The following is a 113459-nucleotide window of genomic DNA, read 5'->3' as shown; positions in this document are numbered from 1 at the left end:
CCTGGTACCATTCCTTGCCATCCTTGTCGACCCCGAGGATGCCGATGTGCCCGCTATGATGATGGCCGCACGAATTGATGCAGCCGCTGATATGCAGATCGATATCGCCGATGTCATTGAGTTCGTCCAGATCCTGATAGCGCTCGGTAATCGCCTCGGCAACCGGAATGGAACGGGCATTGGCGAGCGCACAGAAATCGCCACCCGGGCAGGCGATCATGTCGGTCAGCAGATTCACGTTGGCGCTCGCGAGTCCCGCCTCGCGCGCGGCTTGCCAGAGCGGCAGGAGGTCGTTGACATGCACCCACGGCAACACGACATTCTGCGTGTGGGTGACGCGCGCTTCGCCCGCCGAGAACCGCTCGGCCAGGTCGGCCACGCGATCGAGCTGTTCCGCCGATGCATCGCCGGGCGCTTGCAGAAGACGTTTGAACGAGAGCGTGACGATCCGCAAGCGCTGGTTCCTGTGCGGCGAGACATTGCGCTGGAGCCAGCGTTCGAATTGCGGCGTCTCGATCGCTACGGCGTTCGACGTTGCGATCGCTTCGATGTCGATCGGCGCATCCACGGAAGGCTTGGAGGGTAGAGCGAAGCATGCGCTGACGCGTTCGAGTTCCGCCAGCGGAATCGTGTGCGGACCGCCGTCGTGCTCGACGATCTGGCGGAACTCTTCTTCGACGCCGTCGATGTAACGTTGACCTTCCGCCTTCACCAGAATCTTGATCCGAGCCTTGTACTTATTGTCACGGCGTCCGTACTGGTTGTAGACGCGCACCACCGCTTCGATGTAATTCATGATGTGCTGCCATGGCAAAAACTCGCGCAACACAGTGCCGATCACGGGAGTGCGGCCCATGCCGCCGCCCACCGTGACGCGAAATCCCAGTTCGCCCGCTTCGTTACGCAGCAGACGAAGGCCGACGTCATGCCAGTCCGTCGCGGCGCGGTCTTCGCTCGCGCCGGTGATCGCGATCTTGAACTTGCGCGGCAGGAACGCGAACTCGGGATGGAGGGTCGTCCATTGCCGCATGATTTCAGCGAACGGACGCGGGTCGGCGATTTCGTCAGGCGCAACGCCCGCGCGTTCGTCGCAGGAAATGTTGCGGATGCAGTTACCGCTTGTCTGAATGCCGTGCATGTTCACGCTGGCGAGCAAGTCCATCACGTCCGCGGCTTTCGAGAGCGGAATCCAGTTGAACTGCACGTTGGTGCGCGTCGTGAAATGCGCATAGTTCGTGGGCAGGCGGACGGTGCCGAGCTTGCGCTGCGCCTCGCTGGCAAGACGGTAGACCTCGGCCTCCGGCTCGTCGTATTCGCGCGCAATCCTGGCGAGCATGCGCAACTGCCTGCTCGACAACTCGCCGTAGGGGATCGCCACGCGCAGCATCGGCGCATGCCGTTGCACGTACCATCCGTTCTGAAGACGCAACGGACGAAAGTCGTCCTCGCTCAGCTTGCCGGACTGCCAGCGTTCGAGCTGGTCGCGAAACTGCGCAGCGCGGCTGCGCACGAATGATTGGTCAAACTCGGTGTATTGGTACATGGTCCGGTGCGACGACCGCCCTACATGGCGCAGTCTGGCTGAGCGTCGGTTTCGTTGGAAGGAGCCGCGGTTGCGTCGGCATCGACACATGACGTGCCGCGCCGGTTCGAGGGCTTCTGGCGAACGATAGAGGCAATGGCGGCCGCTGAAAAGCAGCAGATGCCGCTGAAAACACGCTAGCAGATGGTGAGCGAACCGGCGGCCCGCGGGCCGGACAGAAGCGCAAGACTGCTGGGCTGGAATTGATCGCAACTGCTACTGTTTTGGGTGAGCAGACGGGTTCAGACTATCGCGTGAGATACAACAAACCTGCCTTGAAGGTGACGCGATGGACCTCTTGAAGATGACGCGAATCGTACTGTGGAGTTTTTTCGGCATTCGCCGCGGCGCCTCGCATCAAGCCGACATGGCGGGCGTCAAGCTGCCCCTGCTGCCGCTAGTCGCGGTAGTTCTCGCCGCCGGATTCGGCGCGACGCTGTTCGCACTCGCGCGGCTTGCGGTCAACGTAGCGCATTGACGCTTGCGGTGTGCTCACAGGGAGCGCGTGGTTCATCGGCTCGCCTGCTCGAGCAGCGAGCCCAGTGTTTGGACAGCGCTCTCCGTGCTGTCGCTCCACGGATGACCGAAGTTCAAGCGGATATGATTCCGGAATTCGTGTCGCGCGGAGAAGATCGGACCCGGCGCGATGCTGATGCCGTTCTCTAGCGCAAGGCGGTGCAATTGCATCGCGTCGACATGCGACGGCAGCCGCAGCCACAGAAAATAGCCGCCGGACGGCAGCGTCCAATGCGAATCCTTCGGCATGTAGCGGCGAAGCGCGGTGTCCATCGAGGCGAGCTGATTGCGGAACGCACCGCGCAGCTTCCGCAGATGCTTGTCGTACCCGCCGTGCTGCAAATAGTCCGCTATCGCTGCCTGCGCGGGAATGCTGGCCGACAACGTGGTCATCAGCTTCAGGCGCTGCACCTTCTCGGCGAAGCGTCCCGCGGCGACCCATCCAATGCGGTATCCCGGTGCGAGCGTCTTCGAAAATGAACTGCAGTGCATCACGAGCCCCTTCGTGTCGAAGGCGATGGCGGGCAGCGGGTAGGTCGCCGCATGATGCAGTTCGCCGTACACGTCATCCTCGATAAGCGGCACGTCACGCTGGGCCAGAAGTTCGACCAGCGCTTTCTTCTTCTCCTGCGACATCGCCGCGCCGGTCGGATTCTGATAGTTGGTCATGAACCAGCATGCGCGGATAGGATGCTTATCAAGGGCATCCGAGAGCGCTTGCAAATCGATGCCCGAAACAGGATCGACCGGAATCTCGACCGCCCGCAGATCGAGGCGCTCGATGGCCTGCAGGGCCGCATAGAATCCGGGCGACTCGATCGCGACCACGTCGCCCGGGCGCGTGACGGCCATCAAACACAGGTTCAATGCTTCCAGCGCGCCGTTGGTGACGACAAGCTGCTCCATCGGCTGAGCAATGCCCATCCCCATGTAACGCAACGATATCTGGCGGCGCAACGGCTCATTGCCCGGCGGAAGATCGACGACGGTGCTCCACGGACTGATCAAACGGCTCGAATGCCCGAGCGATCTGGCCAGACGCTGAAGCGGAAAAAGTTGCGGAGACGGAAAGGCCGAACCAAACGGCACCACATTGGGATGCTTCGCGGCTTCGAGCACCGAGAAGACGAGATCGCTGATCTCGACCCTGGCGGACTCCAGAGCGGCTTGCGGTCGGGGCGCCGGTTTGTGTTCGAGCGCGGCGCCCGGCGCGACGTAGTAGCCCGAGCGTTCACGTGCTCGAATCAAGCCCCACTCTTCGAGCAGGTAATAGGCGCGAAACACGGTGGACTGGCTCACGCCGTGCTGTGTGGTGAGATGCCGCAGCGACGGCATACGCGAGCCGACTGGCCGGCTGCCCGAGCGAATTTCATCGGCCATGGTGTTGGCCAGCATTTCGAAGCGTTTCATTTAACGGTCGTTATTCGGCTGCGTACACCGCGGTCAAGTGCCGCAATTGTGCCAGCAGTTTAACGACAGGCTTGGCGGAATGGGGATCCGTTTGTGTTCCCGGCGTCACAGCGGACGTTGCCACGACACAGCGGGTCAGTCGCCGTAGAGCCGACAAAAAAACGGCCACGCCGGATATGCCGACGTGGCCGCTTCGCACTTTCTCATTTAAAGCTGTGCGTTCAGATCCCGCCGACGCACATGTACTTGATCACCACATAATCGTCGATGCCGTAATGCGAACCTTCGCGACCCAGGCCCGATTGCTTGACGCCGCCGAACGGCGCGACTTCGTTCGAGATGAGGCCCGTGTTGATGCCGACCATGCCGTATTCGAGCGCTTCCGCGACACGCCAGACGCGGCCGATATCGCGGCTATAGAAGTACGACGCCAGGCCGAACTCGGTGTCGTTCGCGAGGCCGATCACTTCTTCGTCCGACGAGAAGCGGAACAGCGGCGCGAGCGGTCCGAAGGTTTCATCGCGTGCGACCTTCATGGCGGGCGTGACATCGGCGAGCACGGTCGGCTCGAAGAAGCCATGACCGAGCGCATGACGCTTGCCGCCGGTGACGATGCGCGCGCCTTTGGCAAGCGCGTCTTCGATATGCGACTCCACCTTGAGCACGGCCGCTTCGTTGATCAGCGGACCTTGCGTGACGCCTTCTTCGGTGCCCTGGCCAACCTTGAGCTGTTCGACGGCGACGCGCAGTTTCTCGGCGAACGCATCGTAGACCTTGTCATGCACGTAGAAACGGTTCGTGCATACGCAAGTCTGGCCGCTGTTGCGATACTTCGATGCAATCGCGCCGGCCACCGCGGCGTCCAGATCCGCGTCGTCGAATACGATGAAAGGCGCATTGCCGCCGAGTTCGAGCGACACCTTCTTGACCGTCGGCGCGCACTGCGCCATGAGCAAACGGCCGACCGGCGTCGAGCCGGTGAACGACAGCTTGCGCACGATCGGATTGCCGGTCATTTCCGCGCCGATCGCTTTCGGCTCGCCGGTCACGACGTTGAACACGCCGCGCGGCACGCCGGCGCGTTCGGCGAGCACCGCGAGGGCGAGCGCGGAGAGCGGCGTGGCCTCAGCCGGTTTGACGATGATCGGGCAGCCAGCCGCGAGCGCCGGACCGACCTTGCGGGTGATCATCGCAGCCGGGAAATTCCACGGCGTGATGGCCGCGCAAACGCCGATCGGCTCTTTCGTCACGACGATGCGTTTGTCGTTGGCCGGCGTCGGGATCGTGTCGCCGTTCACGCGCTTGCCTTCTTCGGCGAACCATTCGAGGAACGACGCCGCGTACTGGATTTCGCCCCTGGCTTCGGCGAGCGGCTTGCCCTGTTCCGTGGTGAGGATCTTCGCCAGGTCGTCGGCGTTCTCCATCATCAGGTCGTGCCATTTGCGCAGGATCACCGCGCGTTGCTTGGCGGTCGTGGCGCGCCATGCGGGCCACGCGGCGTTCGCCGTGTCGATGGCGCGGCGTGTCTCCGCCGTGCCCATGCGCGGCACTGTCGCGATCGTTTCGCCCGTGGCGGGATTTTTCACTTCGAAGGTCGTGCCGTCGTCCGCGCCTTGCCATTCGCCCGCGATATACGCGTGGCTTTTCAGCAGCGACGGGTCCTTCAAACTCAACGTGATCATGTGGGTTTCCTTAAGCCGCGACGGTGACGCTGTCCTTGATCACGTCTTCGAGAATCGCCATGGCTTCGTCGAAGACCGCGTCTTGAATCGTCAGCGGGAACAGGAAGCGCACCACGTTCGAATAGACGCCGCACACCAGCAGCAGCAAGCCGCGTTCGAGCGCGCGCGTCTGCACGCGTTTGGTGAACTCCGCATCCGGCTCCGTGCCGCCCGCCTTGCAGAACTCGACGGCGACCATGCCGCCGGGGCCGCGCACATCGGCGATTTGCGGCACGTCGCTTTGCAGCGCGATCAGCTTGGCTTTGACGCGATCACCTAGCGCCGTGGCGCGCTCGCAGAGTTTCTCTTCGTCGATGATATCGAGCACCGCATGCGCGGCGGCCACCGCCAGAGGATTGCCCGCATACGTGCCGCCGAGGCCGCCAGGCGCCGCGGCGTCCATCACGTCCGCGCGGCCGATCACGCCCGACAGCGGCATGCCGCCGGCGAGACTCTTGGCGACCGTCATCAGATCGGGCACTACGTCGTAATGGTGCATGGCAAACAGCTTGCCGGTTCGCGCGAAGCCCGTTTGCACTTCGTCGGCGATCAGCAGGATGCCGTGTTCGTTGCACAGCTTGCGCAAGGCGCGCACGAATTCGGCGGGCGCCGGATAGAAGCCGCCTTCGCCCTGAACCGGTTCGAAGATGATCGCGGCGACGCGCTTCGGATCGATGTCGGCCTTGAAGAGGAATTCGATGGCCTTCAGCGAGTCGGCCGTGGTCACGCCGTGCAGCGGATTCGGGAACGGCGCATGGAACACGTCCGACGGGAACGGGCCAAAGCCGATCTTGTACGGCGCGACCTTGCCGGTCAGCGCCATGCCCATCAGCGTGCGGCCATGGAACCCGCCGGTGAAGGCGATCACGCCCGGACGGCCGGTTGCGGCGCGGGCGATCTTGATGGCGTTTTCGACGGCTTCGGCGCCGGTCGTGAAGAACGCGGTTTTCTTCGGATGGTCGCCCGGTGCGCGCTCGTTGAGCTTCTCGGCCAGTTCGACATACGACGCGTACGGCACGATCTGATACGCCGTGTGGGTGAAGTGATCGAGCTGGTCGCGAATCGCGGCGAGGATCTTCGGATGACGATGGCCGGTGTTGCACACGGCGATGCCGGCGGCGAAGTCGATGAAACGGCGGCCCTCGACGTCCCACAGTTCCGCGTTTTCAGCGCGCTCGGCGTAGAAATCGCACATCACCCCGACGCCGCGCGGCGTGGCGGCGTCTTTACGGCTTTTCAGTTCTGCGTTCTTCATGGTCATCTCCTTCGCTCCTCGGTTTTTGCGGACGCCGCGCGCTCAGCGCAGCACATGCAGCGACTATAATGAGATTTGGCTCTTAACTTCAGAGCCATTTCAATAAAAATGTAGGAGCCAATCATGCGCGCGAGCGTTTTGTCCGACTGGCTGGCGCAGCGCCTCGACCGCGGCAACGGTCAGCCGATCTATCGCCAGTTGCACCGGCTGTTGCAGCAGGCGATCCTGTCGCGCGAATTGCCGCCGGGCAGCAAGGTGCCATCGTCGCGGTTGCTGGCGCAGGAGTTGGGCATTGGGCGCAACACCGTCACGCAGGTGTATGAGCAGCTCGTACTCGAAGGTTATGTCAGTTCAGCGACCGGACGCGGCACGTTTGTCGCCGACAGTGCGCCGGACGAGATCGTCGGCGTGCCCGATGCCGAGCCGCCCGCCACGCGTTCCGAGCCGGCGCCGCAGCAGGCGCGGCGCGCGCTTTCCACGCGCGGCGCGCGGTTGATCGCCGGAGCGGGCGTGTCCAAGCGGCAGTGGGGCGCCTTCATGCCTGGCGTGCCCGACGTCACGAAGTTTCCGGCGCGCGTCTGGAGCCGCCTGCACAATAAATATTGGCGGCGGCTGCGCCCGGACCTGCTGACGTATGCGCCGGGCGGCGGCCTGGCTTCGCTGCGGCACGCGCTGGCCGATTATCTGCGCACCTCGCGCTCGGTGCGCTGCACGCCGGAGCAGATCATCATCACGACCGGAATTCACCAGTCAGTCGATCTGGCTGTGCGCCTGCTGTCCGATCCGAGCGACGTGATCTGGACCGAAGACCCCTGTTATTGGGGCGTGCGCAGCGTGCTGCACGTGTCCGGCCTGGAATCGCGGCCGATCGCCGTCGACGAGGAAGGCATCAATCCTTCCGCCGACGACCTCGCGCAGCCGCCGAAGCTGATGCTCGTCACGCCGTCGCATCAATACCCGCTCGGCATGGTGATGAGTCTCGCGCGGCGCCGCATGCTGCTCGAATACGCGCGGCAGAACCAGTGCTGGATCATCGAGGACGACTACGACAGCGAATACCGCTATGGCAGCCGGCCGTTGGCTTCGTTGCAGGGTCTGGATACGTCGGGGCAGGTGATTTACGTGGGCAGCTTCGGCAAGACGCTGTTTCCTGGCTTGCGCATCGGCTACCTCGTGGTGCCGGAAGCGCTGGCGGAGAGCTTTGCCACGGCGAGCGCCGAGTTGTATCGCGAGGGGCAGTTGCTGCAGCAGGCGATGCTCGCGGAGTTCATCGCCGAAGGGCATTTCACGTCGCATATCCGCAAGATGCGCACGTTGTACGGGCAGCGCCGGCAGACGCTGCTGGACGCCGCCGCGCAGCGTTACGGCGACGCGTTGCCGGCGGTGGGCGGCGACGCCGGTCTGCATCTCGTGATGCAGTTGCCCGATGGCAGCGATGACCGGCGGGTCGCAGCCGCCGCGCTGGAGCGCAATATCGTCGTGCGGCCGTTGTCGGGGTATTACGCGCAGCCGTTGCTGGCGCCGTCGGGTTTGCTGATCGGTTACGCGTGCGTGCCGGATGAGGAGATCGCGCCGGCGTTCAACACGCTGGCCGATGCGATCGATGCGACGCTGCCGGAGTTTGTGTGAGGGGGAGCGCGTTTTGTTCAGATAGCGATGCTATAGGGCCGAACAGCCGAGACAGTTTGCGTGAGACCGAGGCTGGCCAAAGTGTCGAGATACTCGTCGACGGATTTTGGTGGGTTTTTTAACGATTTTCTGTGCTCGGCCATTGCTTCGAGCACCTTCGCCTGGTTGAGGTCGAACAGATCGGCGATGAAGTCGTCCGGATGTTGCGCGGTTACGTTGAACGTACTCAAGGCGGCAGCAGGAAAGTCTCTCAGATTGAACGTGACAATAAGCTCGGCCCCGCAATGGACCGCAGCGGCGACGACGTGTGCATCAGCGGGGTCCGGCAACTCGATAGCCGCTATCAAATGCTCGAAGTTTTCGACCAATGCGTCGCGAACATGGGCGTCCATGAGTTCGCGAACGCGATAGATTTTGGCGCGATCCAGGTCCGGACGGTTTGCGATCAGGTTGCGTACCCATTCGTCATGGATAGCGCGAGTCCAACGCGCGCGGAAGAGATCAGTCAGCGCCAGACGCATCAACAGGTCACGCAATGGTTGGGAGTACAGAACGCAAGCGTCGTAGACAGCGGTGAAATGTGACGACATCGGCTATTCCAGACCCATGTCCTGTGACAATGCCGCCATTTCGTCCAGCGCGTTGCGCCGTTGTGTATCAATGCGATTCCTGTAGGCCATCACGTCTTCGTACCGTACGCGCCGGTGAGTGTTCACCTTGCGGAACGGAATCTCTTTCTTCTCCAGCAACTGCACGAAGTAGGGTCGAGACACGTTCAGGAGATCGGCAGCTTCCTGCGTGGTCAGTTCGGCGTGAATCGGAATGATAGAGACGGCGTTCCCCTGGCCGATCTCAGTCAGAACATCGACCATCAGCCGCACGACCGACGTAGGCAACTCGACGGTGCGCGTTTGGCCCCTGTCGTCCTTGAAGTCGAACTGCTGTGTCTCGGCGCGGCTGGACAGCACCACAGACAGATTCCGGCTGGAGGTGCGGGCAAGCTCGGCCTCCTGTTGGGACGGAAGCGGGGTGGGATGGATGGTGGTGTTCATGGCGCGACTCGGCTCCTTCGATTTCGTCATTCTAAATCGAAATATTCGAAATCGCAATAAACGAAACGGAGCGAAGGGGCGGGAAAGCGGCCGTCGGCCGTCAGGCCGCCAACTTTCAGGTCACGCGCTCGCGCAGCCACGCCGAAACGAGGTCGATCACTGTCACCACCACGATCACCATGATCATCACCGCGGCCGTTTGCGCATAGTTGAACGAGCGGATCGCTTCGTACAACACCACGCCGATGCCGCCCGCGCCGACCATGCCCACCACCATCGCCGAGCGCACGTTCGATTCGAAGCGATACAACGCGTACGAGATCCACAACGGCAGCACTTGCGGCAGCACGCCGTAAATGATCTCGTCGAGACTGGTCGCGCCGGTGGCGCGCACGCCTTCGGCAGGGCGCGGATCGATGGCCTCGACCGCTTCGGCGAACAGCTTGGCGAGCACGCCAGTGGTGTGCACCCACAGCGCCAGCACACCCGCAAAAGGACCGAGCCCGACCGCGACGATAAACAGCATCGCGAAGACCATCTCATTGATCGCGCGGCACGCGTCCATGATGCGGCGCATGGGCTGCACGATCCACATCGGCGCCATGTTGTGGGCGGACATCAGTCCGCACGGCACCGCGCATACGAGCGAAAGCGCGGTGCCCCACACCGCCACCGAGAGCGTCACGTACATCTCGTGCAGATAGCTGCGCCATTCGGTGAAGTCGGGCGGAAAGAAATCCTTGGCGAACTGGCCCATGTTGCCGGAGTCGCTGAGCAGATCCAGCGGACGCATGTCGGCCCCGTGCCATGCGCCGCCCAACACCGCAAGCACCGCGATCCAGCCGACGAGCGAGAGCCAGCTACGCTTGCCGGCCGCCGGCGCGGGATGACGCGCCGCCTGGGCGTCGAGCGCTTCGCTCGCGCGCCCCGGCGACGTGATCAGATCGACCGTGTTCATTGCTTCGATTGCGCGATATTCAGCGCGCTCAGCTTCGCGTCGAGTGCGGCCAACTGGGTCTTGCGATCGTCATCGGAGAGATGCGTGTCGCTCGCGATCTTCTGCTTCTGCTGGAACAACGCGACCTGGCGGATCGGCAGCAACTGCGCATCCGACGATGCCGCGAAACCGCCGTAGCCGAAAATGCCGGCCATTACCGCCTTTTCGTGTGCATCGGTCTTCGCATAGTTGACGAAGAAGTTGCGCAGCTTGTCCTTGGTGGCTTGCGGCAGATCCTTGCGCCACACGATCGGGTCCGACGGAATCAACGGCGAGGTCCACAGCACGCGCACTTGCGCGAACTTGTCCGGATGCTGCTTCTTCAAGGAATCGAGCATTTCCGTATTGTTGGTCGCGATATCGATCTTGTTGTTCACGACGGCAAGCAGATTCGCCTCATGGCTGGAAGGCAGTACGGTCTTGAACGACGTATTGACCGGCGTGTTGTGCTGGGCGAACAGGTAGTAGCCGGGAATCAGCGTGCCGGACGTCGAGTTGGGATCGCCGAAGCCGAGCGTGACATCCTTCGTATTCTTGAATACATCGTCGAGCGTTTTGAAGCGGCTGTTCACGTTGGTGATCAACACGGATTTATATCCGGCGTCGCCATTCGCGTACACGGTCTTGGCAAACACCTCGCCTTGCGAACGATCCACCGCTTCGATCGCCGACGCATTGCCGAGATACGCAACCTGGACCTTGTTGAAACGCATGCCTTCGATAATGCCGGCGTAGTCCGTCGCGAAGAACGCCTTGACGTTCAGCCCGGTTTGCCTGTTCATGTCCTGAATCAGCGGTTCCCAGCGCTGTTTCAGCACGGACGACGAATCGGTCGAAATGATGCCGAGATTCAGGTCTTCCGCTTGCGCGGTGGCGACAGCGGCAAGGGTCGCCGCGCCGACGGCCAGTGTGATCAATGAACGCAGGAATTTCATTGTTTGAGATCCGGTTGAGTTGACAGAACGAATGGGCGCGCTCAGTTCGAGTGCGCCGGATTGAGTGCGAACGCGTAGCGCATGGAGGCGGGCGCGGTGTCCTGAAGTGGTGTGCCGCCGTTAGCGGTTTTCGTGTCGAGATCGTCCGCGCTTATAGCGGCTTCGTCGAGCAACTCGCGGGCGTCGTCGCCGTAGAGTTTCTTGAGCAACGCAGGCGTGAGCGCGGCGGAAGGTCCGTCGTAGACCACCTTGCCGCGGCGCAGCGCAATCGTGCGCGGGCAGTACTGCATCGCGATGTCGACCTGATGCAGCGAAACCAGCACCGTGAGTTGATGCTCGACGTTCAGCGTGCGCAGCATCTCCATCACGCGGCGTGCCGACTCGGGGTCGAGCGAGGCGATCGGTTCATCGGCGAGCACGATACGCGCGCGTTGCACCAGCGCACGGGCAAGCGCGGCGCGCTGCTGCTGGCCGCCGGAGAGATTGGCGGCGCGTTCGCGCGCATGTTCGCCGATGCCGACTTCGTTCAACGCAGCCATCGACAACGCCCGCTCGGCGCGCGGAAAACGGCCGCAGAGTCGACGCCACAACGGCAAGCGCGCGAGCGCGCCGATCAACACGTTGCTCTCGACGGAGAGACGGTTCACCAGATTGAATTGCTGAAACACGAAGCCGATATCGCGGCGAATGCTGCGCACCTCCCGCACAATGCGGCCGTTCTGCTGAATGGGCCGACCCAGAATCGAGATCTGCGACGGCTGCGCATCCGAAGCGGTGAAGCCCGCGATATGACGCAGCAACGTCGACTTGCCGGACCCCGAGGCGCCGATCAACGCAACCATTTCGCCCGGTTCGACGCGCAGATCGATTTCGTCCAGCGCCTTGCGGCCATTGCTGAACGTCTTGCTCAACCGTTCGATGCGTATTGCTTCCCGAATTGCTTCCATGACTACCCCTTGATGCATCCCGCCGCTGCCGGCATGTGTGGGGCTCATTCTAGGAAGCGTCTGTGACGGTTGAGTGAAGGCATCGCAACGTCTAGACGACTATATCTATCCGTGTCTTTTTTGCGTCGCCGGCAAGGCAGATTGGAGTCAATCGTTCGAATGGAAAATGACATGCATGTGACAGGATTTGCGTGGACCGGCGCCGCTTCAGCATGAGCGTCGCCGGCCAGGCTATATTGCGTCAATCGGTGTGCCGTCCCCATTAACCTTGCAATTGCTTGCGACATCGTCATGCAGCCTCTGAGCTTCCTTCCCGACAGTTTTGCGGAGTACGAAGATCTCAGGACGATCCTCGAGCAGGGCAGTGCGAGCTTCGCAATCCGCACCGTCTGCGAGACGACGGTGCGCGGCCGGCACTTCGCCGTGCAGACCGCGAGCATCGGCTCCACCGACCCGCAAGCGCCGGCAATCGGCTTTTTCGGCGGCATTCACGGGCTTGAGCGGATCGGCTCGCAACTCGTGCTCGACTACATGCGCGCGCTGCTTGCGCGGCTCGAATGGGACGAACTGCTGGTGCGCCAATTGCAGTCGATTCGTCTGATCTTTATGCCGATCGTCAATCCGGGCGGCATGTGGGCGGCCACGCGCGCCAACCCGAACGGCGTCGACCTGATGCGCAACGCGCCGCAGAACGCCGACGAACGCGTGCCGCTGCTGGCGGGCGGCCAGCGCGTGGGCGCCTGGCTGCCGTGGTATCGCGGCCGTGAGGGCGAGCCAATGGAGCCTGAGGCCTCGGCGTTGCTGCGGGTGGTCGAAACCGAGCTGGCCACGCGGCCGTTGAGCATCGCGCTCGATTGCCACTCCGGCTACGGCTGGAGCGACAGCATCTGGTTTCCGTACGCACGCACCCGCAAAGTGATGCCGCATCTGCCGGAAATGTACGTGCTGAAAACCATGTTCGAACGCGCGCATCCCCATCATGGCTACGCGTTCGAGCCGCAGAGCCATCAATATCTGTTGCACGGCGATCTGTGGGACTTCGCTTACGACCGCGCGCCCGCGCCCAACGTCTTTCTGCCCATGACCCTCGAACTCGGCTCCTGGCTGTGGATCAAGAAAAATCCGCGCCAGTTGTTTTCGCGTCAGGGCATGTTCAATCCGGTGAAGGCGCATCGCACGGCGCGCGTGCTGCGGCGTCACGCGAACCTGCTCGACTTTCTGGCGCGCGCGGCCTTTTCGTCGCAACGCTGGCTGCCGCAAGGCAATCGTCGCGAGCAATTGCTGCAAAGCGCGATCGACCATTGGTATAACCCGGAAAGCGTATGAGCACGTGGATCCTGCTGCGCGGCCTCACGCGTGAAATCCGCCACTGGGGTCGCTTGCCCGGCTTGCTGCATGGCGCGCTCAATGAAGCGGCCCCTCAGGCGGGCGCGCCTCGCCGTCTGCTGCTGCTCGATCTGCCGGGCAACGGCGAATTCACGCATTTGCGCGCACCGTCGACGGTCGCCGACATGGTCGGCTTCGTGCGCAATGCTGCTCTGCAAAGCGGCATGCCGGGTCCCTATTGCGTGCTGGCCATGTCGCTCGGCGGCATGGTGGCGACAGACTGGGCGCAACGGCATCCCTACGAGATCGAACGGCTGGTGCTGATCAATACGAGCATGCGGCCGTTCAGCCAGATGCAGGAGCGCTTGCGTCCTTCCGCATGGTCTGGCCTGCTGGGCGTGGCCGCGCACTGGCGCGACGCGCCGCGTGCGGAACACGGCATTCATCGGCTGACGTGCAATAACGTGCAGACGCTGGGTGACGATCTCGACACCTGGAGCCGCATTCGCCGCAGCGCGCCCGTGAGCCGTGGCAATGCGTTACGGCAACTTTGGGCCGCGGCGCGTTTTACCGCAGGCACGGCGCGGCCGGAATGCCCGTTGCTGATCCTCTCTTCGCGGGTCGACAAGCTGGTCGACCCTGTCTGCTCGGCAAAGCTGGCGGCGGCGTGGGGGGCCCTGCATTGCGAGCATCCGTGGGCCGGCCACGACCTGCCGCACGACGATCCGGCGTGGACTAGCGAACAGGTTCGCGCATGGCTCGCGCAGGAGCACGCGGTTCCCCGGGCCGTGCTTTAAATAGCCGGGCATGCCGTAACGATGCATTCACCGGCAGCGGGTATAACCTAAGTGCCGTCGTCCGTCGCATGCCGGTCGTCAGGTGCATAATTCCCCTTCAGACGATGCATGCGAATCAAGCGAGTATCAGGCCATACCCGCCAATGCCGCCCAGCCGGGGGAGTTGATCATGCAAGCAAAGAACGAAGAAGCCGTTACGCACTTGCTGAACGATGTCGTCGAATTTGCACGAGGGCGATTGCCCGAGCCAACCTTCAAGGTCGTCGAGACCTTTCTGCGGCACTACTACGATTTCGTCGATGCGGACGACCTGCAAAGCCGCTCGATTGCCGATCTCTACGGCGCGGCACTCGCGCACTGGCAAACGGCGCAACGCTTTGTGCCGGGCGCCGAACGGCTGCGCGTCTATAACCCGATTCTCGAACAGCACGGCTGGCACTCCGATCACACGGTGATTGAGATCGTCAATGACGACATGCCGTTTCTGGTCGATTCCGTCTCGATGGCGGTCAACCGCCAGGGCCTTGCGCTGCATTCCGTTGTGCATCCGGTGTTTCGCATCTGGCGCGCGCCCGACGGCAGTATCGCGCGCTTGATCCAGGGCGCCGAAGAAGCGACCGATACGCGTTCGCAGTTGACGTCGTTCATCCACTTCGAAGTGGACCGTTGCGGCGACGCCGCAAAACTCGACGCGCTGCGTGACGAAATCGCCAAGGTATTGCGCGACGTGCGGGCGGCCGTCGAAGACTGGCCGAAGATCGTCGAACTCGCGCGCGTCACGATCAAAGGCATGAAAGCCGGCGAGGGCGGACCGGAAGGTCTGGAAGCCCGCGCGTTTCTCGAATGGATGGTGGCCGATCATTTCACCTTTCTCGGCCAGCGCGATTACGAACTGGTGCAGCACGACATCGGCTACGGTCTGCGCGCGGTGCCGGGTTCGGGTCTGGGCATTCTGCGCGATGCATTGCGGCCCGCCGGCGCCGCCGAGATCACGCCCTTGCCGCCGGCCGCCGCTGAGATCATTTCAGGTTCGTCGCCGATCTTTCTGACCAAGGCCAATTCACGGGCCACCGTGCACCGGCCGGGCTATCTCGACTATGTCGGCATCAAGCTGACCGGCGCGGACGGCAAGGTGACCGGTGAGCGGCGCTTCATCGGCCTATATACGTCGACGGCATATTTCGTGTCGGCCGCGGAGATTCCGATCGTGCGGCGCAAATGCGCGAATATCGTGAGACGAGCCGGTTTCCTGCCGAAAGGTCATCTGGCGAAATCGCTGGTCACGGTGCTCGAAACCTATCCACGCGACGAACTCTTTCAGGCCGAAGAGAATCAGCTCTACGATATCGCGCTAGGCGTGCTGCGTTTGCAGGAGCATCAGCGCACCCGGCTGTTCATACGGCGCGACCGTTTCGACCGGTTCGTGTCGTGCCTTGTGTTCGTGCCGCGCGACAAGTACAACACCGATCTGCGTCAACGCATTGCCAATCTGCTGGTCGACGCATTCAACGGCGAGAGTGTCGAGTTCACGCCGTTATTGTCGGAATCGACGCTGGCGCGCATTCACTTCGTGGTGCACGCGAAGCCGGGCGGCATGCCCAACGTCGATACGCGCGAACTGGAAGCGCGGCTCGTGCAGGTGGCACGCCGCTGGCAGGACGATCTCGCCGACGCATTGCTCGACGCCTTCGGGGAAGAGCAGGGCAACCGTCTGCTGCAACACTACAGCGATTCGTTTCCCGCCGGCTATCGCGACGACTATCCTGCCCGCACGGCGGTGCGCGATATCGAACTGATCGAACGCGTGCAAGGCAGCGAACGGCTCGCGATGAACCTGTATCGCCCGATCGAATCGGGCCCGCGCGCGTTTCGCTTCAAGGTGTATCGCGCGGGTTTGCCGATCGCCTTGTCGCGCAGTTTGCCGATGCTCGAACATCTCGGCGTGCGTGTCGATGAAGAGCGGCCCTATCTGATCGAGGCGATTGGCGCGACGCCCGCGTGGATTCACGACTTCGGGCTCGAACTCGCTGACGACGCCGAGTTCGACATTGAACGCGTCAAAGATCTCTTCGAAGAGGCCTTCGAAAAGGTCTGGACCGGCGCGATCGAAAGCGATGACTTCAATCGCCTCGTGTTGCGCGCGCAATTGAATGCGCGTGAGGTGACGATCCTGCGCGCGTACGCCAAGTATCTGCGGCAGGTCGGCTCGACCTTCAGCGACGCGTATATCGAGCGCGCGGTGACCGGCAATCCGGCGATCGCGCGCATGCTGGTCGAACTGTTCGTGGCCCGCTTCAACCCGGTATTGGGTGAGACGCGCGAGGCGCGCGTCGACGGCTGGCTCCATACGATCGACAGCGCGCTCGACCAGGTGCCGAATCTCGACGAAGACCGCATACTGCGGCAATTTCTCGGCGTCATCAAAGCGACCAAGCGGACCAACTACTATCGCTTCGACGCCGACGGCAAACCGAAGCCGTATCTCTCCTTCAAGTTCGACCCCGCACAAGTGCCCGGCTTGCCCGAACCGAAACCGATGTTCGAAATCTGGGTGTACTCGCCGCGCGTGGAAGGCGTGCATTTGCGTGGCGGCCGCGTGGCGCGCGGCGGTTTGCGCTGGTCGGACCGGCGTGAGGACTTCCGCACGGAAGTGTTGGGCCTGATGAAGGCGCAGATGGTGAAGAACGTGGTGATCGTGCCGGTCGGTTCGAAAGGCGGCTTCGTCGTGAAGAATCCGCCGCCGCAAACCGAACGCGACGCGTGGATGCGCGAAGGCATTGCGTGTTATCAGACCTTCCTGCGCGGCCTGCTCGACGTGACCGACAATCTCGCCGGCACGACTATCGTGCCGCCGCCCGACGTGGTGCGCCACGATCCCGACGATCCCTATCTGGTGGTCGCGGCCGACAAAGGCACGGCCACGTTTTCCGACTACGCGAACGCGATCTCACAGGAATACGGCTTCTGGCTCGACGATGCGTTTGCCTCGGGCGGCTCGGTCGGTTACGACCACAAGAAAATGGCCATCACCGCGCGCGGCGCGTGGGAGTCGGTGAAGCGGCACTTCCGCGAAATGGGCGTGGATACGCAGACCATGGACTTCACGGTGGTCGGCGTGGGCGATATGTCGGGCGATGTGTTCGGCAACGGCATGCTGCTGTCACCGCATATCAAGCTCGTGGCCGCGTTCGATCATCGGCATATTTTTCTCGACCCGAATCCCGATCCGGCGGTCAGTCTTGCCGAGCGCGGGCGTCTATTCGTTCTCGACCGTTCGAGTTGGGCCGACTACGATCCTTCGCTGATCTCGGCCGGCGGCGGCGTGTTTCCACGCAGCGCCAAGACCATTCCGCTCTCGCCGGCGGTGCAGTCGGTGCTCGGCATCAGCGCGGCGGCGCTCGCGCCCGCTGAACTGATGCGCGCGATCCTGCAGGCGCCGGTCGATCTGCTGTACAACGGCGGCATCGGCACGTACGTGAAGGCGAGCCGCGAAACGCATCTGCAAGTCGGCGACCGTGCCAACGACGCGATCCGTGTCAACGGTTCCGACCTGAGATGCAAGGTCGTGGCCGAAGGCGGCAATCTCGGGCTCACGCAACTCGGGCGCATCGAGTTCGCACAGCGCGGCGGCCGCATCAATACCGATGCGATCGACAACTCCGCTGGGGTGGACTGCTCGGACCACGAGGTCAACATCAAGATTCTGCTGGGCCTGGTCGTCTCCGACGGCGAGATGACGGAGAAGCAACGCAACGCGCTGCTCGCCGACATGACCGACGAAGTCGGTTTGCTCGTGCTGCAGGACAATTACTACCAGACGCAGGCGCTGTCGATTGCGGGCCGCTACGGCGTCGAATTGCTCGATGCGGAAGCGCGCCTGATGCGCTATCTCGAACGCGCGGGGCGGCTCAATCGCGTGATCGAGTTTCTGCCGACCGACGAAGAAGTCGCCGAACGACAGGCCGCCAAACAAGGACTCACCACGCCGGAGCGCGCGGTGCTGCTCGCCTACAGCAAGATGTGGCTCTACGACGCGCTGCTCGAATCGCCAATGCCGGAAGACCCGCTCGTCAGCGACATGCTGGTGGAGTATTTTCCGAAACCGTTGCGGCAGCGTTTCAGCGAGCCGATGCAACGCCACCCGCTGCGCCGCGAGATTCTTGCGACGCATCTGACTAACGCGTTAGTGAATCGCGTGGGTTGCGAGTTCGTGCATCGGCTGATGGAAGAAACCGATGCGCAACCTGGTGAGATCGTGCGGGCCATCATCATGGCGCGCGACGTGTTCAATCTCGACGATGTGTGGCGCAGTATCGACGCGCTCGACAACCGCGTCGCCGACGACATCCAGGCGCGCATGTTCGTCGAAGTCGCGCGGCTGGTCGAGCGCTCGGCGCTGTGGTTCCTGCGGCAATTGCAATCGGGCGCGGTCAGCGACCGCGACGTGGCCGGCCTGCTCGCGCGTTGCCGCGACGCGGCGCAACGCCTCGCGCCGCAATGGCCCGCGCTGTTGCCGAACGCCGATCTCGAAGCGCTCTCCGAGCGGCAGCGCGTATTCGCGGACGCCGGCGTGGATAGCGAGCTGGCGGTGCGAATCGCGAGCGGCGAGATCTCGGCTGCGTTGCTCGATATCGCCGAAGTGTCGTCCACCTGCGGACGCAGTCTCGAACTGGTGGCCGGCGTCTATTTCGCGCTCGGCACGCTGCTCAGTTCCAGCTGGATCAGCGAGCGCGCGGCCGCGTTGCCGGCGCCCACGCATTGGGACATGCTGGCGCGCGCCACGGCGGTGGCCGACATCGCGCGTCTCAAACGCGCGTTGACGACGAGCGCATTGGCCGGCGCCGATGAAACCTCCACGCCCGAGGCGCTGGTCGAGGCATGGCGTGAGAAGCGCACCGCGCAACTGGAGCGCTACGAGCGCCTGCTGGCTGACCTTCGGGCCACCGGCGGTGCGAGCCTGTCGATGCTGCTGGTGATCGTGCGTGAAATGGCGGCGCTCGAAAGAGCGTAACGAGGCTTGAGGCGAAGGAAGGCGAACGAGGTAGAGCGCAAGCGGAGCACGTTGCAAACAACACCCGGGTTGGACGCATGCCGCCCGGCATGCCCATAATACGGGCTGTTGCCCATCGAAAGCTCTTTGCAAACTCACGGACGCCTTCCACGACGATGAAAGAAGAATCGCCGAAAGCCATTTTCTACGCGCTCGCCGCCAACCTCGGCATTGCCATCTGCAAGTTCGCCGCCGCCGCGTTCACCGGTTCTGGTTCGATGTTCGCCGAGGCCATTCACTCCACCGCTGATTGCGGCAATCAATTGCTGCTGCTGTTCGGTCTGCGCGAAGCGCGCAAGCCGGCGAGCCCGCTGCATCCCATGGGCAGCGGGCGCGAGATCAACTTCTACTCGCTGCTGGTCGCGCTTCTGCTGTTCTTTGTCGGCGGCGCGTTCTCGGTGTATGAGGGCGTGCATCGTCTGTTCGTGCGCGAGCCGTTGCAGTATGCGTATGTGGCGCTGGCGGTGCTCGGCGTGTCCGTGGTGTTGGAGGCGCTGTCCCTGTGGGGCGCCGTCAAGGAAATCCGCAAGACGCATCCCGACAAAAGCATGTGGCGCTGGTTTCGGGAGACCCGCGAGTCCGAGCTGCTGGTGGTAGCGGGCGAGGATATCGCCGCGCTGGCGGGCCTGGCGATAGCCTTCGCGGCCGTGCTGCTCACCATGATGACCGGCAATCCTGTCTACGACGCGCTGGGGTCCATCGGCGTCGGCGTATTGCTCATGGTGATCGCGTGGCTGGTGGCGCGTGAAGTGAAGTCGATGATCGTCGGCGAATCGGCAAGCCCTGAAGTACGGCGCGCGATCGAGGCGCATCTGCGCGGGCGCACTGAGATTCGCAGCATCGTCAATATGATTACGCTGCAATGGGGGCGTCATGTGGTGGTGGCCGTGCAGGCGGAAATGATCGACTACGCGAGCGGCCGCGCCATGGTCGATGCGATCAACGTGATCGAAGCGGACTTGCAGGCCACGTTCCCGCAAGTCCGCTGGGTGTTCTTCGAACCGGAAGTGCCGCGCGTTTGAGCGGCACGTCCAAGGCTTAGTCGAAGCCCGTCACCGCATGCGGCACATACAACTCTTCGAGCCGGCGGATTTCCTCCACGCTCAAGTTGAGCGAAAGCGCGGCCACCGCATCGTCGAGATGATGCAGCTTGGTCGCGCCGACGATCGGCGCGGTGATAGGCTTCTTCTGCAACACCCACGCGAGCGCGACTTGCGCACGCGGCACGCCGCGCTCGCTGGCGATCTGGCTGACCCGTTCGACAATCCGACGATCGGCGTCTTCCGTCTGCGCGTAAAGCGTGCGGCCGAATTCGTCGGTCTCGGAGCGCGCGCTTTCGGTGCTCCAGTCGCGCGTCAGGCGGCCGCGCGCGAGCGGGCTCCACGGAATCACGCCGATACCTTCGCTTTCGCACAGCGGCAGCATTTCGCGCTCTTCCTCGCGGTACAGAAGATTGACGTAGTTCTGCATTGTCACGAAGCGCGTCCAGCCGTTCTTCTCAGCCACATGCAACGCCTTGGCGAACTGCCACGCATACATGGACGATGCGCCGATGTAGCGCGCCTTGCCGGCCTTCACGACGTCGTGCAACGCTTCCATGGTTTCTTCGATCGGCGTGCGATAGTCCCAGCGGTGGATCTGATACAGGTCCACGTAGTCCGTGCCGAGGCGCCGCAGGCTGTGGTCGATCTCCGACATGATCGCCTTGCGCGACAGGCCGGCGCCGTTCGGGCCCGGATGCATGCGGCTATTCACCTTGGTGGCCAGCACGATCTCGTCGCGCTTCGCAAAGTCCTTGAGCGCGCGGCCGACGATTTCCTCGCTCGTGCCGTCGGAATACACGTTTGCGGTGTCGAAAAAATTGATGCCGTAGTCGAGCGCCTGCTTGATGAAGGGACGCGCGGCTTCGTCGTCCAGCGACCACGGATGGGTGCCGCGAGACGGCACGCCGTAGCTCATGCAGCCGAGACAAAGACGCGATACATCGAGGCCAGTGCGGCCCAGTTTCACATAGTCCATCGAGGTGCTCCTGTTATGAAGTGCACAAAGCCGGTGCGCTGCGGACTATCGATTATAAGAAAACGCCGAAGAACGCGTACTGCACCGGCTCGTACGCCTCTCCGTACAGTGCGCTGGAAGCGCGGACCGATGGTGCATCGCGTAGTGGAAAATAATTTCTTCGCATCTATACTTCTTTCGGCCTGAAAGCAGCACTCTTTCCCAACCTGCATCACAAGCAAAAGGAAGATCACGATGCTGACTCGCTCACTCGGCGCCGTCTGCGCCATTACCCTCGCGGCATGCGCGGCCCTATCGTCCGGGCCGGCCAGCGCGGACGACAACGACGGCTTCTCGCGCGGCGACGGCGGCTCGCACGGACAGCCCGTCAAGGTGATGATCATTTCGATGTTCGGGCCGGAGGGGCAGGTGTGGCTCGACAACCTCGGCCCGTGGCGCGAGATTACGGTGGACGGCTTGTCGCCCGATTACCCGACCGTCCATTGCAACCGGCAGGACGTGTGCGTGATGACCACCGGCATGGGACACACCAACGCCGCTGCGTCGATCATGGCGCTGACGTTCTCGCCGCGTTTCGATTTGCGGCGTACGTACTTCATGGTGGCCGGCATTGCCGGGATCGATCCGCAGCAGGGCACGGTGGGTTCCGCCGCATGGGCGAAATATCTGGTCGACTTCGGGATTCAATGGGAGATCGACGGGCGCGAGATTCCGCCCAACTGGAATACCGGCTACCTCGGCATCAACACGAAGAGTCCGTCGGATAAGCCGCCGCTCGACTACCGCACTGAAGTGTTCCAGTTGAACACGCGGCTCGCGAATACGGCGTTCGCATTGTCTCGCCACGTGACGCTGTCCGATAACGCGCAGGCTCAGGCCGCGCGGGCCAAGTATTCGTATGCGCCGGCGAATCTTCCGCCGACTGTTATTCAATGCGATACGCTCGCGGGCGATACGTGGTGGTCAGGCACACTGCTTGGGCAGCGAGCCCGCGACTGGACCAAAATCCTGACCGATGAAAAAGGCGTCTACTGCACGACGCAGCAAGAGGACAACGCTACCTACGAAGCGCTTAAGCGCGCGGCTTCGGTACACAAGGTGGATTTGAATCGTGTTGCGGTGCTGCGCGCGGGCTCCGATTTCGACCGGCCCTACGACGGGCAGACGAGTGCGGACAACCTGCTGAACTATGCCGCGCAAGGCGGCTTTACGATCGCTATCCAGAACCTGTTTCTCTCGGGCAATCCGCTCGTGCAGGATATCTCCACGCATTGGGGCGAGTGGCGTGACGGCGTGCCGAGGCGCTAGGTCTCTGCAAATGTGACTGTGCCCGCGGACCAGGTCCGCGGGCACTCGCTGCTACTTTCGGCATTTAGTGTTGCGGCGCGCGATACGGCGTCCACACAGGGGTGTCGGTGTCCCAATTGTCGAGTTCCGAGGGTGTCATGATGAGCTCCTTTTTGAAGAGTGCATAAATGGCGTCGCAATGACTATTTCTTTTGGAAACCGAATCATTGCGGCAAGCTGGTTTTACTGTCCGTTAGCCACACGCGTAACGTCGCCGCCCGTGCCTTCCTGCAGCGCGATACGGGCCGCCTGGGTTTGACCGATCAGGCCTTTATTCGGGTACGTTGTGCGATTGAGCGAGGGCAGCGAGCCGTCGCGATAGGCCGCGACGAGTTCGGCCTTTACTTCTTCGCGCGATTTCGCAGTAGTGCTCGGCGTGGGTTGCGTTTCGTATGTACCTGCACGGCCAATTCCGCCACCGCCTTGTGCAAACGCCGGAGCGCTCACGATCAGCGAAAGAGCCAGACCTGCTAAGAGATTGCGTTTCATGATTCACTCCTGTCGATTCGTTTGCAGCACGAGCGGCGCTGCGACAGGGTGAAATGTAGACTTCGAGGCAGTGCGGATAAACCGCACTTTCGCGAAATGAATTGTCGCGATTCCAGAACAATCGTTTCAATGCTGAGTGAAACGCCTTGCCGGCGTTGCCGCAAAAGAAAACCGCGGCATTAGAGCCGCGGTTGGAATTCACTGTTCCAGATTCTGTACTTCAATTCACACGTCTTATGCGACCCATTCAGTTATCACGGGCGTATCGAGCATTGGAGCAGACTCGCGTTCTTCAAAAGTGCGCTTAGTGCACGTTGCGTCCAGACTGCCACGCCCGCTCAATAACGGACAACGGTCGAACAGCTCCGCAATCCAGTCTACGAAAACGCGGACTTTAGGCGACAGATGCCGGCTGTGCGGATAGACTGCCGAAATTGGCATCGGCAAGGGCTTCAGTTCCGGCAGCACTTCGACCAGTTGACCCGACCGCAGATGCGGCAGCACCATGAAGAGCGCAGGCTGAATCAGGCCGAAGCCTTCCAACCCGCAGGTCACGTAGGCGTCCGCGTCGTTCACCGAGACGATGCTCTTCATTTTCACTTCAACTTCTTTGCCATCAACCATGAAGGCCCAATCGAGCGTGCGACCCGTGCGGCTCGAAAAGTAATTGACTGCTTTGTGATTCTCCAGGTCTTCGAGCGATTTCGGCATGCCCGCGCGCTCGATGTAGTCGGGGGCCGCGCAGGTCACGCCCTCAAACAGACCGATTCGACGCGCCACCAGCGAGGAATCCTGTAGCGCGCCGACCCGCACCACGCAATCCACGCCTTCCTGCAACAGGTCAACCGGCCGGTCCGTCAGGCCGAGTTGCAGATCGATGTCCGGATAGCGCGTGTGGAATTCACACAGCGAAGGAATCACCAGCAAGCGGCCAATCGACCCCGGCATATCGATGCGCAGCTTGCCGTGCGGCTTTTTATTGCCGCTTTGAAAACTGGCCTCGGTCTCTTCGACGTCCGCGAGGATGCGCACGCAGCGTTCGTAGTACGCCGCGCCGTCCGGCGTGAGCGACAAACGGCGCGTGGTCCGATGCATCAGACGCGTGCCGAGGAACGCTTCGAGGTTCTGAATAATCGTGGTAACCGATGCGCGCGGCAAGTCGAGCGTTTCCGCTGCACGGGTAAAGCTGTTGGTGTCGACAACACGAGTGAACACTTGCATGGCCTGAAGCCGGTCCATTGCAGACCTCCAATAGGGGCTGGCGCGCTGAGCAGGAAAGGACTCCACCACGAATCCGCGGACAATCGCTTTCGATTGTTCAGGGGCGCCGAATTGTGTTGCCGGATTATAGGCATTTATTTACGAGTCTGCCGAACCCACAATTCGCACCATTGAAGTTCTATGCGCATTGCGCGGCTCGACATGGAAGCATTTAAACCGCCGTACTCCTTTGTGCCCGCCGGCAGCAGCCCGGCAGAGGCCGACAGCACGGCACTCGAAGTCACTGACGTGCAGATCGAAGGGCACGCGCAGGACATTACGTTGCGTCTGTATAGACAGGAAAAGAAAACCGCACTGCCGGTACTGCTTTATTTCCACGGTGGTGGATTTACGAAGGGCTCGATCGATCAGGCCGACTACGCCTCGCGTTATTTCGCAGAACACTTACCGGCTCTTGTCGTATCGGTCGGGTACTCGCTTGCGCCGCAGTTTCCGTTTCCGGCTGCGCCTGAAGACGCGCATCGCGCGGCGCTGTGGGTGCAGACCCGGGCGCGCGCGTTTGGCGGGAATAGCAAGAAGGTTGGCGTGGCCGGCCACGACGCTGGCGGCCAGTTGGCCAATTGCCTCGCTTTCATCGCACGGGATCGCGGTGACGTGCGCATTTCCGCCCAGGCGCTGTTCGGGCCGATGCTCGATCCGAGCCTCACGCGCCTGGGCGACGAAAAGCGCCTCGGCTCGGACATCACGGCAAAAGAGTGCGCGGCGTGTTATCGCGCGTATCTGCCGCAAGCGTCGCAGCGTATGCATCCGTACGCCGCGCCGCTCGAATCGTCGCGTCTCGCGGGCCTGCCGGCCACGCTGATCGCGACGGCGCAAAACGACGTGCTGCATGTCGAGGCGGAGAAATACGCCAGCAGTCTGATCGACGCCGGTGTGCTGACCCAGGTGGTCCGCTATCCGAGCGTGTCGCATGCCGCGCTGGCCGATCATCCGCCCGCCTTGCAGGAGGCGGTGCGATTTTTTCAGTGGCGCTTCGATGCGCGCGCCCATCGCTGAAACAGAAATAAGCAGAACTTTAATCAACGATCTCGGGAGCTTCACATGACTATCCTTCCTCTTTCCCGTCGCCGCGTGGCGATTGCCGCACTTGCTGTCATCGTCGTGGCCGGGCTGGGCACGTTCGGCGCGATCCGCGTGGACGCGAGCTCGCCCGCCGCGCCGACCATCGTGCCGGAAGTCGATGTGGCCACGGTGGTGCAAAAAACGATCACCGATTGGCAGAGCTACTCGGGCCGCCTCGAAGCCGTCGAGAAAGTGGACGTGCGTTCGCAAGTGCCGGGCACCATCGTGTCCGTCAACTTCAAGGACGGCGCGCTCGTGAAGAAGGGCGACACGCTGTTCGTGATCGACCCGCGTCCGTATGCGGCCGAACTGGATCGCGCGGAAGCGCAACTGGCCGCGGCGCAGGCGCGCACCGGCTACACGCAAAGCGATTGGGAGCGCGCGCAACGTCTGATCACCGACAACGCGATCGCCAAGCGTGACTACGACGAGAAGCAGAACGCCGCGCGTGAGGCGAGCGCCAACCTGAAGGCCGCGCAAGCCGCCGTCGAAACCGCTCGCATCAATCTCGGCTACACCAGGATTGTCGCGCCGGTGTCGGGCCGTGTGTCGCGTGCGGAAATCACCGTGGGCAACGTGATCTCGGCCGGCGCGAGTGCTGCGCCGCTGACCACGCTGGTGTCGGTGTCGCCGATCTACGCATCGTTCGACGCGGACGAACAAACCTATCTGCAATACCTGAGCCGGGCGAAAGACGGCAGCAAGGTGCCGGTGGAACTCGGTCTCGCGGACGAAAGCGGTTACTCGCGCAGCGGCGTGATCGAATCGGTGGACAACCGCCTCGACACGTCGTCGGGCACGATTCGCGTGCGCGCGCGTTTCGATAACCAGGATGGTGCGTTGATTCCCGGTTTGTATGCGCGAGTGAAGGTCGGCGGCAGCGAGCCGCATCCGGCGCTGTTGATCGACGACGCCGCGGTCGGCACCGACCAGGACAAGAAATTCGTGCTGGTGGTCGATCAAGGCAATCACGTCGTGTATCGCACGATCGACGTGGGCGGCATGCAGGGCAATCTGCGCGTGGTGAAGGGCGGTCTGAAGCCGACTGACCGCATTGTCGTGAACGGCATCCAGCGTGTGCGTCCCGGTGATGCAGTGCGCGCGCACATGGTGCCGATGACAACGGATGGCGATCCGAACAGCGCACCGCTTGCGGAAAAGCAGACGCCCGCACAAGCGCAATCGCAGTCGCAGGCCCAAACGCAAACGCGCACCAAAGCGGACAAGAATTCGTGAGCCTCGCGCGCCGTGGCCTGACTGCGCGGCGCACGCTCCAACGTTAAGAGCTTCCCATGAACATATCCAAATTCTTCATCGATCGGCCGATCTTTGCTGGCGTGTTGTCGGTATTGATCCTGCTGGGCGGCATCATTGCGCTCTTCAAGCTGCCGATTTCGGAGTACCCGGAAGTGGTGCCACCGTCGGTGGTGGTCCACGCGCAATATCCGGGCGCGAACCCGAAGGTGATCGCCGAAGCGGTCGCGGCGCCGCTCGAAGAGCAGATCAACGGCGTCGAGAACATGCTGTACATGCAGTCGCAAGCAAATAGCGACGGCAATCTCACGCTTACGGTGACCTTCAAGCTCGGCACCAATCCTGACCTCGCGACGCAACTCGTGCAGAACCGCGTGAATCAGGCGCTGCCGCGCTTGCCGGAAGATGTGCAGCGCCTCGGCATCACGACGATCAAAAGCTCGCCCACGCTGACCATGGTGGTGCATTTGATCTCGCCGAACAATCGCTACGACATGACGTATCTGCGCAACTACGCGCTGTTGAACGTCAAGGACCGGCTCGCGCGGATCCAGGGCGTCGGCGAAGTGCAGTTGTGGGGTTCGGGCGACTACGCGATGCGCGTCTGGCTCGATCCGCAGAAAGTGTCGCAACGCGGCTTGACGGCGACCGAGGTGGTCAATGCGATCCGTGAGCAGAACATTCAGGTGGCGGCCGGTGTGATCGGCGCATCGCCTTCGGTGCCGGGCACGCAATTGCAGTTGTCGGTGAACGCGCGTGGCCGTCTCAAGACTGAGGGCGAATTCGGCGACATCATCGTCAAGACCACGCCGGACGGTGGCGTGACCTACCTGAAAGATATTGCGCGGATCGAACTCGCGGCTTCGGAATACGGCCTTCGTTCGCTGCTCGATAACAAGCCGGCGGTGGCGCTCGCCATCAACCAGGCACCGGGCGCGAACTCGCTCGCGATTTCCGATCAGGTGCGTACCGCGATGAAGGAACTCGCGGAAGACATGCCCGCGGGCGTCGAATACAAGATCGTCTACGACCCGACGCAGTTCGTGCGCTCGAGTATCGAAGCGGTCGTGCATACGCTGCTCGAAGCGATCGCGCTGGTGGTGATCGTGGTGATCGTGTTCCTGCAGACGTGGCGCGCTTCGATCATTCCGTTGATCGCGGTGCCGGTGTCGATTGTCGGGACGTTCTCGTTGCTGCTCGCGTTCGGCTTCTCGATCAACGCGTTGTCATTGTTCGGCATGGTGCTGGCCATCGGGATCGTGGTGGACGATGCGATCGTGGTGGTGGAGAACGTCGAGCGGAACATCGAAAACGGGCTCAGTGCGCGCGACGCGACATATAAAGCCATGCAGGAAGTGAGCGGGCCGATTATCGCGATTGCGCTGACGCTCGTCGCCGTGTTCGTGCCGCTCGCGTTCATGACCGGTTTGACGGGTCAGTTCTACAAGCAGTTTGCAATGACCATCGCGATTTCGACGGTGATCTCGGCGTTCAACTCGCTGACCTTGTCGCCGGCGCTGTCCGCGATGCTGTTGCGCAGCCACGGCGCGAAGGAAGACTTCCTGACGCGCGTGATGAATCGCCTGCTGGGCGGTTTCTTCAAGCGTTTCAACAAGGTCTTTCATCGCGGTTCGACGGCGTATGGCCGCGGCGTGACCGGCGTGCTGCGTCGTAAGGGCGCGATGCTGGCGGTCTACGCGATCCTGCTGGGCGCGACCGTGCTGATCTCGCGCGTGGTGCCGGGCGGCTTCGTGCCCGCGCAGGACAAGGAGTACCTGATTGCTTTCGCGCAATTGCCGAACGGCGCGTCGCTGGATCGCACGGAGAAAGTGATTCGCGACATGAGCTCGATCGCGCTGAAGCAGCCGGGCGTGGAGAGCGCGGTGGCGTTCCCGGGTCTGTCGGTGAATGGCTTCACGAATAGCTCCAGCGCGGGCATCGTGTTCGTCACGCTCAAGCCTTTCAAGGATCGTGGCAGCAAGAAGCTCTCGGCCGGTGCGATTGCCGGTGCGCTGAATCAGCAATACGGTGCGATCAAGGATTCGTTCGTCGCGGTGTTCCCGCCGCCACCCGTGCTCGGTCTCGGCACGCTCGGCGGCTTCAAGATGCAGCTGGAGGATCACGGCGCGCTCGGTTACGCGGAGTTGAACAAGGCCGCGGAGGCATTCGTGAAGAAGGCCGCGCAAACGCCTGAACTCGGCCCGACCTTCTCGAGTTATCAGATCAACGTGCCGCAACTGAATGTGGACCTGGATCGTGTGAAGGCCAAGCAGCTCGGCGTGCCGGTTACGGACGTGTTCAACACGATGCAGATCTATCTCGGGTCGCTGTATGTGAACGACTTCAACCGCTTTGGCCGCGTGTATCAGGTGCGGGTGCAGGCGGACGCACCGTTCCGTCAGCGTGCCGACGACATCCTGCAACTGAAGACGCGCAATGCCGCTGGCGACATGGTGCCGTTGTCGTCGCTGGTGACGGTGACGCCGACCTTCGGTCCGGAAATGGTGGTGCGTTACAACGGCTATACGGCTGCCGACATCAACGGTGGACCGGCGCCGGGCTTCTCGTCGGGCCAGGCACAAGCCGCGGCCGAGCGCGTGGCGGCGGAAGTCTTGCCGCATGGCGTGAAGCTCGAGTGGACCGACCTGACGTATCAGCAGATTCTGGCCGGCAATGCGGGCTTGTGGGTGTTCCCGATCAGCGTGCTGCTCGTGTTCCTCGTGCTCGCCGCACTGTATGAAAGCCTGACGCTGCCGCTCGCGGTGATCCTGATCGTGCCGATGAGCGTGCTGTCCGCGCTGACCGGCGTGTGGCTCACGGGCGGCGACAACAACATCTTCACGCAGATCGGTTTGATGGTGCTGGTGGGCTTGTCCGCGAAGAACGCGATTCTGATCGTCGAGTTCGCTCGCGAACTGGAGCATGACGGGCATACGCCGCTGTCGGCGGCAATCGAGGCGAGCCGCCTGCGTCTGCGGCCGATTCTGATGACGTCGATCGCATTCATCATGGGCGTGGTGCCGCTGGTGCTGTCGAGCGGAGCCGGTTCGGAGATGCGTCATGCGATGGGTATCGCGGTGTTCTTCGGCATGCTTGGTGTCACGCTGTTCGGTCTGATGCTGACCCCTGTGTTTTATGTGGTGCTGCGTACGCTGGCGGGCGGAACGATTCACGTCGCGCAGAAAGATTCGCCGCACTATGGCGCGCCGGTGACGGACGCTTGAGGAGAAAACAATAATGAAACGCTATGAATCTTTGAGCGGGTGGGGCCGGGCGGCTGCCAGCGGTTTGCTGGTCGCGTTGCTCGCCGCCTGCTCCCTGGAGCCGACTTATAAGCGACCTGAAGTGGATGCGCCGGCTGCGTTCAAGGAAGCGCCCGCGGCGTCGGCTGCTGCGGCACCCTCGGGGGCGTCGGGTGTGTCGGCGCAGGACAACGGTACCTGGAAACAGGCCCAGCCCGCCGACGACGCGCATCGCGGCGAATGGTGGACGATTTTCGGCGACCCGCAACTCAATGCACTCGAAGAGCAGGCTTCCGCCGCGAATCAGGACCTGAAGGCGGCCGCGGCGCGCGTGCAGCAGGCGCGTGCGGTCACGCAGGCAGCGAAGTCGGACTGGTTCCCGAAGCTCGATGCGGGCTTCGGCCCGACGCGCCAGCGTGCGTCGGCGGCGTCGCAATTTCAGCCGGATAGCGCGGGCGGCACCAACGCCACGATCTGGCGCGCGCAAACCACCGCATCGTACGAAGCGGATCTGTTCGGGCGGGTCGGCTCGAACGTGAACGCGTCGCGTTCGGACGAGCAGCAAAGCGAAGCGCTGTTCCGTTCGGTGCAATTGTCCTTGCAGGCAGACGTCGCGCAGAACTACTTCCAGTTGCGCGAGCTCGATACGGATCAGGACCTGTACCGTCGCACCGTGGCGTTGCGTGAGGACACGCTGAAGCTGGTCGAACGGCGCTTCAAGGAAGGCGATATCGGCGAGCTGGATGTATCGCGGGCCCGCAACGAACTGGCGAGCGCGCGTGCGGATGCCGTGGGCGTGGCGCGTCAGCGCGCGGCATCGGAACATAGCCTCGCGATTCTGCTCGGCAAGCCGCCGGCGGATTTCTCGTTCGCGGAAGCGCCGCTGGCTCCGGTGACGGTGCGTGTGCCGCCGGGCTTGCCTTCGGATTTGCTGGAACGCCGGCCGGATATTTCGGCGGCGGAGCGCGCGATGCAGGCGGCGAATGCGCGCGTCGGCCTCGCGAAGTCGGCGTTCTTCCCGAAACTCGACATCACGGGCGCAGCCGGTTTCGAATCGGCGACGCTCGGCGACCTGTTCAAGTGGTCGAGCCGCGCGTTCATTCTCGGACCGATTGCCGGCACGGCGTTGACCCTGCCTCTGTTCGACGGCGGCCGCCGCAAGGCGAACCTCGCGCAAGCCCGTTCGAAGTATGACGAGGACGTGGCGCAGTATCGTCAGCAGGTGCTGGTGGCGTTCCGTGAAGTGGAGGACAACCTGTCCGACTTGCGTTTGCTCGACGATCAGATGCGCGAGCAGAACGATGCGGTTCAGGCCTCGCAACGGGCGGCGCATCTGTCGCGCACGCAGTACACGGAGGGTGCGGTCAGCTACTTGGACGTGATCGACGGCGAGCGGCAGGTGCTGACTTCGCAGCTGCAGGCGAGCCATCTGTCGGGCACGCAGGCGGTGGCGACCGTCAATCTGATTCGCGCGTTGGGCGGTGGCTGGGGTGATGTGAAGGCGGCGGACATGGCGGTGGGTGCGGTGGCGCTGGCATCCGCTCCAGTGGCGGCCGCCGCTGCCGTGCAACAGGTGGCGAAGCAATAAATCGTCGAATTACGGACGAGCGGTAGACGCCGGGTCGCGCGAAAGCGCGGCCCGGCGTTTTTCGTTAACCGAATCCACATAGAAAACGGTGCGATGTGACCGCGTTGCAAATATTTCACATGTTGCGTTTATTGCGTTTGTGGCGAGGATTGACTTATACTCGAAGGTAATTGGAGTCGAACATGACAACCGCCACACCCGATCGCATCATCCTGTCGGACGACGACGCAACCGTGCTGTCCGCCGCAAGCCGCCTCATGGGCGCGGCGCTCGATCATTCGCGCGCGCACAGCGTCGCATTGGTGGAGGAGGGCGCCGACGGAGATATCGCCCGTATCGAGGTTCCGCCCGCCACGCTGCGGGTGCTTTCGCGTGTGCTGGCCATGATGGCCAGTGAGCAGGTGTTCGTTCTCTATCCCGCCGACACCGAATTGACCACCAAGCAAGCGGCGGATTTGCTCGGGGTGTCGCGGCCGTTTCTGATCGCTCGCCTTGAAGCCGGCGAACTGCCTTTCCGCAAGGTCGGGCGGCATCGCCGCATGCTGATGGACGACGTGATGCGCTACAAGGAAACCATGCGTGCAACACGCAAGAGCGGCTTGGACGAGATCGTGGCCGACAGCGAATCGATAGGCGGATACGATCTGTAATGCTGTCGGTCGATCGCTTTACCGTCGTGCTGGATGCGTGTTCGCTGTTTCCGATGGTGGTGCGCGACGTATTGCTGACTTTCGCCGATCACGAGTTCTATGCGCCGAAGTGGTCGGCGCGCATTCACGAAGAATGGACCCGCAATCTCGCCGCCCGTTTCGCGGACAAAAGCGCGGCTAACGACGCCGCGCCAAAGATCGCTGCGATTCGCAATGCGATGGACCGCACGTTTCCCGACGCGCTGGTCACGCAGGTACTTCCGGATTCCGTTGAAATCTTCGACGTCGACGAGAAAGACCGGCATGTCGTCATGACGGCGGTGGCGGCTCGCGCGGATGCGATCGTCACCTTCAACCTGAAGGATTTTGCAGCAGAACAACTGGAGTCCAGCCTGCGTATCGAGGTAAAGCATCCTGATGTCTTTATCCTCGATCTGATCGATCTGAATGAGAAGCGCGCATTGGCTGCGTTCAGGGACTTGCGAGCACGTAAGCGCCGACCACCGGGGACCGTGGACGAATTGCTGGACCGGCTCATACGCGCGGGTCTGGTTCAAACCAGCGCGTGGTTGTCGAACGCGGACGTGCTGCCGCTGCTGTAACTTCGGATCTGGCCACAACGCGTGGTTGTGCCCAAATCATTTTTACCGCTTTCCATACAAAAATCCCTTCGTAGACCGCCGCTTTACCGCCCACTATGATGAGTCGCACCTCATCTGGAGAGAGGCGATGACCTGTCCGACCTTCCGCTGTCCGCGCTAACCCGTTTGCCCGTCTTGTCGCTGCCACGCGCGGTTTAAGCCGCACGCAGTGGACTTTCCGTTGCCCGACCTATCCGGCAAGCCTGGATGGCGTCTCGAAGTTCATCCTTTGTAGACGCCTCACAGCATGCCGCTGAATCGGTTCGCCTCGAATCAAACCACGCCCGAAATCACGAGTTCACCATGCGCATTTTTCTGTCAAACGTGCAGCGCTTTTTTCACACGCCCGCCGTCTCGCTCATCAGCGCGTTCGGTCTCGCACTCGCTTTGCAGGCGACGCCCGCTTCAGCGGCCGATTCGCCCACGCTGAAAATCGGCACCGCAACCAGTCCACAAATCGAAGCGCTCAAAATCGCCGCGCGCGAAGCGAAAGAGCAGGGCCTCGACGTGAAGATCATCGAGTTCACGGACTGGAACACGCCGAACGCGGCGCTCGCCAACAAGGACATCGACGTCAACTATTTCCAGCACATTCCGTTTCTCGAGAATGCGAAGAAGCAGGGCGGCTATGACTTCGTCGCGATCGCGCCGGGCACGATCATGAAGATCGGCCTGTACTCGAAGAAGATCAAGCGCTTCGACGAATTGAAAGACGGCGCCACGGTCGCGATCGCCAACGACCCGGTCAACGGCGGACGCGGCCTGCTGTTGCTGCAGCGTGCCGGTCTCATCAAGCTGAAGCCGGGCATCGACTATCGCGCGACGACGCTCGACATTACCGACAACCCGAAGCATCTGAAGATCGTGCAGCTGGAAGCATCGCAACTGGCGCGTTCGCTCGACGACGTCGATCTCGCACAGGGTTACCCGAGTTTCATCAAGCTGGCCGGCACGACCGATCCGAATAGCGCGCTGCTGTTCGACGGCCTGGAAAACAAGAACTACGCGATTCAATGGGTGGTGCGTCCGGAAAGCGCCAACGATCCGCGTATCCGCAAGTTCATCTCGATCTATCAGCATTCGCCGGCCGTGCGCGCCGCGCTCGACAAAGCCTTCGGCAATCTCTACGCCGTCGCGTGGTAAGCCGCGCGGTCAGCCGAAACTGGAAAGCCAAAGGAGTCGCACGATGGCGAAGAAAAAGATCCTGCTGAACGCGTTCAACATGAATGCGGTCGGCCACATCAATCACGGGTTGTGGACGCATCCGCGCGACCGCTCGGCGCATTACACCGACCTCGACTATTGGACGAGCCTTGCGCAAACGCTGGAGCGCGGCAAATTCGACGGGATTTTTCTCGCGGATATCGTCGGCGTGTACGACGTGTATCAGGGCGGTCCGGAAACGCCGTTGCGCGAATCGGTGCAGATTCCGATCAACGATCCGTCGCTGATCGTTCCCGCGATGGCGCACGTGACCCGACACATCGGCTTTGGCGTCACGTCAAATCTGACTTATGAGCCGCCGTATCTGTTCGCGCGCCGTATGTCGACGCTCGACCATCTGACGAAGGGCCGGGTGGGCTGGAACATCGTGACGGGCTATCTGGACAGCGCGGCGCGCGGCATGGGACTCGCGCAGCAGATCAGCCACGACGACCGCTACGACCGCGCCGACGATTACATGGACGTGGTCTACAAGCTGTGGGAACAGAGTTGGGAAGACGACGCCGTGGTGCGCGACCGCACGGCGCGCATCTTCTCGCATCCGGACAAGGTGCACCGCGTGAAGCACGACGGTCCGTACTATTCAATTGATGCGATTCATCTCAGCGAGCCGTCGCCGCAACGCACGCCGGTGTTGTATCAGGCGGGATCGTCGAGCCGTGGCGTCGATTTCGCGGCACGTCACGCTGAATGCGTGTTCGTCGGCGGCCAGAACAAGCAATTGACGCGCTCGATTGTCGACGACATCCGTGCGCGTGCGGTGAGCTTCGGCCGCGCGCCGGACGACATCAAGATCTTCGCGGGCATCACCGTTGTAGTCGGCGAAACCGAACGGGCCGCGCAGGAGAAATTCGACGAATACCGCCGTTATGCGAGCGCCGAAGGCGGCATCGCGCATTTCTCCAGTTCGACCGGCATCGACTTCTCGCAATACGAGCTGGACGAACCGATCTCTTACGTGAAGACCGAGTCGATGCAATCGGCCGTCGAGGCGATTTCGAAGAAGAGCGTGGGCGGTGTCTGGACCAAACGCAAAGTGCTCGAACAGATGACGCTCGGCGGCCGCGCGAAGCCGGTGGTCGGCTCGCCGCAGCAGATCGCGGACGAACTGGTGTCGTGGATCGAGGAAGCAGGCATCGATGGCTTCAATCTGACACGCACGGTGATGCCGGAATCGTTCGAAGACTTTGTGAATCTGGTGGTGCCGGAATTGCAGAATCGCGGTGTCTACAAGGAAGATTACGATCCCGCGCCGACGCTGCGCGAGAAACTGTTCGGCGCAGGGCGTGCCCGGCTGCCGGACGTACATGCGGGCGCGCAGCGTCGGCGGCGCGTGCAAGCCACCGCGCAAGCGTAGGAGAGGAGCGAAACCATGGCCAATCTTTTCGACGTGCCGCAATTCATCGAAGACGCGCCGTCTCTCACCGTCAATCCTGATTCGCATGCAACAGCGACGCAACCCGCCGTGATTTTCGACAACGTCGGTAAAGTATTCGCCAACGCTCGCGGCGTGTCCACCGCGGCGCTCGCCAGCGTCACGTTGAATGTGGCGCGGGGCGAAGTGTTCGGCATTATCGGCCGCAGCGGAGCCGGCAAGTCGACGCTGTTGCGGCTCGTCAACGGCCTGGAAAAACCGAGTTCAGGCGCGGTGCGCGTGAATGGCGTGAGCGTCGGCGAACTCGACGAGCGCGGACTCGTGGCGTTGCGCCGGCGCATCGGCATGGTGTTTCAGCACTTCAATCTGCTTTCGGCAAAGACGGTGCGCGAGAACATTGCATTGCCACTGAAAATCGCCGGCGTGCCGAAAGCGGCGATCGACAAAAAAGTCGATGCGCTGCTGGAATTGGTGGGTCTGTCCGCCAAACGCGACGTGTATCCCGCGAGCTTGTCCGGCGGCCAGAAACAGCGCGTCGGCATTGCGCGCGCGTTGGGCACCGACCCGGACATTCTGCTCTGCGACGAGGCCACCTCCGCACTGGATCCCGAAACGACGCAAGCCATCCTCGCGCTGCTGCGCGATATCAATCAGCGCCTGAATCTGACCATCGTATTGATCACGCACGAAATGCAGGTAATTCGCGAGGTCTGCGATACGGTTGCGGTGATCGAGCGCGGCGAGGTGGTGGAGACTGGGCCGGTGTGGCGCGTGTTCGGCGATCCGCAACACGATGCGACGCGCGCGTTGTTACGCACGCTGGTGCATGACTTGCCGATCGACCTTGCGCAACGGATCAAGCCGCTGCGCGACATCGGGCAAGCGGACGCGCAGATTCTGCTGGACGTGCGTTTCACCGGCGTCGATGCGCGGGAGCCCGATCTTGGTGGCCTTGCGTCGGCGTTGAGCGTCGATGGCGGGCGCGTGAGTTTCGTGCATGGCGGCATCGACAGGATTCAGGGGCATGCGCAAGGGCGCCTCGTGGTGTCGGCGCAAGTGCGCGCGGACGAACGCACCACGGTGCAGAAGCAGATCGCGGCGCTGCTCGACAGCGCACGCCGCTACGCCACTCATGTCGAGGTATTGGGCTATGTCTGAGTTGTGGCTTTCCGAACTCGCCGATGCGATTCGCGACACCATCGTCATGGTCGGCGTGTCCGCATTCGTCGCGGCGCTAGTCGGCATTCCGCTGGCGCTGCTGCTGGTCACGACGACACGCGGCGGCATCTTCGAGAAACGCGGGGTGAACAGCACGCTCGGCGCGCTCGTCAACGCGTTTCGCTCCACGCCTTTCATCATTCTGCTGGTTGCGTTGCTGCCGCTCACGCGTTTGCTGATCGGCACGACGATCGGCGTATGGGCCGCAATCGTGCCGCTCAGTATCGCGGCGATTCCATTTTTTGCGCGCGTGGCCGAAGTGAGCCTGCGTGAAGTGGACCGCGGTTTGATCGAAGCCGCGCAGGCCATGGGCGCGCAACGCCGCCACATCATCTGGCATGTGCTTCTGCCCGAGGCGCTGCCGGGCATTCTCGGCGGCTTCACGATTACCGTGGTGGCGATGATCGGTTCATCGGCGATGGCGGGCGCGGTCGGCGCCGGCGGCCTCGGCGATCTGGCGATCCGCTACGGCTATCAGCGTTTCGATACGACTGTGATGGTGACGGTGATCGTGCTGCTGATTGCGATCGTCACGGCGGTGCAGTTCGTCGGCGACCGGTTCGTGCGGCGGCTGGCGCAGCGGGTGTAATCGTTTTTTACCACGCGCGGCGGCTATTTGCATGAAGAATAGGCGCTCACATTTGCGTCGCTCGCGTCGCGGCCTATCATACTGGCTACGGCTTCGAACTCAGTCATAGACGCTCCGTCCACCGCTGCTCGCCGAACAGATCTTCAAACGGAAATTGCATGAACGATCCTCGTCATGCCGATGCGTTGCAAACGCCTCAGGCATTCGCTGCGCCCGAGGTGCACGATTTCACGGGTTTGCTCGACGCTTTGCGTGCGACGGCCGCCCAGCGCGATATCGACGGCGGCCACGCCGCGCAGGAAAAACAATGGATCGCGGACGCGGGGCTGCTCACGCTCGCGGTGCCGCGCGAATTCGGCGGCCTCGGCGCGCGCTGGCCCGACATCTACGAGACGATCCGCAAGATCGCGCAAGTGGACAGCGCGCTCGGGCATTTGCTGGGCTTCACCTGCCTGCAGGTGGTCAGCGTCAATGTATGGGGCAATCCGGAACAACGCGCCCGCTATCTGAGCGGCACGGTGGAAGGGCGATGGTGGTGGGGCAACGCCGTCAATCCGCTTGATACGCGACTCGTTGCAAGCGCAACCGATGACGGCGGCTACCTGCTCGACGGCCAGAAGGGCTTTTGCTCCGGCACCCGCGGCTCGCAGATGATGACGGTCTCCGCGCACGATCCGCTCACCGGCAAACCGGTGTTCGGCGTAGTGCCGACGACGCGCGAAGGCATCACCGTTCATGAGGACTGGAACCCTATCGGTCAACGTCAGACCGACAGCGGCAGCGTGTCCTTCACGCGGGTCAAGGTCGAACCCGATGAAGTGATGGTGCGGCCCGACACGCCGCATGCGAGTTTGCGCACGCTGATTTCGCAGCAGGTGCTGACCAATCTGTTCGTCGGCATTGCCCAAGGCGCGCTCGATGAAGCGCGCGCTTACGTGACGCAGAACGGCAAGCCTTGGATCTATTCCGGCGTCGACAAGGCCATCGATGATCCCTACCTGATCCAGCGCTTCGGCGAAATGCGCCTGCAGGCGGTAAGCGCCGAAGCGCTGGCGACGCGTGCGGCCTGGTTGCTGGAAGATGCGTGGCAACAAGGTCCGGCGCTTTCCGGGGAAACACGCGCGCTGGTTGCGCTCGCCACGTCGGAGGCGAAGATTGTCGCGCACCGCGCCGCGCTCGACGTCAGCGAAAAACTGTTCGACGCGTGTGGCGCCCGCGCGACGCACGCACCGCTCGCGCTCGACCGTTTCTGGCGTAACGCCCGCGTGCATACGCTGCATGATCCGCTCGACTATCGCGTACGCGACGTCGGCCGATACGCACTCACCGGCGCGTTGCCGGAAGTTTCTTTGTACACTTGAGGCGGTTCGCGGCGGCCGGCACGAGGCGCCGCGTTTTATCCCCTTCAAGAGACTCCCGGATTGCAGTTCAAACTACCGACCACCGCAACGGCGCCGTTTTGCCCATCCGAAGTGCAAGGCTCCGTGGCCGTCTCGCCGGGCGCGCCGTTCTGGAAGAAGATCCTGCAATTCGCAGGCCCTGGCCTGCTGATCTCGATCGGCTATATGGACCCAGGCAACTGGGCCACCGACATCGAAGCCGGATCGCGCTATGGCTACAGCCTGCTGTTCGTCGTCATGCTGTCGAGTCTCGCGGCGATGGCGCTGCAATGCCTGAGCATGCGCCTGGGCATCGCGACCGGGCGCGATCTCGCGGCGTTGTCGAGAGATCGTTATTCGCCGGCTGTGGCGCGCTTTCAGTGGCTGCTCGCGGAATTGTCGATCGTGGCGTGCGACCTGGCCGAAGTGCTGGGCGGCGCGCTCGCCTTCCATCTGCTATTCAAATGCTCGCTGACCACCGGCGTCCTGCTCACCGCGTTCGATACGTTGATCGTGCTCGGCCTGAAGGGCAAGAACTTCCGCGATCTTGAAGCGATCATGCTCGGCCTGATCGCGACCATTGGCGTGGGATACATCATCGAGCTCGCGCTGGTGCGGCCGCATTGGCCGTCGGTCGCGCAGGGGCTGATTCCGTCGTGGCAGGCTTTGAGTTCGCGCGAGCCCATGTATCTGGCGATCGGCATTCTCGGCGCGACGGTCATGCCGCATAACCTCTATCTGCATTCGTCGATCGTGCAGACGCGCGCGGTGAAGCGTGATCCCGCCAGCATCCGCTCGGCGATCGGCATGTCGCGCATCGACACGATCGTCTCGCTGGTGTTGGCGCTGCTGATCAATATGGCGATCCTGATTCTTGCCGCCGCGGCGTTCCATGCCACCGGCCACAACCAGGTCACCGAAATCGAAGACGCGTACAAATTGCTCGCGCCGATCGTCGGCACCGGTTTCGCGGCAGTGTTGTTCGCCGTGACCCTGCTCGCCTCGGGACAAAGCTCGACCTTCACTGGCACCGTGGCGGGGCAGGTCATCATGGAAGGCTTCCTGAAGCTGAAGATTCCGTGCTGGCAGCGGCGCTTCATTACGCGAGCACTCGCACTGATCCCCGCGCTGATCGGCGTGCAGATGATGGGCAACGGTGCGGTCGGCAAGCTGCTGGTCGCAAGCCAGGTGGTGCTGAGCCTGCAATTGCCGTTCGCGCTTTATCCGCTGATCCGCATGACCAGCGACCGTTCGTTGATGGGTGAGTTCGCTAACACGCTACTGACTCGGTTCGTTGCGTGGAAGCTGTTCGTGGTGATCAGCGCGGCGAACCTGTGGCTGGTGGTGCAGACGGTGGGATTGGCCGGCTGATCGGTTTTTCGCCGTGCGCGTTGTGCAGGCGACGGCGCGCATGGGACGAAAAAAAAGTCCGCTCACAGGCGGACTTTCTAATCAAGGCTTCGGTTCGAATCGGGCTGGACCTGCCCTCATCGAGTCAGCGGCGCTCCGCTTTCGCTCAGGCTGCTTGCGCGATCTGTGCTGCTTCGAGCGCTTCCTGGCGGGCAGCGGCGGCTTTCTTCGTTTTGCCGGCACGCGACGGCGGCTGGCACGCGCCACACACCACGTTGTGCTGCAGATCGTGTTTGTGCGCTACAAACTTGCCGGTGCAACGGCAGCATTTGGTCAATTGCAGGATTTCGGCGTCGAAGAAACGCACCAGCGTCCATGCACGCGTCAAGTCCAGCACGGGTTCGGTTTCGCTGTGCTGGCAATGTTCCAGATACAGCCGATACCCTTTGGTCAGCGCGTCCAGATGCGAGCAGCGCGCTTCGTTCTTCAGAAACAGGTAGGTGTTGTAGAACAGCGACGCGTGGATGTTCGCGAGCCACGTCATATACCAGTCCGCCGAAAACGGCAGCATGCCCTTGGGTGGCGACACGCCCTTGACTTCGCGATACAAGCGGATCATGCGGTCGCGTGAGAGCGTCAATTCACTCTCGAGCACTTGCATGCGTGCGCCCAGTTCGATCAGGGCAATGGCGCGGAATACTTCCTGTGCGTCTTCCGTCAGGCTACGCTTGAGCATCGCAGTCACCTCGATTAAGCGAACTGTTCAGCCGGCTGGCCTGCAAGCAGGATCGCCGCGTGAGTCGGTGCCACTGCGGTGTGCTTCGTGGTTTGCGTCAACGCCGACAACATCGAGTGGTCGTTGAAGCGGAAGAAGCACAAAAGCTGATCGGAAGCGGCCAGCTTGACGATCTGCGCGAGCGACAGCCCGGCAAGCAAATCAGCCAGTTCCGACGACAGTCCCAGCCGGAACATGCCGACCGGTTTGTCCTCACGCAACATACGTTGCGCAAGCATGATGTAAGACAAGTTAATCTCGCGGATAGAATCCAGCGTCTCGCTGCTACGGTCCATTTCTGTTTTTCCGAAGCCCCGAATTACTATGTCGGCTTTTTTTGCCGTTATGTCTTTTGTGCCTCGCCGGAAACGTTGTCCTCCGGCTACGGGTCACTACCTGATACAGACAGCGACCTTTTGATACATCGCGTTACATTTCGTAACAGCTTGGGACGAATTGTATGAAGGGTAAAACAAGAAATCAATCCCTTCTCAAAAAAATATCTCAAAAAGATACATCAAATTTCGGTAACTCTTTCACGGTCCTGTAATAGACGATGCCCCGTGGATTTTCGGCTACGAAAGAGCTTTGTCTGATCCATGGAAACCCTTGTATCGCGGGCGTTTGGCGTGTTCGTCTGAGGAAAAGGAACGCATTGGCAGTGAATCGGTAATTCCCGCTCGACGCGGAAAGGAAATAGAAAGCGAGCGCAATGGAAAGTAATAAATACCTGTACTGAGCGCTGCAGTGGGGACGCAACAGAGATGTAACAGGTTGGTGCCGCCCCGGTTACAAACGAGGCAACATTTGTAACGTCCTACGTAACATCTAGCAGCCGGTGCATCGAACGCGTTCGACTTCGAGGTCGAAGGCCGGCCGCAGACGCGTGCCCAGTACGTTCCCGGCGAAAGCGGCTACCTGCCACAGCCAGTCGTGCAAGCTGCCTGACACGATATCGATGCCGCATATGAAGGCGCCGACCAGTACCGACGTGCCCGCCGGCGCGACGAGTCCGACGACCGGATGGCCGAACAGCGTGCCGGCTTGCAGCGCAGGGAAGAACAGCAACACGCCGACCGCAAGCATCAGCATCTGGGCGCGCAGGCCGGCGCCGCAGCCGTCGGCGATAAAAACCCGCCACGCCGACGTGAAGCCAAACGCCGCGTGATACAGCGACATGCCGAGCAGCGCGCCGACAAGATAGAGCGCCGCCTGGCGGCCGCTGACGGTCTGTGCCAGATACGCGGCGCCGATCGCGATCAGAACGAGCGCGGTGCCGAGCGGTTTCGGATTGGTGTCGAAACGGCGCGGTACTCGCGGAAGCGAAGTGGAGAGGTCGGACATGTGCGAGTCGACTGACAAGCATTGGGGCGAGGGTAGCCGCGGGACGTTGGAGCACCGTTTTCGGTGCGGGTGCGGCGACGAGGCAGCAAAAAAAGTAGCGCGGATCGCGCGTTGAGGCAGGGCGGTTGAATGAGGGTAACGGGTAACGGGGTGCGACGTCTGACGCGGCGGTATCTATTAGATAAATAGCGCCGTTAGATCCGCGTCATGAAGCACGCCGCCGACATTCAGCGCGCCCACCTCGCAGCCAAATTTGCGAAAGCCGAGCGACTCATACAGTTTTCGTGCTGCATCGTTACGGCTGCCGACGTGCAACTGAACTTGCCGCAAACCCTCCACGCGCGAGGCTCGCGTCAGCAATTCGTTGAGCAGCGCGCGCGCAACGCCGCGGCCCGCCGCTTCCGGCGCGACATACATGCCGATCAGGGCGGCTTTGTGCCGCTGCTTGTCGCCTGGATGGCGGATCAGGCCGACCACGCCGATCAACGGCGTTCCGGTCGATGCGTAAGCGCCGAGCAAAAAATTACCTTCGGCCGCATGCGAGCCCTTTAGCATCGCGTCGTGTTGTGACGGACCTTTGGCGAGCGCTTCCTCGTAACTCTGGCCGAACGAATCCGGATGCGCCCTCAGTCCACGCAGGCGAAGCTGGAAATAGTCGTCGCGGTCGTCGGAACCGAGTTGGCGTACGAGTACGGCGTTGTCGTTCAAGTGCATCTCTCCGCGTCGATCTCGCAAGTGAATGGATAGGGCTTAACGCTGCAGTGTGCCTCGGCTTCTACTATCAGGCTATGGTTGATGGGTCGCCTCGGCACGCTGGCTCTCGCCGAATTCGCGCAGCGCGGCCGCAGTTTCCTGATCGGCTGGAAAGAACGCTTCGATGGCGAGTTCCGAGAGCGTGACGTCGACCGGTGTGCCGAACACCGTGGTCGTGCTGAAAAACGACAGCACGCCGATCGGCGTGCGCAGCCGCAGCGGGACCGCAATCTGGTTGACGGCGGCGTTGTCGTGCCCGGGCGCTTGCGCGTCCGGCGGCGCCGGATAGGCGGCCAGTTCGTCGCGCAGCGCGCTCAGCGTTCTGTCGCCGCTCACCTCGATTTGCCGCTGCAGTCGCGCCAGAATGTGCTCGCGCCAGGCGTGCCAATTGACGATCGACGCCGCGATGCCCTCCGGATGCAAGCTCAGGCGCAGCGCATTGACCGGCGGCTTTAGCAGTTCCGGGCTGGCGCCGGTCAGTAGAGGCGCGAGCGCGTTGTTCGCGGCAATGATGGTCCAGTGCCGGTCGATGGCGAGCGCCGGGTAGGGCTCGTGTCCCTTCAGCACCAACTCGACGGCCTCGCGCGCGGCGGCCAACTGCGGATCCGATAGCGGACGCTCGCGAAACAGCGGCGCATAACCGGCAGCGACCAGCAGTGCATTGCGCGCGCGCAGCGGTACGTCGAGCCGTTCGGCAAGATGCATGACCATTTCCCGGCTCGGCACCGCGCGACCCGATTCGACGAAGCTCAAGTGCCGGGTCGAAATATCGGCTTCAGCTGCGAGCAGCAACTGGCTCATTCTTCGCCGCTGGCGCCATTCACGCAGCAGATCGCCGACCGTGCGGCTGGCCGCCGATGCATGCGACGGGGCGGTTTGCGCAAGAGAGAGTGTGTTCATGCCACCGATGATAGCCAAACCGCGCTCGCCATCCATTACCTGAGAGGTAATGGAATACCCCGGAAACCACCCGCCGAGGCCCTACGAACCTCCGGAAACGCGCCTGCCAGCGCAGCCAGTCCAACGCACTGACCGACCCAGCGAAAACGGTTGAAGGCTAACTAAGTGCGACTCAGGCCGCCGCCACGCCTTCCGGCACCACGTTGAGTTTGACGCCGAGCGCGCGCAGCAGTTTGAGCACCGTGTCGATACGCGGTTTGGATCCGGGCGCGAGTGTTTTGTAGAGGCTTTCGCGCCCGAGTCCGGCGTCTGCCGCAACCTTGGCGATGCCACGCGCTTTGGCGATGTCGGCGATGGCGGCGAGCAGTACGTCGGCGTCGCCGTCTTCAAGCGCCGCGTTGAGATACTCGGCAATCGCTTCTTCGCTATCGAGGTAGTCCGACGCGTCGAACCGCGCGGTTTTGATTTTGCTCATGACAGTTCCTTTCTGATTGCTGCCCACATTGTTTTGGCATGCTTGATATCTGCCGGCTGGGTGGACTTGGCGCCGCCACAGAGAAGCAGATACACCATGCGCCCTTCACGCGCGAAATAGACCCGATAGCCCGGCCCGCAGTCGATGCGCATCTCGGAAACACCGTCTTCGAGCAATTTCACGTCGCCGAAATGCCCGCGTTCCGCACGCCGGATCCGCACGAGTATCTTTGCCCTCGCACGTAAATCCGCGAGCTGTGCAAGCCATGCGTCGAATTCCTCGGTGCGGTTAACCTCGTACACAGGTGGTGAACCGATCTGCTGAGCATTGTATCCTTGTGGATACGGTCTTGCAAGTGTGAAAACCATATTGAAAAAGGCCCCCGTGTTCGTGTTCGTCGAATACATCACATGCCGCGCGTCTGTTCCGCGCGGCCCCATTCGCTACACGAGGTTAGCGGCTGCCGCCCGGGCTGACGACTCGGCCGGATGGCCAATCCGATGGACGACGAAGCGCGCGCAAATGCTTACCTCCCACGTAATCGACGCAGCGCGCCCGAGCCGTCAATCTTCACTCCGAGCCCGCCGCCTACAACGTGTCTGCCGAGCGTAGTGCTCAGTCCTGCCAATCAAGGAGTCCGGAGATGAACGCGCATACCGATCTGATCGACCGTTATTTCGACGCATGGAACGAAACCGATGGCACGCGCCGTCGCGAGTTGATCGCCGCGACATGGAGCACCGATGCCGACTATCGCGACCCGCTGCTGTCGGGCACCGGCCACGACGGCATCGACGCGATGATCCGCGCGGTGCAGGAGCGCTTTCCGCATCACACGTTTCGCCGCACGGGCCAGATCGACGGCTTTGCCGACCGGCTGCGTTTCTCATGGGAACTGGCCGCGCCCGCGGGCGACGCGATCGCGAAGGGATCCGACTTCGGCGTGATCGATCCGCACGGACGCTTGCAGGCCATCACCGGCTTTCTCGACCAGGTGCCCGACGGCGTCTGACCGCCGCTTTTTTACGGAGACCATCATGCACGAGCCCGCTGCCGCCACGGCTCCCCAATCGGCCATCACGTTAGCGCGCCTGTCGGGCGCCCTCGACTCGCTGTCCGGCGCGGTCGCCGGTTTCGCGCTGCTCGCCGGCGCGCGCGTGTTCATGTTCATCGCGCTGCTGAGCTGGCGCGAGCCGGTGTTGGGCGGCGCGGGTCTTGTGCTGCTGGCGGTGGTCGGCTGGCTGCGCTGGCAGTGCGGTGGCGCCGCGACTCTGCCGGCCACACAGCGCGTTAGGCCTACCGTCCGCTCCGGCAAGGCGAGGTGCCGCCGCCACGCGCCACCTTCGAACAATGCCCGCGACGTTGCTTGCTACAATCGTCCGCTGGAATGCGATGCGTCGCGCGGACACGCTTTCGCCGAGCCGGGCGCCGGCTGCTTCGGCCCGGCTCGAACGCGGCTGTGAACCGCCCGTTTCGCGCGACCGGCTCGCTCCGCGCGACCCGATAACCCACGTCCAAACCTCGGCGGTCAGTCGCCGACCGGACTACAAGGAGACACCGTGCTGAAGAATCTGGACCCGCTGCTGAACGCCGACATCCTGCATGCGCTGCGCGCGATGGGCCATGGCGACGAACTCGTCATCTGCGACGCCAATTTCCCCGGCGACTCGGTGGCGCGCGAAAGCGTGCTGGGCAAGGTGCTGCGCCTCGACGGCGTGAGCGCGCCGCGCGCGATTCGCGCGGTGCTGTCGGTGATGCCGCTGGACACGTTCATCGAGCATCCCGCGTCGCGCATGGAAGTGGTGGGCGAGCCGCACACGATTCCGGCCGTGCAGCGCGAGGCACAGGCCGAGATCAACGCCGCGGAAGGGCGCGACGTGCCCTTCGCGTCGATCGAACGGTTTGCGTTTTATGAACGCGCGCGTAAAGCGTACTGCGTGATCGCGACCGGTGAAGAGCGCGGCTATGGTTGCTTCGTCTTCACGAAGGGCGTTCTGCTCGCGCCCGACGCACCTCAGTCGTAACCTTCGCCAACGCCATTGCGGCGCAAAGCCATGAGCGCAACGCCTCGGCCGCCGCACGCGAACCTCGCGCACGTGCTAATTTTTCATCTGGCCGCTGGCGGCGGGTCGAACTGATCCGTCACGGCGCATCGCCCTACATCACGGTGACGGAAACCATGAGCTTCTCGATAGACACTCTCGATCATCTCGTTCTGAACGTCGCCGATGTGGAAGTCAGCGCGGCGTGGTACGCACGTATGCTCGGCATGCGGCGCACCGAGTTCGCGTCGCGCACCGGCACGCGGGTGGCAATGTTCTACGGCAATCAGAAGATCAATCTGCGTCCCGTGACCGCCGACACCGTCGCGTGGTTCACTAGCCGCGAGCCGGTGCCCGGCAGCGCGGACCTTTGCTTCATCACGACCACGAGCCCGGCCGAGGTCAAGGCGCATTGGCTTGCGCAAGGCGTCGAAATCGAAGCCGGTCCGGTGGAGCGCGACGGCGCGCGCGGCAAGATGACCTCGGTGTATTGCCGCGATCCGGACGGCAATCTGATCGAAGTCGCAACCTATCCTCAAGCATAAATACGGCGGTGATTCCGCCGTCGGCACTTGCCGTGGCCGCTACCGGGCGGCCCGCACGGACGCTTTTTCCATTCGCGGCATGCCGCGGGCTGCGTGCTGCTCGTCCTTGTCCGTGCTAGGAAAAGGCGGGCAAACTCCCTATTGTCCGGTGCAAAGTGGGGAACTGCGGGCTGCTGGCCGGGTCTGCTGCTTATTCATTACTGGAGTCCCTCATGTCGCGTCCCGTCGATTCCGGCGTTATCCTCATCGCTCGTATTGCGCTTGCTGTGTTGTTCCTGTGGGGCGGTGTGATGAAACTGCTGGGCTATGCGGGCTTTGTCGGCTACCTGCATTCGAAGGGCGTGCCGTTCGTGCAGATCGCAGCGCCGATCGCAACGGCGGTCGAGGCGCTCGGCGGTCTGTTGCTGATCCTCGGCTTCAAGGTGCGTCCGCTCGCGCTGATCATGGCGGTGTACACCGTGGCGACGGCGGTACTGGGCCACGATTTCTGGAACGTCACCGACGCCGCCTTGCAACGCGACATGGTCATTCATTTCTGGAAGAACATCGGCATTGCCGGCGGCTTCCTGCTGCTGTTCGTGACGGGCGCGGGACGTCTTAGCATCGACGGTGCGCGAGCGCCGCGCGGCGGACTCGGCCTTTGACGCGGCAGTTGAGGTAGCCTGTGCTGACCGCTTTCGATTTCGGCTGTAACCAAGGGAGCAAATAATGATTCAGAGTTTTGAGCAAACCATCGGCGGCAAGGTCACGCAATTGTGCGCGAGTCTTGGTGAAGGGCCTACGCCGCATCGGGTGATAATCAGCCTGGCTGATTCGGCGAAGACGCTGGTGGTTCTGGACGCGTCCGGGTTCATCAGCACGATCAAGGCCGAGATCGAGGAGCCGGAGAAACTGATCGCCGACGCTATCGCCAAAGCGCAGAACGAAGGGCTGATCGAGCGCGCCATCGACACCGGCACGATTCAGGAAGCGTCGCTGTAGGCCGGAACGCGGCGTCGCGAACTAGCCGGCAGGCGTCGAACCGCCGGTAACGACCCCCGCCATGCGCGAGCATCGCGGGGGTCGTTTTTTTGCAGACGATCCTGACGCGCGACACCCTCAGCGCGAGTCGCCGACCCGTTCGCGTCCTGCATGGCGATGCGCGGCGTCCGACGAGTGCGGTTGCGGGTGCACGAAACAACTCAGCACGCCGCCAATCACCAGCAAGCCGACCGACACGGCGGTCGCCGCCCGCATGCCCGAGACGATCTGCGAGGCGGCCGCGCCGCTCGCCAACGCCCCGAAAGCCGCCACGCCGACCGCGCCCCCTGCCTGCCGTGCCGTATTCAATATGGCGGACGCCGTGCCGGCGCGTGGCGCGTCGGTGGAGGCGAGCACGGCGGTGGTCATCGCGGGAACCGCCAGGCCCATGCCCGACGGAATCAGCAGGAACGGCAGCAGCAGGCCGATGAGCGGCGTGCCGGCATCGACGAAATGCAGCAGGCCATAGCCGAGGCCGGCGGTGATCGCGCCCGCGATCATCGGCATCCGCACGCCGAAGCGGCCGACCACCCAGCCGCTCGCCACATTCGACAGCAAAAAACCGCCCGTCAACGGCAGGAACGCGAGCCCCGCCTGCAACGGCGTATAGCCGCGCACGCGCTGCAAATACAGGCTCAGCACGAACACCATGCCGTAGTAAGTGAGATTCACGCAGATGCCGAACAGCACCGCCACACTGAAGGAGCGCTTGCTGAACAGCGAGAGCGGCAGCATCGGCGCCGCGACGCGCGATTCCACCACGACAAAGGCGCTCGCTGCGAGCAGCGCGAGCGCGAAGCCGCCGGCCACGAGCGGGTGGCCGAAACCTAGCGGCCGCCATTCGATCACGGCGGCGACGAACGCGGTCAGCGCGACGATGGCAAGACACTGGCCGCCCAGGTCGATGCCGCGCGGCTTCGTGTCGGAGGCGGGCGCCGCCGTCAATTGCTGCTGGGTGCGACGCGTCGCGACTTCGGGCCGTGGCACCCACAGCAAGGTCGCCAGGAAGCCGGCGGCGCAAATCGGCAGATTGACAAGAAAGATGCTGCGCCAGCCGAACGCCGCGATCAGCAGGCCGCCGGCCACCGGCCCCGCCGCGATCGCAATCGCGCCCGCCGCCGTCCACAGACCGACCGCGCGAGCCCGCAGTTTGGGATCGTGTCCATACGCTCGATTGAGCAGCGCCAGCGAGTTCGGCAGCATGGCGGCGGCGCCGACGCCTTGCACCGCCCGCGCCGCAATCAGCATGGTCGCGCCGAGCGCAAAGCCGCAGGCGAGCGACGCGAGCGCGAACAGCACGATGCCGGCCGCGTATAGGCGCCGCGCCCCGAAATGGTCGCCGAGCGCGCCGGCGGACAGCATCAGCACGGCGAACGCGAGCGTGTAGGCGTCGACGACCCATTGCAGGTCCGCGACATTCGCATGCAGATCCGCGCCGATTCGCGGCAGCGCGATGTTGACGATGGTCACGTCGAGTTGCGTGACGACGAAGCCGACGCTGACCGTCGCGAGGACGCGGCCGAGTGCGGACCGGTGGGGGGAGTTCGGTGAGTTCATGCGACACATCGTAGGTCCGATGCAGCGCACCATGTTTCGGCGCGGCGTGAAGTGTGGATGTCACCCGCCAGCGCAGGGCGTCGAACCCCATGATGCAAACAAAAACGGCGCACCGTTGCGGCACGCCGTCGCTGCAAAGCACAAGCAGCTGATCAGTGTTTCTGCGGCGCGTCCTTGATGAACAGCGTGGTCAGTGCCCCGAGAATGCAGATCGCGCCGACGTACATCGGAGCGGCCATCGGGTTCGACTTCATCATCAGCGACACGGCGACCGGCGTGAGCCCGCCGAATATGGCGTACGCCACGTTGTACGAGAACGAAATGCCGGAGAAACGCACCACCGGCGGAAACGCCTTGACCATCACGAAAGGAATCGCGCCGATCACGCCGACGAACAGGCCCGCGACCGCGTACAGCGGCACCAGCGTGGAGGTGTCGACGGCGAGTTGCTGGAACATCACGTAGTACGTCACCGCCAGCGCCAGGCCGCCGATGAAAATCGTGCGCCCCGCGCCGATGCGGCCGGCAATCGAGCCCGCCATGACGCAACCGATCGTCAGGCACAGCGTGGCTACGCAGTTCGCCATCAACGCCGTGGCCGGCGCGATGTGGAACTGCTTTTGCAGGAGCGTCGGCGTCATCAGGATCACGACGACGATGGCGGCCGAAAGCATCCACGTAAGCAGCATTGAGACGATCACGGCGCGGCCGTGGTCGCGCAGCACGGCCTTGAGCGGCACTTCGGCCGCAATCGCCTTGCGCTGCTTGAGTTCGGCGAACACCGGCGTTTCATGCAGCCAGCGGCGCAGATACACCGAAAACATGCCGAACACGCCACCGACCAGGAACGGGATGCGCCACGCGTACGCGGAGATTTCAGCCGGCGCAAAGTTGCGGTTCACTGCCGAGGCGATCAGCGAGCCCAGCAGAATGCCCGCGGTCAGGCCGGCCGTGAGCGTGCCGCATGCGTAGCCGATGTGCCGCTGGGGCACATGCTCCGAGACGAACACCCAGGCGCCCGGTACTTCGCCGCCGACCGCCGCGCCTTGCATCACGCGGAACAGGAGCAGCAGGACCGGCGCCAGCACGCCGATGCTGGTGTAGGTGGGCAGCAGGCCCATCATCAGCGTGGGCACCGACATGAGCAGCACGCTCAGCGTGAACATGCGCTTGCGGCCGAGCAGGTCGCCGAAATGCGCCATGATGATGCCGCCCAGCGGCCGCGCCAGATAGCCCGCGGCGAAGATGCCGAAGGTTTGCACCTGCCGCAGCCAGTCCGGCATTGCCGCCGGGAAGAATAGCTGGCCGATCGCCGGCGCAAAAAACACGAAGATGATGAAGTCGTAGAACTCCAGCGCCCCGCCGAGGGCGGCGAGGCCGAGCGTCTTGTAATCGCTGCGCCCAAGAGGGCGTGGGGTGACAGCCTGCGCTCCACCCAGATTTGTCGCTTGCATTGCTTGTGTCATGTTTTGAATTGGAAGCCACACGTAGCGCGTGGAAATACGGCGGTCGTCGGGCGAGAAGTGTGGCAAGCGCTGGGTAGAGCACGGAACACCGGCGCGCCGGCCCGGGTAGGGCAAGCGCGTTGACGACTGGGGCCAGGCGGGATTTTACAGGATGAAAGCCGATCGCTTCGGGAAGTGCTTAATTAGATTGGGAAAAGTTCCCTGGAACGTGCCTTCTGGTCGCAATTGCGACGGCGCTGCGCTGAGGACTTGTCACTAGAGAATGTAGGAATACGGGGCGCGCGCTGTCCGGCCGGATTGATTCATATGTAAATTAGGATTGCTCCTATGGGATGGAATGGGCCCGCCTCTGAGAATCGCGTCCGAGCCATCTTACGAGTCATCCCATGCGTATTGCCATTCCCCAGCGCGACCTGGTCATGCGTCAGTCGATCGAAAAGGTCCTGACGAGCACCGGTCATTCCTGCACGACCTTTGACGACGGCCTGAGCATGTCGAGAACGCTCGCGCGTTCCACGGTCGATCTGCTGGTGCTCGACTGGCAGGGCCTGCGCCTGTCCGGCGCCGAGGTTTTGCGCGCGGCGCGCGCGGTGGGCGGCGACCGTCTGCCGGTCATATTCGCATCGGCGGACACGGCGGAGGAGAACATCGTGCGCGCGTTCGTCGCCGGCGCGGACGACTATGTCGCGTTGCCGCTGCGCGCCGCCGAGTTTCGCGAGCGGGTCACGGCACTGCTGCGGCGGGCGTATCCGGACCGGTTCAGTTCCGCCAGTTTCGATGCCGGTCCATACCACTTCGACACACATCGTCAACTCGTCATGCTGCGCGGCCAGCCGGTCCAATTGTCCGGCACGCAGTACCGGCTGGCGTCGCTGTTCTTCTCCAACATCGGCCGTGTGCTGTCGCGCGATCACATCTTCGCAATGGTGTGGGGTCGCGAGTTCCGCGAATTCACCCGCACCATCGACAGTCACGTTTCGCGGCTGCGCCTCCTGCTCGAGATCGAGCCGCAGAACGAATTCCGGCTGCAACCGGTTTATAAAAGTGGCTACCGGCTGCTGCATCTGCGCCAGGGTGCGGCCGCCGTGATCGATGCGGATATCGACGTCGAGAAACAGGCGGCCTGACGCCAGCCAGCCGCGCCGGATCAAATCTGCGGCAGCGCGGGCCGCGTTTCGATTGACTTGCGAATCAAGGCTTCGACCGCCTTGCGTTCGTCGCCGGCGAGCGGCAGACGGGGCGGGCGCACCGGCTCCGTGCCGAGCCCGACGATCGCTTCGGCAAGCTTGATGTTCTGCACCAGCTTCGCCGACACGTCGAGCGCGAGCAGCGGTGCAAACCAGCGGTAGATCGCCCGCGCTTCCTCCAGGCGTCCCGCCTTCAGCAACTTGTAGATCACCACCGTCTCACGCGGAAACGCGCACACGAGACCGGCCACCCAACCGTGAGCGCCCATCAGGATCGCTTCCATTGCGAGATTGTCGACGCCGCAAAGAATCGCAAAACGGTCGCCGACGGCGTTGATCAGGTCGGTCACGCGCCGCACGTCGCCACATGATTCCTTGATCGCGACGATCTTCTTCTCGTCGGCGATTTCCGCGAACATGTCGGGCGTCATGTCGACGCCGTAGGCGAGCGGATTGTTGTAGATCATCAGCGGCAGGGCGCTCGCGTCGGCAACGCTGCGGAAATGATGCAGCGTCTCGCGGCGGTCCGACAGGTAACGCAGCCCTGGCAGCACCATGTAACCGGCCGCGCCATGACGGCTGCCCGCTTCGGCCTGACGGCAGGCGTCGAGCGTGCTGTTTTCGGCGATCGTCAGCAGGACCGGCACGCGGCCGCGCGAAGCCTCGACCGCGATGTCGAGCACTTGCAGCTTTTCATCCAGCGAGAGCGTCGACGCTTCGCCCAGCGATCCGCACACGATGATGCCGTCCACACCGGCGTCGATCTGCGCCTCGATATTCTTGCCGGTCCATACGCGATCTATGCTGAAATCCGCGTTGAATTTGGTAGTGACTGCGGGCAATACACCTTCCCAGATATGCGCCACGACTGCTCTCCTGACTGTTGATGTGTTCAGCGCAGTGTAAGTAGGGAAAATCCTGCCGTCTTGCGTGAATCGCGCGTGGCGAATGACGATTTCAGCATAGTCGATCTGCACGGAGCGTCGCCGAATCAAGGCGCGTGGCTTAATTCGGGATGCAAAGGCGAGGCGCGTTGAAAGCGTGGAACCGGCGTGATTATGGGTGCTCCGAGCCGCGCCCGTTGTACGTCCCACACACGTGCTCAAGCGTCGATAGCGAGATCGAGCAAAGTCGCCACGGTATCGCGTAGTTATGCCGAAATCGTCACAATCCACGCGTAAGCACACCAAGACTCGCCCGGCCGCGGTTTCTAACATGAGCATCATGAAAACCTTGGACATCATCGACTCGCACACCGGCGGTGAACCGACCCGCCTCGTGGTGTCGGGCGGCCCGGATCTCGGCGGCGGCACACTGGCGCAACGGCTCGACGTGTTCCGTACACAGTTCGACGACTGGCGCGCGGGCATCGTGACCGAACCGCGCGGCTCGGACGTCGTAGTGGGCGCGCTGCTCTGCGAGCCGGACGAGCCTGCGTGCGCGGCCGGCGTGATCTTTTTCAACAACGTCAGCTATCTCGGCATGTGCGGGCACGGCACGATCGGTCTCGTCGTCTCGCTGGCGCACCTGGGGCGGATCGGGCCGGGGCGCCATCGGATCGAGACGCCGGTCGGCGTCGTCGAAGCGACGCTCAACGAGGACGGCAGCGTCGCCGTGCGCAATGTGCCGGCGTATCGCTATCGCGCGTCCGTGCAGGTGGACGTGCCGGGTCACGGCGTGTTGACCGGCGACATCGGCTGGGGCGGCAACTGGTTCTTTCTCGTCGCCGACCACGGGCGCGTGTTGGAGGCGTCGCGGATCGGTGAATTGACCGCGTTCAGCGGCGCGATTCGCGACGCGCTGATCGCGCAGCACATCACCGGCGCGGATGGCGCGTTGATCGATCACATCGAACTCTTCGGACCCGGTTCGCGCGATGGCATCGACAGCCGCAGCTTCGTGCTTTGTCCCGGCAGTGCATACGACCGCTCGCCGTGCGGCACCGGCACGAGCGCCAAAGTGGCCTGCCTCGCGGCCGACGGCAAACTGGCCGAAGACGCGGTGTGGCGGCAGGAGAGCATCATCGGCAGCGTGTTCGAGGCGAGCTATCGCCATGCTGGCGACGGCGTTCACGTGATCCCGACCATCACCGGTCACGCGTACGTCACGGCAGAGGCGCGCCTGTGCTTCGACGAGCGCGATCCGTTCGCCTGGGGCATCCGCAGGGCATGACGGCGGACGCGCTGATCGTCGGGGCGGGCATTGTCGGCGCGGCGTGCGCGGCCGAACTTGCGGCGCTCGGCATGCGGGTCGAGATGCTCGACGCGCAGGGCGTTGGGGGCGGCGCGACGGCGGCGGGCATGGGCCACATCGTCGTGATGAACGACTCGCCGGCCGAATTCGCGTTGAGTCGCTATTCACGAGACCTGTGGCTGGAACTCGCGCCGCAACTGCGTCCGCGCGACGCGTTCGCGCGCTGCGGTACGCTCTGGGTCGCCGCCGACGAAGAAGAGTGGCAGGCCGCCCGCGCGATGCATGCGGCGTTCGAGGCTCAAGGCATTGCCGCGCAACTGCTCGACGCGCCCGCGTTGCGGATTTGCGAGCCGGCGCTGGCGGCGTCGATGGCGGGCGGTTTGCGAATCGAGCACGACAGCATCGTGTATGCGCCGACCGTCGCCGAATGGCTGCTGACGCGGTCGCCGGGCGCGGCGAATATCCATGTGCATTTGGGTGCCGCGGTGGCGTCGGTCAGCGCGAGCGGCGTCGCTCTTGCGAATGGCGAGCGCGTTGGCGCGGCCCACGTCATCGTGGCCAATGGTTTGGGGGCGCGGCAATTGGTGGCATCGCTGCCATTGCAGCCGAAGAAGGGCCACCTGCTGATCACCGACCGCTATCCCGGACTGATCCGGCATCAACTGCTCGAACTCGGGTACATCAAGAGCGCGCATCATGCGCTTGGCACCTCGGTGGCGTTCAACGCGCAGCCGCGGCCCACGGGTCAATTGCTGATCGGCTCGTCGCGCCAGTTCGACACCGCCGATCCCGCCGTCGAGATGCCCGTGCTCGCGCAGATGCTGCAGCGCGCCGCCTGCTATCTCCCGGCGCTGCCGACGCTCAACGGCATTCGCGCATGGACCGGGTTTCGCGCGGCCTCGCCGGACGGCCTGCCCCTGATCGGTCCAGCCGGCGAATTCGCTCCCGGCGTCTGGCTTGCCACCGGCCACGAGGGGTTGGGCGTGACGACCTCGCTTGCCACCGCGAAGCTGATTGCCGCGCAGATCGTAGGGACCGTTGCGCCGATTCCTGCCGAGCCTTATCTGCCCGTTCGTTTTGCCGAGAAGGTCATTCATGCGTAGTGCGAGCGCGGAAGCACGTGTGAGCTTGACGATCGACGGCGACCGTTTCGACGTCGCGGCCGGCACGACTGTGGCCGCGGCGCTCGAGCTGGCGGGCGTGCGCGGCACGCGGATTTCGGTGAGCGGCCAGCCTCGCGCCGCGCTGTGCGGGATGGGCGTATGCCAGGAGTGTCGCGTGACGATCGACGGCCGGCCGCATGCGCTGGCGTGTCAGACGCTGTGCCGCGAAGGCCAGATCGTTCTCACCCGAAACGCGGCGGGCGCGCGATGAGATACCACTACGACATTGTCATCGTCGGCGCCGGCCCCGCCGGGTTGAACGCCGCGTCCGCCGCAGCGCGCGCGGGCGCTACGGTTGCGCTCCTCGACGACAATCCACGCGCGGGCGGCCAGATCTGGCGTCAAGGTCCGGGCCACGCGCCGCAGGCGCCGCTGCGCGACCTCCTCACTGCGATCAACGGGCAAAGCGCCATCACGCACTGGCCGTCGACTCGCGTGATCGCGCCGCTGGGTCCACGCGGCTTGCTGCTCGAATCGGCGGAACGCGGCGGCGCATGTGTCAGCTATGAGCGGCTGATTCTCGCGACCGGCGCACGTGAACGGCTTCTGCCGTTCGCCGGCTGGACCTTGCCCGGCGTGACGGGCGCTGGCGCACTGCAGGCGCTCATCAAAGGCGGCGTGCCGGTGCGTGGCAAGCGGATCGTGATCGCCGGCAGCGGACCTTTGCTGATCGCGGCGCTCGCTACCGCGCGTGCGGCCGGGGCTCGGGTGGCGGCGGTGGTGGAACAGGCTTCGGCGTTCGACGTCGCGCGTTTCGGCATCTCGCTGCTGGCCACGCCCGGCAAGTTGCGGCAAGCCGTCGGCATGACGCGGGGGTTCGCGGGCCTGCATTACTGGACCGGCAGCATCGTGGAAGAGGCGCGGGGCGATGGCCGCGTCGAGCAGGTCACCATCCGGCGCGGCCGCGATGGCAGGCGGGTTGTGCTCGACTGCGACCGCGTCGCCAGCGGCTATGGACTCGTGCCGAACATCACGCTGGCTCAGGCGCTCGGTTGCGCGATCAGTGCAGCGGGCGAGATCGTCGTCGACGACGATCAACGCACGTCTGTCGAAGGCGTGCTGGCGGCGGGCGAGTGCACCGGTGTCGGCGGCGCGGAACTGGCCGGCGTGGAGGGCGAGATTGCCGGCCTCGCCGCAAGTGGCGCTGCCGAGGGCCGTGCCGCGCTCGACGCGCAACGCGAGCGCTGGCGCCGGTTCGGCCGCCGCGTCGAAACTGCCTTCGCCCTGCGGGACGCCGCGCGCACACCGCCCGCCGATGCCACGCTGCTTTGCCGCTGCGAGGACGTAAGTATCGGCGAGGTGCGCACCTTCGCCAGTTGGCGCGAGGCCAAGCTGCACACCCGCTGCGGCATGGGCGCTTGCCAGGGACGAATCTGCGGCACGGCGGCGAACCTGTACTTCGGCTGGCAGTCCGGCGCGCCGCGTCCGCCCTTCAGTCCGGCGCAAATCGGCACGTTGATGGCGGCCGCCGCGGAGCCGCCCGGCTTGACTGACCCGCTTGACTGACCCGCTTGACTGACCCATTTGCCGGCACGCCGGCGGATATTGTCGGCGGCGGCGCGGCCCTATAATCGACCGCACGTCGCCCGACTGCCCCCTCAACGCACGGACCAACGGAACCCGCACGATGAACACGCTGGCTGATCCGCTCGAACCGGACGACGCAACGCTGTCCGGCATGCTGTCGCACTTCAGGCTGCTCGAGCCGGTGTTCGACGCGATGCCGGACGTCGTGTTCTTCGTCAAGGACGCCGAGGCGCGCTACGCGCTGGTCAACCGCACGCTCGCGTCGCGCTGCGGCTTCAAGGAAAAGTCCGCGCTGCTCGGCCGGACCGCCGAGGACGTGTTCCCGCGCCGCTTCGGACGCATTTACACGGCGCAGGACAAGGCGATCATCAACGTCGGCAACCAGATGATCGATCAACTGGAACTGCATCTGTATCCCGGCCGCCAGCCGGGCTGGTGTCTGACCTGCAAACAGCCGCTGCGCGATCCCGCCGGCAAGGTGGTCGGCCTCGCCGGCATTTCCCGCGATCTGAAGGCGGACGAGAGCAGCCATCCGGCCTACAGCCGCCTTGCCGCGGTCGTGCAGTCCATCCAGGAAAATTACGTCCAGCCTTTGAATCTGAAGCAACTCGCGGCGATGGCGGATATGTCGGTCGCGCAACTGGAACGCTATTTTCACAAGGTGTTTCATCTGACGCCGCGTCAGGTGCTGCTGAAAACCCGGCTGGACGCGGCCACGGCGCTGCTGGTCTCGCACGACAAGGTCACCGACGTCGCCGCGCTATGCGGCTACACCGACCACAGCGCGTTCACGCGGCAGTTCAAGGCGACCGTCGGCATCACGCCGACTGAATACCGCATGCTGCTGCACGGTACTTCGCGGAGCTGAAGCGCTGCACATGGCTCGTCGCAGGCATCATTACTACGTCTATGTGGTCGCATTGGACGACAAGGTCTGGAACGAGGCGCGTTTCCGCCGTGCGAATCCGGACTACCGGTTCGACAAGCCTTGCGTATATGTGGGAATGACGGGACTGGACCCGGATCTGCGCTTCGACCGGCATAAGGCCGGCATTCAGGCCAATCGCTATGTGCGCGATTACGGCTTGCGGCTCGTGCCCGAACTCTATGAGGTGTTCAATCCCATGCCTTACCGCGGCGCCCAGGACATGGAAGTGGAATTGGCGATTGGACTGCGTGAAGCGGGTTACGGCGTGTGGCAGGCATAAGCTGTGTGACGCGGCTGCGGTGTTCGCCGGTAGCTCTGAGCGGCGTTCGGCTGGACGAAAGAGCGTGGCCCTTCGCTGTACGCGCGTGTCTTCGAACTCGAATATGAAAGCGCGCGTTACTTCACGCCGAGGCCACGCAGCACGGCGTTGCCTTCGGGCGTCAAGCGGATACGCGAGGCGCCGGCGTCGCCGGAAATCGTTTCGATCAGACCGGCTTCGTGAAGCTGCGGAATCTCGGGTTTCGCAGATGCGTCGATCGGCGCGTGCAGCAACAGCAGCAGCGTCGCCAGCTCGTGGTGGCTCAACAGGCGGCGCAGGATGGTGGGCCGCTTGGCCGGCGCCGGTGCGTCGTTCGTGTCGTGATCAGGCTGGTTCATGGTAGCACCTGTGCGGGTAAGTGTCGGGTGGATGATGCGGACGAAGTCTTAAACGATTCTTAAGAGACCATTGTCCTGTAACACCGTGACATGATGATTGCACCGGCCCATGTTACCGATTGTGACACTTACGCCGGCAACCCCTACGGGGCGCAGGTTTTGCCCGCTGATTCGATCCACAGGTTGCTCACATGGCGCTTGCCCGCATAGAAACGGTAAGTTGTGGCTCCGTTGTCGCTGCGCACCTTGACGATATTCGAATCGCCGAAGTCGAGCATCTGGCCTTGCGGGATCGCGGTGGACTTGAACGCGGCGTCGTGGCTGGTGGCCAACTGCGTCAGGCACGCGACCACGTCGTTGACTGAGCGCTGCGTGGTGGTGTCCGTGACGGGCTCGCCGGCATCCGGATTCTTCTGGAAGTACGCGCAAGCGCTGAGGAGCAGGGGAACTGACAGGACTACGGCAAACTTCTTCATATCTCTCCTGACGTTACGTTCGGCCGACACAGGCGCACGTGGCGGCGCTTCTGGCGCAACCGCGCGGCATCGGCCGCGAAATCAGGCGCCATTATATCGGTGCGGCGCGGCTCCCCCGCCGATGACGCACGCGCCGTGCCCGCCTGGCCGCAACCGCCGGGCCTGAATTCGCTTGCCTGATGCGCTCAAAGCCTATTTGCGCCGCTGCGCCTGCGCGGCGAGCCGCACGGCGGCGTTGGCCGCGCCGTAGCCGTCGTAACCGCCGCGCCGCTCGACGATCTCCATGAAGAAGCGCTGGTCGAGCTGCTCCGTGTAAGCATGAAAAAACTCGCCGCCGCGCTCGTCGCGGTCGTACAGGATGTTATTGGCCCGCAGTGCGTCCAGCGTCTCGTCCGGCAGCGCGTAGCGTGCGGCCAGATCTTCGTAGTAATTGCGCGGGATGCGCAGCACCGGCAAGCCGTCCGCGACGAACTCGGGAATCGCGCTGAAAATGTCGCTGGTGCTGAAGGCGACGTGGTTCAGCCCCGAGCCGTGATAGGTGTGCAATGCCTCGGCCACCGCCGTGTGATGGTCCACGGAGGCATTCAGCACGATACGCACCGAACCGTCGTGGCTGCGCAGCGCGCGGCTGCGCACGAGGCCGTACGGATCGGGCACCAGCACACCGGGCTCGGCCTGGAAGCCCAAGGCAGTGCGTAGAAACAGCACCCACGTATCCAGCGAATTCGCCGGCACCGACAGGCACACATGGTCGATGCGGCTCAGCGGCCCCACTTCGCTCGGGCCGTTGATATCGGTGAGGACGAAATCGGCCTCGAATAGGGTGGGCTGGTCCGGGGTTTCGTCGACGAAATAGTTCAGGCTGCTGTCCGGCGCCTGCACGGCGGGCAGCACGCGCTCGTGCGGGCCGATTTGCCCCGAGAACGGCGCGTAGCCGAAGCCGGCGGCGCGCTCGAAAGCCTGATTGGCGTCGTCCACGCGAAATGCCGACGCGCACAGCGACAAGCCGTGCTGCTGGAAGAACGCGTTGGCGAACGAATCGGACTCGGCGTTCAGCACGATCGAGGCCGCGCCGTGCTGATACAGCGTGACTTCCTTCGAACGATGCCGGCCCGCCTCGCGAAAGCGCAGCTTGCCGAGCCAGTCGACGAGCTGCGCGCGCGTGCCGTGGTCGACCGCGAACTCCAGGAACTGATAGCCGACGTGCGCGGGCGCCGCGGGCGAGCGGTACAGGTCGCCGACCGGTTGTTGCGTGCTTTCGAGCAGCGCGCGCGTCTGTTCCTCCAGAAAGAGTAGCGAGCGATGACCGTCGGCGGCCGTGATGGTGGTCGGCGCGGCACGAAAGCCGTCGTTGAATATTTCCAGCGACAGCGGCCCGCTGTAGCCCGTTTTGACGACCTGCGCCGTGAAATTGGCCAGATCGAAATCGCCCTGGCCCGGGAAGCAGCGGTAGTGGCGGCTCCATTCGAGCACGTCCATGGCGAGCTTCGGCGCGTCGGCGATCTGCACGAAGGCGATGCGCTCGCCTGGAATGTCGGCGATCGCGTCCGGCGTGTCGTTCAACGACAGCGTGTGGAAGCTGTCGAGCACGAGCCCGAGATTGGGATGATTGACGGCGTTCACCAGCTTCCACGCGTGCCGGTAAGTCTTGACGTGCTTGCCCCACGCAAGCGCTTCATAGCCCGCGATCACGCCGGCCGCCTCTGCCGCGCGGGCCAGCGCGCCGAGCTGATCGATCATCAGCGCGTCGTCGCCGATGGTGTCGGGCGAAACGTTGCTGCACACCAGAATGCGGTCCGTGCCCAGTTCATGCATGACGTCGAACTTGCGCTTCGCGCGGTCGAGATTGCGCTCGAGGCGCTCGGGGCTGACACCGTCGAAATCGCGGAAGGGCTGAAACAGCATGATTGTCAGCCCGAGATCTTCGGCGATGCGCCGCACGTCGGCAGGCGAGCCGTCGAAATACAGCAAATCGTTCTCGAAAATCTCGACGCCTTCGAAGCCTGCCGCCTGGATCGCGGTGAGCTTCTCGACAAGGGTTCCGCTGATCGACACGGTGGCAATCGAACGTTGCATGAACGGCTCCTGCTAAAACAATCGAACGGCTGTTGAATTGTCGCGCAACCGGGCGCGACGCTCGCATGTCCGGCGGCGGCCATGCTGCAATGCGGAAAATGGACCAGTTCGTTACACGGCTCAGCAAAACGCAAGCCACAAACTCCCACACTAACCGAAGTCATCGGCAGTTTATACAAACTAACTAGATGGTACAAATTCGTAGAAACCCCAAATGACGGCGGCGCCCAATGCGCGCACACTTCGCTCACGTTGAAAAACCACGGCGATTGCCGTGGCTGGCCTGTTTGCCTTACCTGGCGGGAGTGGTTGTCATGAGTTTTGCGTCAGTACTGGTCCTCAATGGACCGAATCTCAATCTGCTCGGCACGCGCGAGCCGGCTATCTATGGCTCGGAAACGCTCGACGACGTCGCGAAACTTTGCCGCGATGCGGCAGAGCGCCTGAATTTGTCCATCGACTTCTGTCAGTCGAACGCCGAACATCAACTGATCGACTGGCTGCACGCGGCGCGAACCAAGGTCGACGGCATCGTGATCAATCCGGCGGCTTACACGCATACGTCGGTGGCCATCGCCGACGCGCTGACGGCCATCGAAAAGCCGGTCATCGAAGTGCATATTTCAAACGTGCATCGCCGCGAGGCGTTCCGGCATCACTCGTACGTGTCGGCCGTGGCGGACGCGATCATCATCGGTTGCGGCACGCAAGGCTATGTACTGGCTTTGGAGCGGATGGCGACCATTCTTAAGAATAGGGCGGCGAAATGAACGTACAAGCGAACGTACAAGCGAACGTACAAGCGAACGTACAAGCGAACGCACAAGCCAACGCGCAAACCAGCTCACAGGCAACACCGCATTCCTATCTGGTCGGCCTGATCGGCGCGGGCATCGGCGGATCGCTGTCGCCGGCCATGCACGAGGAAGAGGGCAGCAAGCTCGGTCTGCACTATGTGTACCGCCGTATCGACCTGGAAGCGCTGAAACTCGACGTCGCCGCGCTGCCCGATTTGCTGATGGCGGCCGAACGCATGGGCTTCAACGGTCTGAACATCACGTACCCGTGCAAGCAGGCCGTCATTCCGCTGCTCGACGAACTCTCCGACGACGCGCGCGCCCTCGGCGCGGTCAACACGGTGCTGTTCAAGGACGGCAAACGCACCGGCCACAACACGGACTGGTCCGGTTTCGCGCGCGCGTTCCAGCGCGGCTTGCCGGACGTGTCGCTGGAGCGCGTCGTGCAACTCGGCGCGGGCGGCGCAGGCGCGGCAGTCGCGCACGCCGCGCTGAACATGGGCGCGAAGTCGCTCACGCTATTCGACGTGGACGCCACGCGCGCCGCGTCGCTCGCGGACGAATTGCGAAAGCGTTTTCCGGCCGCCACCGTCCGCGCCGGCAGTTCGCTCGCCGAATCGCTCGCGGCCGCCAACGGCCTGATTCACGCCACGCCCACGGGCATGGCGAAATTGCCCGGCTTGCCGTTGCCGGTTGAATTGCTGCACCGCGATCTGTGGGTCGCGGACATCGTCTATTTCCCGATTCGCACCGCGCTGTTGCAAGCCGCCGAAGCCCTTGGCTGCCGCACGCTGAGCGGCGGCGGCATGGCGGTCTATCAGGCGGTCGACGCCATGCGCATTTTCACCGGTCTCGAACCGGATGCAGAACGGGTGTACACCCATTTTCAGTCGTTGTTGCAACGCTAACCGGCAGCGTGTCGACCGGTAACAAGCAGATCGAGGAGACGACCACCCCATGCAGCAACCGATACAATCCAGCCCCGCCGACGCCGCCGCGCCGCAAGGCGCCACCGTCAGCACCGCGCGCCGTTCGAAAGCCCGCTATCAGATTCTGGCGCTGCTCGCGGTCGGGACCATGATCAATTATCTCGACCGCACGGTGCTCGGCATCGCGGCGCCGCAGTTGACCAAAGAACTCGGCATCAACGCCGCGCTGATGGGGCTGCTGTTCTCAGTGTTCTCGTGGAGCTATGTGGCCGCGCAGATTCCGGGCGGCCTGTTCCTCGACCGCTTCGGCAGCAAGGTGACGTATTTCCTGTCGATGACCTTCTGGTCGCTGTGCACGCTCGCGCAAGGGCTGGTGCACGGCATCGGCGCGCTGTTCGTATTCCGCCTCGGCCTCGGCGTCTCGGAAGCGCCGTGCTTTCCGACCAATAGCCGTGTCGTTGCCACGTGGTTTCCGCAGAGCGAACGCGCGATGGCGACCGGCACGTACACCGTCGGCGAATATATCGGCCTCGCTTTCTTCAGCCCGTTCCTGTTCATGCTGATGGGCACGTTCGGCTGGCGCTCGCTGTTCTATGTGGTGGGCGGCGTGGGTCTTGTGTTCGGCGTGATCTGGTGGATGTTCTACCGCGAGCCGCGCGATCATCCGTCGGCAAATCAGGCGGAACTCGACTATATCGAAGCGGGCGGCGGTCTGACGCATCGGAAGACGAACGCCGATGCAGCGGCCGCCACGGGCGCGGCGGCAACGGCGGCATCGGCACAAAGCGGCTTTGAATGGCGCACTATCGGACGCCTGCTCAAGCATCGTCAACTGACCGGTATCTGCCTCGGCCAGTTCGCCGGCAACTCGACGCTGGTGTTCTTCCTCACCTGGTTCCCGACATATCTCGCCACCGAACGCCATATGGCGTGGCTCAAGATCGGCTTCTTCGCGATCATGCCGTTTATCGCCGCGTCGATCGGCGTGATGTTCGGCGGTTTATTCTCCGACTGGCTGTTGCGCCGCGGCAAGTCGCCGAACGTGGCGCGCAAGCTGCCGATCATCGCCGGGCTGCTGCTCGCTTCGACCATCATTCTCGCCAACTATGTGGATAGCAACGTGGCGGTGATCGCGATCCTGTCGGTGGCGTTTTTCGCGCAGGGCATGGCCGCGCTGGGCTGGACGCTGGTGTCGGACATCGCGCCGGACGGCCTGCTCGGCGTGACCGGCGGCATCTTCAACTTCGCGGCGAACCTGGCCGGCATCGTGACGCCGCTGGTGGTGGGTTTCATCGTCGCGGCAACTGGCTCGTTCGTCGGTGCGCTGGTGTTCATCGGCGCGATCGCGCTGGTCGGGGCGCTGTCGTACATCTTCATCGTCGGCGATATCAAGCGGATCGTGCTGGTGGATTGAGCGCCTCAGCGCCGGACAAAAAACGGGACGTGGCGAAAGCCGCGTCCCGTTTTTACTTGAGGCCCGATTGCCTCAATCGTCCTTGCGCACGAATCGCAGCACGGCATCCACAATCATCGCGCGATGCCGCGCACGCAAACGCGGGTGCGACGGATCGCGGCCGAAAGCCGTGCCGAACGTATGGCGATTGCCGACACGATGAAAGCACAGCGAACTGATCAGCAAATGCAGATCGATCGGATCGATATCGCTGCGGAACTGCCCGGCCGCAATACCGCGCGAGAGCAGATCTTCGATCGTATGAATCACGGTGACGTTGCGGCCTTTGAACGTCTTGACCTGCTCGACGTATTTGGCGCCGTGAATATTTTCGATCGTGACGAGCCGCACGAAATCGCGCTGGCGGTCGTGATAGTCGAACGTAAATTCGACGAGCGCGCGCATGCCTTCGACCGGATCGAGTTCGCTGACGTGCAGATCCTGTTCGAGCGCGCGAATGTCTCCATACACCTTTTCCAGCACCGCCTGGTACAACCCTTCCTTGCTGCCGAAGTAGTAATACAGCATGCGCTTGGTGGTGTTCGTGCGCTCCGCGATCGCGTCGACGCGTGCGCCCGTCAGTCCCATCGCGGAGAACTCCTGGGTCGCGACGTCGAGAATGTTGCGCTTCGTCTGTTCGGGATCGTACTTGCGCCGGGCGTCGGTACGCGGAGTGTCGGACGGGATGCCGGTGGTATCAGGCTCGGCAGCCTTGCTTCCCTTTTTCATTGTGTATTCGAGCGGCGATGACGGCGCATTCTAGCACGGTCAAATCGGCCTCCGGAGCGGGTCTCGGGCATGTGCGGGCGCGTTTCGGTGGACATCAAACCGCAGGGCGGCGGCGCGCGGCGAGCGCATCGCGTGTCTGCATGGCGGTGTAGGTCAGTTGCGCGGCCGCGAGGCCGAGCGCGCCGTAAGCGGGTGTCAGGCCAAACGACGCAAATGCCTCGGGCACCGGACGCTCACCGGCAATCGCCGCCGCCAGCAACTCGCCGGATACGGTGGTCGGCGCCATGCCGTGTCCGCCGAAGCCGACCGCGTACCAGACGCCGTCCGGGCTGCGGCCGATCTGCGGCATCTTGTGCCGCGCGTAGCTCATCAGGCCGCCCCACGCGTACTCGATGCGCACGTCGCGCAACTGCGGATAGACCTTGAGCAGATCGCGCTGCAACAGCCGCGCGATCACTTCGGGCGCGCGGTCGCGCACCGAGATGCGGCCGCCCCACAGAATCCGGGTGTCGGGCAGCGGCCGGTAATAGTCGAAGGCGAAGCGCGTGTCGTAGATGGCGGCGCGCGTATCGATCGCGTCTTGCAGACGCGCGCCGAGCGGTTCGGTCGCCATCACGTAGGTGGCGATCGGCAGCACCGCGCGTTCGACCAACGGATAGACGCGGCGCGCGTAGCCGCCGCCCGCCATCACCACGTGTTGCGCGTCGAGCGCGCCGTGCTGCGTGTGCACCACGAAGCCCGCGCCGTCGCGCTCGAGACGCACGACCGCCGAATTCTCGTGGATCCGCACGCCGGCATGCGCCGCGGCGTTAGCCACGCCAAGGACGTACTTCAGCGGATGAAAGTGGAATGCGTTGCGCTCGAACAGACCGCCATGGTAACGGCGCGTTTTCAGTTGCGAAGCGAGCTGCTGCGCCGCTACCGGTTCCCACTCGACGCCGAACGAATCGCGCATCAGGCGCCGCTGCGATTCCAGTCGAGCCGGTTCGTCGAACCAGTTGGCGAGGATTACGCCGGCGTCGGTCGCGTCGCAGTCAATGTGATAGCGCGCGATCCGTTTGCGCATTAGATCGACGGCGTCGGTGGTCAGCGTATAGAGTTCGCGGGCGCGTGCGGCGCCGAGGGTTTTGAGCAGATCGGCGCAATCGAGGCTATAGCCGCCGAACACGAACCCGCCGTTGCGACCGGACGCGCCGAAACCCACTTGCCGCGCTTCGAGCACGGTAACGTCGGCAACGCCTCGTTCAGCGAGTCCTAACGCCGTGGACAATCCCGCCAGGCCGCCGCCGATGATGCAGACGTTGGCGCTACGCCGGCCGGCCAGCGGCGCATAAGCGGACGTACGGACGACAGTGGCTTCGTAAAAGCTTTGCATAGCGGCTAGGGTAGCGGCAATCGCGCCCTTGCGTCCAGCCGGCGCGCTGCCGTTGAGTGGAACCGCGTATGAAAACAAGGGCCGACGTCCGCATCGAGCGAATAGCGGCCCTGTCCTGTTGCGGACGGAACGTCTAGGACACCGGCAGCAACTTGCCGGTGAACACGACTGGACCGCTCGGCGCGTTGTGATCGGGCGAGCCGCCCGGCGCTTCGATCGACACGGCCAGCGCCGCGTAATTCTCCGGTTTCTGCTGGCCAGCGGTGACCTTGCCGTTCGCGCTGTCCGGCAGCATGCCGAGCGAGACCGGATGGCCGCTCGCCGGAATGCCCCATAGTTCCATCGCCCGGCCGGCGGGCAGGTCGACCTTGCCGAGCGGATGCACCGTCATGGTCGAGTGCGCTTCGTCCCATGCGACCAGCATGACCGGATGCGCGTCCTTATTGTTCAGCACGGCGACATGCGACACGGCTGCTTCGGGTTGCTGAGCAACGGTCGGCGCCGTGACGGGCGGCGTGGCGGACGGCAGCAGCGAGCGCACCGCGACCACCACGGCAACCGCGGCGAGGCCCGTGACGCCGAGCGCCCAGCCGCGCCAGAATGCCAGATTCTCGAAGATGCTGCGCGACGGCCGCGCGGGTGTTTCCACCACGGTGCGCGGACGTGCCGCCTCGCGCGTGGCCGCGAGGCCAAGGCGCCGTTCGATGGCGTCCCAGACGGCGGCCGGCGGCATGCGCGGCTCGGCGAGTTCCGCCATCGGCGAGATGCGCCGCTGCCATTCGCCGACGGCTTTGCGGATCGTCGCGTCGTGGTCCGCGTAGCGTTCGAAGCGGCGCCGCGCGCTGCCGCGCAGCGTGCCGAGCACATATTCGGCGGCCAGCAGATCGACGAGCTGAGGATAGCGATGCAGATTCATCACTCGCCTCCCAGGCAGGTCTTCAGCTTGGCGAGGCCGCGCCGGATCCATGACTTGATGGTGCCGAGCGGCACGCTCAGCACTTCGGCGATCTCGCTATGGCTCTGATCGCGCAGATATGCGAGGGCGACCGCCTGGCGCTGCGCGGGTTCCAGCTGCTGCATGCAGCCGGCCAGCAGACGCGCCTGCAGGCTGACCGCGGTCAGCGCTTCGGGATCCGGGTCGCCGGTCGCCACGAGATCGTCCAACGCATCGCTCCATTCCGTTTCCTGCGTATTGACCCGCCGCAGATGATCGAGAGCACGGTTGCGGACGATCGCCGACATCCACGTCATCGGGGCGGACAATGCGCGGCGATAGTCGCCGGCAAAGCGCCAGATATTGACGAAGCTGTCCTGCAAAACTTCTTCGGCCCACTCGTGCCTGCTCAATATACGGAGCGCGAGGCCGAACAGTTTCGGGGCGGCGAGATCATACAGCTCGCGCAACGCCGCGCCATCTTGTTTGGCGACACGTTCGAGCAGCTCGGCGAGCGTTTCCGGCGTCAGTTCTCGAGGATTGGCGGTCATGGAGGGAGTCAGGGTGAGCTTGCGCGCCTATGTTACTCAACTTCTCCGCTAGCTTGTACGTGGTTTTTTTTCGGCGGCCTGCATCCGTTAGAGCGAGGTTTGCGTATGTGGCTGCGGAGCGCGGCGTTGCGTGTGCTCGCGCCATGATGATAGGACGCGCCGCGCTGCGTTTTCAGGCAGTCAGGGCGCGCGGGGTGCGTGTGAGTGGGAGCAGGGCCGTTGCGGCGCGCTTTAACGACCCCAGCGCAGCACCAGGGGATCGAGCCGCCGCGCGACCTTCAACAGTCCTTCGCGCGTGGCCGGATGCATCTGCGGCAGCGGATGGCGCACCGCATCCGAGCGGATCACGCCGCCTTCCTTCATCAGCGCCTTGCACGAGGCGAGGCCGCCCTGGCGGTTCTCGTAATTGATGAGCGGCAGCCATTGCTGATAGTGCGCGGCGGCCGCCTCGGTGTCGCCGGCCGCATAGGCGTCGACGATCAAACGGATGCCGTCGGCGTAGCCGCCGCCCGTCATCGAACCGGTTGCGCCCGCATCCAGATCGGCCATCAGCGTGATGGCCTCTTCGCCGTCCCACGGACCCACGATTGCATCGCCGCCCAGTTCGATCAGCTCGCGCAGCTTGTTCGCGGCCTGCGGCACTTCGATCTTGAAGTACGACACGTTATCGATCTCGCGCGCCATGCGGGCGAGAAACGGTGCGGACAACGGGGTGCCGCTGACCGGTGCGTCCTGAATCATGATCGGGATATCAATCGCGTCGGACACCGTACGGTAGAACTCGTAGATGCCACGTTCGCCGATGCGGATGGTCGCGCCGTGATACGGCGGCATGACCATCACCATCGCGGCGCCCGCGGCCTGCGCGCTGCGGCTGCGTTCGGCGCATTGATATGAACTGAAGTGCGTGGTCGTGACGATCACCGGCACGCGGCCCGCGACGTGTTCGAGCACGACGTGCATGAGCGTGTTGCGCTCATCGTCGGAGAGCGCGAACTGTTCGGAGAAGTTCGCCAGAATGCACAGCCCGTTCGAACCCGCGTCGATCATGAAATCGATGCAGCGTTTCTGGCCTTCGAGGTCGAGCCGGCCGGCGTCGTCGAAGATGGTCGGCGCGACGGGGAACACGCCGCGCAATGCAGCAGGATGGGATGACTGGATCATGGTTGTGCGTTTTCGTGGGTGTGGGAATGTCTCCACTGGCGACTATACGGCGGTCGGGCAGCGCGGGTATATTGAATTGTTTCCATCTTGTGATCGCTTTTGCGACTCACCGATGCTTCAACGCGATCCGCCATGAAAAACACCCTCAACGTCCTGCTGTCGAAACTGCGCATGAAACAACTCCAGTTGCTGATCGCACTCGACGACCTGAAGTCCCTGCACAAAGCCGCCGGCGCGATGTCCATGACGCAATCGGCCGCCAGCAAGGCCTTGCAGGAACTGGAGTCGATGCTCGACGCGCCGCTCTTCGAGCGCTCGAAGAGCGGCATGATCCCGAACCAGCTCGGTCACTGCGTGATCCGCTACGCGCGGCTCATGACGACCGATCTCACCGCGCTCTGCCAGGACGTCGCCGAGATACGTTCGGGGCGCGGCGGGCGGCTTGCGATCGGCGCGATCATGGGCGCGATTCCGGAGTGCGTCGTGCCGGCGCTGAATCAACTGCATGCGGCCCAGCCGGATCTTTCCGTCGAAGTGGTGGAAGACACGAGCGCGCGCATGCTGCAGCAACTCGACGACGGCCGGCTCGATCTGGTGATCGGCCGCGCAGCGGTGGCGGCCGATCCGTCGAAATATCACTATCGTCCGCTAGGCGACGAGCCGCTCTCGGTGGTGGTCGGCTACGGTCATCCACCGTTGCCGAAGAAAGAGGTGAAACTGCGCGATCTGGCCGGCCACCGTTGGGTGATGTATCCGTCGCACATGCCGCTGCACGCGCTGCTCGAACGTGAGATGGATCTGGCCGGTCTGCGGATGCCGGATAACCCGGTTTCCACGGCCTCGACGTTCGTGACGGTGGCGCTTCTGCAAAGCAGTCACGATCTGGTTTCGCTGTTGCCCACGGCAATCGCCGGCTTGTTCGTTCGGCAAAAAATGCTGCGCCTCGTGCCGGTGAAACTCAAGTCGCCTTCGCAGACTTTTGGCATCGTGACGCGCAAGGGCGGTGTGCTGTCGCCGCCGGCGGAACAGTTCATTGATCTGCTGTGCACGCAGCCGGTCGAACAGGCGCAGGGACGGCTGCCGGACCGGCCGGCGAGAAAGCAAAAAACCGCCTGAAGCGGCGGTTTTTTCATCACAGGAAAGACGCTCAATATCGCATGGCAATTCACGCCGCGCCATGCTTCGCAAACGGGTGTTGTAGCCGCGACACTCTCGGGTAAATCCGAACGGATCGCGGGTTCGCGTTCCGCGCTACACTGCTTCGAAGGTGTGCCGGCCCTGAAGAAACCGGTGCCCGCTCGGGGAGAGCACCATGAATCGGCCGCTGATTCGTTTACCGTTTCGCGCAACGGGCACGACGCCTGTGCGCAAGTGGATCAAATGGGCGCTGGTGGCGGCATTTTTGCTTGCGCTGGCATTGGCGGCACGCTTTTGCCAGATCGAGATCGAAACCTCGCGATTGCAGGCGCACTATCTCTCCGAATTGACTCGCGACGTCGGTTTTTCCGTCGCGGACGGTCCCAGTCACTCCATCCGTTTTCCCCAAGCCGACAAAGGCCCTTACGACAGCCGCCTGGGCTACGCATTGCTGCCGTCCATCGAGCAGCGTCTGTTGCAACGCGGCTTTGAAATCACCACTCAGGCGCGCGACTCCGAGCGGATGCTGTCTCTGGCGGACAACGGCCTCTTTTTGCCGTACGAAGAAAAGGATCAGGCGGGCCTGCGACTCTTCGACGGCACCGGCGCGCCGCTCTTCGCCGCACAGTTTCCCGGCCGCGTGTACGACAGCTTCGACGCGATTCCGCCGCTGGTCGTGAATTCGCTGCTGTTTATCGAAGACCGCTATCTGCTCGATCCGAACCAGCCAAACCGCAATCCGGCTATCGACTGGGGCCGCTTTAGCCGCGCATTGGCCGATCAGGGCGTGCGCGTGTTCAATCACCATCAGTCGCAGCCCGGCGGCAGCACGCTCGCCACGCAGATCGAAAAATTCCGCCACTCGGCGGGCGGCCGCACGGCGACGCCGCCGGAGAAACTGCGGCAGATTGCGTCGGCTTCGGTGCGCGCCTATCTGAACGGCCCGCAGACCATGCCGGCGCGCCGGCAGATCGTGGTCCACTATCTCAACTCGGTGCCGCTGGCCGCGCAGCCGGGCATTGGCGAAATCAACGGTATCGGCGACGGTCTCGCCGCCTGGTATGGCCGCGATTTCAACGACGTCAACCGCATCCTCGCAGCGCCTTCGACCGAACAGAATCTGCCGGAGCAGGGCGTGGCGTTCAGGCAGGTGCTTTCGTTGATGATCGCGCAACGTGCGCCGTCGTATTTCCTGCATCACGGCTACAAGGAACTCGAACGGCTGACCGACAGTTATTTGCGGCTGCTGGCGAACGGCGGCATCGTGTCGATCCCGTTGCGCGACGCCGCGCTCTCCGCGGTGGTCGATTTGCACCGCGCGCCCGCCAAAACGGCCAGTGCGGATTCCTTCGTGTCGCGCAAGGCGGTGACGTCGATGCGTTCGCATCTGCTCGCCGCGCTCGGCATGCCGAGTTTTTACGAACTCGACCGCCTGGATCTGCAGGCGAACGGCACACTTAACAACGCCGTTCAGCAAGCCGTGAGCGACCGGCTCGCCGCTGCCGCCACGCGCGACGGCGCGAAAGCGGCGGGCCTGGTCGGCTTCGAAATGCTGCGCGCGTCGGACGATCCGTCGAGAATCGCCTATAGCTTCACGCTGTTCGAGCGGCGCGACGGCGCCAACCTCGTGCGCGTGCAAACCGACAGCGTCAACCAGCCGTTCGACATCAACTCCGGCGCGCGCCTGAATCTCGGTTCGACGGCGAAACTGCGTACCGTGGTGACGTATTTGCAGATCGTTTCCGACCTGCACAAGCGCTATGCACCGTTGAGCACGGCGGAACTGAAAGCCGTGAAGTACGATCCGAACGATCAACTCACGCGCTGGTCGCTCGACTATCTCGCGCACACCTCGGACCGTTCGCTGCAAGCCATGCTCGACGCGGCCGTGGAGCGCAAATACTCGGCTAGTCCCGGTGAAACGTTCTACACGGGCGGCGGCGCGCAGACCTTCAACAATTTCGAATCCGACGACAACAGCCGCATTCTGACCGTACACCGCGCGTTCCAGCATTCGGTGAATCTGGTGTTCGTGCGGCTGATGCGCGACATCGTCCACTATGAAATGGTGCAGACCACCGGTCCGTCGGCACAATGGCTGGCCGATCCTGAGATGCGCAAGATGTATCTGACGCGCTTCGCCGATCAGGAAAGCCGCGTGTACATGAATCGTTTCTACACGAAGTATCACGGTAAGACGCGCGATCAGGCGCTCGCACTGCTGCTGCTCGGCGTGCGCAAATCGCCGCCCAAGGTGGCGACGGTATTGCGCAGCGTCGCGCCGGACGAGTCGAATGCGTGGTTCAACGCGCAAATGCGCGCGGCGCTGAAGAACACGCCGGCCGCCTCCGTGCTCGACGACGAAGACCTCGCGAACCTGTATGCCAAATACGCAATCGACCGCTTCAATCTGAACGATCGTGGCTATATCTCGAGCGTGCATCCGCTGGAATTGTGGACGCTCAACTATCTGCGCGAACATCCCGACGCCACGCTCGAACAGATCCAGAGCGCGAGCCGCGACGTGCGTCTGTCGACTTATTCGTGGCTCTTCAAGACGCGCTATCACGCGACGCAGGACCGCCGCATCAAACGGATGGTCGAACTGCGCGCTTACGATGCGATCGGCAAATCATGGCAGGCGCTCGGCTATCCGTTCGCGACGCTCACGCCTTCGTATGCCGCGGCAATCGGCGCGTCGGGCGACCGGCCGGCCGCGCTTGCACAACTGATCGGCGTGATCGCCAACAACGGCAACAAGGTGCCGACGGAAAGTCTCACGCAACTCGACTTCGCGAAAGACACGCCTTACGAAACGCACTTCAAGCGCGCGGCGGTTGCGCCGGAGCAGCAGTTGTCGCCGGAAATCGCGAGCACGGTGAAAGTGTTGCTGCGCGATGTGGTGACGGGCGGCACGGCGAAGCGTCTCGCGCAAGGCATGACGTTCCCCGATGGACAGACGTTGGAGGTGTACGGCAAGACCGGCACCGGCGATCAGCGCTTCAATGTGTTCGCCAAAGGCGCGCGGCTGATCGAGTCGCGCAAGGTGAACCGCAGCGCGACTTTCGTGTTCGCGATGGGCGACCGGTTCTACGGCACGTTGACCGCGTGGGTGCATGAACCGTATGCCGCGCATTACGAGTTCACCAGTGCGCTGTCCGTGCAATTGCTGAAGTCGTTGGCGCCGGTGTTGCAGCCGTTGCTGAATGAGACGCCTGTGAAGACGGCTTCGGTTACGAAGGTTGCCGCGCAATGAGCATGGAGTGAAGGATGCCGGCGTTGACGCTAACGCATCACAACGTCAGCGTTTAATAGACCGTCTCCGCCGCCGGCTTCAGGAACAACTCGTGCACCGGCGCGAAATGCGCGTAGAGCGGCAGAATCGCGCCGCCCATCGCACGCGCATCGGCGCCGATCGCGCCTTCCAGTAATTGCGGACGCACCATGCCTTCCCATTCGAAGCGATCGAGCACGCGCTCGGTGCGGCGAATGATTTCGCGCAACAGTTGCCGGTCGAGTTCGCCGTCGATCACGATCGCATCGAGATCGAGCAGGGCGGCCGCATTGGTCAGTGCAGTGGCAATTGCGGGGCATGCGCTGTCGAGCCACTGCTCGGTGTGCCGCCACAGTTCCGGCGACAACGCGCGATGATCGTGCGCCGCCGCAGCCGGCGCGCCCGCATCGGTCAACAGCTTTTCGAGCACGAAGCCCGACGCCGCGTGCAGCAACTGACGCGCGGGTTTGCGCGCGCCGCCTTCACGCAGCGGAATCGAGCCGACCGCGCCCGCGTTGTCGTGCGGGCCGCCATGCAGACGGCCGTCGATCACAAGGCCGCCACCGATAAACGTGCCGACGAACAGATACAGGAAATTGTGAATGCCGCGCCCCTGGCCCATCACGAGTTCGGCGGCGCACGCGGCCGTGGTGTCTTTGGCGAACTCGACGGGCAAGCCCGTCATGGTGGCGATGCGCGAGCGCAGATCGATCTCGTTCCATGCTTCCAGCGCGTCGGGCGGCGCGCCGAGAAAGTCACGCCAGCCGCCGAGCCACAAAGGCGCTGCGACGCCCACGCCGACCACCTGGCTGGCCCTCGCGCCGAGCGTCTGGTGCACGCGCGCCAGTTTATTTTCGAGCGCGGGAAACAGCGTGCGTGGATCGGGATACGCGTAATCGAAGACATCGCGGTGCACCACGTGGCCGGCAAAATCCATCGCCAGCACGTCGAGACTGCGCCGTCCCACCTTGACGCCGATGGTGTACGCGCCTTGCGCGCGCAACGCGATCGGCACCGACGGCTGGCCGATCCTGCCGCGCACGCGCGCCTGCTTTTCAAGCAGCCCGTCGTCGATGAGACGCTCGACGATCATCGACACCGTCTGCATCGAAAGACGCGTGAGGCGTCCGACGTCGGCTTTCGGCAGCGGCCCATGCAAGCGGATCGCCTGCAACACGATGCGCTCGTTGAACTGCCGCATGCCGACCTGATTCGAGCCGACCGTGCGTTTGAGGGGCGAACGGGTGCCGGTGGTTTCCATGGTGGGCGCCCGCTCAGCAGGATGCGCGCATCATGCAATCGCCTTGACGTCTGCTTCCTTTGCGCCGGTCATGATTGCCACCGCCTCCGACATGTGGATGTCCGCCCGGTTCACGAGCGCCGCGCGCCGGCCGAGTCGCTGAATATGAATGCGGTCCGCGATCTCGAACACGTGCGGCATGTTGTGGCTGATGAGGATCACCGGCAGGCCGCGATCGCGCACGCGCCGGATCAGTTCCAGCACCATGTTGCCTTCCTTCACACCGAGCGCGGCGGTCGGTTCGTCGAGAATCACCACGTGCCGCGCGAACGCCGCGCTGCGTGCTACGGCCACGCCCTGGCGCTGGCCGCCCGAGAGCGTTTCCACGGCCTGGCGCATCGAACGGATACCGATCTGCAGGTCTTTCATATGCGCGGTCGCTTCGTCCAGCATGCGGCGCTTGTCGATCATCTTGAAGATCGAGCCGCGCCAGCCGGGCTTCAGCAATTCGCGCGCAAGGAACAGGTTTTCGGCGATGCTCATGGCCGGCGCCACGGCGAGTTCCTGATACACCGTCTCGATGCCTTGCGCGCGGGCATCCAGCGGGCTGCGGAATTTGACCGGCTTGCCGTCGAGCAGAATCTCGCCTTCATCCGGCACCGTGGCGCCGGAAAGGGCCTTGATCAACGACGATTTTCCCGCGCCGTTATCGCCGATCACGGCCATGATCTCGCCGGGCAGCACTTCGAAATCGCAACCGTCGAGTGCGGTCACATTGCCGTAGCGTTTGATGAGTCCGCGCGCCTGCAGAACGGGCATCGTGGAAGAAGCAGAAGTGGGGGTAGACATGACGGATTCCTCTGGCTGTTCAACCGCGACGATGGGAAAGTTTGTCGGCGGCCACCGCGAGAATCACCAGCATGCCGGTGATCAACACCTGGTAAACCGAAGAAACGCCGATCAGGGTCAAGCCATTGCGAAACACGCCGACGATCAACGCGCCGAGCAGCGTGCCGACAATCGAGCCGCGTCCGCCGAACAGGCTCGTGCCGCCGAGCACGACCGCGGTAATACTGTCGAGATTCTCGGTTTGTCCCGCCTGCGGATCGCCCACGCCGGTACGCGACACGGACAACAGCGCGGCGATGCCGTAGATCGCGCCCGCCAGCGAGTACACGGTCAGCAAGATCTTTTGCGACGAGAGGCCCATCAGGCGCGCGGCCTCGGGGTTATTGCCGAGCGCGTACAGATGCCGGCCCGGCACGGTGTCGCGCAACACGAACCACGTGGCCAGATACATCAGCAAGGTGAGCACGGTGCCGTACGTGACATCCGCGGGGCCGAGCTTGAATGTGTTGCCGAAGAACATGATCGCGTCCGGCAGGTTCGACACGCTCTCCGCGTTCGAATAGATCTGCGTGAGCGCGAAAGCGATATTCAACGTACCTAAGGTGACGATGAAGGCAGGCAATTTGATGCGCGTGATCAGCACACCGTTGAGCGCGCCGAACAGCGTGCTCGCGCCAACGCCGCACAGAATCGCGACGACCGGCGGTACGCCGAGCGTGACGGCGAATTTGGTCATGATGATCGAGCCGAACGCCATCACCATGCCGCACGAGAGGTCGATGCCCCCAGTCAGCACGATGAGCGTCTGGCCGATGGCGATGACCGCGACCACCATGGTTTGCTGCAGAATCAGCGAGAGGTTCTGGAACGACAGGAAGCGGTCGCTTTGCGAAATGAAGAAGCCGCACGCCAGTACCAGTGCGATGAGTGGCCCGACTTCGGCAAGCGATGGCATGCGCTCGGCGAACGAACGCGAGTGGCCGGCGGGCGCGGAAGGAGTCGACATGATAAATGACCTCGATGCAGAAGCGCGGCGCTTTGGCCACGCGGCAAATGCGATGGCGGCCCGGCGAAGCGGGCCGCCGTTCAGTGCGTGTTACTTGTTGCCCCAACAATTGTCGAGGCCGAACTTCGTATCCTTGCTGTCAATGCCGGACATCGGTTTGTCGGTGATCAGCGTCACGCCGGTGTCCTGATAGCCGGAGACCTTCTTGCCGGTCTTCGCGTACTCGACGCCGGCCGTCACGCCGAGCGAGGCCATCTTCAGCGGATACTGCTGCGAGGTCGCGGCGATCGCGCCGGCCTTGACGTTGCGCACGCCTTCACAGCCGCCGTCGATCGAGACGATCATCACGCTCTTATCCTTGCCCGCCGCCTTGAGCGCGCGGTAAGCGCCCGCTGCCGCCGGTTCGTTGATGGTGTAGACCACGTTGATGTCCGGCGACTTCTGCAGGCAGTTTTCCATCGCCGTCTGGCCCTTGGCCTGGTCGCCGCGTGTGTCCTGGCTGCACACCACGGAAGGATCGCCTTCCTTCACGCCGAAGCCTTCCAGGAAGCCGTTATGACGCAGCACGCCGACCGAGACGCCGGGCGCGAGATCGAGCGTGGCGATCTTCGCGGGCTTGCCGTTGAGCGCGGCTTTCGCGTACTTGCCGATCAGCACGCCGGCCTTGAAGTTGTCGGTGGCGAAGAGGGCGTCGGTGGCGTCTTGCGGATCGGTCGGCGTGTCGAGCGCGACCACCATCACGCCGGCGGCGCGCGCTTTCTTGATGCTCGGCACGATCGCCTTGGTGTCGCTCGGCGTGATCAGAATCGCTTTCGCGCCGGCCGTCATCATGTTTTCGATGGCGGTGACCTGACTCGCGTTGTCGCCGTCGAACTTGCCGGCCGCGGTGATGAGCTTCGCGCCGTCTTTCGAGGCGGCCGCTTCGGCGCCCTGTTTCATCTTGACGAAGAACGGGTTGGTGTCGGTCTTGGTGATGAGGCCGACGACCGGCTGGTCAGCCGCCTGGCTCGCACTCGCACACCATACCGCCGATGCCGCGACGCACATCGACACGATTTTCCTGGCGACAGGAAGCCTGCGGGAATTCAGATTCATGGGACGCTCCTCCGGTTTTTGGCAACGACGTTGTGGTACTGGCGGTTGCCTGCGCGAACGCTGCGCGCTGACAACCTGGTTTGCGATCTGCTGCGCGATGACGGCGGTCTGAATCGACTTCGAGCTGGGTCGATTCGCGCCGCCTAAATCACTCAAGTTGATTTAGTACAGCAGGCGCATCGACTTGCGTCAAGGAAATCATTGGCATGGAACGATTGCGCGCGCCACTCAGCAAGCTGGCTGGACGCCTTATGTGGCGGGGTTTCGGCGGAATGGTGCGATGCGAGATCGAGTGTTCGGGCTTGGGGAAAGTCCTGGCTCGGATGAAGGCGAATTGAAAGCTGATTGAGGTTTTCTCGACGCCAAATCGTTGGCGTCGCGAGGGTATTCAGCGAACCCTGAAGTGCGCGGATATCGTGGTTATCACGATGTCCATGACGAATCGGCCTAACGGCGCGGTGCGAGTGCTTGCCGCCTCGTTTCGAGTTGCGTGACGACGCGTTGCAAGGTCCGCTCGGCAGGGCCTGGCGTCGCGACGAACTTGCAGCCGATCACAAAGCGCCGGTCGCCCTTCGCTGTGGTTATCTGTCGTGGCGCGACGATTTCCAGATCGAGTCGCAGCATGCCGAAGCTGCCAAGTTGCAGTGCGACGCCGCGCAGCACCGTGCCGCGTTCGAGCGAACCGAAGCGTTCGTCGGCGGTCTTTACCGCGATGCCGCCCAGCGAGAGATCCTGCAACTCCAGCCGGAACGAGCCGCCATCCGCATATTGACCGCTTGCGACGTACGGGTCGAGCACGGGCGTTTGCACGCGGAAGAATTCGCGGCGTTGAATGTAGTAGATCAACGCAGGGAAGGGCGCTTCGAAAGCCGGCAAACCGTCGAACTGAGTCGGCGTGGCATCAAACGCTGTGAACTCGGTGCGAATGCCGCCGGGCAGGCTGCGGAACGTCAGCTGCCGGGCCGCGGGCAAGGCCTCGTTGTCATCGGCCGCGCTACCGGCGTCGAAGACAAAGCGCGCATTGCGCGAGTCGACATCGAGTATCTGCGTGACGATTTGCCGGCCATTGAACTCGATCGTGACGAAGTCCTGTCCGGCCATCAGTTGGCGCAGACACACGGCGATTTGCAAAGGGTGGCGCTGCGCGAAGTTCGAGTCGGCGTCGAGGGTGTGTTCGGCGACGTCAGCGTCCAGCGAGAGATCGGCAATCATTCGAATATCCATGCGTGTTATGGCCTTGGCCCGGCCGGTTGGCGAGCGCGGACGGCCTCTGGGTCGTCGCGGTGCTCGGCCTTTCCCTGTTTAATTGCAGGGACCGTGCCAACTGCATGGATCGCTGGATGAATGCGCTGCGCTTGCGGCGGTGCCGCTTGCGGCGGGCGTTTGCGGATAGCGCGTGAGGAGCGCGGCGGGTGCGTAGCGAGGATTCGCTACGTAACGTCCGCGATGCTGTTACGGCCACATCAGCGCGAACGCGGCACGCCCGTGGATGCGCGCACAACCAGTTCGGGCGGCGAGGCGATGCGCATCGGTACGCCGGCCGTTGGGCGACCCGCCTGTCCATACGACGACTCGATCAACTCACGCAACAGCGATACCGCGAGCCCGGCGACTTCGACCGTCGGCACCGCGACCGTCGTCAACGCGGGACGCGACTCGCGCGCGAGTTGAATGTCGGTGATGCCGATCACGGACAGGTCCGCCGGCACGTTCAGGCCGAGGTCGGCGGCGGCGTGCATCGCGCCGAGCGCGGGCAGGTCGTTGGTCACGAAGATCGCGGTGAGCTTCGGATCGCTTTCGAGCAGCGCGCGTGCCGCTTCGTAGCCGCCCTGGATCGTATCGGCCGCATGTTTGACACGACCTTTCTGTGCGCCGCCGGCGCGCAGCGCATCGACAAAACCTTCGTAGCGGGCCGCATGAATGCCCGAGGCCTTGCTGCCGACAATCGCGCCGATCCGCCGGTGGCCGAGCTCCAGCAAATGCGCGCCCGCCAGTTCGCCGGCACGCCGGAAATCGACCGCGACGCACGGCAAGCCCGGCGGCTCGTTAGGCCGCTCCCACATGCATAGCACGACTGGCGTGCCGCGCGCTTCGGTCGTATGAAGATCGGCGAAATCGAGGTTCGCGTTCGTCACGAGCACGCCTTCGGAGAGCGTGCCGGCGATCTGGTCGAGATACGCGCGGCCGGTGTGCGGATCTTCGTTCGTATTGCAGATGATCACGAAGTGGCCGCTCGTGCGCGCCGCGCGTTCCACGGCGAGCGCGAACTCCGGATAGAACGGGTTGGCGATGCTCGACACCATCAATGCGAGCGTCGGCGCGCGACCTTCGGCGAGGGCGCGAGCGGCGAGATGCGGGCGGTAGCCGAGCGCTTCGACGGCTTCGAGCACGCGCTGCCGGGTGGTCGCGCCGACCCGCCCGCGATTACGCAGCACGTTGGATACCGTCGCCGGGGTGACGCCGGCATGACGCGCGACTTCGCTGAGTGTGGGCATGATGTTTTCATTATTTGGGACGACTGCCCGACATTTGCATCGCGCGCCGAGGCGCGGCACCATCTGTCGCACAGACAAAACGAACTCGGAGACAGGCAAGGCGCAAACGATCCCAAGCGATCGATTTTTTTCGGCCTTGCTGATTAAGCGCTTAATCTCCGACTTCGAGCCGATTAAATCACGGAGTCGATGCAATGGCGAGCATTTCGTTAAGAGGCGTGCAGAAGGCGTATGGCGACGGCGCGCCGGTGATCCGCGACGTGGATCTCGAGATCGGCGAGAACGAGTTCTGCGTGTTTCTCGGTCCGTCTGGCTGCGGCAAGTCCACCTTGCTGCGCATGATCGCCGGACTCGAAGACCTCACGGACGGCGACCTCTCGATCGGCGGCAAACTCATGAACGACGTGCCGGCCGCGCAACGCGGCGTGGCGATGGTGTTCCAGAGCTACGCGCTGTTTCCGCACATGAGCGTGTTCGAGAACATGGCGTTCGGCCTGAAGCTCGCTAAAACCCCTAAGGATGAAATCGACCGCAAGGTGCGCGAAGCCGCCCGCATCCTGCAACTGGAAGCGCTGCTCGATCGCAAGCCCAAGGCGTTGTCGGGCGGCCAGCGGCAGCGGGTGGCGATTGGCCGCGCGATCGTGCGCGAGCCCGGCGTGTTTCTGTTCGACGAGCCGCTCTCCAATCTCGACGCCACGCTGCGTGGCCAGACTCGCATCGAAATCGCGCGGCTGCACAAGCAGTTTGCCAAAGCCAGCGTGGTCTACGTGACGCACGACCAGATCGAGGCGATGACGCTCGCCGACAAGATCGTGCTGCTGCATGCCGGCAAGGACACCGAGCGCTACGGCAGCATCGCGCAGATCGGCGCGCCGCTCGAGTTGTACCACCGTCCGAAGAGCCGCTTCGTCGCGGGTTTCATCGGCTCGCCGCGCATGAATTTTCTGCCGGGAAAAGTGGCCTCGGTCGATGCGCAAGGCGTCACCGTCACGCTCGATCACACGCACGAAACCATGCGGGTGCCGGTGAACGGCGCGGGGCTGCAAACCTCGCAAGCGGTCACGCTCGGCGTGCGCCCTGAACACCTGGAATTCGTCGATCCGTCTTCCGTCGCACCGGACGACGCGCTGCTGACACGCACCGTATCGCTCGTCGAACAACTCGGCGAACACAGCTATGTCCACCTCGATCAGCCCGGCGGCGCCGCGCTGATCGCCAAAGCGCCGGGCAATACACGCCTCGCGCCCGGCGAGCGCGCGAGCTTGCGCGTGCCCCGTTCCGCCTGCCACTTATTCACCGAAGACGGCTTTGCCGCCGCTTCGCTGGAATCCGTCGAACACTACGCATAGAGGACATTCGGATGCGCCTTGGAGTCTGTTATTACCCGGAACACTGGCCGGAGTCGATGTGGGAAGACGACGCTCGCCGGATGAAAGCCCTCGGCATCGAACAGGTGCGGATCGCCGAATTTGCCTGGAGCCGGATCGAACCGACGCCGGGCGAATACGATTGGGGCTGGCTCGACCGTTCGATCGACGTGCTCGGCGCGGCCGGCCTGCAAGTGGTCATGTGCACGCCGACCGCGACGCCGCCGAAGTGGTTGATCGACCGCCATCCGGACATTCTGCCGGTCGGCGCCGATGGCCGCCCGCGTGCGTTCGGCTCGCGACGTCATTACGACTTCTCGTCGCCGTCGTATTTCGCCGCGTCGCAGAAAATTTGCACGGCCGTGGCCGAGCGTTACGGCAAGCATCCGGCTGTCGCCTACTGGCAAACCGACAATGAGTTCGGCTGCCACCACACGGTGGTCAGTTATTCGCCGGCGGCGGTGGGTCGCTTTCGCGAGTGGCTCAAAGCGCGCTATCACACCATCGACGCGTTGAACCGCGCATGGGGCACGGTGTTCTGGAGCATGGAGTACCGCAGCTTCGACGAGATCGACGCGCCGGTTGCGACCGTGACGGAAGCGCATCCTTCGCATCGCCTCGACTACCGGCGTTTCGCCTCCGACGAAGTGGCTCGCTATAACCGCATGCAGGTCGAGATCATCCGCGCGCATTCGCCGGGTCGCCCGGTTGCGCACAACTTCATGCAACTCTTCACCGAGTTCGATCACTACAAGGTCGCCGCTGATCTCGACGTGGCGACGTGGGACAGTTACCCGCTCGGCGCGCTCGAAGAGCAATGGTTCGCGCCGGAGGTGAAAGCGCGTTGGCTGCGTAGCGGGCATCCGGACTTCGCGTCGTTCAATCACGATGTTTATCGTGGCATGTCGAAGCTGCCGTTCTGGGTGATGGAGCAGCAGCCGGGTCCGGTGAACTGGGCGCTGTGGAATCCCGCGCCGTTGCCGGGCATGGTAAGGCTGTGGAGCTGGGAGGCGTTCGCGCATGGCGCGGGCTGCGTGTCGTATTTCCGCTGGCGTCAGGCGCCGTTCGCGCAGGAACAGATGCATGCGGGACTGAATACGCCGGACAACCGCCTGGACGTGGGCGGCAACGAAGCGTCGCAAGTTGCCGGCGAGATTCGCACGGTGCTCGCCGCGAATGCCGACGCCAATGCTACGGTTCGTTCGAAAGTCGCGCTCGTCTACGATTACGAGGCGAAGTGGCTGTTCGAGATTCATCCGCAGGGCGCGGACTTTCACTATCCGCGCTTCGCCTTCGAGTATTACTCGGCGTTGCGTGCGCTTGGGCTAGACGTGGATATCGTGCCGGTCGACGCGCCGCTGGACGGCTACAGCCTGATCGTCGTGCCGCCGCTGCCGGTCGTGCCCGAGGCGTTTGCGCAGCGTCTGGCGAGTTCGGGTGCGCAGGTCGTGCTCGGTCCGCGCACGGGTTCGAAGACCAAAGATTTGCAGATTCCCGCGAACTTGCCGCCCGGCGCGCTGGCTTCGGTGTTGCCGTTGCGCGTGTGGCGTGTCGAATCGATGCGGCCGAACGTCACCGAAGCAGTGCGGCTCGCTGACGGCGAAGGTGCTGGCGCAGAAGACGGTTTCGCCCGTCACTGGCGTGATTTCATCGACACCGAAGCGGCGCAAGCGCTCGACGTGCGGGCCCGGTTCGCGGACGGCCATCCCGCGTACGTACACGGCGGCGCGTTCCATTACCTGGCGAGTCTGTTCGACGACGCGTTCACGGTGCGTCTGTTCACGCGCATCGCACAGGAAGCGGGACTCGAAACGATGCAGCTCGGCGACGGCGTGCGAGTGAGCCGCCGCGGCAGGCTGACCTACGTGTTCAACTACGGCGACGAAACGCACACGCTCACCGGCGTAGCCGACGACGCATTCGTGTTCGGTTCGCACGCGGTCGAACCGCAGGGCGTGGCCGTCTACCGAACCCAATGACGGTCTGACGCGCCGACGCAGTGTCCGATGAAATTCCACGCAGTAACGACAACGACGCAAAATCAAGGAATCAAGGAGACAGGCAACATGAAAATGAAACCACGCAAGATTCTGTTGGCACTCGCGCTGGCCGCCGCGGCGGCGGGGACGTCAGCGGTCAGCACGGCGCAGGCGGGTACGCTTACCGCCAACATCGCATTCAAGGGTGCAAGCCAGCGCGCGGTCTGGCAATCGGTCATCGACGACTTCAAGAAGGCGCATCCCGGCATCGACGTGAAAGTGTCGTTCGTCGACGAAGAAGCGTACAAGGTGCAATTGCCCGGCTGGCTGACCACGGTCGCGCCCGACATCGTCAACTGGCATGACGGCGAACGCATGGCCTATTACGCGCAGCGCGGCCTGTTCGAAGACCTGAGCGGCGACTGGGCGAAGAACGGCTGGAACGACATGTATGCGTCGACCAAAGAGGCTTCGTCGTATAAGGGCAAGCAGTATGCCGCGCCGACCGTGTACTACTCGTGGGGCATGTTCTATCGCAAGGATCTGTTCCAGAAGGTCGGCATTAGCGGCGAGCCGAAAACGTGGGATCAGTTTCTCGAGGACTGCAAGAAGCTGAAGGCCGCCGGCATCGCGCCGATCGCCGTGGCGGGCCGTGACTCGTGGACGCTCGCAGGTTGGTTCGATTATCTGGACCTGCGTTTGAACGGCAACGCGTTCCACCAGAAGCTGATGGCGGGCGAGATTCCATACACCGATCCGCGCGTGAAGAAGGTTTACACGACGTGGAAGCAATTGATCGATGCAGGCTATTTCATCGACAACTCGCTTTCCTACGATCTCGATTCGGTGCAGCCGTTCCTGTTCCAGGGCAAGGCCGCGATGATGCTGATGGGCACGTTCATCACCGCGGGTTTCCCGCCGAACGTGAAGCCGGAAATGGGCTACTTCCAGTTCCCGATCATCGACGCAAAGGTGCCGACTGCTGAAGACGGCCCGGTGGAATCGCTGCATATTCCGTCGAAGGCGAAGAACAAGGCGGATGCGCATACGTTCCTCGCGTTCGTCGAAACGCCGGAAATCGGCGCGAAGCTGGCGACCGGACTCGGCTCGCTGTCGGCGAACAGCAAGTCGCCGGAACCGGAAGATCCGATCTCCAAGATCGGCTTCCAGATTCTTGCGAACACCAAGGGCGGCATCGCGCAGTTCTATGATCGCGACATGACCAAGGAAATGGCCGACGAAGGTATGAAGGGGATGCAGCAGTTCATCTCCGACCCCACGAAGCTAGACGACGTGCTTGCGCAACTTGAGCAGACGCGCAAGCGGATCTACAAGAAGTGAGCGGCGGCGGCTGCGGGGCCGCCTTTCGTTGCGTTGAGTTGCATATCGGATCGGAGTAAGTGCTTTGCATGGGACTGGAGTAACGCGCTAAAGCGCGAACTCCAGTCGACAGCTAAAGCGCCGACTCTGGTCGACAGCTCTGCATGGGACCAGAGTAAGTGCTTTGCATGGGACTGGAGTAACGCGCTAAAGCGCGAACTCCAGTCGACAGCTAAAGCGCCAACTCTGGTCGACAGCTTTGCATGGGACCAGAGTAGGGCGCTAAAGCGCCAACTCTGGTCGACAGGAGAACGATTGTGTCGCATTCCGTCACCCGCCACACTGTCGGCGGTCATGCTGAACCCGGCGGCCCGGGGTTGCCTGCGCCGGGCGGCGCCGTGCGCGGCGGCAAGCCGGCCAGTTCGCGGCGGCGCGGTCCGTCGCCCACCGCGCGCCGGCAGCGGCGCGCCGCTTTTCTGTTCCTCGCGCCGGCCTGCGTGATGGTGGCCATCTACGTGGTGTGGCCGATCCTCTCCACCATCCGCCTGAGCTTTTTCAACTGGGATGGGATGAGTGAGCCGTCTTTCGTCGGACTCGCGAACTACGTCGAGTTGTTTCATGCGCAGACGTTCTATACGGCGCTCAAGAACAACGTCATCTGGCTGCTGTTATTCCTGCTCGCTCCGCCGATGGGACTCGCCGTCGCGCTGTATCTGAATCAGGCGGTGGCCGGCATCCGTATCGTCAAATCGCTATTCTTCGCGCCGTTCGTGTTGTCGGGCGTAGTGGTCGGCTTGATCTTCTCGTGGTTTTACGACCCCACCTTCGGTCTGCTCGCGATGATTCTCGGCCACGGTGTGCCGGTCCTCGGCGACCCACGCTATGCGACGTTCGGGATCGTGTTCGCGGCACTGTGGCCGCAAACCGCCTATTGCATGATTCTCTATCTGACCGGGCTGACCTCGCTGAACGCCGAGCAGATCGAGGCCGCGCGCATGGAAGGCGCGCGCGGCTGGTCGATGCTGTGGCACGTGATCCTGCCGCAACTGCGACCCACCACATTCATGGCGATTGTCGTGACGATTATCGGCGCGCTGCGCAGTTTCGATCTGATCTCGGTGATGACGAGCGGCGGTCCGTTCGAAAGCTCGACCGTGCTCGCGTATTACATGTACGACCAGGCGATCAAGTACTACCGCATCGGCTATTCGGCGGCGGTGGCGGTCGTGCTGTTCGCCATTATGCTGGTGTACATCGTTTATCACTTGCGGCGGATGCTGCGCGCCGAGCAATAAGGAGCCGACCATGTTTCCGATTCCCATCGACAAATGGAAGCCGGCCACTCGCCGCATCTACAAATTGACGCTGCCGGTCGCGCTGCTGATCTGGCTGCTGCCGATGATCGCCGTGCTCGTCACGTCCGTGCGTTCGACAGAAGAGCTGAGCGAGGGCAACTATTGGGGATGGCCAAAACACTTCGCGATGTTCGATAACTATCGCGAGGCGCTGACCACGTCGCCGATGCTGCATTACTTCTGGAACAGCGTGTTGATCACGGTGCCTGCCGTGGTGGGCTCGATTGCGTTGGCGGCGATGGCCGGTTTCGCTCTGGCGATCTACCGGTTTCGTGGCAATTCGACTTTGTTCGCGACATTCGTGGCAGGGAACTTCGTGCCGGTGCAGGTGTTGATGATTCCAGTGCGGGATCTGTCGTTGCAACTTGGTCTGTTCAATACCGTCAGTGCGCTGATTCTGTTTCATGTGTCGTTTCAGACCGGGTTTTGTGCACTATTTCTGCGTAACTTCATCAAGCAGTTGCCGTTCGAACTGGTCGAGGCGGCGCGCATCGAGGGCGCGAATGAATGGACGGTGTTCTTCAGGATCGTGCTGCCGTTGATCCGGCCGGCGCTCGCGGCATTGGCGATTCTCGTGTTCACGTTCGTCTGGAACGACTACTTCTGGGCGCTGTGTCTGACTCAAGGTGACGATGCCGCGCCGATTACCGTGGGCGTGGCCGCGTTGAAAGGGCAGTGGACCACGGCGTGGAATCTCGTCTCGGCAGGATCGATTCTCGCGGCATTGCCTTCGGTGGCGATGTTCTTTGCAATGCAGAAGCATTTTGTCGCCGGGTTGACGTTCGGGGCGACGAAGGGTTGACGTGGTTGTGTGTCGTGTTGAGAAGGGTTGCCCGCGAAAGCGGGCTTTTTTTCGCGGTGGTCAGTTCAATGTCGCTTGGGATATCAGTGCAGTGGCTTGCTCCGCGCGATGCGCAAAATCGATCTTCGTTTGAGGATCGAGCGCCCACGAGCATCGCCACGCTAGAGCAGCGTGGCGGGCAGCAAGCGATTGCCTGATAAAAAAGCTCTTCGAATCGCTCGGGAGTGTCTACACGCCAGTTCAAGACTGCGCGTGCTTCGCCGCGTCTTCGATGACCGCTGCCACTTCGTTCGGCCGCGATTCATAGACCGAGTGGCTCGCGCCGGGGATCACGGTCGTGTGGCTATGCGCACGTGCGTAGTACCAGCGTTCGAGATCAGGGTTGATGATCTTGTCGTCGGCCGCCACGATGCCCCAACTCGGCTTGGTCGTCCACGCAGCGACTGTCAACGGAGCGGAAAAGACTTTCGCGGCCGTCAAAATCTGCGAGTGCGATTCGAACTGCGCCTGCTTGAGCGGCAGATCGGCAGCGAAATCCTTCGGGAAATCCGCGGGATTCAGGTAAGTGTATCCGTCGCCGGTCTTCATGATCGCGCCCGGTTGCTTTGATGTATAGCTCGGCATACCCTTGCCAAGATCGCTTTCATCTTCGCCGACGGCCGGCGCGTGCGCGGCTACATACACCAGACCCACGACGTTCGGGTGCACACCGGCTTCGGTGATGACCGAGCCGCCGTAGCTGTGAGCGACGAGAATGGTCGGGCCGGTCTCCTGATCGAGCACGCGTTTCGTTGCGGCGACGTCGTCGTCGAGCGAGGTCAGCGGTTCCTGCACGATGGTGACGTGATAACCATCCTTGGTCAGTCTGTCATAGACCGGCTTCCAGCCGGAACCGTCCACCCATGCGCCGTGTACGAGAACAATATTGTGGACCGGCGCGCTTTGCGGCTTGGCGTCTTGTGCCATCGCGGCAGTCGAGGCGAAAAGGGCGGCAGACAACGACAGCGCCGTAGCGACGAAGGGCAAAACTTTCATGACACACTCCGGTTTCAGGTAAGAAATTTTTCTTGAAAAATTATTTCGAATCGCTTGATAAAAGTAGGAATCCTGTTGATATGAAGCGAGAAACAGGATTCCCGATACGTGGCATTCAACTGCCGAAGAAGACATTGCAGAAACTGACGGGGCCGACGCAGCTGGAATCGGTCGACGCGTGCTTGCGCATGCCGGACGAAGACCCGCCGTTCTGCGTCGCGCCGCCATACGACGACTGCGTCGATTGCGGAGCGGTCTGCGCGGCGACCTTTGCTTCGGCAGCCTGAATGGCCGCTGGGTAATCGGCATCATCCCCACGCGAAGGGTTGTAGCCAGCCTGTTCGAGGCGCACCAGATCGGCGCGCACCTCAGCGCGTGTGACGGGGCCGTTTGCTTGTGCGAAGCTCAGAACAGGAGCGGCCAACGTGCCGACGGCGAGAGCGAAACAAACCAGAGCTTTTTTCATGATAAAAATTCCTTTAAATGCGATGAGTTGAGAGGCAACGATTGCCCGGAACGTATGCTGATTTAGCTGCCGAAGTACGGGGTGCAGAAACCTGCGGGGCCGACACACTGCTGCGTGTTCGTGTGCATATGTTCTTTCGCTGAGACTTGCGTAGCGAAACCTGCCGAAGCAAGAACGATCAGCGAGAGAATGACGGAAAGTTTGCTTTTCATCTGGATACCTAACTAGTTAGAGATTAAAGATGCCTTGAGAATTGAGCGAAGCTACGTCTTTGCTTGTCCACCTACATGACCCGCTTGCAATGAGAGCCGCGTGTACATGCCTGTTTCGTCACTACCGTGCAGCGTTTGTCGCTGTCATGTAGGGGCGAACACATCGGGTTTCCGCTTATTCCAAATTTTTTCGCGATTGTGAAGAAAAATTTGAGTCTTACATTTTCCTGAACGTTTGGCGCACCGGCGGCTGGTGCTTGTGCCATGAAATGAAACAGCCGGCATCGCGCAAAGCCTTATCTAGTCGGGCTCCCAAACGTTGCGCGGTTAAGTCTGACGATTACATTTATTAAAGCTTTGCGTTTTGCATGTCGTTATCCAGTCAAATAATCAGGACCATCGGACATGCGCGGGCTTCTGCACGGCAAGCGCTGACGAGGAAATCGCTTTTCGGGGGAATCATCTTGAATCACCAACGATCGCCATGGTCGCGCACAGCGGCTCCGGGTGAAGTCATCTATTCCGAAGGCTTCGCGGGCGACGCCGTCGTCTACGTCATTGCGGATGGCAAAGTCGAAATCTCCACCCAGTGCGACGAGAAGAAGGTGATTCTCGCGACGCTGGGTAAAGGTGAGTTTTTTGGCGAGGCGGCTTTGTTGCCGCCCGAACCACGAGCGCACACCGCGAAAGCACTGAGCTTCTGCCAGTTGACCGTCATCGCGGCGAACGTGGTGGAGGCGGAACTCGAGCGTGTCTCGCCGTTGCTTCGCCATATCGTACGCACGCTGATCCGGCGAATAAAAAAGAAGGACGACGTCCTTGCCACCAATACGCACGCTGACTTTTTGCCGGGTGTCGTCTCCTATGCACACGTCCTTTCGCTGATGGCCGGCGGCGAGAACGCCGACAGGCTGGACGGCCGCATGCGTCGCGCGCAAGGAGAGGAATTCTTGGTGCCGCTGCCCGACGTAATCAGAAAGTGCCATGCCATTGCCGGCCATTCGCGTCCGCATGTAATGGCCATGCTCAAGCGAATGGAGAAACTCAACCTCGTGTCGCTCGAACCCGGCCGGTCCGATCGCCCGAGCACCGCCTCGGCACGCTATTCCGCGCAGGATGGCGCAACGAGCCGGCAACTGGTCACGTTCGATCCCGTGCGAATCACCGAGCGTGCCCAACAGGTGGCGGACCACGATCTCGATCTCTCCATTAGCAGCGAACTGGAACTGATCGAACTGGACGACCTGGAAGCCTTGATCGGCGTCGAGAAGAAGGTGATTCTCAACAAGTTGTCCCACGCGGAAATCGCGGAAGACCTTTTTGCGTTCCGCAAGACCAAGGTGCTGAATTACGTCGAGGAAAAAGGCATCAGCTATTTCTCGCGCCGCAATACCCGCGGTCTAAGCGACCTGAAGTCGCTCGACGATCTGGAGTATGTCGACCAACGAACCTTGTTCGAAGCGGTGAGCGCGTTCGACACATACGACCTCGCAAAACTGCTTTCCGCCATGACGGGTCAACCGGTCGGCGAGCGGCTGCTTTCGGTAATGACCGAAGCGAGAAAGAAAGAAGTCTCGTGGGTCATGCGTCGCGAGATCAAGATCGATCCGCTCGAAGTCGCCGAGATCGAAGAACGCTTTCTCGAGATCGTGCGAACGATCAAAGCTCCGGCGGCCACGGCTGCACCGCTTTCCAATCTGGACGCCTGACGCGCAACACGCAAACGGCAGGCCGCATCGGCTTCGAGGCTCGAAGTCGCGGGCGGCCATTCGAGAGGACGTATGGATCTGTTGACTGTATTTGGCGCGGTGTTCGGCGTGACGGCGATCGTCGCGGGTTTTTCGCTCGAGGGCGGCCACTTTACTTCGCTGTTTCAGTTGGAGGCGTTCGTCATCGTTTTGGGTGGCACCTTCGGTGCAGTGATGATTCAGAACACCTGGGCGAGGTTTTTCGACGGCATCAAGCAACTGCGCCTTGCATTCGTGAAAGCGCGGCAGGTCGATCGCGAGAGCCTGTCAGTTCTGCTCGAATGGGGCGATCAGGCGAAGTTGAACGGCATGCTGGTGTTCGAGTCGATCGAGGCGGGCGGCATCAATCCGTTTGCCAAGCGAGGTCTGGAGTTGCTGGCAAACGGTGTTTCGACGGCCGTGCTGGAAGACGCCTTGCAACGGGAACTGGATGCGTATGAGCGCAATCACATGTTGGCCGCGCGGATCTGGCAACAGGCAGGCGGTTACGCACCGACGTTCGGTATTCTCGGCGCGGTGCTCGGTCTGATTCAGGTGACCGGCCATATGCTCGAGCCCGCGCAACTCGGGCAAGGTATCGCCGTGGCTTTCGTTGCGACGCTATACGGCCTTGCGTTGGCGAATCTGGTCTTTCTGCCGTTGTATGGGAAGATCCGGGCGCAAGTGGACAGCGAATTGCGTTTCAGGCGCTTATATCTCGACGGCTTGCTCGCGATCTCGCGCAAGGAGTCGCCTCACACCATCGAGACGCGGCTCGCAGGTGATGTGCGGGAAAGATCGGCCGAGTTGCTGGGCTAGTGTGCTTCGACGGCAATCACACATAATCTCGGGTGTAAACTTTTCGGATATGAACACCTCCTCGGGTAACAAGCGCCTCATGGCGGACAAAACGGGCTACGACGCCGCCGATGAAGGCGAGGCGCAATCCGGGCGCTGGCTGATCTCTTACTCCGACCTCATCACCACATTGATGGTGTTGTTCCTTGCACTCTATGTGCTGCAGTTGGCCAAAACGAGAGAACTGGAAATCAAGGCCCTGGAGCGCCACGTGGTGACGGAAGCGGCGTCCGCTACGCCGGATGTTTCGAAGAAGCAGCTCCTTGCTCTGCTGGAGCCGCTGCGGGACAACCGCCAGATTACGATTTCGAACGCGGCCCAGGGCGTGGAGATCGCCATCAACGCAAAAATTCTATTCAATTCCGGCGACGCGCGTTTATTGCCGGACTCATTCGACGTGTTGAATCAAATTTCCGGCGTGCTGCGCGAGCGATCGAAGAACAACATTCTCGTGGAAGGGCATACAGACAATGTGCCCATTTCCACGGCGAAATACGAATCCAATTGGGAACTGTCTTCCGCGAGGGCCGGCGCGGTGGTTCGTTTTTTCGCGGACAAAGGCATCGAAGCGCACCGAATGGCAGCGATCGGCCGCGCCGACAATTTCCCGCTGATCATCGGCGACGACGCAGCGGCGCGCGCAGCGAATCGTCGCGTGACGATACTCGTCGAGTACTAGGTTGCCGCCTGCGCAGAGCAAGCTGGCACACGCCCGGCAGCATTCAGGCTGCCATTTTCCATTCGCGCTAGAGTATCGACAGTAGCGTCGGCGCAATGACACGGATCCGACGCACGAGAAAATTGTCGAGATCCCTCATGCCCGTCAACACTCTGCCTGATCCACTCGGCGCTGCATGCACTTCATTGGGCGGCTTTCTGCGCGATCGCCGCTCACGTTTGCAACCGGCACCGGATGCGCCGAGCCGGCGTCGCACGCCGGGTTTGCGGCGCGAAGAAGTGGCGGCGCGGGCTAACGTCAGCGTCGCGTGGTACACGTGGCTGGAGCAGGGGCGTGGCGGCCTGCCCTCGAACGAGGTGCTTGAACGGCTCGTCCGTGCGTTGGAACTCGACGCGGCGGGCCGCGAGATGCTGTTCCTGCTCGCGCAACAGCGACCGCCGCCGCTTGGCCCGTTCGCGCCGCAGCAGGTCACGCCGGCTTTGCAGAGAGTACTCGATGGCATGCCGAGCAGTCCCGCCATCGTGAAGACGCCGACGTGGGACGTCGTGGCCTGGAACGCGGCCGCGGTCGCGGTGCTCGGCGACTACGCCGCGGTGCCGGCGCGCGAGCGCAACGTGCTCAGACGTCTGTTCGGCGGGCCGGCCGTGCGTGAAAGCCAGCCGGATTGGGAGGAAAGCGCACGTGCGGCGCTCGCCGTGTTTCGCATCGATATCGCGCGTATTGGTGGGTCCGCGGAAGCCGCGGCGCTCGTCGTCGAACTGCAGGCGAGCAGCGCGGACTTCCGCCGCTTATGGGCGGAGAACGACGTGCGCAGTCACTGGATCGGCATGAGGCGTCTGCGCCACTCGCAGGCCGGCCCGATCGCGCTCGAGTATTCGGCCTTCGCAGTGGATGGCGGCGAAGGTCTGAGCATGGTCGTCTTTGCGCCGGCCTCGGCCGCGGACCTTCGCGCCGTGCAAGCGCTCATCGCGCGAACCACCCAGGCTGCGTGACGAACGATCGGGCACGTGTCGCGAAAGCGGCGAATTGCAGTGCTGCGTATCGCCGGAATCCGCGGATACATGCCGATACGAACCCGCGTTTATCCTTGTTGCGCGAGCAGGGCTTGAATCTTCGCTTCCGTCTTCGCATAGTCGCCTTCGCCGAAATGCGTGTAGACAATGCGGCCTTGCTTGTCGAGCAGATAGAACGCCGGCCAGTACTGATTGTTGTACGCGTTCCAGGTCGCATAACGATTGTCCTGCGCGACGGGATAAGTGATGCCGAAGCGTTTGATGGCGGTTTTCACGTTGTCGGTATCGCGCTCGAACGGATACTCGGGCGTATGCACACCGATCACCGTCAGCCCTTGGTCCTTGTATTTCTGATTCCAGCTTTTCACGTACGGCAGCGTGTTGATGCAATTGCCGCAGGTGTAAGTCCAGAAATCGACCAGCACCACCTTGCCGCGCAATTGCTGCAACGTGAGCGGATCGCTGTTGAGCCACTGCGAAATGCCGGTGAATTCGGGCGCCGCCGCGTTGGCCGCGAGGCCGGGCGCGACCGGTTCGGGCGACCCCGCGAAAGCGGCAATGCCGCTCGCGGCCGCGGCGGCGAGTGCGCTTGCGACGGCGAGCGTTTTGATCTTGGAGGCGGAGAGCATGTCAGTGTCCTTTCAGGAAGAGGCTAAAAACGGCAGTTCGCGTATCGGCAGCGAATGACCGTATTGAAGCGTCCACAGGTATCTGGCATGTGTCGCCCAAACCGCGCGGGTGCAATGTTGTGTATCTGTACGAGGTCCAGATACACTGCGACACAAATCCGCGTGCGAGCCAGGCTATAAAGCAGGCATTGCCAAAACACGGAGAGCACCATGAGCGCCGACTTGCTACAAGGATCCTGCCATTGCGGGGCCGTCAAATTTGAAGTGCGTAGCCCGGTCACCCCGGCCGGCCGCTGTAACTGCAGCCTGTGCCGCCGCAAGGGCGCATTGATGACGCCGCCGTTCCCGGCAAGCGAGTTAAAGATCCTGAGCGGCGAAGATTCATTGACGCTCTACCAGTTCAACACGCGGGTGGCCCGGCACTATTTCTGCAAGCATTGCGGCATCTATCCGTTTCATCAGACGCGTAAAGACCCGCAGTTGTGGCGAGTCAACATCGGTTGCCTGGAAGGCGTCGATCCGTATAGTCTGGAAGCGGGAGTCGCGGACGGCGCGAGCCTCTCCGTGCTGGAGGACGCATGAAACGCCTGCTGGCTATCGCCGTTTTCCTGACCGGCGGCCTTGCCGCCGAACTGGCGCATCCGGTGCAGTGTTCATTGATGGTTGCGAGCCGGGTGCAATTGAAACGCCACAAGAGATGATGCATTGATGGAAACCATCGATCACGTACTGATTGTCGACGACGACCGCGGCATCCGGGAATTGCTGGCCGGTTATCTCGAGAAGAACGGCATGCGCGTGTCGCTCGCGGCGAACGGGCGCCAGATGCGCGCGGCGCTGGAGCAGGGCGCGCCCGATCTGATCGTGCTGGATCTGATGATGCCCGGCGAGGACGGTCTGGTGCTATGCCGCGAACTGCGCGCCGGCAAATTCCGTGCTGTGCCGGTGCTGATGCTGACGGCGCGCAACGAAGAGGCGGACCGTATCGTCGGACTGGAAATGGGCGCGGACGACTACCTGCCCAAGCCCTTCGCCGTGCGCGAGTTGCTCGCGCGCATTCGCGCCGTGCTGCGGCGCGCGCGCATGCTGCCGCCCGGCATGCAGGTGACGGAATCGGCGCCGATGCTGGCCTTCGGCGACTGGCGCCTCGACACCACCGCGCGTCATCTGCTGGACGCCGAAGGCACCATGGTCGCGCTGAGCGGCGCCGAGTACCGCTTGCTGCGCGTGTTTCTCGATCATCCGCAGCGCGTGCTGACGCGCGATCAACTGCTCAATCTCACGCAGGGCCGCCAGGCCGATCAGTTCGACCGTTCGATCGATCTGATGGTGAGCCGTCTGCGTCAACGCTTGCGCGATGTCGCGCGCGAGCCGCGTTACATCAAGACGCTGCGCAGCGAGGGTTACGTGTTTTCCGCGGCGGTGACGGCCATCGGGGATCCGCAATGAACCGCTGGTCCTGGCTGCACTGGCCGCGCACGCTGTTCGCGCGGCTCGCGCTGATTCTGTTCGTCGGCCTCGCGCTGGCGCAGACCTTGTCGTTCTGGCTCACGCTGACCGAGCGCGACCAGACCATGACCAACGTGATGATGGGTTACATCGAGCGCGAAGTGAGCAGCTCGGTGGCGCTGCTCGATCATCTGCCGCCGAACGAACGCGCGCAGTGGTTGCCACGGCTCGCGCGGCGCAGCTACGAGTTCATCCTGGGTCCGGGCATTGCCGGCAGCCCGATCGATGCGCATCTGTCCGAGCGTGTGGCGCAGTCCATCGCGGACGGCATTGGCACGCGCTATCCGCTCACGGTGAATGCCGTTCCCGGCGACAAGGAACGCTTGCAGGTTCATCTGCAATTGAGCGACGGCACGCCGCTGACCATCGATATGCGCCCCATGTCGGGCGCGCCGCTGTCGCGCTGGCTGCCGCTCGTGCTGGCGTTGCAACTGGCGGTGCTCGTCGCGTGTTGCTGGCTGGCGGTGCGGCTCGCCACGCGTCCATTGCATCAGCTGGCGCTCGCGGCTGATACGCTCGGCCCGGACTTGAAGGCGGCGCGCCTGCCGGAGGACGGTCCGTCGGAAGTGTCGCGCGCCGCGCGCGCCTTCAACGCAATGCAGGATCGCATCGCCACCTATATGACCGAACGCATGCAGATTCTGGCGGCGATTTCGCACGACCTGCAAACACCGATCACACGCATGCGCCTGCGCGTCGACGTGATGGACGACGACGCGCAGGGTGCGAAGCTGCGCCAGGATCTGCAGGAAATGGAAAGCCTGGTGAAGGAGGGCGTGACGTACGCGCGCACGCTGCACGGCGCGACGGAAGTCCCCTGCCGTGTCGATCCCGACGCGCTGCTCGACAGTCTCGTCTGCGACTATGTCGACGCCGGCCAGGCGGTCAGCCTGGAAGGGCGGCTCGGCGATTCGCTGGTGACGCGTCCGCAAGCCCTGCGCCGCATACTCGGCAACCTGGTGGACAACGCGCTGAAATTCAGCGGCGCGGCGGAGATCACGGCGGCCAGTTTGCCGAGCGGAGAGACAGCGATCGCCGTGCTCGACCGCGGCCCCGGCATACCGGCGGAGTCGCTGGAAGCGGTGTTCGAGCCGTTCTACCGGCTCGAAGCGTCACGCAATCGGGATACCGGCGGCACGGGGCTGGGCCTCGCCATCGCGCGGCAACTGGCCATGGCAATGGACGCGACCCTCACGCTGCACAACCGTTCCGGCGGCGGTCTGGAAGCGCGCCTGACGTTGAGGAACCTGCGCAACGCGTAGCGGCCGTCGCGAATCATCAGGCACCTGGCCTCAGCGGCTCAGCGCCAGATATTGATGCAGCGACTGAATCGCGGCCGCTCCTTCGCCGACGGCGGCGGCGACCCGCTTGACAGAGCCGCTACGCACGTCGCCCACGGCGAAGATGCCGGGCCGGCTGGTCTCCAGATAATGCGGCGGCCGGTCGGACGACCACTGCGGCATTGCATCGGGACCGGTGAGCACGAAGCCGTGTTTGTCGAGCGCGACGCAATCACCTAGCCACCCGGTGCTCGGCTGCGCGCCGAGAAACAGGAACACATGGCGGATCGGTTTCTCCTCGATGCGGCCTTGACTGTCCCACTTGATCGATTCGAGTTGCGTCTCGCCGTTCAGTTCGACGATCTGCGTGCGCACATGAACGCTGATGTTCGCCGCGGCTTCGATGCGTCGGATCAGATAGTTCGACATGCTCGCGCTGAGTCCGTCGCCGCGGATCACGATATGCACGTGACGCGCGAATCCCGACAGAAACACAGCGGCCTGCCCAGCCGAATTACCCCCACCGACGATGATCAGTTCCTCGTTGCTGCAGAACGCGGCTTCCATATAGGTCGCGCTGTAATAGATGCCGCTTCCCTCGAATTCTTCGAGGCGCGGCAGCAGCGGTTTCCGATAGCGCGCACCGGTCGCTATAACAACCGCGCTGGCATAGACGTGTTCGCCGTAATTGAGGCGCAGGTGAAAGGGCGGCGCGTTCTCACATTCGATGCCGAGTACTTCGATGGGTACGCCGACTTCCGCGCCGAACTTGCGGCATTGAGACAAGCCACGGCCGGCGAGCGCCTGCCCTGAAATGCCGGTCGGGAATCCGAAGTAATTTTCGATTTTCGAGCTGGTGCCGGCCTGGCCGCCCGGCGCCTTGGTGTCGACCACCGCAACTCGTAGCCCTTCGGACGCCGCGTACACGGCGGCCGCGAGGCCTCCCGGTCCCGCGCCGACCACGACCACGTCGAACCGCTCGCCGTTCAGCCGGTCGGGGCTCAGGCCGATCGCATCGGCCACCGCGCGGTTGGTCGGCTGCTTCAGCACGTTGCCTTGCCCGGTGACGATCACCGGTATGTCGGCTTCGGTCGCGTCGTAACGCTCGAGCAGCCCTTTGGCTTCCTCGTGCTCGACGATATCGAAGTAGGCGAAAGGCTGCGCATTGCGGCTCAGAAAATGCCGCAGCACGAGCGTACTCCACGAAGCCGAACTGCCGATCACCAGCGTGCCGCCGTGCTGATCCTGAATGAACGCGACGCGCCGCAGGATATAGGCGCGCATGATCGTCTCGCTCAACTCCGCTTCGGCGACGACGAGCGCCCGCAGCGATTCCTCGTCGATCACGATCACTTCGCAATCGCTGGTGGCGCGTGCCGTCGCGACCGCGCCGCGGCCCGCGAGCGTTCCCACTTCGCCGGTGAAGCTGCCGGGGCCGTGCGTGCCGAGAACGTGGTGCTTGTCTCCGGCGCCTCGCGACGCTTCGATCGTGCCGGAGACGATGGTGAACATGGGAATGTGCCGTTCGCCTTCGGTGAACAGAACGTCGCCCGCTTTCAGCCGCCGGCGTTCGCCATATCGTTCGAGCACCGCAAACTGCTTTTCATTGAGCCTTGGAAAAATCTGATGATGACGGCTGCCGCCCGCCACCAGGTCTTCGGGTCTGCTTGACGATTTATTGCCCATGGAGCGTTCCGAATGGAGGGCGCGTGTTGCGCGCCGGGGTGAACTCGCGGCCGGATGCCGCATTGGCGCGAACGGTCCGAATGATCGGAGAGGACGGCGGACCGTCTTGTCCGCAGAGATTGTGCGCCTGAGTTTAGTGGTCGGTAAAGTGCGAAAAATAGGGGTGTGCCGCTTGCCAGCGGGCAGCTGCTCTCCATTTACATGCACGCTGCATGGTTTAACCACTGGGCCGGGAACGTTTCTTCATACCAAACACCAAGCTTTCATATCTGGCGAGGTACATTGTCGAGGAACGATTGTTCGGGGAGCAACACTCATGATCAAGCATCGCGTCCTTGCCGCGCTTCTATGCGCGGCAACCTGCATGTTCGCGCCGCTCAGTTACGCCCAATACACCACCGACTGGCTGGGCAATACGTTCGGCACACTCGCCACGCATGTGGGCAACACCGCGCGTTCGCTGTGGGTCGCGCCCGAAGGCGTGATCTACACGGCTTCGTTGTGGGACGAGAACGAGGGCGGCGTCGCGGTCTATCAGAACGGCCGGAGCCTCGGCTCGATCGGCACGCACGCCGACTTCCAGGGCAGCGCCATTACCGGCAATGCCACGTCGATCTTCGCAGCGTTGCAATACAACAGGTCGTTTGGCAGCGGCTCGGTGGGACGCTACAACCGGGCCACGCAGACGCGCGATCTGATCATTCCCGTCAGCGTGTGGACGTCGATACCGCATGCCGATGTCATCACCGGACTCGCAACTGCGGGCCCATTGCTGTATGCCAGCGACTTCTTCGGCAATCGCGTGCGCGTCTTTACGACGGACGGCGTCTGGCAGCAGGACATCAAGGTATCGAGCCCCGGCGCGTTGGCGCTGGATAGCGTCGGCAATCTGTGGGTCGCGCAGCAGAGCGCGGGCACGATCGTCGAATTCAGTCCGGCCGGCGCGCTGCTGAATACGATTCAGATGCCGGCGGCGGCGCGGCCTTCCGCGTTGTATTTCGATGCCGCGTCCGGGCAACTCATGGTCGGCGACCAGGGGCCGGACATGAACATCAAGCGCTACACGATCGCGGGCACGCCGGCGCTTGCCGGCACATTCGGCGTTCAGGGCGGCTATCTCGACACCACCAGCGGCGTCAAAGGACAGGTGGGCGACAAGCGCTTCACACGCGTGGCCGGCATCGGCAAGGACGCCGCCGGCAACCTGTACGTGCTCAACAATCCGTGGGGCGGCGGCTGGGACCTCGGCCGCAACGGCGCGACCGACCTTCACGCGTACGACAGCGCCGGCAACCTCGAATGGAAATTACAGTCGCTCAACTTCGAAGCGATCGCCGCGCCGGACCCATCGACGGACGCCGCCTACTTCTACAGCGGCACGCACATTTACACCGGCACGGCGGGCGGCACCTTCGTCGCGAACACGGTCGATCCGTTCACGTATCCGTCCGATCCGCGCCTGAACATGAACGACACGCAACGCGGCCAACACTTCGGCCAGCTCGTCACGGTCGGCGGCAACCGGATTCTGGTGGCGTCCGGACAGAACCCGGGCATCTTCAACTTTTTTCATTTCAACCCGGCGAGCGGCTACATAGCGATTCCGGACGCGTCGATTCCGGGGACGGCGTTCAATACGAACCTGCAGGTCACGGGCGGCTTTTGCATCGACAGCCGGGGCGATGTGTGGGCCGGGCTGGACCGGACCAATCACATCTATCACTATCCGCTAAGCGGCTTCGACGGCAATGGCAAGCCGTCATGGGGACCGGCGGTTACGATTTCCATTCCGCAGAGCATCCGGCCGCTCACGCGCATCCTCTACCTTGCGGAGAGCGACACCATGATCCTCGCGCAGGGCATTGCCGGAAGCTGGGACTGGACCGCCATGCGGTCGCGCATCGAGGTCTATCACGGCTGGAGCGCGGGTAACACCACGCGGCCCGATCCGGTGATCACGCTCACCAGTGCCAATCCCAAGTCGATCACGGCGGCGGGCAATTATCTGTTCGTCGGCTACGTGCATACGGTGCCCAATATCGACGCTTTCAATCTCACGACCGGCCGGCTCGTCACCACGCTGATCAGTTCGAGCCCCGCGACCGTGGATGTCGGCAACGACGTCGATTCGATGTACGGCCTGCGCGCATATCTGAGGGCAGCGGGCGAGTATGTGATCACGAAAGACAACTACAACGGATCGAGCATCGTGGTGTATCGCTGGACGCCGTGACGGCCGCGCGCATGGGCATGGCATGCCAGCCTATCGGATAAGATACGGCCCGCGCCGCAATTTTTCGAACACAGGGAGTGGTTTCAATGATTCAACCGGGCAACGTATTCAAGGACAACCTCGCGCAGATGCCGGGCATCGACGGAATCGCGCGTATCGATCTGGTGGACGGCAAGGGCGCCGTGGTGGCCAGCATCGAGAACAAGCCGGGCAAGCAGGGGTCGCTCGCGGTGTACCACTATCTGCAGCAGACCTTCGGTACGCTCGACGCCAAAGCGGCCGAGCATGGTCTCGTCGTGTTCGCCGAGCACACGGCCGATGCGCGTCACCGTCCGGGTGCGCACCCGAACGTCGACATCCTGCTCGCGATTGCCGCGGGCGGAGAAGCTTTGCGGATCGATGTGATCGCCGCGGGCTGAAGTGGGTTGGCGAGCATCGGTGCGGCGCTGCTGGACGAACTGGTGCGCGCGGCCGTGCCGTGCCGTGCCGACTAGGCGACGCCGGCTGCATGCCGGCGTCGTCCATCAAGACACACTCAGTTCAACCAGCCCTTGATCGCCTCGGACATCGTGGCGGTCGAAATGCCGTAGCGGTCGTGCAGTGTCGGCAACGCGCCGGCGTCGAGGAACGCATCGGGCAGTCCCACTTGCCGGAAATGACACGCCACGCCCGCGCGCATCAGTTCGGCCGCGACCGCCTCGCCCAGACCGCCGATCACCGTATGGTTTTCGGCGACCACCACGAGCCGTCCGGAGCGCTTCGCTTCGCGCACGATCGTTTCCGTGTCGAGCGGCTTGATCGTCGGCACATGCAGCACGGCGACGTCGATCCGGTCGCTTTCCAATGCCTTCGCCACTTCGAGTGCGCGCATGGTCATGATGCCCGACGAGATGACCAGTACTTCGGCACCGTCGCGCAGCAGCTTGGCTTTGCCGAGTTCGAAGGTGTAGTCGTATTCGTCGAGTACGGCCGGCACATTGCCGCGCAGCAGGCGGGCATAGACGGGGCCCTTATGTGCGGCGATCGCGGGCACCATCTGCTCGATGTCGAGCGCGTCGCACGGGTCGATCACGGTCATGTTCGGCATGGCGCGCATTAAGGCGAGATCTTCCGCGGCCTGGTGACTCGGACCGTAGCCGGTCGTCAGGCCCGGCAGCGCGCAGACGATCTTCACGTCGAGATTGTCTTCGGCGATCGTCTGATGCATGAAGTCGTACGCGCGGCGCGTGGCGAATACGGCATACGTGGTGACGAAAGGCTGCGCGCCTTCATGCGCGAATCCCGATGCCGCGCCCATCAGCAATTGCTCGGCCATGCCCATCTGGTAGAAACGCTCCGGAAACTCCTTCGCGAAGATGTGCAAGTCGGTGTATTTGCCGAGGTCGGCCGTCATGCCGATCACGTTCTGCTTTTGCCGCGCCAGTTCGACCAGCGCGTGGCCGAAGGGTGCGGACCGCGTGACCTGTCCTTCGCCCGCGATCGAGGCGATCATCGCGGAGGTCTTCAGGCGCGGTTTGCTCGCGGTTGCGTTGCTCATGCTTGTCTCCCTTCTTTGAGTGCTTCCAGCGCCAATTGCCATTCATCGGCATCGACGCGGATAAAGTGGTTCTTCTCGCGTTGTTCGAGGAACGGGACGCCGCAGCCCATGCGCGTGTCGGCGACGATGATGCGCGGCCGCGCCTCAGGATGCGCGCGCGCCGCATCGAACGCGGCGGCCACCGCGGCGATATCGTTACCGTCCACGCGTTGTGTGAACCAGCCGAACGACTCGAGTTTTTCGACGAGCGGCTCGAACGCCATGATTTGCGTCGACGGGCCATCGGCCTGCTGGTTGTTCACGTCGACCACGGCGATCAGGTTGTCGAGCTTCCAGTGACTCGCGGACATCAAGCCTTCCCAGATCGCGCCTTCGTCAAGTTCGCCGTCGGAGAACAGCGTATACACGAACGACTTCGATCCTTTGCGCTTCAACCCGAGGCAGCGGCCCACCGCGATCGTCAAGCCCTGGCCGAGCGAGCCGCCGGACATCTCCATGCCGGGCGTGTAGCTCGCCATTCCCGACATGGGCAGGCGGCTGTCGTCGCTGCCGTAGGTTTCGAGTTCCTCGGCGGGCAGAATGCCGGCTTCGAAGAGCGCCGCATACAGCGCGATCGCGTAATGCCCGTTCGACAGCAGGAAGCGGTCGCGCTCTTCCCAATCGGGATCTTCCGGCCGGTAGCGCATCGCGCCGAAGTAAGCGACTGCGAGAACATCGGCAATGTCGAGCGCCTGACCGATATAACCCTGGCCCTGGACCTCACCCATCAACAATGCGTTTCTACGGATGCGGTATGCGTGTTCGGCAAGGGTTGCCGTCGGCACGCGTTCTGGACTGTTCATGTTGTCTCCTGTGATCAGTCGTAAAGAGTAAGAAGGGTTCAGCGGTTCACGGACTTCGCGGGCACCAGAAACACGAGGCAGGCGCCGAACGTGACGGCCACCGAGATAAAGATCAGCCCGGCGGTCGATTTGCCTGTCAGGTCGTTGAGCCAGCCGACAATCGCCGGAGAAAAGAAGCCCGCAAGATTGGCGACGCAGTTCACCGCCGCGATCCCGGCCGCGGCCGACATGCCGCCGAGCAACGCGGTCGGCAGCGACCAGAATTGTGAAGACGACGCGAGAATGCCGGCCGCGGCGATGCTCAGACAGACGATGGAGGCCGGCACACTGCCGATGGCCGGCAGCAGAATGAAGCCCGCTGCGGCGATCAGCATCGGAATCGCCAGGTGCAGACGGCGTTCACGATGACGGTCCGCACTCATGCCGACCAGCGGCAGCGCGATGATGGCGCACAGATAAGGAATCGCGGTGAACACGCCGATCCACAGCGGATCGGCCACACCCGATTTGCGGATGATGGTCGGCAGCCAGAACGTCAGGCCATACTGACCGAGCACCACGCAGAAGTAGATCGCCGCCATCAGCCACAAGCGGCGGTCGCCGATGAACGATTTGACCGAGACGTGGGCGATCTTATGTGCGTTGTCGCCGGCCACGTTGCGGGCGAGCAGCGTCTTTTCGGAGTCCGTCAGCCACTTCGCTTTCGTGATGCCGTCGTCGAGATAGAGCAGGATTGCGACGCCGAGCACGAGCGAAGGCACGGCTTCCAGCAGGAACAGCCACTTCCAGCCGGCCATGTTCATCGCGCCTTGCAGCGAGTGCATGATCCAGCCCGACAGCGGGCCGCCGATAATGCCGGCCAGCGGAATCGCCATGAAGAACAGCGACAGCGCTTTGGCGCGGCGCGCAGCGGGAAACCAGTAAGTCAGGTAGAGAATCACACCGGGCGCGAAGCCCGCTTCCGCGACGCCGAGCAGAAAGCGCAGCACATAGAAGGTTGTAGGCGACTTCACGAAGATGAACGAAGCGGAGATCACCGCCCACGTCAGCATGATTCGCGCGAGCCACTTGCGCGCGCCGACACGATGCAGCACCAGGTTGCTCGGCACCTCGAAGAGAAAATAGCCGAGAAAGAAAATTCCCGCGCCCATGCCATACACGGTTTCGCTGAAGCGCAGATCGTTGAGCATCTGCAGCTTCGCGAAGCCGACGTTGACGCGGTCGAGATAAGCGCCGAGATAACACAGCATCAGGAACGGGATCAGGCGACGGCTGACTTTCGCGTAGGTCTTCGACTCGAAGCTCGTCGAGTCCGTTTGCGGCAGCATGTCGGCGGCAAGGGATGCCGCGGGGTACTTCGGTTTCATGTGCGTCTCCTTCCATGGCTCCGGGTTGGCCCGGATGCCGGTCATGTTGCCGCTCCTCGCGAACGGCAACGCGTCGCTATCAATCAATGAATCAGCATGCCGCCGTTCACGTCGAGGGTGATGCCCGTGAGATAGGTCGACAGATCGCTGACGAGGAACAGGCACGCGTTCGCCACGTCGCTCGCGTTGCCGAGCCGGCCGAGCGGAATGCCCTTGATGATGTCGACGCGCATCTCCGCGGTGAGCTTGTCGCCGGTGATATCGGTTTGAATCAGGCCGGGTGTGATCGAGTTCACGCGAATGCTGTCGCCGCCGAATTCGCGAGCCATCGCGCGCGAGAGACCGAGCACGCCGGCTTTCGCCGCGCTGTAGTGCGGGCCGCCGAAGATGCCGCCGCCGCGTTGCGCGGAGACCGACGACATGCACACGATGCTGCCGCCTTTCTGCTCTTTCATGGCCGGCAGCACGGCTTGCGACATGTAGAGCGTGCCGCGCAGATTGACGTCGACGACGGCGTTGAAGCCTTCGGCGGTGATGTCCAGTGTGCGCACCGGCTGCGTGATACCGGCGTTGTTGATGAGGCCGTCGATGCGGCCGTAGCGCTCGAGCGTCGCTTTGGCGGCCGAGACGCACGCGTCTTTGTCGGTGACGTCGCAGGCGAGGCCGAGATGCGCGTCGCCGAGATCGGCGGCGGCGCGCTTCGCGTCTTCTTCGCGCAAATCGAGTATGACGATGCGGGCGCCCTGAGCGGCGAGTGCCTGAGCGGTTGCCTTGCCGATTCCGCGCGGTGAGGCGGCGCCGGTCACGATGACGACTTTGTTCTCCAGCAGCATGATTGTCTCCTGAGTGTTGATGTGATGGCCGAAGTGTCTACTGCGCGGCCGGTCGCATCAACGACGTACTGCTCAACTATGTTTGAGATATTTTCAGGTGACGTGCTGCTTTAAACGCAGGTGCCGCATGGTGCGACGCCGCATCTGGAATGCCGTGCGAGCGCGGCGCAGGAAAACCCTGGCAAGGATCGAAGCCGCTCTCAGGCTTTGCGCTCCATGCGCCCGACCTCGCGCTCGATCCACGCGATAAAGCGCGTGACGCGCGGCAGTTCGGCGTTTTGCGGCGGATAGACCAGATGATGCGCGCCGACCTCCACGGCGTGCGTGTCGTCGAAGACCGGCACGAGCGCGCCTTCCTTGATCCGGACCGAGGCGAGCATCACGCTTTCGAGCGCGATGCCGAGGCCGAGCGCCGCCGTTTCCAGTGACATGTACGAGCGATCGAAAGAGAAGTCGAAGGTCTTATGGGCGGCCGACACGCCGGTGCGTCCGAACCACTGCTTCCACTGCACGAGCGGCGTCTCCGAGTAGATCAGCCGATGTTGCAGCAGATCTTCGGGCGTCTTCACCGGATTGTTCGCCAGATATTGCGGCGACGCGAGCGGCGCGATGAACTCGCCGCGCAGCGTTCTGACTTCAAGGTCGCGCCAGTTCGCATAGCCGTGGCGCAGATCGATGTCGTAATAACCGCTGGTAAACGAGACGTCCTCATATGAGCAGGCGAGATTCAACTGGATATCGCCATTGGCCTCCTGAAACGACGCAAGCCGCGGCAGCAGCCACATGAGCCCGAAGCTGGGACTCGAATGCACTCGCAGGATATCGACGTCGGTGCGGCTCGATGCGCGCTCAGTGGCGCGACTCAGATCCGCCAGCGACCCCGTCACGTCGGACAGATAACGCTCGCCGGTCGGCGTGAGGACGAGCCCACGACCCGAGCGATAGAAGAGTGGCTGGCCGATTACCGACTCCAGGTTGCTGATCTGATGACTGACCGCCGATGCGGTCAGCCCGAGCTCTTCCGAGGCCCGGTTGACGCTTTTTGTTCTGGCCACGCTCTCGAACGCGACGATGGCCTTGACCGGTGGAATGCGCATAGTGGAATTTTTTTCAGATGCAGTTGAATGAAACCGCCTTGTTCGCACGCCATTCGCACTGCCATTCTGTCGACAAGCCGCGCAGCCAGGGATGCATGGGGTCCTCTCGGTACTAACCCGGCAGTTTCACTGCCGCCAGGCGGCTAAATCATAAACATAGGTTGCGCAGTGCAACAACTGTGCAGGAGACGGTAATGGATTATCCGACTTTCCCGGTGAGCGCGCGATCAGCACACGCTCACCCGCAGCGCTCTCGTCCTGTTCGCTTCCATATCGAGTGAAGACATTTCGCCGGTTAGCGCCTATGCGGCGTACTGGCGACTGTCGTACTACGCATTCGCAAAACATGCGCGATGCGCGGAAAACGCGAAAGGAGAAAGGACATGGCTGAGCAGCGTTACCTGTTGACGGCGCGCGCGATCGTCAAGAGCTTTGGACCGACCAGCGTATTGAAGGGCTTCGACATTTCGATCGCCCCAAGTGAAGTGCATGCTTTCCTGGGTGGCAACGGCGCGGGCAAGTCGACGCTGATCAAGATCATCTCCGGTCAGTTCGAGCGCGACGGCGGCACGCTCGAATTCGACGGGCAAGCAATCGGTGCATCCGTCGGCGGGCATATTGCCGCCGGCACCATCGCGGTCGTCAATCAGGAACTGGCGTTGCTGCCGCATCTGTCGGTGGCCGAGAACATCGCGATGCCGCGGCTGCGGCGCGGCGCCGCGAAATATAGCGAACGCGCGTCGATGGACACTGCGGTCGAAGCGCTGTCGCTGATCGATCCGCAGTTCGCGCGTGAATCGTCGGGCCGGCTGGTCGGCGATCTGACCTTGCACGAGCGCCAACTGGTGGAGATCGCGCGCGCCCTCGGTTCGGGCGCGAAGCTGTTGCTACTTGACGAACCGACCGCCAATCTGACCGCTGCGGAAACGATCCGGCTCTTCGCGGTACTACGGCGTCTCATTGCAGATACGGGACTCGCGGTGCTGTTCGTTTCGCACCGCATGCGCGAGATTCGCCAGATCGCCGATGTCTGCACGATCATTCGCGACGGCAAAACGGCAGTCGATCGCGTCGCGCTCGATGCGATCACCGATCGCGAGATCATCGAATGCATGGGTCAGAGCGTTGTCGTCGATGACGCGGCCGCGCGCGTCGCGGAGTCGGCGGAGTTGGGGCAGGCCCACCCGGCGGGGGAACAGGACATCGGTGACGGCGGCGGTCGCATTCACGCGGGCGCATTGCGGATCGAACGCGACGGCGTGGCGATCGAAGTGCCGGCGGGCGCGATTGTCGGCCTTGCCGGAGCGCCGGTGGGTCCGTCTTCGTTGATCGATGCGCTGACCGGCATCGCGCCCGCCGGCTCATGGGCCGTTACACGCGACGGCGCTCGTGTCAGCTATTCGCATCCGTCGGCCGGCGCGCGCGACGGCGTCGGCTTCGTCTCGGGCGACCGCTCGAACAAGGGCGTGCTCGCCACGTTGCCGATCGTCGACAACCTCGTCGCGGCAGCACGCGTCGTCAACCGGCGCCGTGTCGTGAAGCGCGAGGAGATCGAGCAGAGCACGCGGCTGCTCGAGGCGCTAAAGATTCGCGCCGGCTCGCTGTGGGACTTGCCGGCAACACTCAGCGGCGGCACGCAGCAGAAACTGCTGATCGCCCGTTGGCTATTGCTGCGGCCGAGGCTGCTGGTGCTCGAAGAGCCGACCCGCGGCGTCGACATCCGCACGAAGCGTGAAATCTACGCGCTGATTCGCAAGATGGCGCAGCAGGGTACGACGATCGTCTGGTGGTCGACCGAATATATCGAACTGGTCGAACTGTGCGACACCGTGCTCGCGTTCGATCTGGACGGCAAGCCGACCGAAGTCCTGCGTCACGCCGACGTCAACGAAACACAACTCGCCGCTGCAACGGGTATGGCCGCCTAACGTCGGTTAGCGCCGCCGCGCGCCAAAACATCATCAATCTGGAGACAGCCATGAAATCAGCCACTCATCCGATCGCGGAGGCGCAACCAAAGCGCAGCAGCGCGGGACGCCGGTTGCTGTCGGCGTACCGCACGGAAATCGCGATTGCCATTGCGATCATCGTGATCGAACTCGCGGTGGGCACGATCGTGCCGGCGGCGCTGTCGGGCGGCAATATTTCCAACGTGACGCAGGCGGCCGCGCCGCTCGTCATCATGGCATTCGGCGTGTTGCTCGTGATCATTACCGGCGGCATCGATCTGTCCGTCGGTTCGGTGTTTTCTTTGACGGGCATGGTGACCGGCCTCGCCATGGCGCATGGCTATGGCGCGGTGGCGAGCAGTGTCGCCGGACTCGCGGTCGGCGTCGGCATCGGCGCGCTCAACGGTGCGCTCGTGACCTTCGTCGGACTCGCGCCGTTCGTCGTGACGCTCAGCACGTATGCGATTGCCGGCAGCCTCTCGTTCATCGTAACCGACGGCCACTCGCTGCCGATCTCCAACCCCGACTACTGGCTGCTCGATTCAGGAACGCTGATTCCCGGCCTGCCGAACTACGCGCTGTGGTGCGTGCTGCTGCTCGTCGCGATCGAATTCTGTTTGCGCAAGGTGGTGGCGGGCCGCTGGCTGTATGCGATCGGCAGCAGCAGTTCGTCAGCCCGCGTGATCGGGATTCCGGTCAACCGCGTGCGGCTCGGCGCGTATCTGCTCTCGGGTTTGCTGGCTTCGTTCGCGAGCATCGTCAGTGTGTCGTATATCAGCAATGCCGAGGCCACCGCGGGATCGAGCCTGATGCTGCAGGCCATCGCGGCCGTGGTGATCGGCGGTGCGAGCCTGTTCGGTGGGACCGGTTCGGCCATCGGCGCGCTGCTCGGCGCGCTGATGATCACGATCATTCAGAACGGCGCGAATCTGATCGGCGTGAACAGTTTCTGGCAAGGCACCGTGACCGGTGTCGTCATTCTCATCGCGGTTCTCGTGGACCGCGTTACCAAAGCCCGGCGTTGAGCACGGGTTCGCAAAAACTATCTGGAAGGAGACACATCATGAACAAGCGCACATTCAGGTCGGCCGGCGCATACACGAGGCAGCCGGTTGCACGGATCGCAATGGCGTCGATCGTCGCACTCGCCGCGGCATTCGCGTCGCAGATGGCGGTGGCGGCGGACAAGCAGACAGTTGCGTATATCGCGCCGTCGCTGGATATTTCGTACTGGCAGTGGGTCGCGTACGGCGTCAAGCAACGGGCGCAAGAACTCGGCATGGACTATGTCGAGTTCACCTCGGAGAATTCGCCGGCCAAGCAGATGGACAACGTGCGCACGGCCATGACGCGCGGCGTCAACGCGATCGTGATCGGGCCGGTCAGTTCGACCAGCACGCCGCCCGTGCTGCGTCTTCTGAAGTCGAAGTCAGTGCCGGTCGCCTTCACGGGCATCGGGCCGCAGGCGGGGCAGACGGACTATACGTCAGCCGTCACGGCGAATAACTACGATACGGGCAAGGCTCAGGGCGCATACGTTTGCAAACTCGCGAAGGATCGCGGCAGCAACAAGGTGGCGATGCTGTCGCTGCCGCAGGATCGCGAGAATGCGCAGAAGTACATGAAGGGCGCGCAGGAGTCGTTCAAGGCCGATGGCTGCGATCTCGTGCAGGTGCTCGAGACGCACGGGCTCACGGTCAACGAAGCGGTGCAGCAGGCCAACGACGTGCTGACCGCTCACCCCGATGTCAAAGCCATCTACGGCATGTACGACGAAGCCGCGACGGGCGCCGCCAAGGCGCTGCAAACGCGCGGTGCTGTCGGCAAGGTGGCGGTCGTCACGGCCGACGGCAGCCCGACGACAATCAAGCTGCTGCGCGACGGCGCGATCCAGGGCATCTTTTTGCAGGAGGCGGTCGGGCAAGGGATCGACGCGACCACGCAGGTGTTCAACGCGCTGAATCATAAGCCGACAACGCAGGAACTCGCGCTGAAGGAACCGCTCGTGACGAAGGAAACGATCGATCAGCCGGATGCGCAGGCCACGGTGAAGCGTGTCTATCCGCCGTCCGCGGGGAAGTACTGAGGAAACGGTGTTGACCTGATTGCGCGGCCATTCGTTTAGTGGTGTTTCGACGCGAGCGCCGCGCGTCGTATAACTTCAAAGGAGGCGCTGTGGACAATCTGCCTATCATCGACCCGCATCATCATCTGTACGATCTGAAGACCGGCAACTACCCTTGGCTGCAAGGGCCGATGCTCGATCGTGTGTTCGGCGATTACTCGGCCATTCGCAAGGACTACCTGATCGATGACTTTCTTGCCGATATCAGGAATCAGAATGTAGTGAAGACGGTTCATCTGCAGGTCGAATACGATCACAACGATCCGGTGGCCGAAACGCGATGGCTTCAGAGCGTCGCGGACAAGCACGGCTATCCGCACGGCATTGTCGGTTTTGCCGATCTGTCTTCGCCGAGCGCACAGGCCGTGATCGAAGAGCACTGTCAGTACAAGAATGTGCGAGGCATTCGCCAATGCCTGAATTTCCACCGCGATCCGGTGAAGACGTTTATCGACAGTCCGCATCTGATGAGCGATCCGCAATGGCGGCGCGGCTATGCGCTGCTCAAGGAGCACGACTTGTCTTTCGATCTGCAACTCTATTACACGCAGATGGAAGAGGCGCTCGCCCTAGCGCGCGATTTCCCCGACACGCCGATGGTGCTCAACCACACCGGCATGCCGGTCGACCGTAAGCCCGAAGAGATCGAGGCATGGAAAAAGAGTATGACCTTGCTCGCTTCGGCGGACAACGTTTTCTGCAAGATATCCGGTCTGGGTATGGGCGACTGGAAGTGGACGGTGGACAGCATCCGTCCGTTCGTCCTGCACGCAATCGAAGCATTCGGCGTAAAGCGCTGCATGTTCGCGAGCAACTTTCCGGTCGACAAGCTGTTCAGCAGCTATGACGATGTGTTCAACGCGTTCAAGGAGATTACGCGGGAGTTCGCGGCGGACGAGCGGGCGGCGCTGTTTCATGACAACGCGGAGCGGGTGTACAGGCTGTGAGGGCTATCCGGTGCGCGTATGGCGCCCAGCACTTCGAGAATGCCAGCGCGGCTCGCTGATCGAGATCGAGTGCGCGGCGATACAGCAAACGTGTGGGGAGTATCGACGCGCTGCCGTCGAGCGCGCTTTTGCCCGCGCGATCATGCGCCCGAGCCTGCCGGGTATCCTTTCGACCGGCCGAATGCCGGTTGTTCGCGAGTCGCGCGGTTGAGCAGCATGGGGATCTCGTCCAGACGCAGCAGCGTGAGCGCTCCGCCGTACACGAGCCCCGTATCGACATTGATGACGTTGCCGCGAACCATGGGCTCCCGCACCGGCGTGTGCCCGACGATCACCGCGGCCACGCCGTCGATGCGGCTGCCCGGGTCTGGCCATCCTGGTGCAAACCGTTGGCACAGTTGCGCGAAGGCCCGGCGCATCGAAACAAAACCTGCTGTCTTGCCAGCGATCCAGCGGGAGCGATCCCAGATCACCTTGCGCCGCACGGGTCCGTTGCGGTCCTCCTGTTCCAGCGCCTGCACCATCTTCGGCCACGATTGCATGGGGACGTTGGCGTGCACGATGCCGACCAGGCCGTCGTCGGTTTCGATTTCGATCGCGTAGGGAAGGGCCGCCATATACGTCACGATGTCGTCCAGCGCCGCTTTGTCGTAGACCATATCGAACAGCCACTCGCCGCCGTTGGATCGAACCGACGCGTTTTTGCCGCCGTAGCGATGCCATCGCACGATGGTGTCCTCATGATTGCCGCGCACCGATTGAATGCGATACCGATCCACGAATTCGAGCACGGCCGGCGATTCGATGCCCCGGTCCACCAGATCACCGACGGCAAACAGTCTGTCGCGCGACGGGTCGTAGCGGCGCAGCTCCAGCTCTTTCGCAAGCCGGCTGAAACAGCCGTGCAGATCGCCTACGACGAAGTCGCGACCGGCCGTGTTCTTTTTGAAGCGTCGCACGGGTATGAAAGTCTGCTGCATGTTTTCACCGCAATCAGTTGACGTGAAATGACGGGAGACTTCTGTATGGTTGCTGCGTGAAGCCCAGACGGTTTAGACCTCGAAGTGTCATCGTCGGTTGGGCATGGCGCGCGCAGTGGCGCCGCCGTCACACAGTGTTGACCGACAATTGAGTGCTTTCAGTGTCGATTTGTAACGAGGTGTTTGAACCGGAACGCCGTCCGCATCGCCCCGATCGAGCGAGGGGTGCAGACGGAGCGGCGACATCGTGGCGTTGATCCCGTGGCGTCGGCAGTGTCTTTTACGCTCGGTTACAAGTGGCGTATCAAAGGCCTCAACGCATCGGCAGGTTTTTTAGACGGTCGTCGTCCGCGCACCGACTTATGTGGCCCGGCTCGCATTGCTGAGCGAAACCGGACACGTCCGCCTTCATCGCGATCCGGACCGTATTGGCGCGTGAGAAGAGCGTTGTTTTTTTCGGTGCGTTCGCGAAACCGCGATGCCGAGTCGGGCCTAAATCGCTCTGAGAGGCGCGACTAACAAGGCGCCGCGGCTCGCCCGGAAGCAACCGAAGCCCGTCTTGGGGTGCCCCAAGACAGTCGCCGCCTGCGTCGACCCCGATGGGTTTGGCCAGACGCGAGAACGACGGGGCGATCCACCGTCAATCGCGCAATGCGCGCTACCCCACATAGTGAGGTGTGCGGACATCGCTTTTCGCCGCCGTGCCACCGGATCGTTCTGCGATCACTCGTCTCACGCCTGCAACATCCCGGACGCGCTCAGTAAAACCTACTTTTGTCCGTTCAATGTCAGCATCTTTGACCGAAGTATTCGTCGAACCATTGCTGGCCAATGGTCCTACGGGTTTTCCATCGTGCGTAAATAACGCCTGAAGCATGGCAAGCGGGCTCCGCTCCTTCGCTTTCCAGCGTCTCAAATCCGAACCATCGCGCGCTCGGAACTCCCTGCCGCACCTTCCGCCGAAGCGTCGATCGTTGCCCAGTAAGGCTTTGAGGCCTGTTGGCATAGCCGTTGCAAATAGAGAGTCACAAGACGAAAAAACATGTTGCAGACGGAAAGCAGCAACTGAACTCCGGCAGCAACAAAAGTCTTCGTGAATCGCGTTCGGGGAGGTCCACGCGTTTTACGAGGTGCGGCGGGGCCAGCGAAAACGGAAGTCGATAAACAACGACACGGCGATGGATACGGGGTATCAGCCTCTCGTGATCGTGACGAAGTAAGGCGCTGGCCTCGCCACTTTTTCCGTCCTCGTGACGGGCATGAACGCCGCATCGGCGCACCTGTTTTCAGGCGGCTGCAGACGGCATAAACCGAAGTCAACTTTCACTCTACGGGGGTTAGCATGAAGAACACGATCAAGAAGTTTTTGCGCGAAGAAGACGGTGTGGCGGCGATCGAATATGCCTTGCTGGCCGGGCTGATCGCGGTGGCGATCATTGTGACGGTGCAGAACATGACCACCAATCTGGAAGCCATGTTCAACAAAATTGGCACTGCCTTGACGAACGCCGCGGCCTGACACATCGCGCAGCACCCGATGCAAATCCGATCGCTCGCCCTGTCTCGACGGTCCTTCGGGACAGGGTAGCGACGGC

The 113459-nt window shown here is 62.9% G+C and carries 103 protein-coding genes and 1 pseudogene (1 of these 104 only partly in view); 57 read left to right on the top strand and 47 right to left on the bottom strand.

The window, feature by feature from the left end; genetic code table 11:
- A protein-coding gene (locus tag B0G71_RS27410) for a nitrite/sulfite reductase (RefSeq protein ID WP_116145718.1) crosses the window boundary here: on the bottom strand, positions 1 to 1543 show its 5' portion. Its footprint begins 248 nt before the window's first position; only the first 1543 of its 1791 coding nucleotides appear in the window; it begins with the start codon at positions 1541 to 1543; the stop codon falls past the left edge of the window.
- Between the two features lie 328 nt (positions 1544 to 1871).
- Between B0G71_RS27410 and B0G71_RS27405 the strand changes: the two genes are divergently transcribed.
- A complete protein-coding gene (locus tag B0G71_RS27405; RefSeq protein ID WP_012426405.1) occupies positions 1872 to 2060 on the top strand; it encodes a DUF2970 domain-containing protein in 189 nt (62 codons plus the stop codon).
- Positions 2061 to 2092: 32 nt separating this feature from the next.
- Here the strand turns inward: B0G71_RS27405 and B0G71_RS27400 are convergent, their stop codons facing one another.
- The 3 genes from B0G71_RS27400 to B0G71_RS27390 all read right to left on the bottom strand — a co-directional run bounded on the left by B0G71_RS27400 (position 2093) and on the right by B0G71_RS27390 (position 6484).
- Entirely contained in the window at positions 2093 to 3508 is a 1416-nt protein-coding gene (locus B0G71_RS27400; protein ID WP_116145716.1) for a PLP-dependent aminotransferase family protein, read from the bottom strand.
- Between the two features lie 221 nt (positions 3509 to 3729).
- Complete coding sequence (gene gabD / locus B0G71_RS27395) at positions 3730 to 5190, bottom strand: NADP-dependent succinate-semialdehyde dehydrogenase (protein WP_116145714.1); 1461 nt, start codon at positions 5188 to 5190, stop codon at positions 3730 to 3732.
- Between the two features lie 10 nt (positions 5191 to 5200).
- Positions 5201 to 6484, bottom strand: coding sequence for a 4-aminobutyrate--2-oxoglutarate transaminase (locus B0G71_RS27390; RefSeq protein WP_116145712.1), 1284 nt, complete (start codon positions 6482 to 6484; stop codon positions 5201 to 5203).
- A 123-nt stretch (positions 6485 to 6607) separates the two neighbouring features.
- Between B0G71_RS27390 and B0G71_RS27385 the strand changes: the two genes are divergently transcribed.
- Positions 6608 to 8113, top strand: coding sequence for a PLP-dependent aminotransferase family protein (locus B0G71_RS27385; protein ID WP_116145710.1), 1506 nt, complete (start codon positions 6608 to 6610; stop codon positions 8111 to 8113).
- A gap of 17 nt (positions 8114 to 8130) precedes the next feature.
- On the opposite strand, the gene B0G71_RS27380 is transcribed toward B0G71_RS27385, so the two are convergent.
- The 5 genes from B0G71_RS27380 to phnC all read right to left on the bottom strand — a co-directional run bounded on the left by B0G71_RS27380 (position 8131) and on the right by phnC (position 12044).
- On the bottom strand, positions 8131 to 8703 hold the full coding sequence (locus B0G71_RS27380) for a PIN domain-containing protein (RefSeq protein ID WP_116145708.1): 573 nt from the start codon (positions 8701 to 8703) through the stop codon (positions 8131 to 8133).
- Positions 8704 to 8706: 3 nt separating this feature from the next.
- Positions 8707 to 9165: a helix-turn-helix domain-containing protein gene (locus B0G71_RS27375; protein ID WP_116145707.1), complete on the bottom strand. Its 459-nt coding sequence runs from the start codon at positions 9163 to 9165 to the stop codon at positions 8707 to 8709.
- 115 nt (positions 9166 to 9280) lie between these two features.
- Positions 9281 to 10123 (bottom strand): phosphonate ABC transporter, permease protein PhnE, encoded by an 843-nt coding sequence (gene phnE, locus B0G71_RS27370; RefSeq protein ID WP_116145705.1) that lies wholly within the window; start codon positions 10121 to 10123, stop codon positions 9281 to 9283.
- Entirely contained in the window at positions 10120 to 11097 is a 978-nt protein-coding gene (gene phnD / locus B0G71_RS27365; RefSeq protein ID WP_116145703.1) for a phosphonate ABC transporter substrate-binding protein, read from the bottom strand. The genes phnE and phnD overlap by 4 nt, the downstream gene beginning before the upstream one ends.
- 41 nt (positions 11098 to 11138) lie before the next feature.
- On the bottom strand, positions 11139 to 12044 hold the full coding sequence (gene phnC, locus B0G71_RS27360; protein WP_116145701.1) for a phosphonate ABC transporter ATP-binding protein: 906 nt from the start codon (positions 12042 to 12044) through the stop codon (positions 11139 to 11141).
- A 291-nt stretch (positions 12045 to 12335) separates the two neighbouring features.
- On the opposite strand from phnC, the gene B0G71_RS27355 reads away from it, so the two are divergent.
- The 4 genes from B0G71_RS27355 to B0G71_RS27340 all read left to right on the top strand — a co-directional run bounded on the left by B0G71_RS27355 (position 12336) and on the right by B0G71_RS27340 (position 20239).
- Positions 12336 to 13370 carry a M14 family zinc carboxypeptidase gene (locus B0G71_RS27355; protein ID WP_106277200.1) on the top strand — a complete coding sequence of 345 codons (1035 nt, stop codon included), beginning with the start codon at positions 12336 to 12338 and terminating at the stop codon, positions 13368 to 13370.
- Positions 13367 to 14167, top strand: a complete 801-nt coding sequence (locus B0G71_RS27350; protein ID WP_116145700.1) for an alpha/beta fold hydrolase — start codon at positions 13367 to 13369, stop codon at positions 14165 to 14167. Before B0G71_RS27355 ends, B0G71_RS27350 begins: the two co-directional genes overlap by 4 nt.
- A gap of 169 nt (positions 14168 to 14336) precedes the next feature.
- On the top strand, positions 14337 to 19178 hold the full coding sequence (locus B0G71_RS27345) for an NAD-glutamate dehydrogenase (protein WP_116145698.1): 4842 nt from the start codon (positions 14337 to 14339) through the stop codon (positions 19176 to 19178).
- A gap of 155 nt (positions 19179 to 19333) precedes the next feature.
- Positions 19334 to 20239 (top strand): cation diffusion facilitator family transporter, encoded by a 906-nt coding sequence (locus tag B0G71_RS27340; protein ID WP_116145696.1) that lies wholly within the window; start codon positions 19334 to 19336, stop codon positions 20237 to 20239.
- Positions 20240 to 20255: 16 nt separating this feature from the next.
- On the opposite strand, the gene B0G71_RS27335 is transcribed toward B0G71_RS27340, so the two are convergent.
- A complete protein-coding gene (locus B0G71_RS27335; protein ID WP_116145694.1) occupies positions 20256 to 21236 on the bottom strand; it encodes an aldo/keto reductase in 981 nt (326 codons plus the stop codon).
- A 234-nt stretch (positions 21237 to 21470) separates the two neighbouring features.
- Here B0G71_RS27335 and B0G71_RS27330 point away from each other — a divergent pair, with 234 nt between their 5' ends.
- Complete coding sequence (locus B0G71_RS27330) at positions 21471 to 22544, top strand: purine nucleoside permease (protein WP_116145692.1); 1074 nt, start codon at positions 21471 to 21473, stop codon at positions 22542 to 22544.
- Positions 22545 to 22766: 222 nt separating this feature from the next.
- Here the strand turns inward: B0G71_RS27330 and B0G71_RS27325 are convergent, their stop codons facing one another.
- Positions 22767 to 23072, bottom strand: coding sequence for a DUF4148 domain-containing protein (locus tag B0G71_RS27325; protein WP_116145690.1), 306 nt, complete (start codon positions 23070 to 23072; stop codon positions 22767 to 22769).
- A 234-nt stretch (positions 23073 to 23306) separates the two neighbouring features.
- Complete coding sequence (locus tag B0G71_RS27320) at positions 23307 to 24311, bottom strand: LysR family transcriptional regulator (protein WP_116145689.1); 1005 nt, start codon at positions 24309 to 24311, stop codon at positions 23307 to 23309.
- Between the two features lie 183 nt (positions 24312 to 24494).
- Here B0G71_RS27320 and B0G71_RS27315 point away from each other — a divergent pair, with 183 nt between their 5' ends.
- From B0G71_RS27315 to B0G71_RS27260, 12 genes are all read left to right on the top strand, one after another.
- Positions 24495 to 25349, top strand: coding sequence for an alpha/beta hydrolase (locus B0G71_RS27315; protein WP_116123944.1), 855 nt, complete (start codon positions 24495 to 24497; stop codon positions 25347 to 25349).
- 45 nt (positions 25350 to 25394) lie between these two features.
- Positions 25395 to 26651, top strand: a complete 1257-nt coding sequence (locus B0G71_RS27310) for an efflux RND transporter periplasmic adaptor subunit (RefSeq protein WP_116145687.1) — start codon at positions 25395 to 25397, stop codon at positions 26649 to 26651.
- 56 nt (positions 26652 to 26707) lie between these two features.
- Positions 26708 to 29893, top strand: a complete 3186-nt coding sequence (locus B0G71_RS27305; protein WP_116145686.1) for an efflux RND transporter permease subunit — start codon at positions 26708 to 26710, stop codon at positions 29891 to 29893.
- 13 nt (positions 29894 to 29906) lie between these two features.
- On the top strand, positions 29907 to 31499 hold the full coding sequence (locus B0G71_RS27300) for an efflux transporter outer membrane subunit (RefSeq protein WP_116145684.1): 1593 nt from the start codon (positions 29907 to 29909) through the stop codon (positions 31497 to 31499).
- A 182-nt stretch (positions 31500 to 31681) separates the two neighbouring features.
- Positions 31682 to 32149, top strand: a complete 468-nt coding sequence (locus B0G71_RS27295) for a helix-turn-helix domain-containing protein (protein ID WP_116145683.1) — start codon at positions 31682 to 31684, stop codon at positions 32147 to 32149.
- Positions 32149 to 32751, top strand: a complete 603-nt coding sequence (locus B0G71_RS27290; RefSeq protein ID WP_116145681.1) for a PIN domain-containing protein — start codon at positions 32149 to 32151, stop codon at positions 32749 to 32751. The genes B0G71_RS27295 and B0G71_RS27290 overlap by 1 nt, the downstream gene beginning before the upstream one ends.
- A 342-nt stretch (positions 32752 to 33093) precedes the next feature.
- Positions 33094 to 33933: a MetQ/NlpA family ABC transporter substrate-binding protein gene (locus tag B0G71_RS27285; protein ID WP_106277221.1), complete on the top strand. Its 840-nt coding sequence runs from the start codon at positions 33094 to 33096 to the stop codon at positions 33931 to 33933.
- A gap of 43 nt (positions 33934 to 33976) precedes the next feature.
- Positions 33977 to 35371: an LLM class flavin-dependent oxidoreductase gene (locus B0G71_RS27280; protein ID WP_116145679.1), complete on the top strand. Its 1395-nt coding sequence runs from the start codon at positions 33977 to 33979 to the stop codon at positions 35369 to 35371.
- Between the two features lie 15 nt (positions 35372 to 35386).
- On the top strand, positions 35387 to 36547 hold the full coding sequence (locus B0G71_RS27275; RefSeq protein ID WP_116145678.1) for a methionine ABC transporter ATP-binding protein: 1161 nt from the start codon (positions 35387 to 35389) through the stop codon (positions 36545 to 36547).
- On the top strand, positions 36540 to 37196 hold the full coding sequence (locus B0G71_RS27270; RefSeq protein ID WP_116145676.1) for a methionine ABC transporter permease: 657 nt from the start codon (positions 36540 to 36542) through the stop codon (positions 37194 to 37196). The genes B0G71_RS27275 and B0G71_RS27270 overlap by 8 nt, the downstream gene beginning before the upstream one ends.
- Positions 37197 to 37354: 158 nt before the next feature.
- A complete protein-coding gene (locus B0G71_RS27265; RefSeq protein ID WP_116145674.1) occupies positions 37355 to 38557 on the top strand; it encodes an acyl-CoA dehydrogenase family protein in 1203 nt (400 codons plus the stop codon).
- A gap of 60 nt (positions 38558 to 38617) precedes the next feature.
- The gene (locus B0G71_RS27260; protein ID WP_116145672.1) at positions 38618 to 39946 is read left to right on the top strand and encodes an Nramp family divalent metal transporter; all 1329 of its coding nucleotides are present in this window, start codon (positions 38618 to 38620) and stop codon (positions 39944 to 39946) included.
- A gap of 145 nt (positions 39947 to 40091) precedes the next feature.
- Here the strand turns inward: B0G71_RS27260 and flhC are convergent, their stop codons facing one another.
- The 7 genes and pseudogenes from flhC to B0G71_RS27225 all read right to left on the bottom strand — a co-directional run bounded on the left by flhC (position 40092) and on the right by B0G71_RS27225 (position 44579).
- Complete coding sequence (flhC, locus tag B0G71_RS27255; protein WP_106277232.1) at positions 40092 to 40661, bottom strand: flagellar transcriptional regulator FlhC; 570 nt, start codon at positions 40659 to 40661, stop codon at positions 40092 to 40094.
- A gap of 14 nt (positions 40662 to 40675) precedes the next feature.
- Positions 40676 to 40996 (bottom strand): flagellar transcriptional regulator FlhD, encoded by a 321-nt coding sequence (flhD, locus tag B0G71_RS27250; protein WP_007177882.1) that lies wholly within the window; start codon positions 40994 to 40996, stop codon positions 40676 to 40678.
- A 646-nt stretch (positions 40997 to 41642) separates the two neighbouring features.
- Positions 41643 to 42044, bottom strand: a pseudogene (locus tag B0G71_RS27245) (YeeE/YedE thiosulfate transporter family protein); the annotation flags it as partial.
- Between the two features lie 177 nt (positions 42045 to 42221).
- Positions 42222 to 42758: a GNAT family N-acetyltransferase gene (locus tag B0G71_RS27240; protein WP_116145670.1), complete on the bottom strand. Its 537-nt coding sequence runs from the start codon at positions 42756 to 42758 to the stop codon at positions 42222 to 42224.
- A 72-nt stretch (positions 42759 to 42830) separates the two neighbouring features.
- The gene (locus B0G71_RS27235; protein WP_116145668.1) at positions 42831 to 43733 is read right to left on the bottom strand and encodes a helix-turn-helix domain-containing protein; all 903 of its coding nucleotides are present in this window, start codon (positions 43731 to 43733) and stop codon (positions 42831 to 42833) included.
- Between the two features lie 136 nt (positions 43734 to 43869).
- Positions 43870 to 44172 (bottom strand): addiction module antidote protein, encoded by a 303-nt coding sequence (locus tag B0G71_RS27230; protein WP_106277238.1) that lies wholly within the window; start codon positions 44170 to 44172, stop codon positions 43870 to 43872.
- Positions 44169 to 44579 (bottom strand): type II toxin-antitoxin system RelE/ParE family toxin, encoded by a 411-nt coding sequence (locus B0G71_RS27225; RefSeq protein ID WP_404935406.1) that lies wholly within the window; start codon positions 44577 to 44579, stop codon positions 44169 to 44171. Before B0G71_RS27225 ends, B0G71_RS27230 begins: the two co-directional genes overlap by 4 nt.
- A 236-nt stretch (positions 44580 to 44815) precedes the next feature.
- Between B0G71_RS27225 and B0G71_RS27220 the strand changes: the two genes are divergently transcribed.
- From B0G71_RS27220 to B0G71_RS27195, 6 genes are all read left to right on the top strand, one after another.
- Positions 44816 to 45184: a nuclear transport factor 2 family protein gene (locus B0G71_RS27220; protein ID WP_116145666.1), complete on the top strand. Its 369-nt coding sequence runs from the start codon at positions 44816 to 44818 to the stop codon at positions 45182 to 45184.
- 25 nt (positions 45185 to 45209) lie between these two features.
- A complete protein-coding gene (locus B0G71_RS27215; RefSeq protein ID WP_116145664.1) occupies positions 45210 to 45635 on the top strand; it encodes a hypothetical protein in 426 nt (141 codons plus the stop codon).
- 96 nt (positions 45636 to 45731) lie between these two features.
- Positions 45732 to 46196 carry an RbsD/FucU family protein gene (locus B0G71_RS27210; RefSeq protein ID WP_116123360.1) on the top strand — a complete coding sequence of 155 codons (465 nt, stop codon included), beginning with the start codon at positions 45732 to 45734 and terminating at the stop codon, positions 46194 to 46196.
- Between the two features lie 155 nt (positions 46197 to 46351).
- Positions 46352 to 46759, top strand: coding sequence for a VOC family protein (locus tag B0G71_RS27205; RefSeq protein ID WP_116145663.1), 408 nt, complete (start codon positions 46352 to 46354; stop codon positions 46757 to 46759).
- A gap of 212 nt (positions 46760 to 46971) precedes the next feature.
- Positions 46972 to 47403, top strand: a complete 432-nt coding sequence (locus tag B0G71_RS27200; RefSeq protein ID WP_106277245.1) for a DoxX family protein — start codon at positions 46972 to 46974, stop codon at positions 47401 to 47403.
- 64 nt (positions 47404 to 47467) lie between these two features.
- Positions 47468 to 47740 carry a hypothetical protein gene (locus tag B0G71_RS27195; protein WP_106277247.1) on the top strand — a complete coding sequence of 91 codons (273 nt, stop codon included), beginning with the start codon at positions 47468 to 47470 and terminating at the stop codon, positions 47738 to 47740.
- A 117-nt stretch (positions 47741 to 47857) separates the two neighbouring features.
- Here B0G71_RS27195 and B0G71_RS27190 read toward each other — a convergent pair whose 3' ends face one another.
- On the bottom strand, positions 47858 to 49345 hold the full coding sequence (locus tag B0G71_RS27190) for an MFS transporter (RefSeq protein ID WP_116148919.1): 1488 nt from the start codon (positions 49343 to 49345) through the stop codon (positions 47858 to 47860).
- 143 nt (positions 49346 to 49488) lie between these two features.
- Positions 49489 to 50790 (bottom strand): MFS transporter, encoded by a 1302-nt coding sequence (locus B0G71_RS27185; protein ID WP_116145661.1) that lies wholly within the window; start codon positions 50788 to 50790, stop codon positions 49489 to 49491.
- A 398-nt stretch (positions 50791 to 51188) separates the two neighbouring features.
- Here B0G71_RS27185 and B0G71_RS27180 point away from each other — a divergent pair, with 398 nt between their 5' ends.
- A complete protein-coding gene (locus B0G71_RS27180; RefSeq protein WP_116145659.1) occupies positions 51189 to 51929 on the top strand; it encodes a response regulator transcription factor in 741 nt (246 codons plus the stop codon).
- Between the two features lie 20 nt (positions 51930 to 51949).
- Here B0G71_RS27180 and B0G71_RS27175 read toward each other — a convergent pair whose 3' ends face one another.
- Complete coding sequence (locus B0G71_RS27175) at positions 51950 to 52855, bottom strand: dihydrodipicolinate synthase family protein (RefSeq protein WP_116145657.1); 906 nt, start codon at positions 52853 to 52855, stop codon at positions 51950 to 51952.
- A 349-nt stretch (positions 52856 to 53204) separates the two neighbouring features.
- Here B0G71_RS27175 and B0G71_RS27170 point away from each other — a divergent pair, with 349 nt between their 5' ends.
- The 6 genes from B0G71_RS27170 (at position 53205) to B0G71_RS27145 (ending at position 58080) form a co-directional block, all read left to right on the top strand.
- Positions 53205 to 54161: a 4-hydroxyproline epimerase gene (locus B0G71_RS27170; RefSeq protein ID WP_116145655.1), complete on the top strand. Its 957-nt coding sequence runs from the start codon at positions 53205 to 53207 to the stop codon at positions 54159 to 54161.
- Positions 54158 to 55285 carry an FAD-binding oxidoreductase gene (locus tag B0G71_RS27165; protein WP_116145653.1) on the top strand — a complete coding sequence of 376 codons (1128 nt, stop codon included), beginning with the start codon at positions 54158 to 54160 and terminating at the stop codon, positions 55283 to 55285. Before B0G71_RS27170 ends, B0G71_RS27165 begins: the two co-directional genes overlap by 4 nt.
- Entirely contained in the window at positions 55278 to 55556 is a 279-nt protein-coding gene (locus B0G71_RS27160) for a 2Fe-2S iron-sulfur cluster-binding protein (protein WP_116145651.1), read from the top strand. The genes B0G71_RS27165 and B0G71_RS27160 overlap by 8 nt, the downstream gene beginning before the upstream one ends.
- Positions 55553 to 56851, top strand: a complete 1299-nt coding sequence (locus B0G71_RS27155) for an FAD-dependent oxidoreductase (protein ID WP_116145649.1) — start codon at positions 55553 to 55555, stop codon at positions 56849 to 56851. The genes B0G71_RS27160 and B0G71_RS27155 overlap by 4 nt, the downstream gene beginning before the upstream one ends.
- 121 nt (positions 56852 to 56972) lie before the next feature.
- The gene (locus tag B0G71_RS27150; RefSeq protein ID WP_116145647.1) at positions 56973 to 57740 is read left to right on the top strand and encodes an AraC family transcriptional regulator; all 768 of its coding nucleotides are present in this window, start codon (positions 56973 to 56975) and stop codon (positions 57738 to 57740) included.
- A 10-nt stretch (positions 57741 to 57750) separates the two neighbouring features.
- Complete coding sequence (locus B0G71_RS27145) at positions 57751 to 58080, top strand: hypothetical protein (protein WP_106277267.1); 330 nt, start codon at positions 57751 to 57753, stop codon at positions 58078 to 58080.
- A gap of 116 nt (positions 58081 to 58196) precedes the next feature.
- Here B0G71_RS27145 and B0G71_RS27140 read toward each other — a convergent pair whose 3' ends face one another.
- The 3 genes from B0G71_RS27140 to B0G71_RS27130 form a co-directional block, all read right to left on the bottom strand.
- The gene (locus tag B0G71_RS27140) at positions 58197 to 58457 is read right to left on the bottom strand and encodes a hypothetical protein (protein ID WP_106277269.1); all 261 of its coding nucleotides are present in this window, start codon (positions 58455 to 58457) and stop codon (positions 58197 to 58199) included.
- A 143-nt stretch (positions 58458 to 58600) separates the two neighbouring features.
- Positions 58601 to 58933, bottom strand: coding sequence for a hypothetical protein (locus B0G71_RS27135; protein ID WP_106277271.1), 333 nt, complete (start codon positions 58931 to 58933; stop codon positions 58601 to 58603).
- Positions 58934 to 59125: 192 nt separating this feature from the next.
- Positions 59126 to 61009, bottom strand: a complete 1884-nt coding sequence (locus B0G71_RS27130) for a bifunctional sugar phosphate isomerase/epimerase/4-hydroxyphenylpyruvate dioxygenase family protein (protein ID WP_116145645.1) — start codon at positions 61007 to 61009, stop codon at positions 59126 to 59128.
- A gap of 314 nt (positions 61010 to 61323) precedes the next feature.
- Between B0G71_RS27130 and aroQ the strand changes: the two genes are divergently transcribed.
- The 3 genes from aroQ to B0G71_RS27115 are packed head-to-tail and all read left to right on the top strand — an operon-like array spanning position 61324 to position 64149.
- Positions 61324 to 61779, top strand: coding sequence for a type II 3-dehydroquinate dehydratase (gene aroQ, locus B0G71_RS27125; protein ID WP_116145643.1), 456 nt, complete (start codon positions 61324 to 61326; stop codon positions 61777 to 61779).
- Positions 61776 to 62714 (top strand): shikimate dehydrogenase, encoded by a 939-nt coding sequence (locus tag B0G71_RS27120; protein WP_116145641.1) that lies wholly within the window; start codon positions 61776 to 61778, stop codon positions 62712 to 62714. The genes aroQ and B0G71_RS27120 overlap by 4 nt, the downstream gene beginning before the upstream one ends.
- Before the next feature lie 49 nt (positions 62715 to 62763).
- Positions 62764 to 64149, top strand: a complete 1386-nt coding sequence (locus B0G71_RS27115; protein ID WP_116145639.1) for an MFS transporter — start codon at positions 62764 to 62766, stop codon at positions 64147 to 64149.
- A gap of 72 nt (positions 64150 to 64221) precedes the next feature.
- Here the strand turns inward: B0G71_RS27115 and B0G71_RS27110 are convergent, their stop codons facing one another.
- From B0G71_RS27110 to B0G71_RS27090, 5 genes are all read right to left on the bottom strand, one after another.
- Positions 64222 to 64917 carry a TetR family transcriptional regulator gene (locus B0G71_RS27110; RefSeq protein WP_116123525.1) on the bottom strand — a complete coding sequence of 232 codons (696 nt, stop codon included), beginning with the start codon at positions 64915 to 64917 and terminating at the stop codon, positions 64222 to 64224.
- A gap of 94 nt (positions 64918 to 65011) precedes the next feature.
- Positions 65012 to 66292 (bottom strand): FAD-binding oxidoreductase, encoded by a 1281-nt coding sequence (locus B0G71_RS27105; RefSeq protein ID WP_116145637.1) that lies wholly within the window; start codon positions 66290 to 66292, stop codon positions 65012 to 65014.
- A gap of 133 nt (positions 66293 to 66425) precedes the next feature.
- A complete protein-coding gene (locus B0G71_RS27100; RefSeq protein ID WP_116145635.1) occupies positions 66426 to 67208 on the bottom strand; it encodes an anti-sigma factor domain-containing protein in 783 nt (260 codons plus the stop codon).
- Positions 67208 to 67777, bottom strand: a complete 570-nt coding sequence (locus tag B0G71_RS27095; protein ID WP_116145633.1) for an RNA polymerase sigma factor — start codon at positions 67775 to 67777, stop codon at positions 67208 to 67210. The genes B0G71_RS27100 and B0G71_RS27095 overlap by 1 nt, the downstream gene beginning before the upstream one ends.
- 231 nt (positions 67778 to 68008) lie before the next feature.
- Positions 68009 to 68941 carry a dihydrodipicolinate synthase family protein gene (locus B0G71_RS27090; RefSeq protein ID WP_116145631.1) on the bottom strand — a complete coding sequence of 311 codons (933 nt, stop codon included), beginning with the start codon at positions 68939 to 68941 and terminating at the stop codon, positions 68009 to 68011.
- Between the two features lie 132 nt (positions 68942 to 69073).
- Between B0G71_RS27090 and B0G71_RS27085 the strand changes: the two genes are divergently transcribed.
- Entirely contained in the window at positions 69074 to 70057 is a 984-nt protein-coding gene (locus B0G71_RS27085; protein WP_116145629.1) for a LysR family transcriptional regulator, read from the top strand.
- Positions 70058 to 70253: 196 nt separating this feature from the next.
- Positions 70254 to 73334: a transglycosylase domain-containing protein gene (locus tag B0G71_RS27080; RefSeq protein ID WP_116145627.1), complete on the top strand. Its 3081-nt coding sequence runs from the start codon at positions 70254 to 70256 to the stop codon at positions 73332 to 73334.
- Positions 73335 to 73386: 52 nt separating this feature from the next.
- On the opposite strand, the gene B0G71_RS27075 is transcribed toward B0G71_RS27080, so the two are convergent.
- From B0G71_RS27075 to B0G71_RS27050, 6 genes are all read right to left on the bottom strand, one after another.
- Complete coding sequence (locus B0G71_RS27075; RefSeq protein WP_116145625.1) at positions 73387 to 74613, bottom strand: ROK family transcriptional regulator; 1227 nt, start codon at positions 74611 to 74613, stop codon at positions 73387 to 73389.
- A gap of 30 nt (positions 74614 to 74643) precedes the next feature.
- Entirely contained in the window at positions 74644 to 75441 is a 798-nt protein-coding gene (locus B0G71_RS27070) for an ATP-binding cassette domain-containing protein (RefSeq protein WP_116123531.1), read from the bottom strand.
- A gap of 19 nt (positions 75442 to 75460) precedes the next feature.
- Positions 75461 to 76447, bottom strand: a complete 987-nt coding sequence (locus tag B0G71_RS27065) for an ABC transporter permease (RefSeq protein ID WP_116145623.1) — start codon at positions 76445 to 76447, stop codon at positions 75461 to 75463.
- Between the two features lie 90 nt (positions 76448 to 76537).
- Positions 76538 to 77542, bottom strand: a complete 1005-nt coding sequence (locus B0G71_RS27060; protein ID WP_116123532.1) for a sugar ABC transporter substrate-binding protein — start codon at positions 77540 to 77542, stop codon at positions 76538 to 76540.
- A 447-nt stretch (positions 77543 to 77989) separates the two neighbouring features.
- Positions 77990 to 78754 carry a flagellar brake protein gene (locus B0G71_RS27055; RefSeq protein WP_116145621.1) on the bottom strand — a complete coding sequence of 255 codons (765 nt, stop codon included), beginning with the start codon at positions 78752 to 78754 and terminating at the stop codon, positions 77990 to 77992.
- A gap of 251 nt (positions 78755 to 79005) precedes the next feature.
- Positions 79006 to 80037: a LacI family DNA-binding transcriptional regulator gene (locus B0G71_RS27050; protein ID WP_116145619.1), complete on the bottom strand. Its 1032-nt coding sequence runs from the start codon at positions 80035 to 80037 to the stop codon at positions 79006 to 79008.
- Between the two features lie 194 nt (positions 80038 to 80231).
- Between B0G71_RS27050 and B0G71_RS27045 the strand changes: the two genes are divergently transcribed.
- The 5 genes from B0G71_RS27045 to B0G71_RS27025 all read left to right on the top strand — a co-directional run bounded on the left by B0G71_RS27045 (position 80232) and on the right by B0G71_RS27025 (position 86860).
- Entirely contained in the window at positions 80232 to 81386 is a 1155-nt protein-coding gene (locus B0G71_RS27045) for an ABC transporter ATP-binding protein (RefSeq protein ID WP_116145618.1), read from the top strand.
- A gap of 11 nt (positions 81387 to 81397) precedes the next feature.
- Positions 81398 to 83383 (top strand): beta-galactosidase, encoded by a 1986-nt coding sequence (locus tag B0G71_RS27040; RefSeq protein ID WP_116145616.1) that lies wholly within the window; start codon positions 81398 to 81400, stop codon positions 83381 to 83383.
- 87 nt (positions 83384 to 83470) lie between these two features.
- Entirely contained in the window at positions 83471 to 84724 is a 1254-nt protein-coding gene (locus B0G71_RS27035; RefSeq protein ID WP_116145614.1) for an ABC transporter substrate-binding protein, read from the top strand.
- A gap of 296 nt (positions 84725 to 85020) precedes the next feature.
- Entirely contained in the window at positions 85021 to 85998 is a 978-nt protein-coding gene (locus tag B0G71_RS27030; protein WP_106277311.1) for a carbohydrate ABC transporter permease, read from the top strand.
- A gap of 10 nt (positions 85999 to 86008) precedes the next feature.
- Positions 86009 to 86860: a carbohydrate ABC transporter permease gene (locus B0G71_RS27025; RefSeq protein WP_106277313.1), complete on the top strand. Its 852-nt coding sequence runs from the start codon at positions 86009 to 86011 to the stop codon at positions 86858 to 86860.
- A 240-nt stretch (positions 86861 to 87100) separates the two neighbouring features.
- Here the strand turns inward: B0G71_RS27025 and B0G71_RS27020 are convergent, their stop codons facing one another.
- From B0G71_RS27020 to B0G71_RS41490, 3 genes are all read right to left on the bottom strand, one after another.
- Positions 87101 to 87895, bottom strand: a complete 795-nt coding sequence (locus tag B0G71_RS27020) for an alpha/beta hydrolase (RefSeq protein ID WP_116145612.1) — start codon at positions 87893 to 87895, stop codon at positions 87101 to 87103.
- Positions 87896 to 88010: 115 nt separating this feature from the next.
- Entirely contained in the window at positions 88011 to 88361 is a 351-nt protein-coding gene (locus B0G71_RS27015) for a DUF4148 domain-containing protein (protein WP_116145610.1), read from the bottom strand.
- Positions 88362 to 88423: 62 nt separating this feature from the next.
- Positions 88424 to 88573, bottom strand: a complete 150-nt coding sequence (locus B0G71_RS41490) for a hypothetical protein (RefSeq protein ID WP_181916833.1) — start codon at positions 88571 to 88573, stop codon at positions 88424 to 88426.
- 464 nt (positions 88574 to 89037) lie between these two features.
- Here B0G71_RS41490 and B0G71_RS27010 point away from each other — a divergent pair, with 464 nt between their 5' ends.
- The 4 genes from B0G71_RS27010 (at position 89038) to B0G71_RS26995 (ending at position 92829) form a co-directional block, all read left to right on the top strand.
- Positions 89038 to 90282: a Crp/Fnr family transcriptional regulator gene (locus B0G71_RS27010; protein ID WP_116145608.1), complete on the top strand. Its 1245-nt coding sequence runs from the start codon at positions 89038 to 89040 to the stop codon at positions 90280 to 90282.
- Between the two features lie 72 nt (positions 90283 to 90354).
- The gene (locus B0G71_RS27005; protein WP_116145606.1) at positions 90355 to 91119 is read left to right on the top strand and encodes a flagellar motor protein; all 765 of its coding nucleotides are present in this window, start codon (positions 90355 to 90357) and stop codon (positions 91117 to 91119) included.
- A gap of 49 nt (positions 91120 to 91168) precedes the next feature.
- Positions 91169 to 91837 (top strand): OmpA family protein, encoded by a 669-nt coding sequence (locus tag B0G71_RS27000; protein ID WP_116145604.1) that lies wholly within the window; start codon positions 91169 to 91171, stop codon positions 91835 to 91837.
- A gap of 137 nt (positions 91838 to 91974) precedes the next feature.
- Complete coding sequence (locus B0G71_RS26995; protein WP_116145602.1) at positions 91975 to 92829, top strand: helix-turn-helix transcriptional regulator; 855 nt, start codon at positions 91975 to 91977, stop codon at positions 92827 to 92829.
- An 89-nt stretch (positions 92830 to 92918) separates the two neighbouring features.
- On the opposite strand, the gene B0G71_RS26990 is transcribed toward B0G71_RS26995, so the two are convergent.
- On the bottom strand, positions 92919 to 93479 hold the full coding sequence (locus B0G71_RS26990; RefSeq protein WP_116123543.1) for a thioredoxin family protein: 561 nt from the start codon (positions 93477 to 93479) through the stop codon (positions 92919 to 92921).
- A gap of 210 nt (positions 93480 to 93689) precedes the next feature.
- Here B0G71_RS26990 and B0G71_RS26985 point away from each other — a divergent pair, with 210 nt between their 5' ends.
- Genes B0G71_RS26985 through B0G71_RS26975 form a run of 4 tightly spaced genes read left to right on the top strand, consistent with a single transcriptional unit; the run spans position 93690 to position 96250 of the window.
- Positions 93690 to 94061 (top strand): GFA family protein, encoded by a 372-nt coding sequence (locus B0G71_RS26985; protein WP_106277324.1) that lies wholly within the window; start codon positions 93690 to 93692, stop codon positions 94059 to 94061.
- On the top strand, positions 94058 to 94180 hold the full coding sequence (locus B0G71_RS42115; RefSeq protein ID WP_258875669.1) for a hypothetical protein: 123 nt from the start codon (positions 94058 to 94060) through the stop codon (positions 94178 to 94180). The genes B0G71_RS26985 and B0G71_RS42115 overlap by 4 nt, the downstream gene beginning before the upstream one ends.
- 7 nt (positions 94181 to 94187) lie before the next feature.
- Positions 94188 to 94928 carry a response regulator gene (locus tag B0G71_RS26980; RefSeq protein WP_012426490.1) on the top strand — a complete coding sequence of 247 codons (741 nt, stop codon included), beginning with the start codon at positions 94188 to 94190 and terminating at the stop codon, positions 94926 to 94928.
- Complete coding sequence (locus B0G71_RS26975; protein ID WP_116145600.1) at positions 94925 to 96250, top strand: HAMP domain-containing sensor histidine kinase; 1326 nt, start codon at positions 94925 to 94927, stop codon at positions 96248 to 96250. Before B0G71_RS26980 ends, B0G71_RS26975 begins: the two co-directional genes overlap by 4 nt.
- A 30-nt stretch (positions 96251 to 96280) precedes the next feature.
- Here the strand turns inward: B0G71_RS26975 and B0G71_RS26970 are convergent, their stop codons facing one another.
- On the bottom strand, positions 96281 to 97954 hold the full coding sequence (locus tag B0G71_RS26970) for a cyclic nucleotide-binding domain-containing thioredoxin-disulfide reductase (RefSeq protein WP_116145598.1): 1674 nt from the start codon (positions 97952 to 97954) through the stop codon (positions 96281 to 96283).
- 316 nt (positions 97955 to 98270) lie between these two features.
- On the opposite strand from B0G71_RS26970, the gene B0G71_RS26965 reads away from it, so the two are divergent.
- Together B0G71_RS26965 and B0G71_RS26960 are read left to right on the top strand one after the other, a co-directional pair.
- Positions 98271 to 100187: an SMP-30/gluconolactonase/LRE family protein gene (locus B0G71_RS26965; RefSeq protein ID WP_116145596.1), complete on the top strand. Its 1917-nt coding sequence runs from the start codon at positions 98271 to 98273 to the stop codon at positions 100185 to 100187.
- 86 nt (positions 100188 to 100273) lie between these two features.
- Positions 100274 to 100606, top strand: a complete 333-nt coding sequence (locus tag B0G71_RS26960; protein ID WP_116145594.1) for a DUF2322 family protein — start codon at positions 100274 to 100276, stop codon at positions 100604 to 100606.
- Positions 100607 to 100722: 116 nt separating this feature from the next.
- Here the strand turns inward: B0G71_RS26960 and B0G71_RS26955 are convergent, their stop codons facing one another.
- The 5 genes from B0G71_RS26955 to B0G71_RS26935 all read right to left on the bottom strand — a co-directional run bounded on the left by B0G71_RS26955 (position 100723) and on the right by B0G71_RS26935 (position 105863).
- Positions 100723 to 101724: a transketolase family protein gene (locus B0G71_RS26955; RefSeq protein ID WP_116145592.1), complete on the bottom strand. Its 1002-nt coding sequence runs from the start codon at positions 101722 to 101724 to the stop codon at positions 100723 to 100725.
- Positions 101721 to 102566 carry a transketolase gene (locus tag B0G71_RS26950; protein ID WP_116145590.1) on the bottom strand — a complete coding sequence of 282 codons (846 nt, stop codon included), beginning with the start codon at positions 102564 to 102566 and terminating at the stop codon, positions 101721 to 101723. The genes B0G71_RS26955 and B0G71_RS26950 overlap by 4 nt, the downstream gene beginning before the upstream one ends.
- A 38-nt stretch (positions 102567 to 102604) precedes the next feature.
- Positions 102605 to 103933: an MFS transporter gene (locus B0G71_RS26945; protein ID WP_116145588.1), complete on the bottom strand. Its 1329-nt coding sequence runs from the start codon at positions 103931 to 103933 to the stop codon at positions 102605 to 102607.
- Between the two features lie 83 nt (positions 103934 to 104016).
- Positions 104017 to 104766 carry an SDR family NAD(P)-dependent oxidoreductase gene (locus tag B0G71_RS26940; RefSeq protein ID WP_106277337.1) on the bottom strand — a complete coding sequence of 250 codons (750 nt, stop codon included), beginning with the start codon at positions 104764 to 104766 and terminating at the stop codon, positions 104017 to 104019.
- A 200-nt stretch (positions 104767 to 104966) separates the two neighbouring features.
- Positions 104967 to 105863 (bottom strand): LysR substrate-binding domain-containing protein, encoded by an 897-nt coding sequence (locus tag B0G71_RS26935; protein WP_116145586.1) that lies wholly within the window; start codon positions 105861 to 105863, stop codon positions 104967 to 104969.
- Between the two features lie 383 nt (positions 105864 to 106246).
- Here B0G71_RS26935 and B0G71_RS26930 point away from each other — a divergent pair, with 383 nt between their 5' ends.
- The 4 genes from B0G71_RS26930 to B0G71_RS26915 all read left to right on the top strand — a co-directional run bounded on the left by B0G71_RS26930 (position 106247) and on the right by B0G71_RS26915 (position 110884).
- Positions 106247 to 107791 carry an ATP-binding cassette domain-containing protein gene (locus B0G71_RS26930; RefSeq protein WP_116145584.1) on the top strand — a complete coding sequence of 515 codons (1545 nt, stop codon included), beginning with the start codon at positions 106247 to 106249 and terminating at the stop codon, positions 107789 to 107791.
- 50 nt (positions 107792 to 107841) lie between these two features.
- Entirely contained in the window at positions 107842 to 108837 is a 996-nt protein-coding gene (locus B0G71_RS26925; protein ID WP_116145583.1) for an ABC transporter permease, read from the top strand.
- Positions 108838 to 108875: 38 nt separating this feature from the next.
- Positions 108876 to 109898 (top strand): substrate-binding domain-containing protein, encoded by a 1023-nt coding sequence (locus B0G71_RS26920; protein ID WP_116145581.1) that lies wholly within the window; start codon positions 108876 to 108878, stop codon positions 109896 to 109898.
- Between the two features lie 89 nt (positions 109899 to 109987).
- Positions 109988 to 110884 carry an amidohydrolase gene (locus tag B0G71_RS26915; RefSeq protein ID WP_116148917.1) on the top strand — a complete coding sequence of 299 codons (897 nt, stop codon included), beginning with the start codon at positions 109988 to 109990 and terminating at the stop codon, positions 110882 to 110884.
- Positions 110885 to 111024: 140 nt separating this feature from the next.
- Here the strand turns inward: B0G71_RS26915 and B0G71_RS26910 are convergent, their stop codons facing one another.
- Positions 111025 to 111864, bottom strand: a complete 840-nt coding sequence (locus B0G71_RS26910; protein WP_116145579.1) for a metallophosphoesterase — start codon at positions 111862 to 111864, stop codon at positions 111025 to 111027.
- A 1342-nt stretch (positions 111865 to 113206) separates the two neighbouring features.
- Between B0G71_RS26910 and B0G71_RS26905 the strand changes: the two genes are divergently transcribed.
- Complete coding sequence (locus B0G71_RS26905) at positions 113207 to 113383, top strand: Flp family type IVb pilin (RefSeq protein ID WP_116145577.1); 177 nt, start codon at positions 113207 to 113209, stop codon at positions 113381 to 113383.
- Positions 113384 to 113459 lie beyond the last annotated feature (76 nt).

The organism is Paraburkholderia sp. BL27I4N3 (genome assembly GCF_003386115.1).
Lineage (GTDB): Bacteria > Pseudomonadota > Gammaproteobacteria > Burkholderiales > Burkholderiaceae > Paraburkholderia.
Note: the sequence above shows the minus strand (reverse complement) of the source record. Positions and strands in the feature narration are given on the sequence as shown.

Excerpts from the sequence above, each read along its gene's own strand:
- flhC (WP_106277232.1), bottom strand. The coding sequence starts at position 40,661 with ATGCTCAAGCGTAGCCTGACGGAAGACGCACAGGAAGTATTCCGCGCC.
- B0G71_RS26995 (WP_116145602.1), top strand. The coding sequence starts at position 91,975 with ATGCCCGTCAACACTCTGCCTGATCCACTCGGCGCTGCATGCACTTCA.
- B0G71_RS27290 (WP_116145681.1), top strand. The coding sequence starts at position 32,149 with ATGCTGTCGGTCGATCGCTTTACCGTCGTGCTGGATGCGTGTTCGCTG.
- B0G71_RS27110 (WP_116123525.1), bottom strand. The coding sequence starts at position 64,917 with ATGAAAAAGGGAAGCAAGGCTGCCGAGCCTGATACCACCGGCATCCCG.
- B0G71_RS27185 (WP_116145661.1), bottom strand. The coding sequence starts at position 50,790 with ATGCAAGCGACAAATCTGGGTGGAGCGCAGGCTGTCACCCCACGCCCT.
- phnD (WP_116145703.1), bottom strand. The coding sequence starts at position 11,097 with ATGAAATTCCTGCGTTCATTGATCACACTGGCCGTCGGCGCGGCGACC.
- B0G71_RS27130 (WP_116145645.1), bottom strand. The coding sequence starts at position 61,009 with ATGCAACGTTCGATTGCCACCGTGTCGATCAGCGGAACCCTTGTCGAG.
- B0G71_RS27270 (WP_116145676.1), top strand. The coding sequence starts at position 36,540 with ATGTCTGAGTTGTGGCTTTCCGAACTCGCCGATGCGATTCGCGACACC.
- B0G71_RS26950 (WP_116145590.1), bottom strand. The coding sequence starts at position 102,566 with ATGAACAGTCCAGAACGCGTGCCGACGGCAACCCTTGCCGAACACGCA.
- B0G71_RS27240 (WP_116145670.1), bottom strand. The coding sequence starts at position 42,758 with ATGCACTTGAACGACAACGCCGTACTCGTACGCCAACTCGGTTCCGAC.
- B0G71_RS26910 (WP_116145579.1), bottom strand. The coding sequence starts at position 111,864 with ATGCAGCAGACTTTCATACCCGTGCGACGCTTCAAAAAGAACACGGCC.
- phnE (WP_116145705.1), bottom strand. The coding sequence starts at position 10,123 with ATGAACACGGTCGATCTGATCACGTCGCCGGGGCGCGCGAGCGAAGCG.
- B0G71_RS27350 (WP_116145700.1), top strand. The coding sequence starts at position 13,367 with ATGAGCACGTGGATCCTGCTGCGCGGCCTCACGCGTGAAATCCGCCAC.
- B0G71_RS27150 (WP_116145647.1), top strand. The coding sequence starts at position 56,973 with ATGAACACGCTGGCTGATCCGCTCGAACCGGACGACGCAACGCTGTCC.
- B0G71_RS27035 (WP_116145614.1), top strand. The coding sequence starts at position 83,471 with ATGAAAATGAAACCACGCAAGATTCTGTTGGCACTCGCGCTGGCCGCC.
- B0G71_RS27075 (WP_116145625.1), bottom strand. The coding sequence starts at position 74,613 with ATGGAAACCACCGGCACCCGTTCGCCCCTCAAACGCACGGTCGGCTCG.
- B0G71_RS26920 (WP_116145581.1), top strand. The coding sequence starts at position 108,876 with ATGAACAAGCGCACATTCAGGTCGGCCGGCGCATACACGAGGCAGCCG.
- B0G71_RS27275 (WP_116145678.1), top strand. The coding sequence starts at position 35,387 with ATGGCCAATCTTTTCGACGTGCCGCAATTCATCGAAGACGCGCCGTCT.
- B0G71_RS26945 (WP_116145588.1), bottom strand. The coding sequence starts at position 103,933 with ATGAAACCGAAGTACCCCGCGGCATCCCTTGCCGCCGACATGCTGCCG.
- B0G71_RS27330 (WP_116145692.1), top strand. The coding sequence starts at position 21,471 with ATGCTGACTCGCTCACTCGGCGCCGTCTGCGCCATTACCCTCGCGGCA.
- B0G71_RS27215 (WP_116145664.1), top strand. The coding sequence starts at position 45,210 with ATGCACGAGCCCGCTGCCGCCACGGCTCCCCAATCGGCCATCACGTTA.
- B0G71_RS26970 (WP_116145598.1), bottom strand. The coding sequence starts at position 97,954 with ATGGGCAATAAATCGTCAAGCAGACCCGAAGACCTGGTGGCGGGCGGC.
- B0G71_RS26905 (WP_116145577.1), top strand. The coding sequence starts at position 113,207 with ATGAAGAACACGATCAAGAAGTTTTTGCGCGAAGAAGACGGTGTGGCG.
- B0G71_RS42115 (WP_258875669.1), top strand. The coding sequence starts at position 94,058 with ATGAAACGCCTGCTGGCTATCGCCGTTTTCCTGACCGGCGGCCTTGCC.
- B0G71_RS27165 (WP_116145653.1), top strand. The coding sequence starts at position 54,158 with ATGACGGCGGACGCGCTGATCGTCGGGGCGGGCATTGTCGGCGCGGCG.
- B0G71_RS26925 (WP_116145583.1), top strand. The coding sequence starts at position 107,842 with ATGAAATCAGCCACTCATCCGATCGCGGAGGCGCAACCAAAGCGCAGC.
- B0G71_RS27050 (WP_116145619.1), bottom strand. The coding sequence starts at position 80,037 with ATGCCCACACTCAGCGAAGTCGCGCGTCATGCCGGCGTCACCCCGGCG.
- B0G71_RS27060 (WP_116123532.1), bottom strand. The coding sequence starts at position 77,542 with ATGAATCTGAATTCCCGCAGGCTTCCTGTCGCCAGGAAAATCGTGTCG.
- B0G71_RS27380 (WP_116145708.1), bottom strand. The coding sequence starts at position 8,703 with ATGTCGTCACATTTCACCGCTGTCTACGACGCTTGCGTTCTGTACTCC.
- B0G71_RS27265 (WP_116145674.1), top strand. The coding sequence starts at position 37,355 with ATGAACGATCCTCGTCATGCCGATGCGTTGCAAACGCCTCAGGCATTC.
- B0G71_RS27200 (WP_106277245.1), top strand. The coding sequence starts at position 46,972 with ATGTCGCGTCCCGTCGATTCCGGCGTTATCCTCATCGCTCGTATTGCG.
- B0G71_RS27090 (WP_116145631.1), bottom strand. The coding sequence starts at position 68,941 with ATGATCCAGTCATCCCATCCTGCTGCATTGCGCGGCGTGTTCCCCGTC.
- B0G71_RS27335 (WP_116145694.1), bottom strand. The coding sequence starts at position 21,236 with ATGGACTATGTGAAACTGGGCCGCACTGGCCTCGATGTATCGCGTCTT.
- aroQ (WP_116145643.1), top strand. The coding sequence starts at position 61,324 with ATGAGTTTTGCGTCAGTACTGGTCCTCAATGGACCGAATCTCAATCTG.
- B0G71_RS27355 (WP_106277200.1), top strand. The coding sequence starts at position 12,336 with ATGCAGCCTCTGAGCTTCCTTCCCGACAGTTTTGCGGAGTACGAAGAT.
- B0G71_RS27195 (WP_106277247.1), top strand. The coding sequence starts at position 47,468 with ATGATTCAGAGTTTTGAGCAAACCATCGGCGGCAAGGTCACGCAATTG.
- B0G71_RS27170 (WP_116145655.1), top strand. The coding sequence starts at position 53,205 with ATGAGCATCATGAAAACCTTGGACATCATCGACTCGCACACCGGCGGT.
- B0G71_RS27155 (WP_116145649.1), top strand. The coding sequence starts at position 55,553 with ATGAGATACCACTACGACATTGTCATCGTCGGCGCCGGCCCCGCCGGG.
- B0G71_RS27205 (WP_116145663.1), top strand. The coding sequence starts at position 46,352 with ATGAGCTTCTCGATAGACACTCTCGATCATCTCGTTCTGAACGTCGCC.
- B0G71_RS26960 (WP_116145594.1), top strand. The coding sequence starts at position 100,274 with ATGATTCAACCGGGCAACGTATTCAAGGACAACCTCGCGCAGATGCCG.
- B0G71_RS27340 (WP_116145696.1), top strand. The coding sequence starts at position 19,334 with ATGAAAGAAGAATCGCCGAAAGCCATTTTCTACGCGCTCGCCGCCAAC.
- B0G71_RS27285 (WP_106277221.1), top strand. The coding sequence starts at position 33,094 with ATGCGCATTTTTCTGTCAAACGTGCAGCGCTTTTTTCACACGCCCGCC.
- B0G71_RS27345 (WP_116145698.1), top strand. The coding sequence starts at position 14,337 with ATGCAAGCAAAGAACGAAGAAGCCGTTACGCACTTGCTGAACGATGTC.
- B0G71_RS27385 (WP_116145710.1), top strand. The coding sequence starts at position 6,608 with ATGCGCGCGAGCGTTTTGTCCGACTGGCTGGCGCAGCGCCTCGACCGC.
- B0G71_RS27400 (WP_116145716.1), bottom strand. The coding sequence starts at position 3,508 with ATGAAACGCTTCGAAATGCTGGCCAACACCATGGCCGATGAAATTCGC.
- B0G71_RS26935 (WP_116145586.1), bottom strand. The coding sequence starts at position 105,863 with ATGCGCATTCCACCGGTCAAGGCCATCGTCGCGTTCGAGAGCGTGGCC.
- B0G71_RS26980 (WP_012426490.1), top strand. The coding sequence starts at position 94,188 with ATGGAAACCATCGATCACGTACTGATTGTCGACGACGACCGCGGCATC.
- B0G71_RS26955 (WP_116145592.1), bottom strand. The coding sequence starts at position 101,724 with ATGAGCAACGCAACCGCGAGCAAACCGCGCCTGAAGACCTCCGCGATG.
- B0G71_RS26930 (WP_116145584.1), top strand. The coding sequence starts at position 106,247 with ATGGCTGAGCAGCGTTACCTGTTGACGGCGCGCGCGATCGTCAAGAGC.
- B0G71_RS27105 (WP_116145637.1), bottom strand. The coding sequence starts at position 66,292 with ATGCAAAGCTTTTACGAAGCCACTGTCGTCCGTACGTCCGCTTATGCG.
- B0G71_RS27390 (WP_116145712.1), bottom strand. The coding sequence starts at position 6,484 with ATGAAGAACGCAGAACTGAAAAGCCGTAAAGACGCCGCCACGCCGCGC.
- B0G71_RS27070 (WP_116123531.1), bottom strand. The coding sequence starts at position 75,441 with ATGTCTACCCCCACTTCTGCTTCTTCCACGATGCCCGTTCTGCAGGCG.
- B0G71_RS27375 (WP_116145707.1), bottom strand. The coding sequence starts at position 9,165 with ATGAACACCACCATCCATCCCACCCCGCTTCCGTCCCAACAGGAGGCC.
- B0G71_RS41490 (WP_181916833.1), bottom strand. The coding sequence starts at position 88,573 with ATGAAAAGCAAACTTTCCGTCATTCTCTCGCTGATCGTTCTTGCTTCG.
- B0G71_RS27230 (WP_106277238.1), bottom strand. The coding sequence starts at position 44,172 with ATGAGCAAAATCAAAACCGCGCGGTTCGACGCGTCGGACTACCTCGAT.
- B0G71_RS27055 (WP_116145621.1), bottom strand. The coding sequence starts at position 78,754 with ATGATTGCCGATCTCTCGCTGGACGCTGACGTCGCCGAACACACCCTC.
- B0G71_RS27315 (WP_116123944.1), top strand. The coding sequence starts at position 24,495 with ATGGAAGCATTTAAACCGCCGTACTCCTTTGTGCCCGCCGGCAGCAGC.
- B0G71_RS26990 (WP_116123543.1), bottom strand. The coding sequence starts at position 93,479 with ATGCTCTCCGCCTCCAAGATCAAAACGCTCGCCGTCGCAAGCGCACTC.
- B0G71_RS27015 (WP_116145610.1), bottom strand. The coding sequence starts at position 88,361 with ATGAAAAAAGCTCTGGTTTGTTTCGCTCTCGCCGTCGGCACGTTGGCC.
- B0G71_RS27280 (WP_116145679.1), top strand. The coding sequence starts at position 33,977 with ATGGCGAAGAAAAAGATCCTGCTGAACGCGTTCAACATGAATGCGGTC.
- B0G71_RS26965 (WP_116145596.1), top strand. The coding sequence starts at position 98,271 with ATGATCAAGCATCGCGTCCTTGCCGCGCTTCTATGCGCGGCAACCTGC.
- B0G71_RS27300 (WP_116145684.1), top strand. The coding sequence starts at position 29,907 with ATGAAACGCTATGAATCTTTGAGCGGGTGGGGCCGGGCGGCTGCCAGC.
- B0G71_RS27190 (WP_116148919.1), bottom strand. The coding sequence starts at position 49,345 with ATGTGTCGCATGAACTCACCGAACTCCCCCCACCGGTCCGCACTCGGC.
- B0G71_RS26985 (WP_106277324.1), top strand. The coding sequence starts at position 93,690 with ATGAGCGCCGACTTGCTACAAGGATCCTGCCATTGCGGGGCCGTCAAA.
- B0G71_RS27040 (WP_116145616.1), top strand. The coding sequence starts at position 81,398 with ATGCGCCTTGGAGTCTGTTATTACCCGGAACACTGGCCGGAGTCGATG.
- B0G71_RS26940 (WP_106277337.1), bottom strand. The coding sequence starts at position 104,766 with ATGCTGCTGGAGAACAAAGTCGTCATCGTGACCGGCGCCGCCTCACCG.
- B0G71_RS27305 (WP_116145686.1), top strand. The coding sequence starts at position 26,708 with ATGAACATATCCAAATTCTTCATCGATCGGCCGATCTTTGCTGGCGTG.
- phnC (WP_116145701.1), bottom strand. The coding sequence starts at position 12,044 with ATGGAAGCAATTCGGGAAGCAATACGCATCGAACGGTTGAGCAAGACG.
- gabD (WP_116145714.1), bottom strand. The coding sequence starts at position 5,190 with ATGATCACGTTGAGTTTGAAGGACCCGTCGCTGCTGAAAAGCCACGCG.
- B0G71_RS27095 (WP_116145633.1), bottom strand. The coding sequence starts at position 67,777 with ATGACCGCCAATCCTCGAGAACTGACGCCGGAAACGCTCGCCGAGCTG.
- B0G71_RS26975 (WP_116145600.1), top strand. The coding sequence starts at position 94,925 with ATGAACCGCTGGTCCTGGCTGCACTGGCCGCGCACGCTGTTCGCGCGG.
- B0G71_RS27000 (WP_116145604.1), top strand. The coding sequence starts at position 91,169 with ATGAACACCTCCTCGGGTAACAAGCGCCTCATGGCGGACAAAACGGGC.
- B0G71_RS27220 (WP_116145666.1), top strand. The coding sequence starts at position 44,816 with ATGAACGCGCATACCGATCTGATCGACCGTTATTTCGACGCATGGAAC.
- B0G71_RS27225 (WP_404935406.1), bottom strand. The coding sequence starts at position 44,579 with ATGTATTCGACGAACACGAACACGGGGGCCTTTTTCAATATGGTTTTC.
- B0G71_RS27025 (WP_106277313.1), top strand. The coding sequence starts at position 86,009 with ATGTTTCCGATTCCCATCGACAAATGGAAGCCGGCCACTCGCCGCATC.
- B0G71_RS27145 (WP_106277267.1), top strand. The coding sequence starts at position 57,751 with ATGGCTCGTCGCAGGCATCATTACTACGTCTATGTGGTCGCATTGGAC.
- B0G71_RS27140 (WP_106277269.1), bottom strand. The coding sequence starts at position 58,457 with ATGAACCAGCCTGATCACGACACGAACGACGCACCGGCGCCGGCCAAG.
- B0G71_RS27295 (WP_116145683.1), top strand. The coding sequence starts at position 31,682 with ATGACAACCGCCACACCCGATCGCATCATCCTGTCGGACGACGACGCA.
- B0G71_RS27085 (WP_116145629.1), top strand. The coding sequence starts at position 69,074 with ATGAAAAACACCCTCAACGTCCTGCTGTCGAAACTGCGCATGAAACAA.
- B0G71_RS27160 (WP_116145651.1), top strand. The coding sequence starts at position 55,278 with ATGCGTAGTGCGAGCGCGGAAGCACGTGTGAGCTTGACGATCGACGGC.
- B0G71_RS27115 (WP_116145639.1), top strand. The coding sequence starts at position 62,764 with ATGCAGCAACCGATACAATCCAGCCCCGCCGACGCCGCCGCGCCGCAA.
- B0G71_RS27005 (WP_116145606.1), top strand. The coding sequence starts at position 90,355 with ATGGATCTGTTGACTGTATTTGGCGCGGTGTTCGGCGTGACGGCGATC.
- flhD (WP_007177882.1), bottom strand. The coding sequence starts at position 40,996 with ATGGACCGTAGCAGCGAGACGCTGGATTCTATCCGCGAGATTAACTTG.
- B0G71_RS27405 (WP_012426405.1), top strand. The coding sequence starts at position 1,872 with ATGGACCTCTTGAAGATGACGCGAATCGTACTGTGGAGTTTTTTCGGC.
- B0G71_RS27135 (WP_106277271.1), bottom strand. The coding sequence starts at position 58,933 with ATGAAGAAGTTTGCCGTAGTCCTGTCAGTTCCCCTGCTCCTCAGCGCT.
- B0G71_RS27235 (WP_116145668.1), bottom strand. The coding sequence starts at position 43,733 with ATGGATGGCGAGCGCGGTTTGGCTATCATCGGTGGCATGAACACACTC.
- B0G71_RS27120 (WP_116145641.1), top strand. The coding sequence starts at position 61,776 with ATGAACGTACAAGCGAACGTACAAGCGAACGTACAAGCGAACGTACAA.
- B0G71_RS27100 (WP_116145635.1), bottom strand. The coding sequence starts at position 67,208 with ATGAATCTGCATCGCTATCCTCAGCTCGTCGATCTGCTGGCCGCCGAA.
- B0G71_RS27080 (WP_116145627.1), top strand. The coding sequence starts at position 70,254 with ATGAATCGGCCGCTGATTCGTTTACCGTTTCGCGCAACGGGCACGACG.
- B0G71_RS27310 (WP_116145687.1), top strand. The coding sequence starts at position 25,395 with ATGACTATCCTTCCTCTTTCCCGTCGCCGCGTGGCGATTGCCGCACTT.
- B0G71_RS27045 (WP_116145618.1), top strand. The coding sequence starts at position 80,232 with ATGGCGAGCATTTCGTTAAGAGGCGTGCAGAAGGCGTATGGCGACGGC.
- B0G71_RS27325 (WP_116145690.1), bottom strand. The coding sequence starts at position 23,072 with ATGAAACGCAATCTCTTAGCAGGTCTGGCTCTTTCGCTGATCGTGAGC.
- B0G71_RS27180 (WP_116145659.1), top strand. The coding sequence starts at position 51,189 with ATGCGTATTGCCATTCCCCAGCGCGACCTGGTCATGCGTCAGTCGATC.
- B0G71_RS27320 (WP_116145689.1), bottom strand. The coding sequence starts at position 24,311 with ATGGACCGGCTTCAGGCCATGCAAGTGTTCACTCGTGTTGTCGACACC.
- B0G71_RS27020 (WP_116145612.1), bottom strand. The coding sequence starts at position 87,895 with ATGAAAGTTTTGCCCTTCGTCGCTACGGCGCTGTCGTTGTCTGCCGCC.
- B0G71_RS27065 (WP_116145623.1), bottom strand. The coding sequence starts at position 76,447 with ATGTCGACTCCTTCCGCGCCCGCCGGCCACTCGCGTTCGTTCGCCGAG.